Consider the following 113,984-nt stretch of genomic DNA (forward strand, 5'->3'; position numbering starts at 1 on the left):
CCGCGCATCGGGCCTGGACAATCGACTCATTCGTTCAGCATGTCGTGACATCGGCGGCTGTCAACCGGAGAGCGGGCGGCGCGCCGATCGACACCGGCCGACCGGTCCGCCTGACGTACCCGGTCGGCGTCGCTACGGAAAAGCATCCAGTCGATACCCTGGGTGTTCCGCAGGCTGGTCCGTCAGCGAGGTCACCTCATGAACGTACGCAGTTCCCGGTCCCGGCTCCGTTCGGTCGCGACGACACTGGCGGTCGCCCTCACCCTCACCCTGGCGGCCGCCGCCGGCTGCGACAGCCGGCAGGAGCCGTTGCCGTCCGTGCAGCAGAAGATCCGTGAGTCGCACATCTACCGGCAGGCACAGCTGCGCATCGGCGTCGCCACCAAGGAGCCGTTGATGGGCGACCTGCGCAACGGCCAGCACGTCGGCTTCGACGTCGAGATCGGCAGGTACATCGCTGCCTCCCTGGGCTACCAGGGCGAGCAGCGGTTGGAGTTCGTGTCGGTGGCCACCGAAAACCGGATCCCGGCGTTGCAGGGCGGCACTGTCGACCTCGTGGTGTCCAGCTTCTCGATGACGGAGGAGCGCGAGAAGCTGGTCAGCTTCGCCGGGCCGTACCTGGTCACCACGCAGGAGGTGATGGTGCCGGTCCGCCTCAAGGACCGGATCCGCACCATCGAGGACCTGCGCGACCCGGCGTACAAGGTGTGTACCAGCGGCGGGTCCACGACCGAGGCCGAGCTGGAGAAGCACGGGGTCAGGACGTTCGTGGTGAAGGACGTCGGGGACTGCGTCGACGGCATCCGGGCAGGCCGGTACGACGTGGTCAGCTCGGACGAGACGATCCTCGCCGGGTTCCTGGCCACCTATCCCAGGGAGTTCGAGGTCGTGGACATGCCCTTCGGCACCAGCGAGCTGCTGGGCATCGGCGTGCCGATCGGCGACCCCGCGCTGCGCGACCTGGTCGCGTACTTCCTGCAGAAGAGCTACGACAAGGGACGCAACGGGCAGGTGAGCCCCTGGCAGAGCGCCTACAACAGCACCCTGGGTCCGTGGCTGAAGGTCGAGAAACGCCAGCCTCAGCCGCTGCAGGTGCCGAAGCTTGTCGACTTCGACGACAAGGCGCCGTCGACGTGAGCACGGCGCCGACCGCGACCGGCGCCGACGGCCCGGTTCCACCACCCCGCACGTCCGTGCCGGGTGTGGCGGCACCGCCGGCCAGTGATGGTACGGCTCACGTCGAACCGGACCAGGCTGGCTGGCCGGTCGGCGTGCCGGTCGCCGAACCAGCCGACCCGGTCGTCGCCGACGTCGAGCCCGGGCGGGTCCGTTGGGATCCGGCGGAGCGGCGTGCCCGTGCCAGCCAGTCCTTCTGGACGGCGCTGGTGGGCGTACCGGCGATCTTCTCGGTGCTCCGCCTCGGTGTGGAGGCGGGCGGCGAACTTCAGACCACACTGTTGCTGGTGGCGAACGTCGGCCCGGTCAACCTGCTCGCCGGCTTCCTGACCACGGCGGCTCGGCTGCTCTCCACCGGAATGGTCGCCGTGTTCGCGCTCGGGGCGGTGCTGGCCGTCGGGGCGGACCGGCTGCCACCGGGGACCCGCCGTCGCCCACTCTTCGCCCGCTGGGCCGACCTCACCCCGGCCTGGGTGGTGCTTGCCGCTTTCCTGCTCGCCCTGATCACCTGGCCGCTGCTCTACCTGCCGCTGCTGCTGCCGGCGTTCGCGGCCGCGTTTCAGCTGCGCCCCGGGCGACTGCACGAACGGTTGGCGCCACGACTGGTCATGATCGTCGCACTGCTCGCCGGGTACGGCTGGCTGCTGCTGCCGACGCTGCGAGACGCCGGGAAGCAGGGCGAGCTGTTGGTGTTGGCGCTGCTTGCGGTGCCGCCGCTGCTGGCTCTCTTCATCGCGGGACCGCTACCCGGTGTGGTGATCCGGCCGCTGGCGTCGGTGACCGAGGTGGCGATGCTCGCCATGCTGGTCTGGGCCGCGGTGCCGGTGATCAGCACACCGGTGTTGCCGCTGACCGTCACGACGGTGGGCGCGGAGAGCGGACCCACCGAGGACGTACGCGGGCACGTGATCACCACGGACGACGTCAACATGGTGATCCTCCAGGAGCGGGGTGGGGTGCGGTACGTGCCTGTCGATCTGGTCCGCGCGCAGGTGCTCTGCCCGAGCGAGGAGGAGTTGCCCCGGTACCAGTTGCGCATCCGGGACTTCCACGTCGAGGACTCGCTGCTGGAGGGCATGGGCCGCCGGGTTCGCCCGGTCCACCGCATCGACGCCGCCTGCCGGATCCCCGGCTGAACGTGCGACGGGTGGCCGGCCGATCAGTGCGACAGACGTGCTGTCGCGTCGGCGGCGTCGGCCAACTCGTCGGCGACCTGGGGGTTGGTCGAGGTGATGGCGGCGGTCCACAGCACGTCGGTGGGCGTCGCGCCGGCCAACCAGCGCCGCATCGACTCCTGCGCCCGGTCGGGCAGGGGACCGTGGTGTGACAGACCCTCGACGACCTCGGCCAGGTGCCGCGCGGTGGCCTCGCCGGGGATGGCCGTGAACTCGGCCAGGTACGGCCCGAGGTCGATCTCCAGCTCGGCGACCGCCTCCAGCAGGCCCCAGGCCGAGGTGGTGGACGGGAACTCCGCGAGGATCCGGTGCCACCAGCCGAGGAGGAACCGCTCGACGGCTGCCCGCTCGGCGGCCGGCCAGCCGTGCCACTGGTCCCGCATCCGCCCGGTGACGGCCTCCGGCGGCAGGTACGACAGCTCGCCAGCGGCGGCCGCCTCGAGCAGCCGGGGCAGCAGGTGCGGCACCTCGGTCCCGTCGCCCCAGGTGCCCCGGTTGCCCAGGTAGTCATCGATCTGGTCGGTGGTCAGTTGCCGCAGCGGGGTGCTGGCGAAGAGGGCCAGGTCCGCCGGCTCCACGCAGTGCGGGCAGGCCTCCATGTCGGCGGGCATCGGGTGGTCGGCGAAAGCGGCGTAGAGCCCGTCTACCAGCCGATCGAACTCGACGTCGTTGCGCACCCGCTCAGTATTTCCGACGACGCGCTCGGACGGGGCCCGCATATACAGTCGGACTGTATATGCTGCGGTCATGGCGAAGGCTTCCCTGCACGAATCGACCTATCTGATCCTCACCGCGCTCGTCGAGGCCCCACGGCACGGATACGCCGTCCTCGACGAGGTCCGCCGGATCTCCGACGGGCGCGTCGACCTGCGCGCCGGCACCCTCTACGCGGCGCTGGACCGGCTGCGTACCGAGGGCCTCATCGACATCGAGCGCGAGGAACAGGTGCAGTCCAGATTGCGGCGGTACTACCGACTCACCGCCGCCGGGGTGCAACGCCTGGCCGAGGAGTCGGCGCGCCTGCGGAGCAACGCCGACGCGGCGAGCGTGCGGCTGCGTCGTGCCGGCCTCCTCGTCGAAGGCGGTGCGGCGTGACGTTGCACCAGGTCTACCGGTCGCTGCTGGCCTGCTACCCCCGCGCGTACCGGCGGCAGTACGAGGACGAACTGATCGGGGTGTTGCTTGACGACGCGGCACCGGGCCAGCGCAGGCCCCTGGCGCGAGACGTGTCCGCCCTGCTCGGCGGGGCGTGTCGGGCGCACGTCCGGCAGGTCGGCGCCCGGTTCTCGGTCGACGCGTGGCGAGATGCGGCGCAGGTGCTCGGCCTGATCGCCGCGCTGCTGTTGTTCGTGCGCTCTGCGCGCGTTCCGGTGCTGCACCTCAGCATGTACGCGCAGAGCTATCCGGAGGGGATCGGTGAACCGTTCGTCCTCTGGCCGCATGGTCCCACGGCGGCGCTGTGGCTCGTCGTGGCGGTGTTCACCGCACTCGGATGGGGGCGGGCGGCGGCGGCGATCGCCGTCGGCGGCGTGGCGTTCGAGGTGGTACGGGTCGCCGAGGCCTACGGGTATTATTCGACGGTCTTCGACATCTGGCCCGTCGTGCTCGCCGCGATGGTCCCGCTTGCCCTCGCCCTCCGCGCTCCCCGTTCCATAACGGCTGTCCTCGGGCGTTGGCGGCTCGGCACACTGGCGGCGGCGACGGTGGTGAGCGTCGGCGCGCCGAGCGTCGCCCTGGTAACCGCCGTTGACGTTTCGACGTCGCCCATCTACGGCACCTGGATGTTCACCAGCGGTGTCGGCCGCGTCGAGGCGATCCTGTTGATCGCGGGGTACCTGCTCTTCGCCCTTGTCGTCCTGTTGACGCCGACGGCGCTCCGACTGCGCCTGCTCGCGCTCGTCGTCCCGGTGGGGGTCACGCTGCTTCTCACCCGGGTGGGGCTCGGAACCACGGGGACGTACCTGGAGCGCTCCAGCCACGACGGTGTCCCCGACGCGCTCACCTGGGCGCAGTGGTCGACGTTGGTACTGGCACCCGTGTTGCTCTTCGCGGTGGCCGTGGCGATCCTGCACCACCGCGAGCGGGCTGGGTCGCAGCAGGGCGTAGGCAGACCGATCACCCGCGCTCAGTAGGACTTGTCCTGACCGAGGACGTGCTGGGCCACGAAGTTGAGGATCATCTCCCGACTGACCGGTGCGATCCGGCCGGCCCGGACCGCGCCGAGCAGGGTCGCCACCCCGTACTCGGTGGTCATGCCGGCCCCGCCGAGGGCCTGGACGGCCGTGTCGACGGCGAGCGCGGCTGCCTCCCCGGCCGCGTACTTGGCCATGTTGCCGGCGACCCCGGCCTCCAGGTCGCGGCCGGCGTCGTACAGGGTGGCGGCCTTCTGGATCATCAGGCGGGCCAGCTCCACCTGCACCGCCGCGTGCGCCAAGGGATGCGATACCCCCTGGTGGGAGCCGATGCTCCGGCCACCCCAGACCTTGCGGGTTGCGGTGTACTCGCTGGCCCGCTCGATGGCGTACCGGCCGGTGCCGGCACCCATCGCGGCCACGGTGATCCGCTCCGGGTTGAGGCCGGCGAAGAGCGCCGGCAGCCCGGCGTCCAGCGACTCGCCGAGCAGCGCGTCGGCGGGGACCCGGACGTCGTCCAGGTAGAGCAGGAACTGGTTCTCCGGGGACACGATCTCCATGTCCAGCTTGGAACGGGTCAGCCCGGCGGCGTCGGTCGGCACGAGGAACAGCGCCGGCTTCAGCTTGCCGGTGGATGAATCCTCGGTACGCGCCACCACCAGGACGTGGCCGGCCTCGTCGACGCCGGAGATGTAGCACTTGCGGCCGTTGAGCAGCCAGCCGTCACCGTCCCGGCGAGCCACCGTGCCGAGCCGGTGGAAGTTGGAACCGGCCTCCGGCTCGGTGATCGCGAAGACGATCTTCTGGGAGCCGTCGGCGAGGCCGGGCAGGTGCCGCTTGCGCTGCTCCTCGGTGCCGTGCCGGGCGAGCACGGTGGCCGCGATGGCGGGGGAGACCACCAGCAGCAGCAACGGGCAGCCGGCGGCCGCCAACTCCTCGCACACGATCGCCAACTCGGTGATGCCACCGCCGCCACCGCCGTACTCGGTGGGGATGTTGACCCCCAGGTAGCCGAGCCGTCCCGCCTCGGCCCACAGTTCGGTGGTGTGCTCGCCGGCCTTCGCCTTCTCGACGAAGTAGCCGTGGCCGTAGCGACGGCCGAGCGCCCGCACGGCGTCGCGAAGCTGGTCCTGCTCAGGGGTGAGGTCGAAGGTCATCAGGGGGTCCTCCTCAACAGATGTCGATGACGGCCAGCACGGCACCGGTGCTTACCTGACCACCGGCCGGCACCGGCAACTCGGTGACCACGCCGTCGGTCGGGGCGAGCACCTGATGTTCCAGCTTCATCGCTTCCAGGGTGAGCAACGGCTCGCCGGCCACGACCCGCTGGCCGACCTGGACGTGCACCCGGGTCACCGCACCGGGCAGCGGCGCGAGCAGCGACCCGGCCGCCACCTCCGCGGTGGGCAGCGGGAGACGCGGCAACTCGACGAGGCTCGCCGCCCCGTCCGGGCCGTCCATGAAGACCGCCGACCCCACCCGGTGGACGCGGTACGCGCACCGCACCCCGTCGACGTCGAGCACCACCCCACCCGGGCTGGCCTCGACAAGCGCCACGTCCGGTGGTCCGGCGGCGGGGCTGGCGGCGGCGGGGCTGGTGGCGGTCGGGTCGGCGGACCACTCGGCGAGCCGACCCACGCGGTCCAACCGGTAGCGGACCTCGACCTCGCCGTCCGGACCACCGAACCGGGTGACCTGCGGGACGGCCGGCACGTTGCGCCAGCCCGACGGCAACCCGGCCAGCACCTTCGCCTCGGCGCGACGGCCGGCGGCCGCGGCGAGCGCCGCGGCGAGCGCCACCACCGGGAGCCGGTCGGCGGGCAGCAGCGGGGCGAAGACCTCCGCGTGCCGATCCAGGAATCCGGTGTCGATCTCCACGGCGGCGAACGCCTGACTGCGCAGCACCCGGACCAGCAGGTCCCGGTTGGTGGTCACCCCGTGCAGTTCGGCCCGGGTCAGCGCGGTGGACAGCAGTCGGGTCGCCTCCGTCCGGGTGCGACCCCAGGCGATCAGCTTCGCCAGCATCGAGTCGTAGTGCACGCCGACCACCGAGCCGGCCACCACCCCCGAGTCGAGCCGCAGCCCCGGTCGGTCCAGCCCACCGAACTCGGTCGTCACCTGGGGGACCGCGAACCGGTGCAGGGTGCCGGTCGCCGGCCGCCAACCCGCCCCGGCGTCCTCGGCGCACAGGCGTACCTCGATCGCGTGCCCGGTGCCGACCGGCAGGGTCGCCGGCAGCGGCTCGCCCTCGGCGACGAGCAGTTGCAACCCCACCAGGTCCAGACCGGTGCACAGCTCGGTGACCGGGTGCTCCACCTGGAGACGGGTGTTCATCTCCAGGAAGAAGATCTCGCCACCCGGGGCGAGCAGGAACTCCACAGTGCCCGCCCCGACGTAGTCGACCGCGCGACCGGCGGCCACCGCGGCCTCGTGCAACGCCGTGCGCACCCGCTCCGGAACGACAGCCGGGGCCTCCTCGACGATCTTCTGGTGCCGGCGTTGGATGGAGCACTCCCGGTCACCGAGAGCCACCACCCGGCCGTGGGTGTCCCCGAAGATCTGCACCTCGACGTGCCGGCCCCGCTCGACGTACCGCTCGATGAAGACCGTGCCGTCGCCGAACGCGGCAGCCGCCTCGCGGCGCGCGGACGCGACGGCGTCGGCCAGTTCGTCGGCCCCCCGGACGATCCGCATCCCCCGCCCGCCACCACCGGCGGATGCCTTCACCAGGACCGGGAAGTCGGTGACCGCGCCGGTGTCGGTCCAACTGGGCAGCATCGGCACGCCGGCCTCGGCGAGCAGCCCTTTCGCGGCGAGCTTGTCGCCCATCACGGCGATCACCTTGGCCGGCGGGCCGACCCAGGTCAGTCCCGCGTCGGTCACCGCCGCCGCGAAGTCGGCGTTCTCGGCGAGGAAGCCGTACCCCGGGTGGACGGCGTCCGCGCCGCACCGCCGGGCCGCGTCCAGGATCAACTCGACCCGCAGGTACGTCTCGGCGGGCGAGTCCCCGGGCAGCCGGACCGCCTGGTCGGCCTCGGTGACGAACGGCGCGTCGGCGTCCCCGTCCGAGTACACGGCCACCGTCTGCACACCGAGCGCCCGGCAGGTCGCGAAGACCCGGCGGGCGATCTCCCCCCGGTTGGCCACGAGCAATTTGGTGATCATTGTCGGCTTCGCCCCCCTACATCCGGAAGACGCCGAAACCGTCGGCGCCCTTCACCGGTCCGTTGTGGATCGCCGAGAGGCAGAGCCCGAGGACGGTACGCGTGTCCCGAGGGTCGATCACCCCGTCGTCGTAGAGCCGACCGGAGAGGAAGAGCGCTCCCGACTGCGACTCGATCTGCTGCTCGACCATCATCCGCATCGCGGTGTCGGACTCCTCGTCGAAGGAGCGTCCCCGGGCGGCGGCGGCCTGCCGGGCCACGATCGACAGCACCCCGGCGAGCTGTGCCGGACCCATCACCGCCGACTTCGCGTTCGGCCAGGTGAACAGGAACCTCGGCTCGTACGCCCGACCGCACATGCCGTAGTTGCCGGCCCCGTACGAGGCGCCCAGGTTCACCGTCAGGTGCGGCACGGTCGAGTTGGACACCGCATTGATCATCAGTGCGCCGTGCTTGATGATGCCGCGCTGCTCGTACTCGGTGCCGACCATGTAGCCGGTGGTGTTCTGGAGGAAGATCAGCGGCGTGTCCGAGGCGTTCGCGAGCTGGATGAACTGGGCCGCCTTCTGCGCCTCCGCGCTGAACAGCACCCCTCGGGCGTTGGCCAGCACACCCACCGGGTACCCGTGCAGTTCGCCCCAGCCGGTGACCAGCGCGTCCCCGTACGCCGGCTTGAACTCGTCGAAGTCGCTGCCGTCCAGGATCCGGGCCAGCACCTCGCGGGGATCGAACGGCACCTTCAGGTCGGCGCTGGTGATGCCGAGGAGTTCCTCCGGGTCGTACTTCGGCGGCTGCGGCACCGCCGTCCGCGGCGCCGGGCCGTGCTTGCGCCAGTTCAACCGGCGTACGCACTGCCGGGCCAGCCGGATGCCGTCCCGCTCGTCGGCGGCCAGGTAGTCGGCGAGCCCGGACGTGCCGGCGTGCATCGCCGCACCGCCCAGTGACTCGTCGTCGGTGACCTCGCCGGTCGCCATCTTCACGAGCGGCGGCCCGGCCAGGTAGACCTGCGACCGGTCCCGAATCATGATCACGTGGTCGGACATTCCCGGCACGTACGCACCACCGGCCGTGGCGTTACCGAAGACCACGCTGACCGTCGGGATGCCCGCGGCCGAGAGCCGGGTCAGGTCCCGGAACACCCGACCGCCCGGGATGAAGATCTCCGCCTGGGTGGGCAGGTCCGCCCCGGCCGACTCCACCAGATTGACCATCGGCAGCCGGTTGGCCAGGGCGATCTCACCGGCCCGCCGGGTCTTCGCGAGAGACCACGGGTTCACCGCGCCACCGCGTACCGTCGGGTCGTTGGCGACGATCAGGCACTCCACACCCTCGACCACCCCGATGCCGGTGACCACGCTGGCCCCGACCGGGAAGTCCGTGCCGTACGCGGCGACCGGCGACAACTCCAGGAACGGGCTGTCGGCGTCCACCAGCAGCTCGATCCGTTCCCGGGGGAGCAGCTTGCCGCGCCCGTGGTGCCGGGCCACGTACTTCTCGCCACCGCCCGCCCGCGCCTGGTCCAGCGCGGCATCCAGCTCGGCCAGCCGCTCCAGCAGTGCCGCGCGGTTCGCCGCGTACGCCGGTGCGGACGGGTCGACCGCGCTGTCGATGGTCACTGTGCCTCCCTCGTTCGCGACTGCGGGGCGCTCACAGGCCCATGCCCTTCGCGATGATCTCGTTCATGATCTCGGTGGTGCCGCCGCCGATGCCGAGGATCCGGGCGTCCCGGTAGTGCCGCTCCACCTCGGCGTCGCGCAGGTAGCCGAAGCCGCCGTGCAGTTGCAACGCCTGGTCCACGACCTGGTCGCAGGCGGCCACCGCCACGTTCTTCGCCATCGCCACCTCGGTCACCACCGGCTCGCCCGCGGCGACCCGGGTGGCCACCTCGTGCACGTACGACCGGGCCGCCTCGGCCCGGGTGTGCATCTCGGCCAACCGGTGCCGGATCAGTTGCCGACTGGCCAGCGGACGCCCGAAGGTCTCCCGGTCCCGACACCAGCGCGTCGCCAGCTCGACGCAGCGCTGCGCGGTCGCGTACGCCTGGGTCGCCAACGAGAGCCGCTCGGTGGCGAAGTGCTGCATGATCGCCAGGAATCCGGTGTTCTCCGCGCCGATCCGATTGGCGACCGGCACCCGCACGTCGACGAACGACAGCTCGGCGGTGTCCGAGCAGTGCCAGCCCAGCTTCTCCAGCCGGCGTCCCACGGTGAACCCGGGCAGCCCCTTGTCGATGACCAGCAGGGTGAGTTCGCCGCTGCCGGGAAAGTCGGTGCACACCGCCGTGGTGACGAAGTCGGCCCGGTGCCCGCTGGTGATGTACGTCTTCGACCCGTTCACCACGTAGTGGTCGCCGTCCCGGCGGGCGGTGGTGCGGATGCCGGCCACGTCCGAACCACTGTCCGGCTCGGTGATGGCCAGCGCGCCGATCATCGTGCCGGCCAGGGTGGGGCGGACGTACCGCTCGATCAGGCTGTCGTCGCCCGGCGACGCGGTGCCGCCAAGCCGGCCGCCCAGCGAGCCACCGGAGCGGGTCCCGGCCGCCGCCGTCATGTGCGGCAACGCGATGCCGTGCGTGAACAGGGCCGCCACCAGGCCGGACGAGCCGCCGGAGCGGATCAGCTCCTCGGTCACGATGATCGAGTCGAGCAGATCCCCGCCGCTGCCGCCGACCGACTCGGGAAACCCGATGCCGAGCAGACCGAGCTTCGCGGCGGTCGCGTGCAGTGACCGGGGCACCTCGCCGGCCCGCTCCCAGTCGTCCAGGTGCGGCAGCACCTCCCGGGTCACGAAGGCCCGGGTCAACTCACGCAGGTGCCGCCGCTCCGGGGTGTCCACGATGCTCACCGTGCTCCCCCTGTTCGCGACTGCGGAGCTGCCCCCGGCAGCACCTCGGCGGGCAGGTCGACGATCCGGGCGCGCAGCAGCTCACCGAGCGCCTTGGCCTGCGGGTCGAACCGGGTGGACGCGGCCACCCCGGCCCCGAGCAGACCCTCGATCACGAAGTTGACCGCGCGCAGGTTCGGCAGTTCGTAGCGCCGTACCGGCAGCGGCGCGGTCTCCGGCAACAGCTCGGCCAGCCGCTCGACGGTCAGCCAGGCGCGCAGCCACGCGTACCCGGCTTCGGTCCGTGCCCAGACACCGAGGTTGGCATCCCCACCCTTGTCCCCGGAGCGTGCGCCGACCAGCTCGCCGAGCACGCCGCGCCGCGTCGGTCCGCCAACCGCCGTGCCGTCGTACGGGACTGTCTCGTCCGCCGGAACGGCGGCGGTGCGGATCGGTGGGGCGATCGGCACCCGTTGACCATCGGGCAGCACCGCGACGTGCGCCACCGCGTCCTGCGGCGTCGAGTCGGCGGTGAAGACGCCATACGGGGTCGCGTCACCCGGCAGGGTGGTCAGTGTGCAGCCCGGGTACGAGGCCAGCGCCAGCTCCACCGCGGCGGCCGAGAAGGCCCGTCCGGCCCGCGTCCGGTCGCCGTCCCGCAGGTGTACGTGCAGCAGGGCACTCGCGGCCTCGGTGTCGGCGGCGTCCACGTGGTCGGTCCGGGCCAGCGTGAACTCCAGCCCGTCCTTCCCCACCGCCTCCTCGACCTGACCCCGGACCAGGGCCACCTTCGCCTCGATGTCGAGTCCGCAGAGGACGAAGGTCATCGAGTTGCGGAAGCCACCGAGGTTGTTGACGCCCACCTTGAGCGTGGGCGGTGGCGGCGTACCCCGGACACCGGAGACCCGCACCCGGTCCGGCCCGTCCTGGCGCAGCGTCACCGTGTCCAGTCGGGTCACCACATCCGGCCCCAGGTACGCCGGTCCACCGATCTCGTAGAGCAGCTGCGCGGTGACCGTCTCCACGGTGACGGCGCCACCGGTGCCCGCATGCTTGGTGAGCACCGTCGAGCCGTCGGCGTGCACCTCGGCGATCGGAAAGCCGGGCCGGTGGCCGCCGTCGGGCAGCTCCGTGAAGAAGCTGAAGTTGCCACCGGTGACCTGTGCGCCGCACTCGACGAGGTGCCCCGCGACGGTCGCCCCGGCCAGCTCGTCGAGGTCGTCGCGGCCCCAGCCGTACCGGGCGATGGCCGGGCCGACGACGAGCGACGCGTCGGTGACGCGACCGGTGACCACCACGTCCGCACCGCCGTCGAGGCACGCTGCGATGCCGAACGCGCCGAGGTAGGCGTTCGCGCTCAACGCGTCCGGGCGCTGGAGGGCGTCGCCCTCGACGTACCCGACGCGGGCCGGCAGGCCCAGCCGGACGGCGAGGGCGGTGATGGCGGCGGCCAGGCCGGCCGGGTTCAACCCGCCGGCGTTGGTCACGATCCGCACCCCCCGTTCCAGGGCGGTGCCGAGGCACGTCTCCAGTTGACGCAGGAACGTCTTCGCGTACCCCAGGTCGGGGTCGCGCAGCCGGTCCCGGGCGAGGATCAGCATGGTCAACTCGGCCAGGTAGTCACCGGTCAGCACGTCCAGCTCGCCGCCGTCGAGCATCTCCTGCCAGGCGGTGAACCGGTCCCCGTAGAAACCGGAGGCGTTGCCGATCCGGATCATGCCGGCGTCCCCTTCCCGCCGGCCGGCTGCCGGCCGTCGCCGGGCGGCCCGGCGAACGCCTGCGCCACGTCGAGCCACTCGTCGGCGACCGGCCCGGTGGCGACCAGGGCCAGGTCCGCGCGGTGTCGGCGCTGGGTGACCAGCAGGCAGAAGTCCAGGGCGGGGCCGCTCAGCCGGTCGGCGGCGTCCGCCGGACCCCAGGTCCAGACGTCGCCGCCGGGCCCGACCAACTCGACCCGGACCGGCGTCGTCGGTATGTCCCGGCCGTGGGCGGCGAACCCGTGCCCGAGGGTACGCACACCGAGGTGCGCGACGTGCCGGAGTCGGTCGCTCGCGGGTCGGACGACGCCGAGCGTGTCGGCCACGTCCTCGCCGTGCGCCCAGGTCTCCATGATCCGGGCGGTCGCCATCGAGGTGGCCGACATCCGGGTGCCGAACCACTGCAGTTTCTCGCCGGACGGGACGGCGGCCAGCGCGTCGGCGAGCGCCGCCCGGCCGGCCCGCCAGCGGGCGAGCAGCTCGACTGGCGGGGCGAGGAACTCTTCGGCGCCGTCATCGACCATGCGGGTCGGGTCCGGCGCGGCGGTCACCGCCGCGAAGAACGCCTCGGTGTCGGTGGCCGCCAGCAGCGACATGTGATCGGTCCAGGCGAGGTGGGCGATCTGGTGCCCGATGCTCCAGCCCGCCGCGAGGGTCGGTCGAGCCCAGTCGGTCGCCGGTAACTGCGCCACCAGGCTGTCCAGTTGGGCGGACTCGGCGGCCAGATCCGCGAGCAGGTCGGTGAGATCGACCATGGGTGCCTCCGGTCGGTTGTGGCCGGCGCGGCCAGCGGTCAGGGCGTGAGCAGGGTGGCGAGTTGGCGCTTCCAGGTGCTCAGCAGGGCGGTACGGCGGGCCGAGTCGTCGTTGAGCAGGTTGGCCACCCCGAGCCCGCGGAGCAGGTCGAGAGTGGCCTGGACCGCCTCGCGGACACCGGGTCGACGCTCGTCGACACCGAGTAGGGCCACGGTGAGGCGGTGCATCTCCCGGCCGACAGTCGCCTCCAGCGGCACCAGGGCGTCGCGGAGTTCCTGGTCCGTGCGGGCGGCGACCCAGAGTTCGAGGGCGGCCACGAACAGTGGCCCGGTGAACGCCACGCCGAGCAGGTCGATCACCCGGTCCAACCGCTGCGGGCCGGCCGGCAACGCCTCGGCCTCGGTGCGCAGCTCGACGGCCCGCCGCTCGGCGAGATGGGCCACGGCGGCTGTCACCAGTGCCGCCTTCGTCGGGTAGTGGTGCAGTTGGGCACCGCGCGAGACACCGGCCCGCGCGGCGACGACGGTGGTCGTGGTGCCGGACCAGCCGTGCTCGATCAGGCAGTCGACTGTGGCCTCCAGCAGGCGGGCCTGGGTGGCGCGGCTGCGCTCCTGCTGAGGGACGCGCGTCGATGCGGTGGGCACCGGACCAGCCTGCGGCCTCGGAAACAAACAGTCAAGACTGACTTTTTTTGGCCGCCGTTCGGCTCGCCGCCGAGGCGTCGATTGCCGTACCGGTCAGCGGCCAGGTCCGAGCGTCGTCCTGGTTGCGGCGGTTGTCCTGGTTCGAGCCGCACGAGGTAGCGGCATTTTCGTCTGTCACGGTCACCCCCCACCCAGGGCGGCCGGCCGGCCCGGATCACGACCGGGCCGGTGGACGCCGACATCGCGGCCGGCGCTCACTCGTTCCATGACAGCCGTCCCCACCGTGTCCCGGAAGAGCAGCCGCAGGTCGGGACAGACCGGCTTCAGCGGCCGTCGCGGGGAGCGAAGACAGCGAGCGCCTCGGCGTCACTGTGCCGGGACCGCAGGAATTCGTCGGCCCACTCGGCGGCGTCCGGGAAGGTCGACTCGGCGGCCACCCGCGCGCAGGCGGCATCGACGTCGAAGCGGGTACGGCGGAGCTGGACGCCCGGCCCGAGCAGCGCCCAGTGCGCCCCCGCGCCGCCGTACGGCATGCCGATGCTGCCCGGGTTGACCACCAGACGTCGATCGACCAGCCGGGTGAAGGGCATGTGGGTGTGGCCGCAGACCACCGTCGTCACCTCGGCCGGCACCTCGGCGAACACCTCCGCCCAGCGCTCCATCCGGGTGTCGACGAGGACGACCTCCTGGTCGTCGCGCGGGGTGGCGTGGCAGAACAACGTCGGTCCGAGGCCGTCGATCTCCAGGGTCACCGTCAGCGGGAGTGCGGCCAGCCGATCCAGTTGGTCGTCGCGGAGCTGCTCGGCGGCCCAGTTCGACACCTCGATGGAGGCGGGGCGGCCGGCGCGGGCCTCGACCAGCTCGCGCTCGCAGTTGCCGCCGACCCAGCAGACCCGGTCGCCGAGATCAGCGAGCAGGTCCAACACCTCGACCGGTTGTGGACCGGCCGCGATGTCCCCGGTGAGCACGATCAGATCGGCGGTGGCGACGTCCGGCTCGGCCAGCACGGCCTCCAGCGCGGGCAGCACACCGTGGATGTCGGAGAGGACAGCGACTCGATTCGGCATCAGCCCACCCTGACGCTGGCGCCGAGCCGGGTCCAGCGAATCTGCGGCGGGCAGACGAAGAAATCCGGCCCGGTCCGCGTGCTGCGGGCCGGGCCGGAACGTCGCGGGCGCCGGGGTGGTAGCCCGGCGCGCCGGGTCAGACGCGGGCGCGCCGGGCCAGGCGCTCCGGGTCCAGGATGATGATGCTCTTGCCGTCCAGTCGCAGCCAGCCACGCGAGGCGAAGTCGGCGAGCGCCTTGTTGACCGTCTCCCGGGAGGCGCCGACGAGCTGGGCGATCTCCTCCTGGGTGAGGTCGTGGGTCACCCGCAGGACGCCACCGTCGCGGGTGCCGAACCGACCGGCCATCTGGAGCAGGTTCTTCGCGACCCGACCCGGCACGTCCGTGAAGATCAGGTCGGCGAGCGAGTCGTTCGTCCGGCGCAGCCGCCGGGCGAGCACCCGGAGCAGTTGCTCGGCGATCTCCGGGCGGTTGGCCAGCCACGGCCGCAGCGCCTGCTTGCGCAGTCGTACGAGCCGGGTGTCCGTTACCGCGGTGGCGGTCGCCGTACGCGGACCCGGGTCGAAGAGCGACAGCTCACCGACCATGTCCGAGGGCCCCATCACCGCGATCAGGTTCTGCCGGCCGTCCGCTGCGCGGCGACCAACCTTGATCTTCCCGGACAGCAGGATATAGAGGCTGTCACCGGGCTCGCCCTCATTGAAAACGATCTCGCCCTTGCGGACTTCGATCGTCTCCATCTCCTTGGCAAGCGCCTCGGCAGCTTCCGGGTCGACACCCTGGAAGATCCCGCTGCGGGCCAGTACCTCGTCCATCGCGCACCTCCGGTTGCGCGTGCCGTCCGTCGGCCGGGTCCGCCGTCCGCTGATCCCCTCGCGCGCCGCCAAGTCTAGGCGCACATGAGCTTGAATCAGAGGTCGCCCCTGGAATCTTGATCGTTGGGCGTAACCTGCCCGACGTGCTGAGCGAGCCAACTCTGACCAGTCGCTCCGAGGACGGGTGGGACATTCCGCTGCTCGTCTGGCGCGCCGACGGACCTCTGCGGGCCGTCAGCAGCGGCCCGCTGGGCGGTGGAATCGGTGCCCGGCACTGGGTGCTGAACGCGACAGTGCCGATGTCGTACGACCGGGACGACCCGGCCGCCCACCTGACCGCGCTCGCCGCCGACCTCGCCCTCGACGGACCCGGCGTTGGTCTGCTGACCGGCGTCGACGTGGCCGAGGTGGTGGCCCGGGCCGACACCGGGGTCCGGGCCTGGGCGACGGTCGGGCTCGGCACGCCGGTGCGCGCGGCCGAGCCGGCTCCGGCCGGGCTCGTCCAGCGGGTCGGCACGGTCAACATCGTGGTGTACGTGCCAGCCCGACTCGCCGACTCGGCACTGATCAACGCGGTGGCCACGGCGACCGAGGCGAAGACCCAGGCGATCACCGACCTCGGACTGCCGGGGACCGGCACCCCGACCGACGCGGTCACCGTGCTCTGCCCGGTCGACGGGCCGGAGGCCGCGTACGGGGGGCCGCGCTCCACCTGGGGCGCCCCGCTCGCCCGAGCGGTGCACGCGGCGGTGCTCGCCGGGGGTGCTCGGGCGGTCGTGCCCTGGTCAGAGCAGCTTCCCGACTGAACTTCCGACCGATCGGCTGTCGTCGGCGCGTTGCCGGCCCGGTAGGGTCGCGAGCGATGTATGCTCCCGCCTCTCTCGCGTCCCGCCCGCGTCGCCGCGTCGTGCTCGGCCTCGCCGGGCTGCTGGCCGCCCTGCTCGTCGCCGGCTGCGGCGACCCCGGCGGGGAGAAGGCTCCCGTCTGGCAGCCCGGTGCCGGCGGCGGTGGCACCGGCGCACCGGTGACCGCGGCCGGCCCGGAGGCCACCGGGCCGGCGGACTCCGCCACGGGCGGCGCGATCTCGCTGTCCGCCACCGGCGACATCATCATGGGCAACGCACCGAGCCGGCTGCCCGCCGCCGGTGGCAAGGGCTTCTTCACCTCGGTCACCGAGGCGCTCAAGGCCGACCTGGTGATGGGCAATCTGGAAGAGCCGCTGACCGTGGACACCGGCACCGGCAAGTGCGGTGCCAACTCCACCCGCTGCTTCCAGTTCCGGGCCCCACCGGAGTACGCCGCGCACCTGCGCGACGCCGGCTTCGACGTGCTCAACCAGGCCAACAACCACGGCTACGACTACGGGCCGAAGGGCTACGAGAACACCCAGCAGGCGCTGGAGAAGTACGACCTGGAGCACACCGGTGCGCCGGACCAGATCACCGTGGTCGACGTCAAGGGCGTCAAGGTCGCGGTGGCCGGCTTCTCGTCGTACGTCTGGTCCAACAGCCTGGTCGACATCGCCGAGGCGAAGACCGTGGTCGCCAAGGCCGCCACCATGGCCGACCTGGTCGTGGTGCAGGTGCACATGGGTGGCGAGGGCGCGGACAAGACCCGGGTGAAGCCGGGCACCGAGATGTTCCTGGGCGAGAACCGGGGTGATCCGGTCAAGTTCTCCCACGCCATGATCGACGCCGGCGCCGACCTGATCGTCGGACACGGGCCGCACGTGCTGCGCGGCATGGAGTTCTACCAGGGCCGGCTGATCGCGTACAGCCTGGGCAACTTCGCCGGCGGCGGCAACTCGCTGAGCAACGATGGCCGCCTCGGCTGGGGCGGGGTGCTCAAGGTCTCGCTGAAGCCGGACGGCAGCTGGGCCGGTGGCTCGTTCACCTCGACGTACATGAACGACGCCGGTAAGCCGACGATGGACTCGAACGACAGGGGTCTGGGCCTGATCGGCGACCTGAGCGGGAGCGACTTCCCGAAGAGTGGCGCGCGGTTCGACGAGCAGGGCAAGATCTCTCCGCCAACGGGCGGCTGACCCGAGCGGGAACGTCCGGGGCGCGACGTAGGCTGACCGTCGTGACCAGTAGTCCCCCCGGTGCCAGCGAGACCGACCTCGGGCGCACCCGCCGCGCCCGCAAGATCGGCCGGGTGCTGACCGAGACGCATCCCGACGCGCACTGCGAGCTGGACCACTCCAGCGCCCTGGAGTTGTCCGTCGCCACGATCCTCTCCGCGCAGTGCACGGACAAGAAGGTCAACGAGGTCACCCCGAAGCTCTTCGCCCGCTATCCGAGCGCCGCCGCGTACGCCGGTGCCGACCGTGGCGAGATGGAGGAGCTGATCCGGCCCACCGGCTTCTACCGCAACAAGACCGACTCGCTGATCAAGCTGGGCCAGGCCCTCCTCGACCGGTACGACGGCAGTGTCCCCGGCCGGCTCGCCGACCTGGTGACGCTGCCCGGGATCGGCCGTAAGACCGCGAACGTGATCCTCGGCAACGCCTTCGACGTTCCCGGCATCACCGTCGACACGCACTTCCAGCGGCTGGTCCACCGGTGGCGGCTGACCAGCGAAACCGACCCGGTCAAGATCGAGCATGCGATCGGCGCGTTGTACCCGAAGCGCGACTGGACCATGCTGTCGCACCGGATCATCTTCCACGGGCGGCGGGTCTGCCACGCCCGCAAACCGGCCTGTGGCGCGTGCACGCTCGCGAAGCTCTGCCCCTCGTACGGCACCGGCCCGACCGAGCCCGCCGCCGCCGCGAAGCTGCTCAAGGGGCCTCGGGCGCGGGACCTGGCGGTGGCCGCCGGCGTCGACCCGGAGCTGGTGCCCGCCCAGGCGGTCGCCGCGGAGGTGCCATGAACCGCCGCCTCGCCCTGGTGATCCTGCCGCTGCTGCTGACCCTCGCCGGCTGCACCAGCGGTGCCGCCGACGATCCGGCCCCCCGCCGGGCCGCCGCCGAGCGACCATCACCGTTCCGGGACTGTTCCACGCTGACCGCCCGACCCACGGCTGCCTCGCCCGGCTCCGCCACACCCGGCGCGACCGCCCCCGCGTCGCCCGCCGCCACGCCCGACGCGACGGTCTCCGCAACCGGCGCCGACGCGACGGCCCCCGCCGCTGGCGGTCAGGCGCTGCCGGAGCTGACGCTGGCCTGCTTCACCGGCGGCGCGCCCGTCGCCCTTCGGGACGTGGCCGGGCCGGTGGTGATCAACGTGTGGGCCTCCTGGTGCCCGCCGTGCCGCAAGGAGCTGCCCGCCTTCCAACGCCTCAGCGAGCGGGCCGCCGGTCAGCTCCAGGTGGTCGGGGTCAACAGTCGGGACAGCCGCAGCGGCGCCCAGGCCATCGGTGAGGACTTCGGCATCCGGTTCCCGATCCTGGTCGACCAGGGTGAGGCGCTGCAACGCAAGCTGGAGCGCAGCTTCTTCCCCATGACCATTCTGGTCGGCGCCGACGGTCAGGTCCGGCACATCGAGGCCAGTGGCGCGCTCGACGACGCCCAACTCGCCGCACTGGTCCGTAAGCACCTCGGCCTGACGGTGCCCGCGTGACCCGTCGACCGCCCGAGTGGATCGAGCCGTTGCTGACCCGGCTCGGCACCGCCCGCGCCGAGGACTTCACCCGGCTGACCACTCCGGCCGAGGGTGGTCGGGAGAGCGCCGTGCTGGTGCTGCTCGGCGAGCAGCCCGGTGTCGGCCCCGACGTGCTGGTCCTGCAACGCGCCGCCACCCTGCGTACCCACGCCGGCCAGCCGGCCTTTCCCGGGGGCGCGGCCGACCCGGAGGACGCCGACGTCCGGGCCACCGCCCTGCGCGAGGCGAACGAGGAGGTCGGCCTCGACCCGACCAGCGTGACCGTACTGGCCGAGCTGCCGAAACTGTGGATCCCGGTCAGCGACTTCGTGGTCACCCCGGTGCTGGCCTGGTGGCACGACCCGCACCCGGTGCACCCCCGGGAGCCGGCCGAGGTGGCGCACGTGGCCCGTCTGCCGGTGAGCGAGCTGGTCGACCCGGCCAACCGGCTGCGGGTCCGCCACCCGAGCGGCTGGATCGGCCCGGCGTTCTCCGCACGGGGGATGCTCGTCTGGGGCTTCACCGCCGGGGTGCTGGCCACCCTCTTGGAGATGGGCGGCTGGGCTCGGCCGTGGCCGCGTGAGCGGGTGGTGGAGCTGCCGCCGAGTGGAGCGGCCCCGGCCCCGTCGGCGGGCACCGACGACGCCGACGAGAGTGCCCTGCGCTGACCGCGCCTTCACTTTCCGCAAGCGATGGTCATCCGGTGGGCACACTGCCCGTACGCTTGACCCGTGTCCGTCGTGGATCTGCTGCTGCTCCTGCTCATGCTCCTGTTCGCGATCAGCGGATACCGTCAGGGCTTCGCCATCGGCATCCTGTCGCTCGCCGGGTTCTTCCTGGGCCTGCTGCTGGGCCTCCAGCTCGGGCCGCTGTTCGCCAGGCAGTTCGTGGATCCCGTCGCCCGGGTGCTGATCTCGCTGGTGGCGATCTTCGGGCTGGCAGTGATCGGTCAGGCGCTCGCCGGTTGGCTCGGCTCACGCCTGCGTAAGACGATCACCAGTGAGGTGGGCAGGCGGGCCGACGACATCGGCGGAGCCGTCGTCTCACTGCTCGCGGTGCTCCTGTTCGCCTGGCTGATCGCCGTGCCGTTCGGCTCGTCCGCGGTGCCCTGGATCGCCGCCGCGGTGCGCAACAGCGCGCTGATCACGGTGGTGAACCGGGTCCTGCCCAACCAGGCCCACGATCTGACCACGGCGTTGCAGGACACTCTCGACACCGACGGGTTCCCGGACGTCTTCGGTGACCTCGCGCCCACGCGCGCCCGCCAGGTCGAGCCACCCGACCCGGCACTGGCCGGCTCACAGGTGGTGGTCAACGGGCAGCGGTCGGTCGTCAAGGTGCTCGGCTCCGCACCCAGCTGTTCACGCCGCATCGAGGGTTCCGGCTTCGTCTACGCCGACGACCGGGTGATGACCAACGCGCACGTCGTCGCCGGGACCCGTACGGTCGCCGTGGAGCTGGGCGGCGAGCGGTACGACGGCAAGGTGGTGGTCTACGACCCGGACCGGGACCTGGCCGTGCTACTCGTACCCGGACTGCCCGGTCCGTCCCTGCGGTTCGCCGCCGGTAACGCGGGCAGCGGCGCCGACGCCATCGTGCTCGGCTTCCCGCTCGACGGCCCCTACAACGCGCAGTCGGCGCGGATCCGCGACGTCGACCGGATCAAGGGACCGGACATCTACTCCGACGGTGACGTCACCCGGGAGATCTACACGATCCGGGCGCTGGTCCGCAGCGGCAACTCGGGAGGTCCGCTGCTCTCCTCCAACGGCCTGGTGCTCGGCGTGATCTTCGCGGCGGCGGTCGACGACTCGAACACCGGCTTCGCGGTGACCGCGGCCGAGGCCCGCCCGGTCGCGCTGGCCGGTGCCGAACGTAACCGGCAGGTCGGCACCGGCGAGTGCACCTGACCGCCGTGCGGGGTCAGCTGGGGGCCGACGCGGCTCGTCGCGCGGTCGGCAGCTTCGCCCGACCCCACCGCAGCCCGCGGTCCAGCACGGCACGGGCCATGATCGCGACGCAGGTGCCGCCGTTGAGGAAGGACGCCACCACGTCGCTCGGGTGGTGCATCCCCCGATACATCCGGGTCAACGCCACGCCCAGCGGCACCATCAGCAGCAGCGTCCACCAGGCGACCTTCGCCCCGGTGCTGCGGACCCGCAGCGCCATCAGCACGGCGATGCCGACGTAGAGCGCCACCGCCGCCGAGGTGTGCCCGGACGGGAAGCTCGACGTGGGCGGCGAGACGTCCATGTGCTCCACCGCCGGCCGCTGCCTGTCGATCACCATCGTGGTCAGCAGGAACACCAGCGCCTGGGCGGTGACCGCCGCGCACAGGAACAGGGGCTCCCGCCAGCGGTTCAGCCAGAGCCGCAGCGCCAGCGCCACCAGTACGGTGACCACGACGATCATCTGGGTGCTGGCCAGTGTGCTGAACACCAGCGAGACGTTGTTCCAACCGCCGGTGCGGTCACCGGCGAACTCCCGATTCACCGCGTCCTCGACGGTGAACGGCCAGGTCCGGGCGAGCACCCGGGTGACCAGCACTCCGAGCAGCACCATGACGCCGAACAGGAGGGACACCGGCAGCAGCACCCGCCGGACGATCTGGACCACGGTGTCGGGCATGAGCCGGCAAGTACCCGTTCGGCGTCGTCGGCACGCCTCAGGTCGCGCCGGGGTGCCGCTCGATCTCGGGAGCGACGCCGTCGCGGGCCGGCCGGACCGGTCGCAGGCCGGTGTGCGCCCGCCAACTGGTGAACGCGGCGGTGGTCGCCGCGACCACCGCCACGCCGAGCAGCCAACCGCCGAGCACGTCGCTGGTGAAGTGCACACCGAGCGCCACCCGGCTCAACCCGGTCACCACGGTGAGCAGCAGTGCGCCGACCCAGAGCGCGACCCGTGCCACTCCCCGGCCGACGTACGGCAGAAACACCAGCAGCAGCACCCCGGCGGTCAGGGTGGCGTTCAACGCGTGACCGGACGGGAACGAATAGCCGGCGGCCCGCGCCACCGGGTCGAGCAGCTCCGGTCGGTCCCGGCCGACGAGCAGCTTCAGCAATGGGCCGAACAGCCCACCCACCACCATGGTGGTGGTCGCCCAGAGGGCCAGTCGGCGGGCTCCCCGGCGCAGCAGCCAGATCACCACGAGCAGGGCGGCTGCCCGCAGCGGCATCGGCGCGAACACCTCGGTCCAGGTGTGCATCAGCACGACCCAGGCCGGGTGGTCGACGGCGTAACCGTGCAGCGCCTCGGTGACCGCCGTGTCCAGCCGGTGCAGCGGTGCCCAGGCGCCGAGCACCAGCAGCGCGAGCAGCGCGAAAGGCACGAGCACCAGGAACGCCGCCGTCGCGGCCAGGGTGAGCCGCAGCCCGAGCGAATGGTCCGGGTCGAGTCGGCGGTGCCGCCAGGACGGGTGCCGGGCGGTGCCGAGGGTACGTGGGCCGGGCGCGCTCATGCGAACCGTTCTACCCCACCATTCGGCCGGTCAGGCCTGCCGGTGGGCCTCGATCATCGGGACCGCTGGCGGAGCCGGCGCACCAGCAGGGTGGCGCCGCCGGTCAGGGCGACGAGAAGCATGAACCCGGTCCACAGTTGCTCCGGTGCCGACGTGTCCTCGCCACCAGCGGCCCGGGCCGTCCACCGGCTCTGCTGACGAGGAGCGGCGAGACCGAGCGGATTGCTGCCGGCGCCGGCCACCGAGTCGTCAGCGGAGCCGGGAGCCGGACCGAAGCCGGTCACCCCCGGCGACGTCTGATCATCGAGCGGGTTCGCGGTCACCGATGGCACGTCGGCGCTCAACGCGGCCACCGGGTCGACCATCCCGTACCCGAAGCGGTCGTCCCGGCCGGTCGGCCCGAGGTCCCGGGCGGTGGTCAGCAAGCGGTTGACCACCTCACCCGCGGACATCTGGGGATAGCGGGACCGGACCAGCGCGGCGGTGGCCGCCACCAGTGGCGCGGCGAAGCTGGTGCCCTGCACCCGCCAGTACCCGCTCGGGGGTTTGGCGCCGACCAGCCCGGTGGCGGGAGCGCTGAGCACCGTCGCCCGGCCGGTGATCGACCCGGACCACAGGTCCTCGCTGTTGCGCTCCAGGCCGGCGACCGCGATCACCCCCGGCTCACGCGCCGGATACCACACCTTGGTGCTGCTGGAGGTGGCCAGGTTGCCGGTGCAGGCGACCACGACCACGTCCCGGACGAACGCGTAGTCCAAGGCCGCCGCCAGGGCGGGGCTGTCGCCGCTGCCGCCCAGCGACAGGTTGATCACGCGGGCGCCGTGATCGACCGCCCAGCGGACCCCCTGGGCCACGATCAGCGCGTCGTCGTAGCGGTTGTCCTCGTCGAGCACCCGGACCGGCAGGATCCGCGCGTCCGGCGCGAGGCCTACCACGCCCCGCTTGTCGTCCTTGCGGCCGGCGATCAGGCCGGCGACTGTCGTGCCGTGCCCCACCGGATCCGGTCCCGCGCCGCCGCCGGAGCCGACCAGATCCTGACCGGGCAGCACCTGGCCGACCAGGTCCGGATGGCTGCCGTCCACCCCGGAGTCGACCACCGCGACGGTCACGCCCCGGCCGGTCGAGCTGCGCCAGGCCGTCTCGGCCTGCAACTCGTCGAGCTGCCACTGCTCGTCGCGGACCTGATCGGTGCGAGCGATCGTGTCGCCGGGGGCGAACACCGTCGGCCCGCCGGCCAACTGGCCGCCGTGGCTGGGCGCGGTCACGGGTACGGCCGCCGCGGTCGGCGCGACGACGGCGAGCGCCGCGGCCGCACCGAGCAGCGCCCGGACGGTCGCCCGTCGGGCGGCCGACGGACCGCTGTGCCGCACCCCTGTCACATCCCCAGCCATTCATCCCGACGGAACCATGACGATCGGAGATTACCGGTTTCCCCACCCGTCACGGGAAGAACCGGCGAGTCGGGTCATTGTGGCGGCAGTTGTGCGAGCTGAACGAGGCGTACGCCCTCCCGCCGGGTGACCAACCGACCACGCCCCGGCGGCAGCGGCCCCGGCCGCACCGGCCCGACGAGCGCACCCTCCTCCGGGCTGCCCGCCATCACCAGGCCGGCGGTGGACAGCTCCCGCAGCCGTTGCACGATCGGCTCGTACTGGGCCCGGCCCGCGCCACCGGACCGGCGGGCCAGCACCAGGTGCAGCCCGACGTCACGGGCGTGCGGCAGGTGCTCCTCCAGCGCCCGCAGCGGGTTGGCCGGCCCGGCCGCCACCAGGTCGTAGTCGTCGACGAGCACGAACAGCTCCGGCCCGGACCACCAGGATCGATCCCGCAGTTGTGGCGGGGTGACCTCCGGCCCGGGGGCACGCCGCTCCAGGTAACCGGCGGCCGACTCGACAAGCTCGGCGGTGTGCGCCGCGGCGGTGCCGTACCCGATCAGGTGCGGCGTCTCGATGGCGCCGAGCAGACTGCGCCGGTAGTCGACCAGGATCACCCGGGCCTGCTCGGGGGTGAACCGGGTGGTGATCGACGAGGCCAACGCGCGCAGGAACGACGACTTGCCGCACTCCGAGTCCCCGAAGACCACGAAGTGAGGCTCGGTGGCGAAGTCGAGCCACACCGGCCGCAGGTCCGCCTCCGCGATCCCGATCGGCAACCGCAGCCCGGTCGTCGCGGTCAGGTCCATTTCGGCGTACGGCAGCACCGGCGGGAGCAGCCGCACCCGGGGCGCCGACGGGCCACCCCAACTGCCGGCGACCCGTTTGACCAGATCGGCGGTCTCTCCGTGATCGGCGAGCTGGGGCAGCGCGGTGAGGAAGTGCAGGCCCTCCGCGGTCACCCCCCGACCGGAGCGCTCCGGCACGTTGGCGGCGGCACGCCGGGCCACCAGCGAGTCGGACGGATCACCGAGGCGCAGTTCCAGCCGGGAGCCGAACAGGTCCCGGATCGCCGGCCGGAAGTCCAGCCAGCGCAGCGCGGTGGCGACCACGTGCAGCCCGTACGACAGTCCCCGGGTGGCCAGGTCGGTGATCAGCGGTTCCAGATCGTCGTACTCGCCCCGGACCGTGCTCCAACCGTCGATCACCAGGAACACGTCGCCGAACGGATCGGCCCCGAGCTGGCTGGTCGTTGGAGCGGCGGCCCGCCGCTGCCGGTACGCGGCCATCGACTCCACGCCCAACTCCGCGAAGCGGCGTTCCCGATCGGCCAGCACGGTGCTCATCTCGCCGACGGTGCGCCGGACGGCGGTCGGGTCGGCCCGACCGGTCACCCCACCCACGTGCGGAAGGTCGCGCAGCGCGGCCAGCCCGCCGCCACCGAAGTCCAGGCAGTAGACCTGCACCTCGACCGGGGTGTGGGTGAGCGCCAACGTGCAGATCAGCGTACGCAGCGCGGTGGACTTGCCGCTCTGTGGCGCACCGACCACCGCGACGTGCCCGGCGGCCCCGTCCAGCGTCAGCCAGAGCAGGTCCCGGCGCTGCTCCAACGGCTTGTCCACGACGGCCAGTGGCACTCCCAGCGAGCCGTGCAGCTCCGGGTTGCCCACGCTGAGCCCGCGCTCCGGGTCCACCTCGACCGGGCCGAGCAGCTCGTCCAGGGCCGGTGGCGGACCGAGCGGCGGGAGCCAGACCTGGTGCGCTGGTGGCCCCTGCCCGACGAGCCGGTCCACCAGCAGGTCGAGCAGTGTCTCCCGGTCCTCCTCCTCCGGGGCGGCGGGCACGACCGGGGTCGCCGGCTCGGGCACCGGCACCACGTGGGTGGTGAAGGTGAGCAGCCGGGCACCCCCCTCGGCCGCGACGCCGGTCGGCGCGGTCCGCCGGCGGACGGCACCGGAGACGTACGCGGCCTTGAACCGGGCCAGCGGGTCGGTGCCGGCGCGCAGGTAGCCGTGCCCCGGCGAGCGGGGCAGTTCGTGCGCGTCCGGCACCCCGAGCACCGTGCGCGACTCCAACGCGGAGAAGGTTCGCAACCCGATCCGGTACGACAGGTGGGTGTCCAGCCCACGGAGCCGCCCCTCCTCCAGCCGCTGGCTGGCGAGCAGCAGGTGCACGCCGAGCGACCGGCCCAGCCGGCCGATCTGCACGAACAGGTCGATGAAGTCGGGCTTGGCGGAGAGCAGTTCGGAGAACTCGTCGCAGATCAGCAGCAGCGACGGCAGCGGGGCCAGTGGGCTGCCGGCCGCCCGGGACCGCTCGTAGTCGCGCACGCTGGCGAAGTTGCCGGCGCGGCGCAGCAGCTCCTGCCGGCGGACCAACTCCCCGTTGATCGCGTCGACCATCCGGTCGACCAGCGGCAACGCGTCGGCCAGGTTCGTGATCACCGCCGCGGTGTGCGGCAACCTGTCGAACGAGGCGAAGGTGGCGCCACCCTTGAAGTCGACGAGCACGAAGTTGAGCTGCTCGGAGCTGTGCGTGGCGGCGAGCCCCAACACCAGCGTGCGGAGCAGCTCGGACTTACCGGAGCCGGTCGCCCCGATGAGCAGGCCGTGCGGTCCCATCCCGTCCTGGGCGGACTCCTTGAGGTCAAGCTCGATCGCGCCGCCATCCGCGCCCACCCCGATCGGCACCCGCAGCCGGTCCCGTGCCGAGCGCGGCAGCCAGCCCTGCTCAGCGGTGAAGCTTTCCGGGTCACCGAGCCCGAGTAGTTCGGGAAGGCCCAGGTCCGCCTGGAGCGGGGCGTCCGGTCCGCGGGCCGCGCCGGCGAGCCGCAGCGGCGCCAACCGTCGGGCGACCGCCTCGGCGTCGGCGAGGTCCAACTGATCGGCGGTGCCCACCTCGGCGTGCCCGTCGGACGACCACGAGTGCAGCCGTCGGTCGTGCAACTCCAGCAGCAGCGCGTACCTGTCGAGCAGCCGGGGCGGCGGGGTGTCCAGGTCCAGCACGGTGAGCGCATCGATGCCGCCGTCACCGGTCAGGTCACTGGCGCCGGTCAGGTCGCCGCCGTCGAGCACCACCACCACGTGCGGGCCGTCGGTGGCGGGTCCGGCCGGGCTGAACCGCGACCGGCTGGCCAGCACGTCGGCGAGCAGCCGTTCCAACTCGGCGGCGGAGCTGGTGACCAGCCGTACCGGGCCGAGCGCGTCGGTGCGGCTCGGATGGTGGGCGTGCGGGAGCCATTTCACCCACTCCCAGCAGGCGCGGCGTTCCGGTCCCGCGCAGACGGCGACGAGCAGCTCGTCGGGGGCGTGGAAGACCGCGAGCTGGGTCAGCACCGCCCGGACCAGTGCCTGCGCCGCCGGGTCGCCGGTGGGTGGCCCACCGGTGGCCGGGGCGCCGCCCCCGCTCCGGCCGGCGGGACGCACGTGCACCCGGGCGAAGCTGCGCAACGACAGGGCCACCGGCAGGTCCGGCACCACGGAGTACGCGTCCAGAAAGCGGCGCAACGCCCCGGCGGTCATCGGCTCCAGCTCCTCCAGCGGCCGGGTGACGGGTGGGACGAGCGGGGTGGCCAGGGTCTGCGGCCCGACGGCGACCCGGACCACCGCGAAGTCCGGGTCGGCGGGACGTCGTTCCCAGACCCGGTGACTGTCCACCGTCGACCAGAGCACGCCCGGGTCCGGGTGCCGGTAGTAGAGCCCGGCCCGCTGCTGTCCCGCGGTGCGTCGCACCCGCCGCCGCAGCGTGGCCAGGTGGCGCAGGTACTCCCGGCGGGCGGCCATCATCTCGGACTTCTTCGGCGTGCCGGAGGCGCTGCCCCAGGAGGTCACCAGCATCGCCAGCGAGGAGAGCCCGAACATCCCACCGACCACGTACGAGTAGGCGCCGCCGCCCCGGCCGAACATCATCGCCATCGCGACCGTACCCCCGAGCATGGGCAGCAGCATGAGCATCTGCTGCCACCGTCCACCGGTCACCACGGGGATCTCCGGCGGTGCCTCGACCGGCAGTTCGCCGGCGGGGATCTCCGGCGCCGGTCGACGTGGTGGGCGCTTGATGACGACTGTCGACACTCGGCCTCCTGACTGCGCTGGGTAACCCGAGCCGGACTCATGGTAGGTAAAGTCCTGTCGTCCGCACAGCCTCCGATCCCTCCCGAGATGGAGACCAGTCGATGACTACCGGTCTGGCCCGCGTCACCATCAGCGCGCCGCAACGACGGGTGGACGTCGCCCTGCCGGAGCAGGTGCCTCTCGCCGAGCTGCTGCCCGACGTGCTCCGGCACGCCGGCGTCGGGCTGGCCGACGACGGCGAACAGCACGGCGGCTGGGTTCTGCGCCGCACCGACGGCGCGCTGCTGACGACCGCACAGGCACTGCTGCCCCAAGGGGTCCGCGACGGTGAGGTGCTGCACCTCGTGCCGGCCCGCGCGCACTGGCCCGAGCTGGAGTACGACGACGTGGTCGAGGCGATCGCCGACGGTGCCCGCCGCCGTGGCGGCGCCTGGTCGCCCACCGCCACCCGGGCCGCCGGTCTCGCCGGTGCGGCCGTCCCGCTCACCGTCGGGCTGCTCGCCCTGCTCGTCGGCGGCCCGACGTACCGGGCCGGCTGGCTGGCCGCCGCCGTGGTGGCGCTGCTGCTCACCGTGGCCGGTGCGGTCGCCTCCCGCGCCAACGGCGACGGCACCGCCGGGGCGACACTCGGCGGCTACGCGCTGCCGTACGCGTTCACGGCCGGCGCCCTCGCGGTCGGCTCCGGCGACCCGGTCGGGCCGGTCGGGCCGGTCCGCTGGGTGGGCGCGCCCGAGCTGCTGGCCGGCTCGGTGGCGCTGTCGCTGGTGGCGCTGATCGGCCTGCTCGGAGTGGCCAGCCGGCTACGGGTCTTCGTGGCCGGTGTGACGGTCGGCCTGATCGGTGCCGGGTCGGCGCTCGGTGGGCTGCTGCTCAGCCCGGCCGGCGCGGCGGCGGTGCTGCTCAGCGCCCTGGTCTTCGCCGTCGGCGTCATTCCGCTGCTGGCCATCCGGCTGGGCAAGCTCCCCCTGCCGCCGATCACCCTGCCGACCTCGACCCCCACCGAAGGGCCGGAGCGATCCCGGGATCTGCCGGACCGGAGCCGGGTGAACGCGGCGGTGACCCGCACCGAGGAGGTGCTCACCGGGATGTTGATCGGGCACGCCCTGCTGGCGGTGGCCGCCGCGGTCGTACTCGGGGTTGCCGGCACGACGGCCGGCTGGGTGCTGCTGGCGGTCACCTCGGCCGTGCTGCTGCTGCGGTCGCGGCTGTTCGTGGCGTTGCGGCACCGGGTCCCCACGGTGCTGGCCGGGCTGGCCGGCTACACCGTGCTGGGCGTGGTGCTCGTTGGCCGGGCCGACGACGTCGGGCGGTTGGCGCTGGTCCTGGGCGGTGCGGCGTTGGCCCTGGTGGCCGCCGCCAGCGGCACCGGATACGCCCGCCGGCCGGTCTCGCCGTACCTCGGAAGGATCGCGGACCTCACCGACACGGCCCTGGCGGTCGCCGTGGTGCCGATCGCCTGCGCGGTGCTCGACCTGTACGACCGGGCCCGGGGGCTGCTCGGTTGAGCGGCCCCCGGGCCCGGTGCGTCGGTGGTACGTCAGTGCATGGATTCGCCGCGCGCCTCGGCGTCCCTGGCCCGCTGGTACGAGGCGTGGATCTCGGCCTCGGCCTCGGTGCGGCCGACCCAGGTCGCGCCCTCCACCGACTTGCCGGGCTCCAGGTCCTTGTACACCTCGAAGAAGTGCTGGATCTCCAGCCGGTCGAACTCGCCGAGGTGGTGGATGTCGCGCAGGTGCTCCTGGCGAGGATCCTCGTAGGGCACGCAGAGGACCTTGTCGTCCCCGCCCTTCTCGTCGGTCATCCGGAACATGCCGATGGTGCGGCAGCGGATCAGGCAACCCGGGAAGGTCGGCTCGGGGACCAGCACCAGCGCGTCCAGCGGGTCGCCGTCCTCGCCCAGAGTGCCCTCGATGAACCCGTAGTCGGCCGGGTACTGGGTGGAGGTGAAGAGAGTGCGGTCCAACCGGATCCGGCCGGTCTTGTGGTCCACCTCGTACTTGTTCCGGTGACCTTTGGGGATCTCAACCGTCACGTCGAAATCCATCTGCACGCTCCCTCGTCTGCCCACGCTGGCTAACGGAACCACTGGCGGCCCCTCCGGACAGGTGAATGCCCACCCGCCGACTCCGGCCGCCGCATAGTCTTCGGACCGAAGTAGTGTCACCCAAGCCGATTTTCGCTGGGGGAGGAGGGGGTCGTGGGGAGGGAAGATTCACACTACCGCCCGGACGGGGGCTCCGCGCACGGTACCGGACGATCCGGCTCCGGCGGCGCCACGGGCCGGGTCCCGGTGCCGGAGGCCCACCTGCCCCGGGCTTCCGAGCCAGGGACGCCGGCAACCGGGACGCCCCCACCAATGCCCTGGCGCCCCCCCGGCTCGACCCCGCCCATCCCGAACAACGGCCGCTTTCCGGTAGCCGGCGGTGACCGGCCGACGAGTGGCCCGCCGCGCGGGAGCGCGTCCGTCCCGGTCAGTTCGGCCCCGCCCGGCCCGACCTCGGGTGGCCCGCCGCGCGGCAGCGCGTCCGTCCCGGTCAGTCCGGCTCCGCCGGGCCCGACCTCGGGTGGTCCGTCGCGCGGGAGCGCGTCCGTCCCGGTCAGTCCGGCTCCGCCCGGTGCGTGGCCCGGTCCGACCGCCACCCCCGGTGGCGCCCCACCGCTGGGTCCGCCGATCTCCGCGTTGCCGTCGCCCGCCGGCGCCGCGCCGGCCCCCGCACCGGTCGCCCCCGCTCGTCGGCGGCGGCTGCCGGTGGTGCTGGCCGTCGTGCTGCTGCTGGTGCTCGCCGGTGTCGGCGTCGTCGTCGTCCGACCCGGCCCGGTCGCTGGATGGCTGGGCGACGACGCCGGGTCCGCGCCGAACGCCGTGGGCGCGACCCCGGAGCCGGACCCGGCGGACGTGTTGTCCGGCCCGGACCCGAACGCTCCGGTACCCACCGCGGACGGGGTTCGTGCCGCGCTCGACCCACTTGTCGGGGTCGCCGCCCTAGGCGATCGGGTGAACGTCTCGGTGGCCGATGTCATCTCCGGCCAGACGCTGTTCGACAAGGGGGCGGACGACGGCACCGTGCCCGCCTCGGTGACCAAACTGGCGACCGCGGTCACGGCACTGGCAGCCCGGGGACCCGGCTACCGGATCCCCACTCGCGCCGTGGCCGGCACGAAGGCCGGCGAGGTGGTGATCATCGGTGGTGGCGATCCCACCCTCGCGATCGACAAGAAGGGCTACTACCCGGGCGCGGCGCGGCTCGACGAGTTGGCCGCCCAGGTGCGTACGGCGCTCGGCGGCACCACCCCGACCAGTGTCACCGTCGACGGTTCGGTCTACTCCGGCCCGGTCTACGGCCCAGGCTGGGACGACGACATCCCCACCGGTGGGTCCGGTGGCGCGGTGACGGCGTTGATGACCGACGGCGCACGCCGGGATCCGAGCGTCCCGCACGGGGCCGCGGCGCGGTTCGCCGAGCCGGACCTGGCCGCCGGAAAGGCGTTCGCCCGCCTGCTCGGTGTGCCGGGCGACGCCGTGAAGCGGGGCACGGCACCGGCGCCCGCCGCGGCCGGTGGCACCCCGGCGCCGGGCAGCGAGCTGGGTGTGGTGCAGTCTCCGCCGATGATCCGGCTGGTCGACATCATGATCAGCGAGAGTGACAACCTGGTGGCCGAGGCGTTGGCCCGTCAGGTCGCGATGGCCCGCAACCAGCCGGCCTCGTTCGACGGTGGCGCCGCCGCGATGGACGCGGAGGTGGCCGAGTTGGGCCTGCCCGCCGACGAGATCACCCTGTCCGACGGCAGCGGACTGTCCCGCAACAACCGGATCAGCCCGTCGTTGCTGACCGACCTGATCCGACTGGCCGCCAGCCCGGATCATCCGGAGTTGGCGGGCGTCTTCGGCGGTCTGCCGGTGGGCGGCTGGTCGGGGACCCTGGACGAGCGCTACCGCACCGCCGCCGGCACCGCCGCCGGGGCGGGCAGCGTCCGGGCGAAGACCGGCACACTGACCGCCGTGCACTCCATTGCGGGTCTGGTCACCACCGCCGATGGTCGGCTACTCACCTTCGCGGTGCTCACGGATCGGGTGCCGGGCGGAAAGGAAACCGCCCAACCGGCGCTGGATCGGATCACCGCAGCGCTGGCCGGCTGCGGCTGTCGCTGACCGTCACTCCGACCCCTACCGGGGACGCCATCGCCGTCGATCGGGATCGCGAGCGCGGGCCGGGGTGTCGCGGCGCGGGTACGGTGGGTCCATGGCGCAGTTCGTGGACTGGGATCTGGCCGCCGCCACCGCGGGGGCGTTGAGCAAGTCGGGCCCCCGGGTGTCGTACTCCGAGGCCACCGACGTGGTCGGCGACCTGCGCCGGCTGACCGATGAGGCGGCCGGACACGTGGCCGACTACACGGGGCTGCGGGCGCAGGTGGCGCATCCGCCGGTTCGGGTGGTCGACCGGCGCGACTGGGCGGCGACGAACATTGCCGGCCTTCGCGAGGTGATCACTCCGCTGGTGAGCCGGCTGTCCGGCGACAAGCAGCCGGGTGCGTTGACCGAGGCGGTCGGCTCTCGGCTGACCGGGGTGCAGGCCGGCACCGTGCTGGCGTACCTCTCCGGTCGGGTGCTCGGGCAGTACGAGGTCTTCTCGGCCGACCCGGGCCAACTGCTGCTTGTCGCACCGAACATCGTCGAGGTGGAGCGCAAGCTCGGTGCGGACCCGCGGGACTTCCGGCTCTGGGTGTGCCTGCACGAGGTCACCCACCGGACCCAGTTCACCGCCGTTCCGTGGATGCGGGCCTATTTCCTCGGCGAGGTGCAGGCGTTCGTCGACGCCTCGTCCAGCGGCAGTGAGCATGTCGTCGAGCGCCTGCGGCGCGGGGTGGCCACGCTTTCCGAGGCGGTCCGTGACCCGGAGAGCCGCACCAGCGTGCTGGACATCGTGCAGACCCCGGCGCAGCGGGCGGTGCTGGACCGGCTCACCGCCTTGATGACCCTGCTGGAGGGGCACGCCGAGTTCGTGATGGACGGCGTTGGTCCGCAGGTGATCCCGAGCGTGGAGCGGATCCGGGCGTCGTTCAACCGACGCAGGGAGGCGGGCAACCCGCTGGAGAAGGCCATCCGCCGGCTGCTCGGGGTGGACGTCAAGATGCGCCAGTACGCCGAGGGGCGCAAGTTCGTGCACGGCGTGGTGGAACGGGTCGGCATGGACGGCTTCAACTCGATCTTCAACTCGCCGCTCACGCTGCCCCGGCTGTCCGAGTTGGGTGACCCGGATGCCTGGGTGGCCCGGGTGCACGGCCCGGCCGGCACCATTCGGGCAGCTGGCTGACCACCCAGCGGTGGCCGCGCTCGCCCCGCCGGTGGCCGCGATCCGGGTGGCGGTCCGGCGCGCCCTGACCGGTCTGCCGTCCGGTGGGCCGGTGCTTGTCGCCTGCTCCGGCGGAGCCGACTCGCTCGCCCTCGCGGCGGCCACCGCGTTCGTGGCGCCTCGACTGGGTCGCGCCGCCGTGCTGGTCTCGGTCGACCACGGATTGCAGGACGGCTCCGCGGAGCGTGCCGAGGCGGTGGTCGCCTGGGCCGGTGGGTTCGGGTACGCGTCGGCGACCGCCGTGCGGGTGGAGGTGGCGGGGCGTCCAGGCGGGCCGGAGGCGGCCGCCCGGGAGGCTCGTTACCAGGCGCTGACCGAGGTGGCCCGGCAGCAGAACGCGGTCGCGGTGCTCACCGGGCACACCCGCGACGACCAGGCGGAGACGGTGCTGCTGGCGCTCGCCCGGGGCGCCGGTCCCCGGGGGTTGGCCGGAATGCCCGCCCGGCGAGACCTGAACGGGGTGCCGCTGCTGCGTCCGCTGCTGGAGATCGGTCGGGCGCAGACCCGCGCCGCCTGTGCCGTGCTCGGGCTGAGCCCGTGGCAGGACCCGCACAACACCGACCCGTCGTACGCCCGCTCCCGGGTGCGGGCCGACCTGCTGCCGGCGCTGGTGCGGGCGCTCGGACCCGGCGTGGTGGACAACCTCGCGCGTACCGCCGGTCTGGTGGCGGCTGACAACGCCGCGCTCGACGAGGTGGCGGCGACGGCGCTGGCCGGGGCACGGCACCCCGAGGGAGGCCTCTCCGTGCCCGCGCTGGCCGGTCTGGCCCCCGCGGTGCGTGGCCGGGTGCTGCACTCCTGGGCGCGTGAGGTGGGCGCCCTGCCGGGAGCGCTGTCGCACCGGCACGTCAACGCCCTGGACGCGCTGGTCACCGCTTGGCATGGTCAGGGTCCCACCGATCTGCCCGGGGGTGTCCGGGTGCTCCGCCGCGCCGATCGGCTGGCGCCGGTCACCCCCAGCTGACGCCGACGTCCATCTCGCCGCGCCGTCGATCGACGCCGGTCAGCGTTGTAGGCGTTGCGTTGCCGAACGGGTGCGCCTTTGCTGGGTGGCGATGTCAGCCGCTGTGTGCCCGGTCCCGGAAGGTGGTCCGGTAGCTGTGTGGGGTGGCGCCGACCCGGCGGGTGAAGTGGTGGCGCAGCGCTGCGGCGTCGCCGAAGCCGGACTGGTCGGCGACGGCCTCCACGCTCAACGGGGTCTCTTCGAGCAGCCGCCGGGCGAGCAGCACCCGTTGGTTGGTGAGCCAGTCGTGCGGGGTGGTGCCGGTCTCGGCGCGGAACCGGCGGGCGAACGTGCGTGGTGCCATCCCGGCGCGGGCGGCCAACTCCTCGACAGTGGTCGTCCGGTCCAGGTGACCCATCAGCCACTCCAGCACCGGTTCCAGGGTGGGTGCCTCGGGTGCCTTCGGGATGGGCGCCTCGACGTACTGGGACTGGCCGCCGTCGCGGTGCGGCGGGACCACCATCCGTCGCGCCAGTCGGGTCGCGGTGGCCGAGCCGTGCTCCTGGCGGATCAGGTGCAGGCAGGCGTCGATGCCGGCCGCCGTGCCGGCGCTGGTGAGCAGCCGGCCGTCCTGGACGTAGAGCGAGTTGCAGCGCACCCGGGCGCGTGGGTGCCGGCGTTGCAGCTCGTCCACGTACCGCCAGTGGGTCGTGCATTCCCGGTCGTCGAGCAGGCCGGCCTCGCCGAGCAGGAAGGCGCCCGAGCAGACGCTGAACAGGTACGCGCCGCGGGCGTCGGCCCGTCGTAGCGCGTCGAGCACCGAGCCGGGAACGGTGGTGCCCTGGCTGTGCGCGGGAACGGCCACCAGGTCGGCCTCCTCGACCGGGCCGAGGTCGGCGTGCGGGGTGAGGTGGAAGCCGGACGACGTACGCACCGGAGCGCCGTCGGGGCTGCACACCTGGAATCGGTAGCCGGGAAAACCGTCGGCGGTGCGGTCGGTGCCGAACACCTCGGCGAGCACGCCGAGCTCGAAGGGGGCGACCTGGTCGAGGGCGAGCACGGCGATGGACCGGAGCATGTGACGAGGGTAACCCGAGAGGTGGCAGTAAATCGATGACCAATGGCATTCCTGCCACTGTCCGGTCGGCGCGACAGGTCGCAGACTGGTCTCAGTCCGGTGCGCACCGGCGGCGAAACCGACAGCAATCATGCGAAAGCGAGCGCCGCCATGGAGTTCCTGCTCTTCCTTCTTTTCCTCGTCCTGCTCGTCGCCGCCTCGGCGGCCGGCCTGACCGTCGACAGCCACGATTCGGCGGACTGGAAGCCCAGCGACGACGGCCGCCGCTGGCGGTCACGTACCAACTGATGCCTTTAGCATCTTTTGCCCAGAAAATCCCGGGCGGGACCGCGCCAAAAGGTGCGGCCCCGCCGACGGAGGCCATCCGACGTACGGCAGGCTAGGAGTCATGGCTGACGGCTCCTGGTACGACGCCGACATCGACCACGTGATCATCTCCGAGGCGCAGATTCGCGAGAAGACGGCGGAGCTGGCCAAGCAGGTCTCCGCCGACTACTCCCACGTGAACGACGGGCTGCTGCTCGTGTGCGTGCTCAAGGGTGCGGTGATGTTCATGGCGGACTTCGCGCGGGCACTCGGCCGCAACGGCCCCCCGGCCGAACTCGACTTCATGGCCATCTCCTCCTACGGCCAGGGCACCACCTCGTCCGGGGTGGTCCGCATCCTCAAGGACCTGGACCGGGACATCGCCGGTCGGCACGTGGTGGTCGTCGAGGACATCGTCGACTCCGGGCTCACCCTCTCCTGGCTGCTGCGCTACCTGGAGTCCCGTTCGGCGGCCAGCGTGGAGGTCGTCGCGCTGTTCCGTAAGCCGGACGCGGTCAAGGTGCCGGTCCCGGTCAAGTACGTCGGCTTCGACATCCCCACCGAGTTCGTGGTCGGCTACGGCCTGGACTTCGGTGAGCGCTACCGGGAGCTGCCGTACGTCGGGGTGCTCAAGCCCGAGGTCTACGCCCGCTCCTGACGCCGGCCGCGAGCCCGCCGGGGTGACCCGGAGTGGCGTGAGGTCGACTCGTATCGGCATTCATCGAGCCGACGTTCAGCGCGCTCTCAGCTCTTGCGGCTACCGTGGACCCGGTGGCCCGGAGGTTTCTCCGCGCCCGACCCCCTCGGCCGCGTGATCGGGCCGTCGGGTGGCCGGGCCGGACTCCCCGCCACGCCGGTTTCCACCCGGACCCGCCGTACGCGGGTCGCAGGGCTGGTGGGCCTGCCCACGGCGCGTGCCATCGATATCAAAGGTGCGCCCAGTGCGGGGCTCGCGAGCTCGCTCCTCGCGTACACGGTGTACCGTCGAATGACCGCGGCGCGGCAGTTTTCGCGCCTCGGGGTCGAGGCCGCCCCGCATGGCAGCTCCGACCGCCGCTTAACCGCGGCGACACCAATCAGATGGTCAGGACGTCGATCAGGAGGATGCGGGCGCTCCGGCGCTCGACAACAGTATGGAACGTACGCGTTTCTTCCGCCGACCGGTGGTCTGGATCATCCTGGTCATCCTCGGCGCAGTTGTGCTCAGTCAACTGTTCACCGCTGGTCCCAGCTACCACCGCGTGGACACTTCCGTTGCGCTCGACCAGCTCCACACCGCCAAGATCAACAAGGTGATCTTCCAGGACAAGGAGCAGACGCTCCAACTGGACCTGGCCCAGAAGACCAAGTTCGGCAAGACCGAGACCAACAAGATCGAGGCTCAGTTCCCGTACCAGGTCGGTGACGAGGTCTGGAACGAGGTGCTGGACGCCAAGGCGGCCAACCGGGTCACCGGCCCGGCCGACGCCAAGGTCTCCTCGGACAGCATCTGGGTGAGCCTGCTGGTCAACCTCCTGCCGATCGCGTTGCTCGTCCTGCTGCTGCTGTTCTTCATGTCGCAGATGCAGGGTGGCGGCTCCCGGGTGCTCAACTTCGGCAAGTCCAAGGCGAAGATGATCACCAAGGACACCCCGAAGACGACCTTCGCGGACGTCGCGGGTGCCGACGAGGCCGTCGAGGAGCTGCACGAGATCAAGGACTTTCTCCAGAACCCGGCGAAGTACCAGGCCCTGGGTGCCAAGATCCCCAAGGGTGTGCTGCTCTTCGGCCCGCCCGGAACGGGCAAGACGCTGCTGGCCCGCGCCGTCGCCGGCGAGGCTGGGGTGCCGTTCTACTCCATCTCCGGCTCCGACTTCGTGGAGATGTTCGTCGGTGTCGGCGCCAGCCGGGTCCGCGACCTCTTCGAGCAGGCCAAGACCAACGCCCCGGCGATCGTCTTCGTCGACGAGATCGACGCCGTCGGCCGCCACCGCGGCGCCGGCATGGGCGGTGGTCACGACGAGCGTGAGCAGACGCTCAACCAGCTGCTCGTCGAGATGGACGGCTTCGACACCAAGGGCGGGGTCATCCTGATCGCCGCCACCAACCGGCCGGACATCCTCGACCCGGCGCTGCTGCGCCCGGGCCGGTTCGACCGGCAGATCCCGGTGGACGCCCCCGACATGGAGGGCCGCAAGGCCGTCCTGCGGGTGCACGCCAAGGGCAAGCCGTTCACGCCCGACGTCGACCTCGACGCGGTGGCACGGCGCACCCCGGGCTTCAGCGGCGCCGACCTGGCCAACGTGATCAACGAGTCCGCGTTGCTCACCGCCCGCAAGGACCAGAGGGCGATCAGCAACGACTCGCTCGAAGAGTCGATCGACCGGGTGGTCGCGGGTCCGCAGCGTCGGACCCGGGTGATGAGCGACCAGGAAAAGAAGATCACCGCGTACCACGAGGGTGGGCACGCGCTTGTCGCCTGGGCGCTGCCGCACGCCGCGCCGGTGCACAAGGTGACGATCCTGTCGCGTGGCCGCTCGCTGGGCCACACCCTGGTACTCCCCACCGAGGACAAGTACACCCAGACCCGCGCCGAAATGATCGACACCCTGGCGTACGCGCTGGGCGGCCGGGCCGCCGAGGAGCTGGTCTTCCACGAGCCCACCACCGGCGCCGGCAACGACATCGAGAAGGCCACCCAACTGGCCCGCGCGATGATCACCCAGTACGGCATGAGCTCGAAGCTCGGTGCGATCAAGTACGGCACCAGCGGAGACGAGCCGTTCCTCGGCCGCAACATGGGCCACGAGCGGGACTACTCCGACTCGGTCGCCGCCGAGATCGACGGCGAGATGCGGGCACTTGTCGAGCTGGCGCACGACGAGGCCTGGGAGATCCTGGTGGAATACCGGGACGTCCTGGACAACATCGTGCTCGAGCTGATGGAGAAGGAGACCCTCTCCACGGCCGACATGGCGCGGATCTGCTCCCGGGTGGTCAAGCGCCCGCCGCTGGCGCCGTACAACGGCTTCGGCAAGCGCCAGCCGTCCACCGAGCCGCCCGTGCTCACCCCGACGGAGAAGGACAAGCTCAAGGCGCAGGCCGAGGCTGACGGCGCGCAGGCGTCCGTCGGTGGCGGTGCGCCGTCCAACAACTCGGACGGCACGCACTGAGTAACGACCCGACGGCCAGCTCCCCGCACCGGGAGCTGGCCGTCTCCGCGACCGAACCCGACGGCGACGACGACCTCGACTACGTCGCCGCGCGGCTGATCAGCGGCAGGCTGACCGGTCGCCCGGTCGAGGACGCCGTCGACCTGGGCCGGATCGAGAAGGCCGTCCGCGAGATCCTGATCGCCGTCGGGGAGGACCCCGACCGCGACGGGCTCCAACAGACCCCGGCCCGGGTCGCCCGCGCGTACGCCGAACTCTTCGCCGGCCTGCGGGTCGACCCGGCCCAGGTGCTCAGCACCACCTTCGAGGCCAACCACGAAGAGCTGGTGATCGTCCGGGACATCGACGTGATGAGCCTGTGCGAACATCACCTGCTGCCGTTCCGCGGCAGTGCGCACATCGGCTACATCCCCGGACCGGACGGGCGGATCACCGGCCTGTCCAAGCTGGCCCGACTTGTCGAGGTCTTCGCCCGCCGGCCCCAGGTGCAGGAGCGGCTCACCTCGCAGGTCGCCGACCTCTTGATGAGCAAACTCGCCCCCCGCGGCGTCGTCGTCGTGCTGGAGTGCGAGCACATGTGCATGGCGATGCGCGGCATCCAGAAATCCGGTGCCAAGACCATCACGTCGGCGGTGCGCGGCGTCCTGCAGTCGGACTCCAAGTCGCGAGCCGAGGCAATGTCGCTGATCATCCCCCGCTGACGGTCCGACGCAGCCCGGCCGGCCGACCCCTGCGGGGGACGGCCGGCCGTCGCCGTCCCGTCCGTCCGCTCTCCTGCCCGGCGCCGACCAGCCGGGCAGGTCAGCCGGCGAGCAGGACCAGCAGCAGACCGGCCGTCACCAGCACCGCCGGCACCAGACACACCAGCGCGCCGAGACGCACCGTCCGGTCCAGTCGCTCGGCGGGGCTCACCCGGAACAACCGCCCAATGCCCACCCAGCCGGCGACGAACGCGACCGCCGGCATCGGCAGCCCACAGATCAGCGCGGCCACACTGGCCGGTCCCACCCCCGTCGCCGCGTACACCGCGACCTGGATCAGCGGCACCACCAGCGCCAGCGGCCCGTACACCAGAAGGTTGCGCACCCGCGCCGGCCAGGACCCCGGCCGGAACCGGGGCCGCGCCGCCAGGACGGCGTCCGCCGCCTCGGCCCGGCCCCGCGCGGCCCGCAGCGCGGCCAGTACGGCCGCCGGACCGCCCGCCATCGACCGGGACGCCTCGCTCACCTCCGGCGGTGACGGCACCAGGGAAATCGCTGGTACGCCCAACTCGCGCAGCCGTTCCTGCTGACTCGCGAGCCCGGTACGGACCACCGTCAGCTCCTCCCGGGCGGTCTCCGCCGACCGAGCCTGCTCACCGGCGGCGGCAGCCGCGCTGCGGCGTACCCCGTCCAGCTGGCGGGCCGCGGCCAGGTATTCCGCCCACGCCGTGCTGGGCTCGACCGCCGCCGGGACGGAGCCCCCGGTCGACGCCGCGACCCGCTGGCGCCCCGGCCCGGTCGCCGTGGCCTTCGGACTCATCTCGACATCCCCTGCCCGCGCCACCGGATCACCCGGCCTCGTCGGCGAACGGCACCAGGACCGTGCCCCGCTCGTCCGGACCGTCCCAGAGCACCGCCCGGTCCGGGCGGGCCTGCCACTCCACCGCGTGACCAAAGACCGCGGTGAGCTGCGCGACCGGCACGTCCAGCACGGCCACGGCGGCCAACTTGTCGACCTCGCCCGCCGGCTCGAACAGCGCGGCGAACGGGGGCACCGCGCGCCACCAACCCAACAGGTGTCTCCCCGTCGGCGGTCCGTTGCGTAACAACGCACGCAACCGCTCCACCGGCAGCTCCCGGGGGCCCGGCCGGTCCAGCCCGAAGGCCACCAGATACGTCGGCACGTCGTCGGCCGGGGCCGCGAGCAGCGTCGGCAAATCCACCAGCTCGGCCGGATGCCGGGTGGCCAACTCCGCAGTCAACGCCTCCGCCAGCGCCCGAGCTCCCGGATCCGGCACCGCCACCAGGAAACGGGCGGTGCCCGGCGCGTGATGATCCGCGGTGCTCCGGGCCGCCGTCGCCAGCAACCCGCCCGCCGCGGCACCCGACCCGAGCACCGCGAGGTTGCGACCCGCCGCCGGCCCCAACGGTACGGCGACCGTCGAACGGGCCACGTCCACCGCGCGGCCCAGCAGGGCGGCCGGCCCGTGCGACTGCCCCGCCAACGCCGCCCGGTACCGCGGATCGTTGCCGAGCAGCGGGCGCGCGTACCCGGCGAAGACGACAGGCGGCACCGACCCGGCCGGTCGGGCCTCCCACAACTCGTGCCGAAGCCCCTCCACCACCGCCGGGTGGTCCTGCGGATCGGGGTGCCGGATCAGCCGTTCATGACCCCGGATCGCGCCCCGGGGGCCGCCGAGCCCGCCTGCGGTGTTCACCACCGCGCTGCCCACCGGCAGCCCGGCTGCCGAGTCGTTCGTCGGCTCCAACACCGGACTGCCACCCGGCAGCGCCACCCGCACCGGAAACTGCCCGAGCACCGAATCCCGGTGACCCGCATCGGCGCGGGCACTCAACCCCAACTCGCCCGCACCGGCCAACACCAGGTGCACGCCGTACGCCCGACCGGCCCGAGCCAACCCGTCCAGCTGGGTGGCCACCTCAGCGGCCAACCGGTCCCGCTCGACGAAGAGCAACGGCACGTTGTCCAACACGCAGACGATCCGGGGCAACGGCTGGTGCTGACGCAACTCCGCGAAACGTTGACCGCCGGCCCGCGCCCCAGCCTCCGCCCTGCGCTGCACCTCGGCCGTCAACTCGTCGAGCAGGTCCCGGACGTACTCCCGATCGGCGGCCATCGCGGCAGCGCGCACCTGCGGAATCCACGACCGGTCCCGCTCGGTCTGCAGAAACTCCACGAACGACTCACCATCGGCGAGATCCACCAGGTAGAGCACCAACTCGTCCGGACCGTACCGGGCGGCCAATCCCAGCAACGCGGTGGTCAGGAACGCCGCGCGACCCGCCGCGGACCGTCCACTGACCAGCCAGTGCGGGGTCAGCTCGGTGAAACCCAGCGGCACCGACCGGCCCCCGGCATCACCGACCGTCGTGGTCAGCCCGTCCGCGGAATCCGCCTCCCAGAGACGCTCACCCGTCGGCGGCAGCAGAGCCGCCAACCCCAACCGTGAACCGGCCTCCACCTGCTCCGCAAGCCGTCGACACACCCCGTCGACCAGCTCGACCGGTGGGTCCACCTCGACGAAGACCGGCGAGTTCAGTCCACCCGGCGGATCCGTTCCCGGACTCGCGAAGGACGCCCCCGGCGGATCACCGAGCAACGCGTACGAGTTGCGCAGGGCCAGTGCGGTGCTGTGCGGCAGCGCGGTGCTGTGCGGCGGCGCGGTGCTGTGCGGCGGCGCGGCCCGCGTCGCATACGGGCCGGCCGGAGGCCAACCCGCCACCACCAGATGCAGGCCGGCGGCAGGCCCCTGCTCGGCGAGCGCCTCGATCCGCGCCAGATCCGTCGGACCCGTCGACTCCGGCAGAGCGGCGAACACGAGCAGCAGCGTGCGATCGTGCCGACGTCGCCCACTCGCCCCCGGAGTGACCCACTGCTCCGCCTCCGTCAGCACCGCGCGCAACCCGGCCAGATCCACCGCCGGCGGGGGCAGCAGGCCAGCATCAGCGAGCGCCCCGAACGGGGTCAACGCCGAACCCGTGGCATCCACCGCGCGAATCAACAGCGCACCCGCCGGTGTCGCCGCCAACAACCGCAGGAGTACGGCCCGGAGCAACCCCGCCACCCGTGGCTCCCGAGCGTCGGCGTCCACGCTCAGATGACCGGTGCCAACCAGCGGCACCAACGCGGGAAAACGCGCATCGTCCAACGGCGCCGCCGTGCCGACCCGGACGAACGGCGGCGGGCCGTCACCCGCCGGGAAGTCCACGGTGAGCGAGTCCAATGCAGCGCCCGCCCAACCAGGGGCCAACCGCGCGGCGGCCACCCGGAGTCGATCGGCCAGCTCGTACTGGCGGCGCTGGTCGGCAGGAGCTGGTCGCGTCTCATCCAAGATTCCGGCGGCAGCGGTGGCGACTGCCGCTGCCCGACGATGCAGGGCAGCGGCGCGGTTCGTGCGTGCCTTTGGACCGGCCACCGCGTCCACCCCCTCTGCCCGAGGTTGGCAACCCCTCCCGAGCAGAGACGGTATCCCAGCCGAGGCTGCTCCTCCGGGAGGTGCCACGGTGCTGCGCCGGTGATGTCGTGGATCTCACCGATGGGTAGGGGTCCGTCACGATCCGCTGGATCTGGGGCATTGGCTCAGGGGCCTCCAGCCGATAACGTCAGGAGGTGGAATCAGTGCAGCCCCCCGCCGGTTCCCAGGTCTCCCACGTACCGGCCCAACGGGCATCATCGGAGCAGCTACCACCTGCCCCGGTGCCGCCACAGACGCAGCCGCCGCCCCGCCGAATGCGGACGATGCTCACGGTCGTTGCCGGGGTGCTCACGTTGCTCTGCCTCGGCGGGCTCGCTACCGGCCTTGTGCTGTACCACCGCGCGTCCGCCCCAGACCGCAGCGCTCCCGACGTGGTGGTCGACAACTATCTGCGCGCGTTTCTCGTCGATCGTAATGACGCGAGAGCAGACCTCTTCACCTGTGAGGGCGGATCTCAGTTGGAGGCGATGAGGTCCTTGCGGACCGATCTACTCGCGCGTGAGCAGGAGCTGAACGTCACAATCTTGGTCAGCTGGGGCGGCCTTGTGATTAAAGGCGAAGGTAATACGGCCTCCGTTGTGACGGTGATCCGGCGTAGCGCCACAGTCGATGGTATTCAACAGAGCTTAACGGACACCTGGCAGTTCGACGTGAGAAAAGAGGATGACTGGCGGGTGTGTGGAGGTCTTGAGATAGATTAACCTTATTCGATCCATAGTAGATGGACCGGAACCTCCAAGGTGGTGGGCGACTGGCCACGCCAGGCCCAGCGGTACCACTCCACTTCCGGAGCGATCCGGACGCAGATGTCCCCCTCGGCACCCGAGTAGGTCTCGGTGACCGCGCGCAGATCACGGCGCTCCAAGCCGCCCTCGACGTGCACCACCCGGCGGCCGGTGACGGCGTCGGCTTCGAAGACTGGCGTGGGAGCCCGGTGTGCCGGGCCGTCCAACGAGACCAACCGAATGCCAGTTTCGCGGGGCCTCTCCGACTCCGGCCGGCTGCCAACGGTCTCCACCCAGACCCGTTCCACCGGCACCAGCGGTGCGAACACCTCGACCTGGTCGGCCTCGGCTCGGTACCACTCGTGCTCGGGAATCACCGGCACATAGGTTCGGGCGCTCTGCACCACCCGGTCGTCCGCGCGCAGATCTCCTCGCCAACCCAACCCCGGTAGACCGACGAGCACCCGCCGCCCGCGTAACTCCACCCGATCGGTGGCGGGAACCATGGCCAGCGGGCGGGGTGGCCGGGGCGCCCAGTCGGGCTGGTCGGCGAAGGGGTCCGGCATAGGTCCGGTCATGCCCGCGGTGGCCTCACTCGGCAGCGCGCAGCGGGGCACCCCGCTCGCGCATGAACGGGATCGGATCGATCGCACCGCGGCTGGACCGGTCACCGCGCAGGTGCACCTCGAAATGCAGGTGTGGCCCCGACGAGTTTCCACTGCTGCCGACCTGCCCGATGACCTCGCCGGCTGGCACGATTTGGTCCGGTGTGACCAGGGGGCGGACCACCATGTGGCAGTACCGGGTGATGTTGCCGCCAGCGTGCAGCAGGTCGACGAACCACCCGCAGCCACCCTTGCCGGGGTACCCGTCCACGTCGCAGCTACGTCGTCCCTGGTTGTCCGGGTCGCAACGGGCCACCAGAACCCGCCCGGCGGCCGCGGCTCGGATCTCGGTGCCCTTGGCCGCCCCAATGTCGACCCCGTTGTGGCTGGGGCGGTCGGCGGTCCGAAATCCGGAACCGACATCGCCGGGGATCGGGGCGGTCCAGCCGGAAGCGGCAATCTCGCCATGCTCGGCGGCGTTGCACACGGCCTTGCCGTTGATCTGGACGGTGCGGGCCGCCCCGCCGGCAAGGGCATCAACGAGTTTGCTGGCCAACTCCTCGTGCTTGGCGTACGCGTCCGGATAGGCGCTGATCTGCACCTGCTGCGCCACCACGGTCAGTGGCCGGCGTTGCCAACTCCGTACCTTGACGAGCTTCTCGTAGAACTTCCGAGCGGTGTACGCGGGTGTCATCCGCTCGGCGACCGACCCCCAGCCAGGCCGTTGTTGAAAAAGGCCAAGCGAGTCGTGGTCGGCCCCGACTCCCTCGTGTGGCAGCGCCAGAGACTCGGGGACGCCGCTGTTCGCCAGGTTACGCAGGGCGGACTCCTGCATCGCGGTGGCCAGGGCGATCACCCAGCCTCGCGAGGGCACGCCCAGATCCTGGCCGACCTTGATGATGATCGCAGCGTTGCGCACCTGTGCGTCGCCGTACTCGGTGAACCTCGGCAAGTCACCGGCGATGTTCACCGGACGGATCGGGCCGCAGCCCCAACCGGCCAAAGTGTCCCCGTTCTCCGCGTCGCCACCGAGCCCGCTGAGGAAGAACGCGGCCGTGCCGCCGGTGCAACAGAGCAGGAGCAGCATTCCGGTGACGACCGTGGTGATCACCCCGATCCGCAGGCGTCGGCGCAGCGGAGGCGTGTCACCGCTGGCGGTCATTGCCGTTCCCAATCCAGCACGTCGACCAGCCAGCCGTCGTCGGCGACGACCAACTCCAGTCGAAGCCGACCAGTGTCCAGGGGTAGCAGCACCTCGACGAAGGTCTGGGTGCGTGCGCGCACCTCCGGTGGCCCGGTGACCTCCTCGGCCGGAACCCCGCCGGGGTCGGCGCCGGACAGCTTCTCGGTCAACGCCGCCGTCGACAACGGACGCAGGCCGGCCTGCCACTGATCGGCGGCAATCCCGGGCTGGCCAATCCAAGCCTTGGCGAACCGGTCGGCGGTCTGCTCCGGTGTGCGGGCACCTGCGGGAGTGACCGGTGACGGCGGAGCCTCGGTGGACATCACGCCATCGTCACCGGCCGTCGGGTCCACGGTGGTGATCGGGCGGTCTGGCCGGTTGCTCAGTCCGTCCGCCGGACCGGGCGGGCCGGAGACCAGGCGGGCGGCCCCGATCACGCCGAAGACGAGCACCGCAATCACTAGCGCCACCCCCAGTCGGGACCGCAGCGCCCGGCTGAAGAGGAACTCCAGGGCCCGTCGCATCGCCGTCACCGTGCCTCGGAGCGCACCCGAGGTCCGGTACGGTCCGGCGCGCGCTCAGAGGAGCCCGGTCGGTAGACCACGAACGACGGGTTCTCGGCTGGCACGTCGGGTTCGGTCCAGGTCGCCGGCTGCCGCCGACGAGGCTGGGGCGGGACCTTACGGCCCTGGCCACCGGTCTCCTCCCTCGTGGCCTCATCGGCGCGTTCCTGACCGTCCGGTCTCGTGACGCCGGTGCGTTCGGGCCCGGCCGGAGCGGTCGGCGTCGGTACCGGGTCCTCCCTGCGCGCCTCCGGGCGCAACCGGGTCTGCTCAGCGACCGGTGACCGGCGACGTCCACCCACCGGCTCCGCCGTGCCGCCGGGCTCCACCACATCGAGCCGGGCAGCGACCCGCATGTCCCGGAAGAACCGACGGTGCCAGGAGCCGGCCGAGCTGACCGCCTCGCTGCTGTCCTTGCCGCCGAGCTGAGTGATCCGCCGGTACGGGCGCAGCAACAGCCAGCCGACCACCCCGCAGAGCCAGACCAGCACCACCTGAAGCCAACCGGGCAGGGTGGGCGTGCTCATGATCAGATCGACAGCAAACAGGTAGATGGCGGCCCCGGTACCGAAGATCGCGATGTTGAAGAGCGCGGCAACCACGGCGTTCGCCAATCGCCGCAGCCCGGCGCTGGCCGGCCGGAGTAGGCCGACCGTCCCGAGGATCGGTGCTGCGATCACCGCCCACCGGAAGATCAGGAAGCCCAGCAGGACCAGCAGCGATGCGGTCAGATCGAACATGGCGAAGAGCACTGAGGCCAGCACGGCAATGAATCCGGCGCCGACCCGGTCCATGTCCCGCACTCCCTGGAGGTATTCGTAAGCCTCCGGGTCCTCGGACTTGATTTGCTCGGCCACTCGCGCCCACTGCTGCTGTTTGGCCTTAATAGTCGGTTCGCGGGTGGCCGGGTTGGCACGCAGCTTCTCGACCTCGTCCCATGACAGCGCTTTGGCGTCATACAGTGCCGGTCCATATTTTCGAGCGGTTTCACTGTCGGCCGAACCGAGTATCCCTCGCACCCAGTTTCGATAGAGCATGCTCTCAGTCGCGGTGTCGCTGGCTCGGACGGCAGGGGTCCTAAGATCTTTGCAGCGATCGGGATCGATGCACCTTCCTGGGTCGGGTTCCCTTGCCTGTGGGCCGACTGCGTCGTGCACCACTCCGAGGCTCGTGACAAGAGCGCCGTCGGCGATATTGGCTGACTTGACTGGCCACGCGGCCAACGCCGTGACCGCGACCATCACCAGCAAAGCCCACCCGGCGGTCGTCATCGCATTGCTCATGTCCGACTGGCGGGACCGCCATAGAAGGTAAAGCCCTACTACGCACAGGGTGACGATCCCGAAGACACTGAATACCTTCTCGTACACGGCCTTCGTCGCTTGCTCCACCAGCGGGTCAGCCCAACCCCACATCGAGCCGGGATCCCAGGCGCGCTCTCTGAGCGCGTTCGACGCGCCGATGATGGCCGTCGCGGCCATGAACTCGCCGTTTGCGATCGTTGTGGTGAACTTGTAGTCCGGGTGTAGCACGCTCGATGCGCAGCCACCGTCGATGTCGTAGGTGTTGTAGCTGTAGCCCGCATATCCGTAGAGGCTGTAACGACCAGCTACTCCGCTCGCAGCATCTGTCGGTGGCGCGGCGGCGAACCAGCCGGCAAGCCCGGAATCTGGCGTGCCCGGGGTCGGCGCGTTACGGCACTTGACCTCGTCCTCGCTGACCGCCTGCAACTTCCCCACGCAGGCGCGGAAGTCGGCCTGCCACTCCTTGGTCGTGCAGAGGTCGGCGCGGGCCTGAGCGGCGGGTGGTGCGGCCGCGGCCTCCGCGCCGATCAGCGGCCAGGTGACGGTGGCCCCGGCCAGTACGCCGAGGGCGAGCAGGAACGACGCGATCCTTGCCCAGGCCCTCGCCATGTCACGCCTCCAGATCCGGCAGGGAGATGCTCGGTAGCACGCCGGCCGCCGCGGCGATCGCGGCGGGCGTCGTGTCGAGGTGGTCCAGCAGTCCTTCGACGTAGGAGACGTCGACGCGGACCTTCTGCACGCGGCCGTCGACGTCGCGCATGACGAACTCGCGGAAGCCGAGCCGGGTGGACGAGCTGGTGTCGGCGGCGGAGAGCGAGGCGAGGGTGGCTTCGTACCCGTCGTTGACCGGCACCCGTAGTAGGCGCAGCGCTTCGGAGGCGATCTCGGCGTCTTCGGCGATCCGGCCGACGAAGACGGTGGAGACCAGGTTCTGCACGTCGAGGCCGAGGATGTCGCGCGGGTTCTGCGAGGCGACCAGGGCTGCGAGGTTCCACTTGCGGGAGTCCCGGGCGAGCCGGACCAGGAACGAACGCCCGGACCGCCAACCCTCCATGAAGTGCGCCTCGTCGAGGCCGACGAGCTTGCGCGACGACATCGACCCGCCGTAGCAGCGGCGGACGGCGAGCCGGTGGGCGGTGTGCAGCATCGGCAGGGCCAGCGCCTCCTCGGCGGACCAGTACTCCCGTTCGATCTTGAGGTCGGGCAACCGCAGCCCGGCCATGGTGATCACGGTGAGTGCGGCGTCGGCACCGAGCAGCCCTTCCGGTGGCCGGCCGAAGAAGAGCATCGCCAGCGGCATCTCGGCGGTGTCCAGCAGGAGGTTGGCCAGCTCCTTGCCGGCGTCGTCGTCCAGACGGCCGAGGCAGCTCACCACGTCGTCCAGGGTGGACGTCTCCTCGGCGGGGACCTGCCGGACCGCGTGCCGGAACAGGGTGGCGGTCGACGCCTCCCGGGCCACCTGCGGCGGAACGAGCATCATGCAGATGTCCTGGACGAGCATCCGTCGCTCGGCGCGGGCGTTGGAGACCGCGATCTCGAACTCCCGGTCGCCAGCCGCGCCGGCAGCGAACTCGCTGCGCAGTGGGGTGGGAATGAGTGAGTAGGGCGCCAGGGTGCCGTGCTCCGAGCCGGTCAGGTTCAACACCCGGGAGTACGGGCGCAGCTCGGGCATCGCGCAGAGGCGGGCCAGCGGCCCGGACGGGTCGAGCAGGGTCACCTGGACACCTCGGCGCGCGGCCAGGTAGCCCAGCGCGCCGAGCAGTGTCGACTTGCCACCGCCCGGTTCGGCGACGAAGACCGCCAGCCCGGAGCGTTCCCGGACCTCCATGGGGAAGTGCAGGTCGAGGAAGACCGGCCGGCGGCAGGTGCCGGCGGTCCGCCCGATCAGGTCGCCCCGCCGGTCGCCCACGTTCGAGGCGGCCTGGGGGAGCGCGGCGGCGAGCAGCGGCACCGGCATGCGGCGGACGTAGCCGGTGTTGGCGATCGGCTCGCCGGGGATGAACTCGCGGGCCAGCCAGTCCTGGTTCTTCGGGTGTTGCAGGGAGATGCGCAGCTCGCGGGAGTAGAGCTGGATGAGCCGGCGGGCGCGTTCCAGGCATTCCTCCCTGGTCCGGCCGCCGACGGCGATCCGGTGCCAGCCGTGCGCGCGGGCCGAGTCGACCGGCAGGCCGGTGGTCATCTCGTCGCCGATCACCAGCGCGCGCTTGGCCAGTCGCTCCAGCTCCGGGGGTGCGTCGATGCCGTGCTCGGCGTAGTCGAGCTGCTGCGAGCGGATCATCCGCAGCCGGTGTTCGAGATTGCGGAAGGAGTCACCGGAGCCGAGGATGTCGACGCGGGTGGAGATCTCCATCGGCCACGGCAGCCGCTCGTGGAAGTGCAGCCAGGGCTCGTGCCGCTCGGGGATCTCCAGTGGCTCCATCCGGCCGACGGCGAGTACGGCGACGTGTCGTTCCTCGCCGGTCATCCGGTTGACGAGTTTCACCGTCGAGCCGTACGGGGTGCGGTAGCGCTCCACCTGTTCGGTGAGGGCGAGCAGGTCTCCGCGTTCCCAGCGCCCGTCGGTGACCGGGGAGAGGGTGCCGGGCGGGGACATGCACAGCGCCACCGAGCGGTAGAGCAGCCACTCCAACTCCTGGGCGGTGACCCGCCGGCCGCGCATGCCGAACGCGCCGAGCACCTCGTCGAACTGCTCCACGGTGCGGCCCAGCTTGCGGCGTTCGCCCTCCGCGGTGCCCCGGCCGAAGGTGCGCAGCACCCGCTCGGTGAGCGAGTCGCCGAGGGAGCGGCGGGCGAAGGTGACGCCCAGATAGGTCTGCCCCTCGGCGTGGTTGACGGCCATCAGGTGCCGCTGGGCGGCGACCAGGTGATCGGCCCAACCGGTGGTGCCGGCCACGTCGGCGAGCGGCGCGGGGGTGTGTGCGTCGATGGTGCGCGCCCACTCGTCGGCGGGGAACGGCCGGGTGGTGCGGCGCAGGTGCAGCCGGAAGCCCGCCAGGCCGGCGTACTGCTCGGAGATGGCTGACAACAGCGCTTCGCGTTCGGCGTCCGGCCGGAATGCCCAGCGGACCTCGGGCAGCCAGTACCAGGCGGTCACGGTGTTGGGGGTGAAGGTCAGGTGACCGGCGATCTCGGTGATGGCCAGCTCGACCGACGGGTCCCGATCGCCGAATTTGATCTTCGGGGCGCGGACCCGGGTCGGTTTGGTCGGTCGGTCCGGTCGGCTCGCGGCACGCTGTCGGGACGGGGCGATCTCCCGGCCGGTCGGCTCGGTGCCCGTGTCCTCGGGCCGATGATCAGGGTCGGCGGCGCGATGCGGCGCGCGCTCCAGCGCCGGCCGTTCCGTGGGGCCGCTGTTGGCCGGCTGTTCGACCGGGGCCGTCGGAGCTGCCGGTCGGCCTGCCGGCGTCGCTGGGCGACGCTGCGGGGTGGCCGTCGGACGGCGTCCCGGCGTGGTGCCTGTGGGTCCGCTGACGGGACCGGTGCCTGCCGGTGGTGTGGTGGGAGTCCGGTTGGGCTCACCCGATGGGCGGAGCATCGGCAGCCGATCGCCGGCCTGGTGCGGCACCCGGGACTCGCTGGCCGGGTGGCCACCGCCGTGGCGTGGCTCGATGGGCCGGGGGCCGCCGTGGGCCTGGTCGTCGGGCGTCCATGGTGGTTCCAGCTCGGGAACCGGACGGGCCGGCGCCGCGCCGACCTGCGGCGGCGCCTTCGGTGGGATCGCCTGCTGCTCCTGGGTGCTCGGACCGGCCGAAACGGCTCGCGCGGCACCGGGCCGTGCCCCACCGAAGAGGTCCAGGAAGGGGGAGTCGATGTCGGCGTTCTCGCCCGCCGACACCGCGCTCGGCTCGGCGGGTGGCGTCCGGCGGGGGATCGGCCGGGGCGCCTGGAACACGCCCACCGCACCGTGACCGGGCGACGTCACCAGCGCAGGATCGAGCGCTACCTCGTCCTCGTCTTCGGCGTAGTCGAATGATTGCGCACGGTGACCGGCCGGCACGGCCGGGTGGCCGGCCGGAGAGCCCGGCGTGGACGAGCGACTCATGCGACCGCCTTCGGGAAGGGCAGCAGGCTCCCACCCGCGTCGTGGAACGAACCGATCGACGTACGCCCGGTCATGCCAGCTCCTCCCGGATCCTGATCCGGCTGCCGACCAGGCGCGGGTCGCGCTGCTCGATCGCCGGCTCCCGGGTGCGTCGCCAGTCGGTCAGCGCGGTGCGGATGACCACCCGCGCCGGCCGATCGGGGTCGACGTGCCGGAAGATGAACGACGTGGTCACGATGGCGAGCGCGATCTCCCAGGCCGGAAAGAGCTCGACCGTGAACGTGAACAGCCAGTGGATGAACATGTAGAGGGGGACCAGCAGCATGAAGAGCCCGTACTGGGCGTAGGGCAGGTGGACCGGAAGGGTGTAACCGGGCGGCCCGAGGTAGACCAGGCGGGCCCGGTAGATGTCGTCGTCGGTGCGCAGCCGCATCTGGTAACGCGCCTATTCGAAGATCAGGTCGATCAGGTAATCGCCGACGAAGAAGAGTGTTGCCGCGCCCGCGATGAAGGCGAGCCCGACGATTGCGATCGCGGAGCTGGTCAGCACCTTGGAGATCTCGCCTCGGCTGGCTCGGCCGATGAAGATGACGCCCAGGACGGCGAGCAGGATCGGCGCGATCTTGCTGGCGAAGAAGGTGACCACACTGTTCGTGTCGATCCCCTTCGGTGCCGGCTCCGCGAGCGGAGTCGACGCCAGGGTGGAGAGCGCGTGGGCGACGCCGGACGACGCCGTCTCCATGAGCTCGAAGGCGATCACTGGAACCTCCCCATAGCGCGGCCGGCGGTGCCGCGGCGGTGCGATAGGCAAGCCGGACGGGAAATCTGCCTCGCAGGGCATGGCGTTCTTGACCCTGCGTTCGTTACTCACCACGGAGGGTGGCGAGGTTTGGGCGGATTTTCCCCGCTTCGGCCCTCCCTCCAAGCTTCGCCATCTCGATGCTGGCCAATTCCAAAGCGTACGGCCCGCCCCGGATTGCGACAAGCCGCGAAGGGACGGCCTGATACTGCCCGGATGACCGATCGTACACCTGTTCTAACGAGCACGTCAGGGGTGGTCGGTTGAGCTGACCCGGGTCGGTTGGCGCCGCTACCGCGCCCGGTACCGTCTAGTCGTGACCGATCTGGTGCGGGCCTCGGGCCCCGTGGTGATGGGCGTCCTCAACGTCACGCCGGACTCCTTCTCCGACGGCGGACGGTACGCCGACCTCGACTCGGCCGTCGGACACGGCGTCCGTCTGCGCGACGCCGGTGCGGACCTGATCGACATCGGCGGCGAGTCGACCCGGCCGGGCGCTGAACGGATCGATGCCGCCACCGAGGCCGCCCGGGTGTTGCCGGTCATCCGCGAACTGACGGCCGCGGGCGTGGCCGTCAGCATCGACACCAGTCGCGCCCGGGTGGCGGAGGCCGCCCTGTCGGCCGGGGCGGCGGTGGTCAACGACGTCTCCGGCGGGCTGGCCGACCCGGACATGGCCCGCGTGGTTCGCGACGCGCGCTGCCCCTGGGTGTTGATGCACTGGCGTGGCCACTCCCGCGCGATGCGCGAACTGGCCAGCTACGGCGACGTCGTGGCCGACGTCCGGGCCGAGCTGGCCCAACGGATCGACGCGGCGCTGGCCGCCGGGGTGGCCGCCGACCGCCTCATCGTCGATCCCGGGCTCGGCTTCGCCAAGACGGCCGCGCACAACTGGGAACTCAGCGCCCGTCTGCCGGAGCTGCTGGATCTCGGCTGTCCGCTGCTCTTCGGTGCCAGCCGCAAGTCGTACCTCGGCAGGTTGCTCGCCGCCTCGGACGGCACCCCACGACCGACCGCCGAGCGGGAAGCGGCCACGGTGGCGACCAGCCTGCTGGCGGTCGCCGCGGGCGCCTGGGGCGTTCGCGTGCACGACGTGCGGGCCACGGTCGACGCCCTGGCCGTCTGGGTCGCGACCGGCAGACCGCGCCTGGCCGGCGCGCACCACGACAACAGGCAGGAGGTACGGCGATGACGACGGACCGGATCCACCTGACCGGCCTGCGGGCACACGGCCGGCACGGGGTGTACGACTTCGAACGTGAACAGGGGCAGGACTTCGTTGTCGACGCCGTCCTGGAGCTGGACCTCGGCCCAGCCGCCGCCAGCGACGACGTCACCGACACCGTCCACTACGGCGAGTTGGCCGAACGCCTGGTCGCGGTGGTGACCGGCGAGCCCGTGAACCTGATCGAGACCCTCGCCGATCGACTCCTCACGGTCTGCCTGACCGACGAGCGGGTGCGCACCGCCACCATCACCGTCCACAAACCGGAGGCTCCGGTGCCGCACACCTTCACCGACGTGGCCGTCACCATGACCCGGACGCGGGACCGATGACCAGGGCCGTACTGTCGCTCGGCAGCAACCTGGGCGACCGCCTGGAGCACCTGCGCACCGCCGTCGCCACGTTCGGCGACGCCGTCCTCGTGCTCTCCGGGGTGTACGAGACTCCACCGTGGGGCGACACCGACCAGCCCGCGTACCTCAATGCGGTGTTGCTCGCCCAGGACGCGAGCGCGACCCCCCGCGACTGGCTGGAGCGGGCTCGCGACGCGGAGCGGGCGGCCGGCCGGGTCCGTGACCCGCGGCGGCGGTTCGGGCCGCGCACCCTCGACGTGGACGTGATCGCGGTCTGGGGCGACGACGACGAGCCGGTGTTCAGCGACGAGGAGGAGCTGACCCTGCCGCACCCCCGGGCGCACCTGCGGGCCTTCGTGTTGCGGCCGTGGATCGACATCCAGCCGTACGGTCGGCTGCCCGGCCACGGCTGGTTGACCGACCTGCTCACCACCGGGCCCGCGGCGGACGACGCGCTGGAACTGCGTCCCCGGCCGGAGTTGGCGTTAGAGTCGACGGCATGACCGAGCGGAGCCGGCCGGCATGACCCAGGCGAAGTCCCCACCACCGGGCGGGTCCGACCCGGACCGGTCCCGAATGGGTCCCACCCGGATTTCGACACTGGTCGTGGCCGCGCTGGCCGCGGCGGCGGTGGCCTGGCTGCTGATCAGCAGCCTCTACTACAGCGGCGTTCCCCGGTTGCCCTGGCTGCCGGTGGTGACGCTGGCCGGGCTCGCCGTGCTCGAGGGGTACGCCGCGATCAACACCCGGGGCCGGATCGAACGCAAGCCCGGCCGGGACGCGGTCGATCCACTGCTGGTCGCCCGCCTCGTCGTGCTGGCCAAGGCGTCGGCGTTGGCCGGGGCCATCTTCGCCGGCTTCTACGCGGGGCTCACCGGTTGGCTGTTCCTGGAGACCACCCGCGCGGCCCTGGACGACCGACCGGCCGCGGGCGGGGGTCTGCTCGCCTCGCTGGCTCTGGTCGGCGCCGCGCTGTGGCTCGAGCGCTCCTGCCGGGTGCCGGAACGCCCGGACGACGAACACGAGCAGGACCCACGGGAGAGTCGCCCCGGCCAGCGCTGAGCAGGGGGTTACGCCCGGCTCCGAGCGCGGGTACGGTGCCTGCGATCGGAGAGCAAGGGCCGCCCAGGGTCCCGTCCGCGCGCCGGACCGGGGGACGGCCGGCCACTGGGAGGCGGCGTGATGGGTTACGAAGAAGCGGGCCGGGACCGCTCGGCCGAGCCCTCGTCCGGGGTGCCGGCCGCCGTTCTGGAGAACGTCTTCGACGACCCCACCCACGGTGAGCCCGGCCGGGATCGGATCGGCGTTCAGGTGGGCTGGGAGCTTGTGCTGCTGGCCGCGGTGGCGGCGGTGGGCTGGCTGCTCTGGCAGGAGGACCAGACCGCCCTGCGCGCCGACAACCTGCGCACGCTGCTCGTCGATGCCGTCGGGTTGGGGCTGCTCGTCCTGGCCGCCGGGCTGAGCCTGCGGACGGCGGCACCGAACCTGGCCATCGGGCCGGTCGCGGTCGCCACCGCCCTGCACTACGCCGAGCAGGGTGATCGGGGCCTGCCCGCGTCGGTCGGCCCGGCCGTGGCGGTCGCCGCGCTGGGCGGGCTCGCGCTGGCGCTGGCCGTGGTGGTGCTGCACGTGCCGGGCTGGGCTGCCAGCCTGGCCGGCGCCGCCGGGGTGGTGGTGTTCATCGAACGCCGTTCCGCGCCCGTGCTGGTGCAGGGCGACTACGACCCGGGGCGCAGCGCCGGATACCTGTTCGCCGGCTTCGCGGCGGTGGCCGCCCTCGGCGGGTTGTTCGGCGCGATCCGGGCGATCCGCCGGCTGGTCGGCAGGTACCGGCCGATCGCCGACCCGGCTCGACGGCGGGGCGCGGTGGCTGCCGTGGTCACCGCGGTCGCGCTGGTCTGCTCCACCGTGCTGGCCGCCCTCGCCGGTGTCCTGGTCGCCGCCAACCATTCCGGGCCGGTCGCGGAGCCCAGGTCGGTCGCACCCACCTCGGGGCTGGACTGGACGGTCCTGGCGATCGGGGTGGCCCTGCTCGCCGGCACCAGCGCGTACGGGCGGCGCGGCGGTGTGTTCGGCACCCTGCTGGCGGTCAGCCTGGTCACCGTCTTCCAGGCGTACGCGCCGGAGCGTGGTTGGACGCTGAGCACCTGGGCGGTGGGTGGCGCCGCTCTCGGCGTCGGGTTGCTGGTCACCCGGCTGGTCGAGACGTTCGGTCGGCCCCGACCGGGCAACACCGAACCACCCGAACCGGTCACCGACGGCACGATCAGCACGGGTTGGACCATGCCGCAGTCACAGTCGGTGGACAACTGGCCGCCGACGCTGCCGACGCCGGCCGCGCCGCAACCGGTCGACCCGTGGCGGGATCCGCGCTGGGAGGACAGCCCGCCTCGGTGGGACGCCGACGAGCGGTGATCACTGTGGCGTCCGCCGAGCCGGAGCTGATCTCGACCGTTAGGCTCGGCGACATGACCGACACACCTGCCGCCACCCCCGGCGGAACCTCGTTCGCCGAGCTTGACGCGCTGTCCACCGAGGAGTTGCGGGAGCGGGCGTTCGCCCTGGCCCGGGAGCGTCGCGACGTCAAGTTCTACTGGTCGGTGCTGCGGCGCCTGCCGAACGCGGACGAGGCCACGGTGCTGGACGGTGCACCGAACTCGATCGGCCCGACCATCGACGAGGCCAACGCGCTGTGGCGGGAGCTGACCGGTCACGGTTACGAGGAGTCCGCGCCGCTGCTGCGGGCCGCGTTCATCGACTACCTGATGAAGCACTGAACCGCTCGGGGCAGCCCAGGTCCGCTCGAACGACCGGTTCGGGACCTGGGCGGATGGCGTCGATCTTCCACCGCTCCGGTCCGGTCAGCCGCTACGGCACGGCCGCCGGCACCGGCGCGCTCGCCGTGTTGTTGCTGGTCGGGATCTGTGGCAGTCCGGCGTACACCCGTTGGGCCGCAACCCAGACCGACCCGGAGTCGGCCGGCGCCTTCTATCTGCGCCTGCTCGCGTGGCCGGCCTGGCGGCTCGACGCGGACGGGCAGGCCGGGGGCCTTTTCGCCGCCGACCTGCGGGCCGTGCTGCTGGTGGTCCTCGCGGTCGCCCTGCTCTACCTGTTGCCCGCCGCTCAGGTGGCCCGGGTGCCCGGCTCGGTCAGCCAGTTCCTCTCCGGCTGGGCCGCCTACGTGCTCGCCGGTGGGCTCGCCGCCGTGCTGGCGGCCCTGCTCAGCCCGGATCCGTCGCTGCTGGGTGCCCTACAGGACGCCAGCACCGGCGCCGGCTACGGCTTCCTCACCGGATGGATCATCGGCACCGCCAGCCTCGGCGGTCGCGCCTGACCTGGCCCCGCGGTCGCGCCTGACCTGGCCCGACGCGGTCGTTTGGGGCGGCCGGGACCGGGCCGCCGACGGCGGCAGCCCGGTCGCCGTCCGGTCACTTCGCCGGTCGGCCCAGGTCGAGCAGGCGGTGTCGGCTGAGCGCACCCACCGGGCGGCCGGCGTCGGTCACCACGAGCTGGTCCCGTCCCGAGGTGAGCAGCACCGCCAGCGCGTCGTAGGCGGTGCCGTCCAGTGCCACCGTGGGCAGGTCCGCGGCGGCGTCACCGGGTACGGGCTCCAGCGACTCCCGGTCGAGCGGGGTCACCGCCAGCCGGCGGATGCCCCGGTCGGCTCCGACGAACTCGCGGACGAACGGCGTGGCGGGTGCGCCGAGCAGGGCGGCCGGTGTGTCGTACTGCTCCAGGTGCCCGCCCTCGGAGAGCACCGCGATCCGGTCGCCGAGCCGGACCGCCTCGTCGAGGTCGTGGGTGACGAGGACCGTCGTCTTGCGGACCTCGGCCTGAAGGCGCAGGAACTCCTCCTGCAGGCGGGTACGGACGATCGGGTCGACGGCCGAGAACGGTTCGTCCATCAGCAGCACCACCGGGTCGGCGGCGAGCGCGCGGGCCACCCCGACCCGTTGCCGCTGGCCACCGGAGAGCTCGTGCGGGTAGCGGCCACCGAACTGGGCCGGGTCCAGGCCGACCAGGTCGAGCAACTCGTCGACCCGGTCCCGGGTCTGGCGCTTGGGCCACCGGAGCAGGCCCGGCACGGTGGCCACGTTGGCGCGGACCGTCTGGTGTGGAAAGAGGCCGACGTTCTGGATCACGTAACCGATGCGGCGGCGCAGCCGGACCGGGTCGACGTCGGTGACGTCCTCGTCGCCGAGCGTGATCCGGCCGGCGGTCGGCTCGATCAGGCGGTTGATCATGCGCAGTACCGTCGACTTGCCGCAGCCGGACGGGCCGATCAGCACCACCAGCTCGCCGGCCCGGACGTCCAGGCTGAGCTCCCGGACGGCCTCGGTGCCGTTCGGGTAGCGCTTCTGGATGCCCTGTAGGGAGATCGACGCCGCGCGAGGGGATCGGGCCGCGTCGGCAGCCTTCGGGGTAACGTCCACGTATGTCCTTCCGCCTGAGCTACCGGGCCGACCCGGGTAACCCCTGGTTCTCCTGGCAGTACGTGCGGGACAACTCTGACACGATCCTCGCCGCCGTGCGCGAACACGCCTCCCTCACCGGGCGGGCGGTGCTGCTCGCGGTGTTGATCGCGCTGCCGTTGTCCGTGTTGGCGTACTGGTTCCGGCCGCTCGCCGGTCCGATTCTGGCCGTCAGCGGGATCGTCTACACCATCCCGTCGTTGGCGCTCTTCGCGTTCGTCGCGCCGTACCTGGGCACCGGGACCACCACCGTACTGGTCGGGCTGGTGCTCTACGCGCTGCTGCTGATCGTGCGCAACGTGGTGGCCGGCCTCAACCAGGTGCCCCCGGAGGTCGGTGAGGCCGCCGAGGGGATGGGGTACGGCCGCTGGGGCCGACTGTTCCGGATCGACCTGCCGCTGGCGCTCCCGGGCATCGTGACCGGCGTACGGCTGGCGACCGTCTCGACGGTGGCGTTGGTCACAGTCGGCGTGCTCGTCGGGCATGGCGGCCTCGGTCAGTTGATCTTCGCGGGCTTCCAGAACAACCTCTACAAGGCCGAGATCATGACCGCCGCGCTGCTCTGCGTAGCGCTCGCGCTCGTGCTCGACCTCCTGCTCGTCCTGGTCGCCCGGCTGGTGACCCCCTGGTCCGCCCGGGGGGCACGGTGACCGTCGCGGCAAATCCGATCGGCCAGGCGATCACCTGGATCAACGACCCACTCAACTGGACCAACCCCGGCGGCATGCTGGACCGGCTCGGTGAGCACCTGACGATCTCGGCCCTGGCGGTGGCCCTCGGCTGCCTGGTGGCCTGGCCGCTGGGGCTCTGGCTGGGGCACCTCGGCCGGGGCGGTGGCCTGGTGGTGCTGGTGTCCAACGCCACCCTGGCCATCCCCACCCTGGCGCTGCTCACCATCCTGCCGGTGGCCCTCGACATCGGGTTCGGGCAGACGCCGGTGGTGGTGGCGCTCGCCGTCTTCGCCGTGCCGCCGTTGCTGGCCAACGCGTACACCGGGGTGCGGCAGGTGGACCCGGAGGCCCGCGACGCGGCCCGGGGGATGGGCCTGTCCGGCGGGCAGTTGCTGCGCCGCGTCGAGTTGCCGCTCGCGGTGCCCTACCTGGCCGCCGGCTTCCGGACCGCCGCGGTCCAGGTGATCGCGACCGCCGCGCTCGCCTCGTTCGTCGACGGCGGCGGCCTCGGCCAGATCATCCGGACCGGCTTCGGCATCGGCATCGCCGCCGGCGGCGGCCAGATCGTCGCCGGCGGTGTGCTGGTGGCCGGGCTCGCGCTGCTGGCCGAGGTGCTCCTCGGCGGTGTCGAACGCCTGGTCACCCCCCGTCCGTTGCGCCGCGGACGACAGCGGCTGGGTCGGCCCCGAGCCGCGGACGCCACCGGGCGCGCCTGACCCGTCCGGGTGAGCCCCGCGTCAGGTCGGCCACCGAAGCTGGTCGGATCGGTGACGATGAGGTGACGAAGTCCATCCCAGGTTGTCGGTCGGTTGCGGAGCATGTTGGGTGGACATTCGCGGGCGACCGACAGTCAGGATCGCCCGTCGGACACGCGGCCGGCCCGGGACGGGCCGCGCCGGGACACGGAAGGCGGGCACATGCGCGCACGTACACGTCTGGCGATCGGCGCGATCGGCGCCGTCGCCGGGGCAGCTCTTCTCACCGGCTGCGGTGACGCCGGCTCGTCCGGCACGGACGCACCCCAGTCGAGCGCCTCCGGCGCCGGATGCGCTCCGGTCGCCGGCAAGCAGCTCATCGCTCTGCAGGATGACAAGAAGCTCCAGAACTCCGACAACGTCATCCCGGCGGTCAACAGCAAGGCGGCCAACCCGCAGCTGATCGCCGCACTGGACAAGGTCTCCGCCGTACTCGACACCCCGAAGCTGGTCCAGCTCAACAAGGCGGTCAACGAGGACCGCAAGACCGCCAAGGTGGCGGCCGAGGAGTTCGCCAGCGCCAACAACGTCACCGCAGGCATCGCCAAGGGGCCGGGCGGCGACATCGTGGTGGGGGCCGCCAACTTCGCCGAGAGTCAGATCCTGGGTGAGCTGTACCGGATCGCGCTCACGGCCGCCGGCTACCAGGTCAAGGTGCAGCAGATCGGCAACCGCGAGCTGTACGAGCCGGCACTGGAAAAGGGTGAGATCCAGGTCGTCCCGGAGTACGCGGCGACCATGGCCGAGTTCCTCAACACCAAGGCCAAGGGCGGCACTCCGCCGCCGATCTCCTCGCCCGACATCAACACCACGGTGACCGCGCTCAAGGCCGAGGGCGACAAGGTGGGCATCACCTTCGGCACCCCGGCCGCCGCCCAGGACCAGAACGCCTTCGCCGTCACCCAGGAGTTCGCCGACAAGTACGGCGTGCGGACCCTGTCCGAGTTCGCCGCCAAGTGCTCCGGCAGTGCGACCGTGCTGGGTGGCCCGCCGGAGTGCGAACAGCGGGCCTTCTGCAAGCCGGGTCTGGAGAAGACGTACGGGCTGAAGGTCGGCTCGTTCTCCTCCCTGGACCAGGGTGGACCGCTCACCAAGAGCGGTCTGCGGGACGGCACGATCAGCGTGGGCCTGATCTTCTCCTCGGACGGCGCGTTCGCCACCAGCTGAGCCCTCGCCGGGCGTGCTGAGGACGCCCCCGCCTTGACCGGGCGGGGGCGTCCGCGCGTACCGGGACCCCGTTCCCTCCGATGGGGCTCGTCGGTAGGCTGCACATCCATGCCAGCCCCGGCCACCTCCGACGCCCGGCGTCGACCATCGCTGCTGACCGTGCTCTTCTGGGCGGGCGTCGCTCTCGCGCCGGTGGCGGCGCTGATCCTGCTGGTCGCCGACGGTAACGGCCCGCTGCGCTTCGCCGCCGTGCTCGCCATCGTCGCGGTGGTGCTGATCGGCCTCTCCATCGCGCTGCGGCCCGACGGTGAGGGCGCGCGAGCCGACGAACTGCTGGATGAGATCGAGGAGCTTCGCCGGGAGCTGCGGACCGAGATCGCCGCCGCCACGCAGCGCGGTAGCCAGGCGCTCGACCAGGCGCACCGGGCGCAGGAGGGGATCGCCACGATCCGTCGCCGGCTGGACGCCAGCGGTGCCGCTCTCGCCGGCGCCGCCCCCGTCGGTGCCGCTGCCCCCGTCGGTGCCGCCGCCGCCCCCGTCGCGGAGCCGCCAGGCCCCGGCCGGGCGCGGGTGCCGAGTGTCGAGCCGCCGGTGGACAACGCGGCGGTGGCCCGTAGCCGCGTCCAGGCACCGGGTGACGCACCGCCGGGCCGGGCCCGGGTGTCCGGAGCGGACGACGCGTCCCGGTGGAGCCGTCCCGGGCGCCCGGACGACGACGAGCCCGCCTACCCACGGGAGGCCGCGGAGCCACGCGCAGCCGCGAGGACGTACGGCGCAGCGCGCCCAGCCGACCCCGGGCACGGGTCGGCCCGTCCCCGGGAGCACGACCGCCCCGAGCCGGCGCACCGGCCGGTCGGCGTGGTCCGGCACACCGAGACCGTGCACGTCACCACAAGGCACACGGTGGTGGATGGCGGGCCGGCCGAGCCGGCCGGGCGCTACGACGGCGAGTACCCGGGCCGGTGGACCCCACCGGCGCAGGCGTGGACCCGGGGCGGTGGAGCGGACGAGCAGGCCCGCGCGGGCGGCCGACCGAGGGGCGAGGCGGCGGAGCGCCCCCGAGGCCGGTACGACGACGACCGACGCCCCGACGACGACCGTGCCCGCCCCGGCGACGACCGCGCGTGGGGGGCGCAGCGCCCGACCGGTGGGGAGCCCGAGTGGAGTGGCGCGCGGGAGGCGTCGGGTCGACGCGCCGACCGGCACGGTCCCGACGGCAACGAGCCGGGCTGGGCGGGTCACCGCGACGAGCCGGAGTGGACCGATCCGCGCGACAGGTACGCCCAGCCCGACGAGCCCGGCCCGGCCGCCAGGGCGCACCACGCGCCGGAGGGGCCGACCTCGGACTCCTGGGACAACCCGGACGATCGCGGCTGGTCGGACCAGCGCGATCGGGCGGCTGCGGCCGCACCTGAGCCCGGGCCGCCGCTGCGGGCCGACGACACGGGCGAGTACTGGTCACAGCTGCGGGCCGGTGACCGGTGGGCCGCCGTCCGCGACGACGAGAACGGCCGCGAGCTTCGGGTCGGTGAACGCCGGGCCGAGGTGCGCGCCGACGCCACCGGCACCGAGTACCGGGTGGCCGACCGCTGGGCCGAGGTCCGCCACGAGGAACCCCGGCAGCACGAGCAGCCGCGCCGCCCCGAGCAGCCGCGCCACCCGGAGGAGTCGCGCCGCCCGGAGCAGCCGCGTCGCTACGACGAGCCGCGCCGCCCGGAGCAGCCGCGTCAGCAGGACGAGCCGCGCCGCTACGGGGCGCCGCGTCGGAGCGAGGAGCGCGAGTCGTACCACCGGGCCGAGCCGGCGGACCGGCCGGCGCTGCCGGTGGGCGGCGTTCCCGTGCCGGACGAGTGGCGCCCGCCGCGCCAGCGCGGTCACCAGGCCGAACCCGCGCCGGAGCGGACCGGCCGGCGGCGAGTCGACGAGCGCTACGGCTACCCGCCGCAGGACGACGCGCCGCGTGCCGGTGGCGCGCCACCCGGCGACCGCTGGCGCTGAACGCTCAGGCGACCCGGCTCACTTGTCGATGTCGCCGACCACGAAGAACATCGAGCCGAGGATCGCGATCAGGTCCGGTACCAGGCAGCCGGGCAGCAGAGTGGCCAGCGCCTGCACGTTCGCGTAGGACGCGGTGCGCAACTTCAACCGCCACGGCGTCTTCTCACCCCGCGACACCAGGTAGTAGCCGTTGATGCCGAGCGGGTTCTCCGTCCAGGCGTACGTGTGCCCCTCCGGCGCCTTGAGCACCTTCGGCAGCCGGGTGTTGATCGGCCCGGTGAGCTGGTCCACCCGGTCCAGGCACTGCTCGGCGAGGTCCAGCGACGCGTACACCTGGTCCAGCAGCACCTCGAAGCGGGCGTGGCAGTCGCCGGCGGTCTTGGTGACCACCGGCACGTCCAGCTCGTCGTAGGCCAGGTACGGGTCGTCGCGGCGCAGGTCCAGGTCGAGCCCGGAGGCTCGGGCCACCGGCCCGGACGCCCCGAACGCGGCGGCGTCGGCGGCGGAGAGCACGCCCACGCCCACGGTGCGGGCCAGGAAAATCTCGTTGCGCCGGATCAGGTGGTCCAGGTCGGGCAGCCGCCGGCGTACCTCGCCGATCGCCGCGCGGGCCCGCCCGGTCCACCCGTAGGGCACCTCCTCCTTGAGGCCGCCCACCCGGTTGAACATGTAGTGGATCCGGCCGCCGGAGACCTCCTCCATCACCGCCTGGATGGTCTCCCGTTCCCGGAAGGCGTAGAAGATCGGCGTGATCGCCCCGATCTCCAACGGGTACGAACCGAGGAACATCAGGTGGTTGAGCACCCGGTTCAACTCCGCGAGGGCCATCCGCAGCCAGGTGGCCCGCTCCGGCACCTCCATGCCCATCAGGCGTTCCACCGCGAGCACCACACCCAGCTCGTTGGAGAACGCCGAGAGCCAGTCGTGCCTGTTCGCCAGCACGATGATCTGCCGGTAGTCGCGTACCTCGAAGAGCTTCTCCGCGCCCCGGTGCATGTAGCCGATGATCGGTTCGCAGGAGACCACCCGCTCACCGTCGAGCACCAGCTTGAGTCGCAGCACGCCGTGTGTGCTGGGGTGCTGCGGGCCGATGTTCAGCACCATGTCGGTGCCGAGCTGCTGATCACCGGTGCCGGCGATCAGGCCGGCCCCGGTGCCGACGGTCAGTTCACGGAGGTCCCCGGCGTCGGTGGTCATGCCCGTCATCGTGCCACGGCCGGGCCGAGCGGGATGCCGACCGGTTGGCGCAGCCACAGGTGCCCGCCGAGCCCGGCCGGGTCGGTCAGCTCGGCCACCGCCGACGCGGCGGCCAACGCCCGCACGTACCCCGCCGGGTCGGTGCCGGCCAGGCCGATCGGCGGTCGGCCGCCGTCGGCCCCGAGCGCCCGCAGCGCCTCCCGCTGCGAGACCAGGGAGTACGCACACCGGGCGACCGCCGCGCCGGCGGAGGCGACCGAGTCCATGGCGACGTGGGCGGTGACGTCACTCGACCCGTCCGGCACCGGAGGCACCTGCCGTCCAGCCCGGTAACCCGTCAGGGTCCCGTTCACCGGCCTGCTGTCCCGCAGGTGTCCGTAGTCGACGGCGACTGCTATTCCCCGCTCGATCTTCTGCACCGCGTTGGCCCACGCCTCATCTCTGCTTCGGCCGATTTCGGCTCGTGGGTGGTTGCTGTGGGGGGTTTCGGGGCAGCCCGGCCGGCTCCGGGCGGTCAGGCTTGATCCCTGCGCCGGCCGGGCTGCCCCGGAACCCGACTCGCTCTCGCTTGTCGCGCCCGTTGAGGTCACCCCCCGATCCGGTTCGCTGTCCGTGCTGGGCGGGCTCGTGGGGCTGGGCCACCACTTCGTCAGCCAGTCAAGATCAGCGGGGCTGAGTGGGTCACCAACCGTTTCGGTGCCGTTCTCGGGGTCGACCAGCACGTACCGCCAGCCGTCTTCGGTGTTGACTGCCACGTCCAGGGGGACGTTGTCCAGCCACTCGGTGGCCAGTAGCACTCCGTTGATCTTGGTCGGGATCTCGGCTGTCCAGTTGATCTCTTCGGGCAGGTTCTTCGGGCGGTCGGCGTACTCGACTGCTCTGAAGCGCACCCGCTCCGCGAGCGACGGACGGACCGTGCCGGACGACGGCTCCTCTCCCAGCGGACGGGCGGAAACCCCCACCGCAACCCCGACGGCCGGTTCCGCTGCGACGAGCCTGAGCAGGCTGTGCAGAAGCTCCCCACGCCCAGCCCCGACATCGACCACGTCGAGCCGTGGCGGATGGTCGAGTGCGGTGTCCACCTCCGAGATCAGGCGCAGCACGGCGTTGGCGAAGGCTGGGGAGGCGTGCACGCTGGTGCGGAAGTGGTCGGCCGGCCCGGTGCCGGTGACGAAGAAGCCGCCCGGCCCGTAGAGGGCCCGGCTCATGGCGTCCCGCCAGAGGGTCGACATCAGTTCACTCCGAGTTGAGCGTGGGTCACCGTGCCGACCCTACGGTCCGGGCCGCCGTCCGTGGTTCAGGCCTGGAAGTAGTGCCCCTCGTCCAGGTCGGCGATCAGGCCGGGGTGGGTGGGGACCCAGCCCAGTAGCTCGCGCGTGATCGCGGATGACGTCGGGTTGTCCATCTGCGCGAACGACCCGAGGAAGCCGAAGTAGTCGTTCGCCTCGTCGGCGCTGATGCTCCGGACCGGGATGTCGAGGTTTCGGCCGATGGCAGCGGCGATCTGCTGGAAGGGAACACCTTCGTCGGCTGCTGCGTGCAGGCGCGTACCGGCCGGGGCCCTGACGAGGGCGAGCCGGTAGAGCTCGGCCGCGTCGAGCGTGTGCACGGCCGGCCACCGGTTGGCGCCGTCGCCGACGTAGGCGGCGTACCCGTTCCGGCGTGCGGCAGCGATGAGAACGGTGATGAAGCCGTACTGGTCGAGCGGGCTGTGCACGGTGGGCGCGAGCCGGACGACGGCACCGCGCACACCGCGGGAGGCGAGGCCGGCGACGAAGTTCTCCGCGTCGATCCGGTAGCCGCCGCTCGGGAAGGCGTCGCGTTCGGTGCCGGGGCGGCCGACGACGCCGCCCAGCGCGAGCATCGCCGTCCCGCTGGTGCCGATCAGCGGTTTGCCGGAGCCGTCCAAACCGTCGGCGAGCGCCCTGAGCGCGTCCAGGTCGACCTCGGCCGCGCCGGCCATGTCGCCGGTCAGCATCAGGTCGTGGCGGAACGCCAGGTGGATCACCCCGTCGGAGGCGGCCGCTTCCGCACGGAGCAGGTCGAGGTCGGAGAGGTCGCCGCGGCGCGCCTCGGCGCCGAGCTTCTCGATCGCGGCGGCGGACGTGTCGGAGCGGGCCAGGCCGACAACGTCGTGTCGGGCGGAGAGCAGTGCCGGTACGACCGCGGAGCCGAGATGGCCGGAGGCACCTGTGACGAATACGCGCATGGCAGTTCCTTCGTGGGAGAGTGATGTCACCTTGCGACATGACCGTATCTCGTGATGTCGCAAGATGACATGGCTCAGACGAAAGAATGTCGCAGTGTGACATCAGATACCATGGCCGGATGGCCCGCTGGCAACCGGACGCGCGCGGCCGCCTGGAGGCGGCCGCCTTCGAGCTGTTCCGTGAGCGCGGCTTCGAGGAGACCACCGTCGCCGACATCGCCACCCGAGCCGGCGTCGACAAGCGGACCTTCTACCGGCTCTTCGGCGACAAGCGCGAGGCGCTCTTCAGCGGCAGCGGGCAGCTGGAGGAGATCCTGGTCAAAGCGGTGGTCGAGACGGACGCTGCCCCCTTCGAGGCGGTCGTCGCCGCCTTCCGCCGGGCAGCGGAAGAAATCTTCGCCGACCGCCTTGAACGGGTCCGGATGCGTCAATCCATCATTCAGAGCAGCCCCGAGCTGCAGGAGCGCGAGCTGCGCAAGACAGGCGCACTGGTAGCTGCGGTCACCGTCGCCCTGCGCGCCAAGGGCCTCGACGAGAGCACGGCCACCCTGGCCACCGAGTCCGGTGTCACGGTCTTCCGCGTCGCGTACGCGCGCTGGGTCGCGCCCGACAGCGACGCCTCGCTCGCCGACCTGATCACCGAGGTGGCCACCGAACTGCGTGCCGTCACGTCCGCCCCAGGGCGGCGTTGACGGAGGCCTTCCGTCAGTGGTGAACGTTTTCACACATGCTTGTCCTGGTTCGGCAGGCCGGGCGCATACTTGCGATCGACCGGTACCCCTCCTCGTGGACTGGATCGTCGTCATGAGCGCACCGTTGCGCCCGCGTCCGGCAGCCCCGCACGGGTCCGCCGCATCGCGGGATCGCGCCGTCATCGGCGCCCCCTCCTCCCGCCTGCTCACCGTCGGCGTCGTTGGCGCCGGTCGGGTCGGAGCCGTCCTGGGCGCCGCACTCGTCGCCGCCGGGCACCGCGTGGTCGCCGTCACCGGCGACTCCGGGGCCAGCCAGGCCCGCCTCGCCCTGCTGCTGCCCGAGGTGCCCCGCCGCCCGGCCGCCGCCGTCGCCCACGCCGCCGCCGACCTGCTGCTGATCGCGGTGCCGGACGACGCGTTGGCCGGTGTGGTGGCCGACCTCGCCGAACGGGGCGCGCTGCGTCCGGGTCAGATCGTCGCGCACACCTCCGGCGCGCACGGCCTGACCGTGCTGTCGCCGGCCGCCGCGGTCGGCGCCCGGCCACTCGCTCTGCACCCCGCGATGACCTTCACCGGTACGCCGGACGACCTGGCCCGGCTGGAGGGCATCTCGTACGGGGTGACCGCCCCGGCGGAGCTGCGCCCCCTCGCCGCCCGGCTGGTCGCCGACCTGGGCGGCGTGCCCGAGTGGGTGGCCGAGTCGGACCGCCCGCTGTACCACGCCGCGTTGGCCCACGGCGCGAACCACCTGGTGACCCTGGTGAACGAGGCAACCGACCGGCTGCGCGACGCCGGGGTGGCCCGACCGGAGAAGGTACTGGCCCCGCTGCTACGAGCCGCCCTGGAAAATGCGCTGCGCCTCGGTGACGACGCGTTGACCGGTCCGGTCTCCCGGGGCGACGCGGGCACCGTCCAGCGGCACCTGGCCCGGTTGGCCGCCACCGCACCGGAGTCCGTCCCCGCCTATCTCGCGTTGGCCCGCCGTACCGCCGACCGGGCGATCGCCGCCGGCCGACTGCGGCCGGTGGACGCGCAGTCGCTGCTCGGCGTGCTCGCGAGGAGTGAGCCGATCCTGCGAACCGAGGGGGCGCTATGACACAGCTCGTGCACTCGCGCGCGGAGCTGGCCGAGGCGCGGGCCGCTCTGAAGGGCACGGTCGGGGTCGTGATGACGATGGGCGCCCTGCACTCGGGGCATGAGACGTTGCTGCGCGCGGCCCGGGAACAGGCCGACCACGTGCTGGTGACGATCTTCGTGAACCCGTTGCAGTTCGGGCCGAACGAGGACTTCGACCGCTACCCACGCACCCTGGACGCCGATCTGGAGGTGTGCCGGCGGGCGGGCGCGGACCTCGTCTTCGCCCCGTCGGTGGCGGACATGTACCCGGACGGCCAGCCCCAAGTCCGCCTCGACCCGGGTCCGCTCGGCGCGGAGTTGGAGGGCGCGAGCCGCCCCGGGTTCTTCCACGGGGTGCTCACCGTGGTGCTGAAGCTGCTCCAGCTCACCCGACCCGACCTGACGTTCTTCGGCGAGAAGGACTACCAGCAGCTCACCCTGGTCCGGCGAATGACCCGGGACCTGGACGTGCCGGTCGAGGTGGTCGGCGTGCCGACCGTCCGGGAGCCGGACGGATTGGCGCTGTCCAGCCGCAACCGCTACCTGAGCGAGTCGGAGCGGGCCGCGGCGCTGAGCCTGTCCGCCGCGTTGCGGGCCGGTGCGCGGGCCGCCGAGGACGGCCTGGACGCGGGTGCGGTGCTGACCGCCGCGCACGCCGCGTTCGGTGCCGGTACGCCGGGTGCCCGCCTCGACTACCTGGTGCTCACCGACCCCGAGTTGGACCCGGGGCCGGTCGCCGGGCCGGCGCGGCTGGTGATCGCCGCCTGGGTGGGCGCGACCCGCTTGATCGACAACGCGGCGATCCACCTCGCCCCGCGCCCCTGACCGGGCCGCACCACCCTCCACCACTTCGTGAAAGGCCACCCCGATGCTGCGGACCATGCTCAAGTCGAAGATCCACCGGGCCACGGTGACCCAGGCCGACCTGCACTACGTCGGTTCGGTGACGGTGGACGAGGACCTGCTCGACGCCGCCGACCTGCTCCCCGGAGAGCAGGTGGCGATCGTGGACATCACCAACGGCGCACGGCTGGAGACGTACGTGATTCCCGGCGTGCGGGGCAGCGGCGTGATCGGCATCAACGGTGCCGCCGCGCACCTGGTGCACCCCGGTGACCTGGTCATCCTGATCTCGTACGCCCAGATGGACAACGCCGAGGCCCGCTCGTACCGCCCACGGGTGGTGCACGTGGACGCCGACAACCGGGTTCTCGAGTTGGGTGCCGACCCGGCCGCGGCGGCGCCCGGCACGGCCGGCCACCCGGTGCCCAGCCCGTTGGCCGTGTCCGGAGTCTGATCCCGCGCGAGGCGATTCCGGTCTGTTACCGGAAGGTCATTTCCGGTTACCCTTGGCGCGCTGGCGGAAGCCGGTCGGTGGCTGGGGGAGGCCGCTATGCGCAGTGCCAGGACGACCGTGTTCGCCGCTGCCGTGACGGCGGTGCTGCTCGCTGGGTGTGCCGGGTCGGGTGATCTGGACGGTGACCTGACCGACGACTGGGCGGCGCTGCCGCCGGCGACGGCGTTCACCCCGGCCGCCGGTGTCTGTCAGGCCGCCGACTTCACCGATGTGGTCACCCTGGCCGCCTACGAGCCGGTGGACTGCGCCGGCCCGCACCGGCTGGAAACGGTGCATGTGGGGGCGTTTCCGGTCGAGCGGGCGAGTGCGCCGGCGGGTGGTTCGGCGGAGTTGCGGGGCGCCTTCACCGAGTGCGACACCCGGGCGACCGGGTACGTGGGCGACGACTGGCGGGCCGGCCGGCTGCGGTTGTCGGTGGCGTTGCCCTCGGGGCCGGGCTGGGCGGCCGGTTCCCGGTGGTTCCGGTGTGACCTGACCGAGCTGACCACGGTCGAGGCCGCGGCCACCGTTGTGGTCCGGTCGGGCAGCCTGCGGGATGCGTTGAAGGGGCCTGCCGGGCTGCGCCTCGGTTGCCAGCAGACCCGCACCGCGGCCGGTGCGGGGGTGCGCACGCTGATTCCGGTGGAGTGCGCGCAACGGCACGACGCCGAGTTCGTCGGGGTGTGGCGCGCGCCGGAGATGGCGTACCCGACCCGGGACGCCGACTGGGAGCCGCTGTACACCGGCTGCCGCAGCGTCCTCGGCCGGTACGTGGGTGTGCCGGACGACGTCGACCTGCGCTTTCGCAGCGGGTTGGTGGTCCGTCCGCCGGGTGCGGGGCGCTGGCGGGTCGGTGACCGAGGCGTCCGCTGCTACCTGTGGCTCAGCGACCGTACGGTGACCGCCTCGCTGAAGGGCACCGGCCCGGCCGGCCTTCCGGTCCGGACGAAGTGACCACCGGCTGACGGCCGGCGCGGCGCCGGACGGGGTAGCCCAAAACACTCGTCCCGCCCCCGCCGCCCCGAGCGAGGATGGTTCGGGTTGACTGGGGGGATGGACCTTCCGACCGTCGAACTGCCGGCCCTGCCCGCGTTGCTGGCCGCGCCCGCGCCCGGCTGGGTGGAGACCACCGACGTGATCGTGGTGGGTTCCGGGGTGGCCGGGTTGACCGCGGCGCTGCACCTGCGGGAGGCGGGCCTGCACGTCACGGTGGTCACCAAGGTCAACATCGACGACGGCTCGACGCGGTGGGCACAGGGCGGCATCGCCGCCGTGCTCGACCCGACGGACACCCCCGCGGCGCACGCCCGTGACACCCAGATCGCCGGGGTCGGGCTCTGCGACCCGGCGGCGGTACGGGTGCTGGTCGAGGAGGGTCCGGCCCGGCTGCGGGAGCTGATGCGCATCGGCGCCGAGTTCGATCGCCATCCGGACGGATCGTTGATGTTGACCCGCGAGGGCGGCCACCGGGCGGACCGGATCGTGCACGCCGGCGGTGACGCCACCGGCGCGGAGGTGCAGCGGGCGCTGCACGCGGCGGTGCAGCGCGACCCGTGGATCCGACTCGTCGAACACGCCCTGGTCCTGGATCTGCTGCGAGCGCCGGGCGACGGCCCGGACGGGCTCGGCCCGGCCTGCGGGATCACCCTGCACGTGCTCGGTGAGGGCAGCGAGGACGGCGTCGGCGCGCTGCTGGCCCGCGCGGTGGTGCTCGCCACCGGCGGGATGGGGCAGATCTTCGCGGCCACCACCAACCCGGCGGTCTCCACCGGCGACGGGGTCGCGCTCGCGATGCGGGCCGGCGCGGCGGTGACCGACGTGGAGTTCGTCCAGTTCCACCCGACCGCCCTGATCACCCCGCCCGGCGCGGGAGTGCCCGGTGCCGGGCACGCGCAGCAGCCGCTGGTCTCCGAGGCGCTGCGCGGTGAGGGCGCGTACCTGGTGGACGCCGACGGCAAGCGGTTCATGGTGGGTCAGCACGAGTTGGCCGAGCTGGCACCCCGGGACGTGGTGGCCAAGGGCATCCACCGGGTGTTGCTGGCCACCGGCGATGACCACGTCTTCCTCGACGCACGGCACCTGGGCGGCGACTTCCTGGCCGGTAGGTTCCCCACCATCGTGGCGTCCTGCCTGGCGATCGGCGTGGACCCGGCGACCGACCTGATCCCGGTGGCGCCGGCCGCCCACTACGCCTCCGGCGGTGTCCGCACCGACCTGCGCGGCCGCACCTCCATCCCGGGCCTGTACGCCTGCGGCGAGGTGGCCTGCACGGGTGTGCACGGCGCGAACCGGTTGGCCAGCAACTCGCTGCTGGAGGGTCTGGTCTTCTCCCGGCGGATCGCCGAGGACATCGCGGCGGGCCTGCCCGAGCAGGTTCAGCCGGCCGACACCGGCGCCTGGCGCGGAGGCGAGGGCTGGGTGCTGCCCGCGGCGGCGACGCCGACCCTGCAACGGGCGATGACCCGGGGCGCCGGGGTGCTCCGATCCGCGGCGACGCTGGCGGGGACCGCCGGAACGCTGCGGGAGTTGGGCGTTGCCCGGGGCCGGCCGCGGACCGCCGACTGGGAGGCGACCAACCTGCTCACGGTGGCGTCGACGCTGGTGGCCGCCGCGTACGCGCGTGGCGAGACCCGGGGCTGCCACTGGCGGGAGGACTTCCCGACGGCCGACGAACGGTGGCTGGGTCACCTGGTCGGGTCGGTCGGGGCGGAGGGCCGGGTGGGCCAACAGTGGGAGGGGACATCGTCATGACGGGGTCGACAGAGGCGGCGTTGCGGGCGGGCGGGCTGGATCCGGCGCAGGTGCGGCAGGTGATCGAGACCGCGCTGGTCGAGGATCTGGGTCCCGATTTCCTGGACGTCACGAGCGTGGCCACCATTCCGGCGGAACAGACCGACACCGCCGACCTGGTGGCTCGCGCGGATGGTGTGCTGGCCGGGATGGCGGTGGCCGCCGCCGTGTTCGAGCTGGTGGGCGAGGTGACCGGCTTCGGTCGTACCGTCGAGGTGTCGGTGTTGGCCCACGACGGTGAGCGGGTGGCCCGCGGCGCGGTGCTGGCGACGGTGACCGGCCCGACCCGGCTGCTGCTGACGGCCGAGCGGACGGCGCTGAACCTGCTCTGCCGGATGTCCGGGGTGGCCACCCACACCCGTGCCTGGGCGGACGCGTTGGCCGGTACGAAGGCGATGGTGCTGGACACCCGCAAGACGACGCCGGGCCTGCGGGCGCTGGAGAAGTACGCGGTGCGGGCCGGTGGGGGCACCAACAAGCGGATGGGCCTCTACGACGTTGCCATGATCAAGGACAACCACAAGGTGGCGGCCGGAAGTATCACGGCGGCCTATCGGCGGGTCCGGGAGGCGTTCCCGGAGGTGCCGGTGCAGGTCGAGGTAACCACCGTCGACGAGGCGGTCGAGGCGGTGGAGGCCGGGGCGGATTTCCTGCTCTGCGACAACATGACGCCCGAGGTGCTGGCCGAGGCGGTGGCCGCGGTGGGCGACCGGGCGGAGTTGGAGGCGACCGGCGGGTTGACCCTGGAGGTGGCGGGCCGGTACGCGGCGACCGGCGTCGACTTCCTCTCGGTGGGCGCGTTGACCCACTCGTCGCCGATCCTGGACATCGCGCTGGACCTGCGCACCGACTAGTTGTCTAGGCTGCGTGCGTGCTGCTCTGCATCGACATCGGAAACACCAACACCGTGCTGGCGACCTTCGACGGCGACAAGCTGGTGCACTCCTGGCGGATCAAGACCGATGCCCGCTCGACGGCGGACGAGTTGGGCCTCATGTTCCGCGGGCTGCTCGCCGGGGACAACGTCGAGATCACCGGCGTGGCCGCCTGCTCGACCGTGCCGGCCGCGCTGCGCTCGCTGCGCACCATGCTCGGCCGCTACTACGCCGACCTGCCGAGCGTGATCGTCGAGCCGGGCGTGCGGACCGGGGTGCAGTTGGCGATCGACAATCCGAAGGAGGTGGGCGCCGACCGGGTGGTGAACACGCTGGCCGCGTACTCCCTCTACGGCGGGCCGTCGATCGTGGTGGACTTCGGTACCACCACCAACTTCGATGTGATCAGCGGTCGCGGCGAGTTCCTCGGCGGGGCGTTCGCCCCGGGCATCGAGATCTCCTTCGACGCGCTGGCCGCCCGGGCGGCCCAGCTGCGCAAGGTCGAGGCCACCAAGCCCCGCTCGGTGATCGGCAAGAACACCGTGGAGTGCCTCCAGGCCGGCCTGTACTTCGGCTTCGCCGGGCAGGTGGACCGCATCGTGGAGCGGATGACCGAGGAGCTGGGCGAGGTGAAGGCCGTGATCGCCACCGGCGGGCTGGCCTCCCTGGTGATCAACGAGTGTCGCACCATCACCCACCACGAGCCGATGATCACGCTGATCGGCCTCCGGATGGTCTACGAGCGCAACCTCTGACGCCGCAGTGGACCGTCAGCGCCGGCGGGCTCGGAAGACAAGCGTCCGGTACGGCAGCTCCACGCGGTCCCGTCCGGCCAGGTCCGGATGGGTGGCGAGGAGGTCGCGCAACTCCCGCTCCACGGCCTCCTGGCTCGATTGGTCGGCGGTGAGGTAGTACGAGCGGGTGCGCATCATGCCGACGACCTCGTCCACGGTGAGGGCGGTGCGCTGGCTGAACTCACCGAGCTCCACGTCGCCGAACGCCGGGCCGAACGTGGTCACCGACTCGATGAGGTTGTCGGCGTTGCTGCCCATGTGGGCGATTCGACCCAGCTCGGCCACCCACTCGACCCGATCGTCCCGGATGTTCCAGATCGGGGCGAACGTGCCGTCGGTCCGGAGCACGCGGGCGATCTCCGCATGTGCCCGCTCCCGGTCGAACCAGTGGTAGGCCTGTCCGACCAACACCGCGTCCGCTGCCCCGTCCGGCAGGGGAACGGACTCCGCTCCACCAGCCAGGGAGTCGACGCCCGGGGTGGCCACCGCCAGTTGGGCGCGCATGCCCGGATCGGGTTCCACCGGCGTCACCTCGTGCCCGAGCGCGAGCACCTCGCGGGTGAGGATGCCGGTGCCCGCGCCCAGGTCGACGACCCGGGCGGCGTCGCCCAGTCCCTCCAGCGCCCAGCGGACCGCGGCCTGCGGGTAACGGGGTCGAAGCCGGTCGTACTCCGCTGCCGCCGCACCGAACGACAGGGCCTGAGTGTGATTCGCCATGACGGGCAGGTTATCCGGTAACGACCCCCTGGCGGCATGAGTACGCTCAGGGGCTGACCCCGCCGAAAACTCCCTGAGGAAGCGTGCCGTGAGCGAGCAGAACGCCGTGCCAGTGGACCCCGCCGACGACCTTCCCGAGCAGATGAAGGTCCGCCGGGAGAAGCGGGACCGGATGCTCGCCGAGGGCATCGAGCCCTACCCGGTCGGCTTTGCCCGGACGACCACCCTGGCGCAGATCCGGACCCGCTACGCCGACCTGCCGACCGACACCGCGACCGGCGACCAGGTCGCGGTCACCGGCCGGGTGATCTTCGTACGCAACACCGGGAAGCTGTGCTTCGCGACCCTGCGCGACGGCGACGGCACCGAGTTGCAGGCGATGCTCTCACTGGACCGGGTCGGCCCAGAGCGGTTGGAGGCGTGGAAGCGCCTGGTCGACCTCGGCGACCAGGTCGGCGTCACCGGTGAGGTGATCACCAGTCGTCGGGGTGAGTTGTCGGTGCTGGCGCAGCAGTGGGACATGACCGCCAAGGCGCTGCGACCGTTGCCGGTGGCGCACAAGCCGCTCTCCGAGGAGGCCCGAGTCCGGCAGCGTTACGTCGACCTGATCGTCCGGCCGCAGGCACGGGACATGGTCCGTACCCGAGCCGCCGCCGTGCGCAGTCTGCGCGATTCACTGCACGGGCAGGGCTTCATCGAGGTGGAAACGCCGATGCTGCAACTGCTGCATGGTGGTGCGACGGCCCGACCGTTCGTGACCCACAGCAATGCGTTGAGCACCGATCTGTATCTGCGAATCGCTCCGGAACTGTTTCTCAAGCGCGCTGTGGTTGGCGGCGTCGACCGCGTCTTCGAGATCAACCGCAACTTCCGTAATGAGGGTGTCGACTCTTCGCACTCGCCGGAGTTCGCGATGCTGGAGACGTACCAGGCGTACGGCGACTACGACACGATCGGCGAGCTGACCCGTAATCTTGTGCAACAGGCGGCGATCGCGGTCAGCGGTTCGATGGTGGTGACCCACGCCGACGGACGCGAGTTCGACCTGGGCGGCGAGTGGCGGTCGGTGACACTCTTCGGCGTGCTTTCCGAAGCGCTCGGCGAGGAGGTCACGGTCCGCACCGACCGATCCCGCCTGGTGGAGTACGCGGACAAGGTGGGATTGGCGGTCGACCCGAAGTGGGGGCCGGGCAAGCTGGCCGAGGAACTGTTCGAGGAGTTGGTCGTCCCCAGCCTGGTGGCTCCCACCTTCGTGCGGGACTACCCGGAGGAGACCAGCCCGCTCACCCGGGGCCACCGCAGTGAGCCGGGGCTGGCCGAGAAGTGGGACCTCTACGTGCTCGGATTCGAGCTGGGCACCGGATACTCCGAGCTGGTCGACCCGGTCGTCCAGCGGGAGCGGCTGGTGGCCCAGGCGCAGCTCGCGGCCCGTGGCGACGACGAGGCGATGCGCCTCGACGAGGACTTTCTGCGGGCGATGGAGTACGGAATGCCACCGTCCGGCGGTATGGGAATGGGAATCGACCGGATGTTGATGGCCCTGACCGGCCTCGGAATTCGGGAAACGATCCTCTTCCCGTTGGTCCGCCCCGAGTAGGGCGCGCCCGGCTCACCCCACGCCGTAACGGCATCCTATTGACGTGGCAAGTACTGCGGGGGTTATTGTGCTCTCGTTAGCAGGAGTGCCCTGCTCGAAAGGAATGTGGGACGTGGCCAAGCAGATCATTCACAAGCTGGTCGATGACCTGGACGGCGGGGACGCGGACGAGACCGTCAAGTTCGCCCTCGACGGCGTTCAGTACGAGATCGACCTGTCGAGTGCCAACGCCGCTAAATTGCGCGACGCTTTTGCCTCGTACGTGGGCGCCGGCACCAAGGTCGGCCGGGGCGGCGTGGTGATCGGTGGGCGTGCTGCTCGCGGTCGGGGCGGCGCGACCGCCGATCGGGAACAGAACAAGGCGATCCGGGAGTGGGCCAAGAAGGCCGGCAAGGACATCTCGGACCGGGGTCGTATCCCGCAGGAGATCGTTGACGAGTACCACGCGAAGCGCTGATCCATCAGCGGTGGGTGCCAGTCGCCCCCACAGGCGACACCGACGCCGGGCCGGAGTGGTTCTCCGGGCCGGCGTCGCCGTCTCCGGGTCCGCGGTAAGGGGTCCGCGGTGCGGGAAGCATTCCGCCTCCACCGACGTTGTCCACAACCAGTGGAGCAACTATCCACAGCCTGTGGACAACCCTCCCCAGGGTTGGGCGCAGCGGTCGTCGCAAGCCCGGTTTACCCCCTCCGGGGGCTTCCGGAGCGCTTCCGAGGCCCGGATCGGGCTCCGGTCGTGCCAGTCGGATTTCGCTCTGCGCGTAGCGACAGGACTACCGGAACACCTCCTGAGCGCGGACGGTTGTCCAAAACGACGTGCAACCGACCCAGACCGGAGACACACGACCTCAGCTGAGTCGGTCAGCGACGATAGAGTAAGGAGGCACGGACGCCCGTCCCGGACGTTCGTGCACCGGCCCCGCCAAGATCTTGACCATCAAGGCGCACGGCACGTGAGGAGCACGAGGGCATGTTCGAGCGGTTCACCGACCGAGCGCGACGGGTTGTCGTCCTGGCCCAAGAAGAGGCCCGGATGCTCAACCACAACTACATCGGTACGGAACACATCCTGCTGGGCCTGATCCACGAAGGTGAAGGCGTCGCGGCAAAGGCCCTGGAGAGCCTCGGCATCTCCCTGGAGGGCGTCCGCCAGCAGGTCGAGGAGATCATCGGCCAGGGCCAGCAGGCGCCGAGCGGGCACATCCCGTTCACGCCGCGGGCCAAGAAGGTGCTGGAGCTGTCGCTGCGCGAGGCGCTGCAGCTCGGCCACAACTACATCGGCACCGAGCACATCCTGCTCGGGCTGATCCGCGAGGGCGAGGGCGTCGCCGCCCAGGTGCTGGTCAAGCTCGGCGCCGACCTCAACCGGGTCCGCCAGCAGGTGATCCAGCTGCTCTCCGGCTACCAGGGCAAGGAGCCTGCCGCGGCGGGCGCCGCGCCGGGTGAGGCCGCGCCGTCGACCAGCCTGGTGCTGGACCAGTTCGGCCGCAACCTGACCCAGGCCGCCCGCGAGGGCAAGCTCGACCCGGTCATCGGGCGCGAGAAGGAAATCGAGCGGGTCATGCAGGTGCTCTCCCGCCGTACCAAGAACAACCCGGTCCTGATCGGTGAGCCCGGCGTCGGTAAGACCGCCGTGGTGGAGGGGCTTTCCCAGAAGATCATCAAGGGCGAGGTGCCCGAGACTCTCAAGGACAAGCAGCTCTACACGCTCGACCTGGGTGCGCTCGTCGCCGGTTCCCGTTACCGCGGTGACTTCGAGGAGCGCCTCAAGAAGGTGCTCAAGGAGATCCGCACCCGCGGCGACATCATCCTGTTCATCGACGAGATCCACACCCTGGTGGGTGCGGGTGCCGCCGAGGGCGCGATCGACGCCGCGAGCATCCTCAAGCCGATGCTGGCCCGTGGTGAGCTGCAGACCATCGGCGCCACCACGCTCGACGAATACCGCAAGCACCTGGAGAAGGACGCCGCTCTCGAGCGCCGGTTCCAGCCGATCCAGGTGGGTGAGCCGTCGCTGGCGCACACCATCGAGATCCTCAAGGGCCTGCGCGACCGGTACGAGGCGCACCACCGGGTCTCGATCACCGATGCCGCCCTGGTGGCCGCCGCGACGCTGGCCGACCGGTACATCTCCGACCGCTTCCTGCCGGACAAGGCGATCGACCTGATCGACGAGGCCGGTGCCCGGATGCGGATCCGTCGGATGACCGCGCCGCCAGACCTGCGTGACTTCGACGAGCGCATCGCCCAGGTGCGTCGCGACAAGGAGTCCGCGATCGACGCGCAGGACTTCGAGCGTGCCGCCCAGCTGCGCGACAAGGAGAAGCAGCTGCTCGGCCAGAAGGCCCAGCGGGAGAAGGAGTGGAAGGCCGGTGACCTGGACGTCGTCAGCGAGGTTGACGACGAGCAGATCGCCGAGGTGCTCGGCAACTGGACCGGCATCCCGGTCTACAAGCTGACCGAGGAGGAGACCTCTCGCCTGCTGCGCATGGAGGACGAGCTGCACAAGCGCGTCATCGGCCAGGAGGATGCGGTCAAGGCGGTCTCGAAGGCGATCCGGCGTACCCGGGCCGGCCTGAAGGACCCGAAGCGCCCGTCGGGCTCGTTCATCTTCGCCGGCCCGTCCGGTGTCGGTAAGACCGAGCTGTCCAAGGCGCTCGCCGAGTTCCTCTTCGGCAGCGAGGATGCCCTCATCCAGCTGGACATGTCCGAGTTCCACGACCGTTACACGGTCTCCCGGCTCGTGGGTGCCCCTCCCGGCTACGTCGGCTACGACGAGGGCGGGCAGCTGACCGAGAAGGTGCGGCGTCGGCCGTTCTCGGTGGTCCTCTTCGACGAGATCGAGAAGGCCCACCCGGACGTGTTCAACACGCTGCTCCAGATCCTCGAGGACGGTCGGCTCACCGACGGTCAGGGTCGGATCGTGGACTTCAAGAACACGGTCATCATCCTGACCACCAACCTGGGCACCCGTGACGTCGCCAAGGCGGTGTCGCTGGGCTTCCAGGCGTCGGAGGACTCCGAGTCCAACTACGACCGGATGAAGCAGAAGGTCAACGACGAGCTCAAGCAGCACTTCCGGCCTGAGTTCCTCAACCGGATCGACGACACCATCGTCTTCCACCAGCTGCGTCAGACCGAGATCCTCTCGATCGTGGACATCATGATCCAGCGGATCGAGGGCCAGCTGCGCAACAAGGACATGGGTCTGGAGCTGACCGACAACGCCAAGAAGTACCTGGCGGCGAAGGGCTTCGACCCGGTGCTCGGTGCCCGTCCGCTTCGTCGCACGATCCAGCGCGACATCGAGGACAACCTCTCCGAGCGGATCCTGTTCAACGAGCTGACCCCGGGTCAGATCGTCGTGGTGGACTGCGAGGGCGATCCGAACGACATCGACAAGTCCAAGCTCGTCTTCCGGGGCGCGGACAAGCCGGTCGAAGTTCCGGACGCCGTGCCGGCCGACCTCGGTGGCACTGCCGCTGGCACCGCCGCAGCGGCCACGGACGAGTAGCACAACCAGCAGTACGGGGCGGGGTCTCGGTGGCGTGAGCCATCGGGGCCCCGCCCCTCGTTGCGCTACCCCGAAGGTCACCCACACCGCACCGCCGGTGCCGCGCCAGCGCCCGTGCCTGTGTCGCGCCCGTGCCTGTGTCGCGCCCGTGCCTGTGTCGCGCCCGCGCCTGTGTCGCGCCCGCGCCTGTGTCGCGCCCGCGCCTGTGTCGCGCCCGTGTCCGCCCAGCCCGTGCCCGCCCAGCCCGTGCCCGTGCCCGCCCAGCACGTGCCTGCCTGCGCCCGTGCCGCGCCCGTGGCTGCGCGCGCCCGTGCCCGTGGCTGTGCCGGGCCGCGCCTGTGCCTGCCTGCGCCTGTGCCCGCCCGCGCGCGTGCCGCGCCCGTCGCGCTAGCCGTGCCATCTCAGGCAAGATCCACGCAACATCAGGGAAAGTGCTGCCTCAGCGGGTCCGGAGGCAGCACTTTCCCTGATGTTGCGGGTGAGAGAAGGGACGGGGCCGGAGCGCGGGGCGGAGTGTCGAGGTCGGGTTGGGGCGTGGCCTCCCGGCGGAGCACCCAGCCGCAAGATCACGCAACATCCAGGATTTAGGGGTATCCGGCGCGCGACGACACCACTACATCCGGGATCGAGCACGATCTTGGGGTGCTCGAGGGCCGTCCGCCAGATGTGCGTGGTTGGTCGGGCTGGGCTGGACGGAACCCGCCCCAGGCGGAGGCCGCCCCAGGCGGAGGCCGCCCCAGGCGGAGACCGCCCCAGGCGGGGCCGCCCCAGCGGAGGCCGCAGCGAAGGCGCCCAGGCGCGGCCTCCCCAGGAGGACCTTCCCCAGCGGGGGCCGTCTCGGTGGCACCCTCCCAGCGGAGGCCGGTGAGTCAGCTGGTGAGGTCGGCGGTGGGGAAGGAGGGACCGTCGCCGGCGAGGCGGAAGGAATCGGTGTCGGCCGGTTCGACGAGCCCGTCCTGCACCAGGCCGGCCAGGGCTCGGGCGCGCTGCACGTCGTCGGTCCAGACCTGGTCAAGCCGTTCGTGCGGCACCGGACCGGTGGCGTCCCGGAGCACCCCGAGCAGCAGGCCGCGTACCTGTCGGTCGGTGCCCGCGTACCGCTGGGGTCGGCGGGTTGGACCTGTTGGGGCCTCCCGGCCGGAAGCCCGCCACGCGCAGATCGACTCGACCGGGCAGGTCGGGCAGCGCGGCGACCGGGCGGTGCAGATGACCGCGCCCAGTTCCATGAACGCGGCGCTGGCCAGCGCCGCCGCGGCCGGTTCCGTCGGGAGTAGCTCTTCGGTGGCGACCAGGTCGGCTGGCCGGGTGACCGGCCCGGCGTCCGGCTCGCCGGCTACCGCCCGGCAGACCACCCGTCGCACGTTGGTGTCGACCACCGGGTGCCGCTGCCCGTACGCGAATGCAGCCACCGCCCGTGCCGTGTACGTCCCGACTCCCGGCAGGGCCAGCAGTTGCTCCAGGCGGTCCGGGACCTGGCCGCCGTGCCGGTCGACGATCGCCACCGCGCATTCTCGCAGCCGAATCGCCCGACGGGGGTAGCCGAGGCGTCCCCACATCCGGATCGCCTCGGCGGGGCTGTCCGCCGCCAACGCTGCCGGGTCCGGCCAGCGGGCCAGCCATGCCTGCCAGGCCGGCACCACCCGGACCACGGGTGTCTGTTGAAGCATGACCTCGCTGACCAGGATGGCCCACGGGCTGGTGTCCGGCGCACGCCAGGGGAGGTCGCGGGCGTGTTGCTGGAACCATCGGCTGACCAGGGTGGCGAAATCGGGCTGAGTCATGGCGACGTCGATGATGTCACGCGCCGGGGTCCCGCTGGTTGGGCGGCTCGGGCGGGGTGTCCCGGCGGCGCGCCCCGGATCGGAGAGAATGCGCGGATGAACGAGCTCGCGATCACCGTCATCGGTCGGGACCGGCCGGGCATCGTGGCCGACGTAGCCGAGGTGTTGGCTCGACTGGGCGCGAACCTCACCGACAGCACGATGACCCGGCTGCGGGGGCATTTCGCGATGACCCTGATCTGCACCGGGCCGGCCGCCGCCGAGGTTGAGGCCGCGCTGGCGCCGCTGGCCGCCGAGGGTCAACTACTGGCGACGGTACGCGCGGTCACCCCGGACGGTGAGGTGCCCGCGGTGGGTGAGCCGTACGTGCTGGCGGTGCACGGTTCGGATCGGATGGGCATCGTCGCGGCGATGACCCGGGTGCTTGTCGACGCGGGCGGGAATGTCACCGACCTGAGCACCCGGTTGGCGGGTGCGCTCTACGTGGTGCTGGCCGAGGTCGAGTTGCCGGCGGGCGTGGCCGACGCGCTTGTGGACCGGCTGCACCGGACGGCTGCTGACCTGGGCGTGGAGGTCACGCTCCGGCCGGCGGACCCGGATCTGTTGTGAGCGGCGCGGAGAGCGTGCCGTACGCCGGTCTGGGTGGCTGGACGCCGGAGGCGCTGGTCGCGTCGGGTGTGCTGCGGGCGGTGTTGTCCGCCCCGCATCCGGTGCTGAGTCGGGCCGCCGGAGAGGTCGATCCGACGGCGGACGAGACAGTCCAGCTCGCGGCCGACCTGGTGGCGACGATGCGGGTTTCGCCGGGTTGTGTCGGGTTGGCCGCCCCGCAGGTCGGGGTGGGTGCTCGTGTCTTCGCCGTCGACGTGACCGGGCACCCGAAGGCGGTGACGGTGCACGGGACCTTCGTGTTGTGCAACGCCCGTGTGGTGGAGGCGACCCGGTGGAAGCCGGGCCGGGAGGGTTGCATGTCGGTGCCGGATCTGACCGGTGACGTGAAGCGGGCCAGCCGGCTGGTGGTCGAGGGTGACCTGCCGGGCAGCGGGGAGCCGGTCCGGTTGGTGACCGACGGTTTCGAGGCGCGGGCGTTGCAGCACGAGATCGACCACTGCTCGGGGCTGCTTTTTCTGGATCGGGTGGCTGGTGCGCACGCCGTCTATCAGCGCAAGGTCTACCTCTGAGCGGGTGCCGGACGATCGGGGTGTCCATCCAGAGTGGAGGGTCGTGCCCGCGTCCCGACGGGGCTCCGGCGCGTCGCGCCACACTGGCGGGCGCAGCGCGGCTACGGTGGGGGGCATCATGCGTCTGACGGTCGGCCCCCTGCCACCCGCCGTGTACTGGCGGCGTCGCGTCGTCGTACTCGGAGCGGGGCTTCTCTTCCTGATTGTCCTGCTCTACTCCTGCACCGGCTCGGATCGTTCCGACCGCGACACGAAGGCTGCGGGGTCGCCGACGGCCACGCCCACCGGGGCGGCTGGTCCGGGCGCGCCGGTGCTGACGCCACAGACCGGCGCTCCGCCGCCGTCCGCCTCCGGCGATGCGGGCGCGACGACCCCGGACGCGACGACCCCGAGCCCCGCGATCACCAGCAACGACCCTCCGCCGGGCACGGTGGCCAATTCGGTGGACGACGGCACCTGCACCGATGCGGAGATCCGCGTGGTCTCGATGGCGAGTCCCACCTCGGTCCAGCGCGGGGCGGTGGCCGACCTGCAACTCAAGATCAAAAACACGTCGGACCGGACGTGCAGCCGCAACGTCGGCGCCGACCTGCAAGAGATCTTCATCAAGTCCGGTGCCGAGAAGGTCTGGTCCTCGGACACCTGCGGCAAGGTCCAGGGCTCGGACGTGCAGTCCTTCACCCCGAACTTCGAGCGCTCCTACCAGGTGGTGTGGAACGGGCGGGACACCAGCCGGTGTGACGGCAGTGGGTTGGCCGCCGGGCCGTTCCCGCCGCTCGGCACGTACGAGGTGTTCGCCCGGGTCGGCACGAAGCTCAGCGCACCGGTGAAGCTCACCGTGACCGGCTGAGCCGGATCAGACGTACCGCTCCAGGATCGACGCCTCGGCGAGCCGGGACAGCCCTTCACGGACACCGCGCGCCCGGGCGTCACCGACCCCCTCGACGGCCTGCAGGTCCTCCACGGTCGCGCCCAGCAGCCGTTGCAGGCTGCCGAAGTGCACCACCAGGCGGTCGACCACCGTCACCGGCAGCCTCGGCACCTTGGCCAGCAGTCGGAAGCCGCGCGGGCTGACCGCCGCGTCCAGCGCGTCCGACGCGGCCGGGTAGCCGATCGCCTTGGCCACCGACACCAGGTCGATCAACTCGGTGGCACCGAGCAGATCCAGCTCGACAAGTGCCTCATCGAGGGTGCGCGACTTGCGGCCGACCGGGAGGTAGTCCCGGATGACAAGCGTCCGATCGGCGTCCACGCCGGCCATCAGCTCGTCGAGCTGCAGGGCCAGCAGACGGCCGTCGGTGCCCAACTCGACCACGTAACCGGCGATCTCGTCGGCGATCCGGCGGACCATCTCCAGGCGCTGCACCACGGCCACCGCGTCCCGTACGGTGACGAGATCCTCGATCTCCAGGGCGGAGAGCGTGCCGGAGACCTCGTCCAGCCGGAGCTTGTAGCGCTCCAGGGTGGCGAGCGCCTGGTTGGCCCGGGAGAGGATCGCCGCCGAGTCGTCGAGCACGTGCCGTTGGCCGTTGACGTAGAGGCTGATGATCCGCATGGACTGGCTGACCGAAATGACCGGATAGCCGGTCTGCCGGGCCACCCGCTCGGCGGTGCGGTGCCGGGTGCCGGACTCCTCGGTCGGGATGGACGGGTCGGGCATCAGGTGCACGGCGGCCCGGACGATCCTGGTGCCGTCGCTGGAGAGCACGACGGCGCCGTCCATCTTGCACAGCTCGCGGACCCGCGTCGCGGAGAACTCCACGTCCAGCGGAAAACCACCGGTGCACAGGCCCTCGACGACCTTGTCGTAGCCGAGCACGATGAGCGCGCCCGTGCGGCCACGCAGGATGCGCTCCAAACCGTCGCGCAGGGCGGTGCCCGGGGCCATCAGGGCGAGGTTGGCGCGCAGTGGATCGCCGGCACTCCCGGTGGCTCCCGCGGTCACGCTCACGCTGATCGGGCGGGCGGGCGAGCCCACGGCGCCGGTGCGGGCCTGGGGCGGCGCGCCGGCTGGCTTGGTGGTATCGCGGTCGATCGGCACGGACACAGTCTACGGACTGCCGTGCGGTGGGTGCTGTCGTGGTTACTGTGATGTGTCACGATGCGGCCCTTCCAACCCGTTTCCCGCTTGCGGCGTGCTGTCCGGTTTTGCCGTCCCCGTCGGCACGCTGGGTCACTCGGCGGACGCGCGGGCCGCATGGTGCAGCGCCGAGCGGACGTCCGTGACCTCGGTCACCCGCATCTGCTGGGGGCCGGCGCCGGTGCTGGTCGGGCCGCAACCGGGCGGCACGAGGGCCACCTTGAACCCCAGCCGGGCCGCCTCGGCCAACCGGCGGGGCACCGCCCCGACCCGGCGCACCTCGCCGGTCAGACCCACCTCGCCGATCGCCACCAGGTGCGGTGCGATGGCCAGGTTGAGCCCGCCGGAGGCGACCGCCAACGCGACCGCGAGGTCCGCGGCCGGCTCCACCACCCGGATGCCGCCGACCGTGGCGGCGAAGACCTCCCGGTCGTGCAGGGTCAGCCGCTCGGTGCGTCGCTGAAGCACCGCGAGCACCATCGCCAGTCGCGCCGAGTCGAGGCCGGAGACGGTACGCCGGGGAGAGCCGGCCACCGTCGCGCCGATCAGCGCCTGCACCTCGGTGACCAGGGCGCGCCGCCCCTCCATGGCCACCGTGACGCAGGTGCCCGGGACCGGCTCCGCGTATCGGGTCAGGAACAGCCCGGACGGGTCCGCCAGGCTGCTGATGCCGCCCTCGTGCATCTCGAAGCAGCCGACCTCGTCAGCCGCGCCGAACCGGTTCTTCACACCGCGCACCAGGCGCAGCGAGGAGTGCTTGTCGCCCTCGAAGTGCAACACCACGTCGACCAGGTGCTCCAGCACCCGAGGCCCGGCCACCTGGCCGTCCTTGGTGACGTGCCCGACCAGCACGGTGGCGATGCCCCGCTCCTTGGCGACCGAGACCAGCGCGGCGGTGACCGCGCGTACCTGGGTGACCCCACCGGGCACCCCCTCGGTGCCGGTGGTCGAGATGGTCTGCACCGAGTCGAGCACCAGCAGGCCCGGCTTGACCGCGTCGAGGTGGCCGAGCACCGACCCCAAGTCGCTCTCCGCCGCGAGGTAGAGCTGGTCGTGCAGGGTGCCCATCCGTTCGGCACGCAAGCGCACCTGACTGACCGACTCTTCCCCGCTGACGACAAGCGAAGGGCTGCCGGCACCGGCTGCCCACTGCTGGGCCACGTCCAGCAGCAGTGTCGACTTGCCGACGCCGGGCTCGCCGGCGAGCAGCACCACGGCGCCGGGCACCAGACCGCCGCCGAGCACCCGGTCGAGCTCGCTCACCCCGGTGGGCACGGCTCGGGCCGGGGCGGCGCTGATGGTGGCGATCGGCCGGGCCGGCTCGGCCGGCATCCGGGAGCTGACCACCCGACCGGCCACGGTTGGGCCGGTCGTCGTGCTCTCGACCACCGCGCCCCACTCGCCGCACTCCGGGCAGCGCCCCACCCACTTGGGCGGCTGGTGCCCACAGGCGTCGCACTCGTACGCCGGGCGCGGCTCGCGGGCGGCGGACCGCCCACGCGCGGCACCGGCCGTGCCGCTACGCGAAGGAGTCGATCGGGAGGTGGTCACATCAGGACGCTAGCCCTCTCGTACGACGAAAACACCCCGGCGTGGTGGTCACCACGCCGGGGCGTCCGTCGATTCGGAGGTCGGGTCACTCGTGGGTCGTGCCGCCCTCGTTGCCCTCGTAGCCGCCCTCGCGCTCGATGAGCGGCGAGGGACGCGCCGCAGGGGTGAGCGGCACCGCGATCGGCGCCTGGCCGGTCACCGTGTTGCCGTTGCCGAAGTCGAAGGTCACCGAGACGTTCTGGCCGGAGCGCAGCGCCTCGGTCAGGCCGATCAGCCGGAGCTGCGAGGTGGCCTCGGAGTTGAGCTGGATGTAGCTGAGCGGAGCCAGCTCGATCCGGGCCAACTGGCCGGGGGCGGCCGGACTGGCCGAGCCCGACGCCCGCGCCGACTCCGGAGCGGACGGCGTGGCCGAGGACGAGCCGGTCTCGGACGGGGTCGCCGACGGGCTGGCCGAGCGGGACGTGGAGGTCGACGGGCTCTGTGAGCCCGACGGAGACGCGCTGCCCGACGGAGACGCGCTGCCCGACGGAGACGCGCTGCCGGACGGAGACGCGCTGGCCGAGGCGGACGCGCTGGTCGAGCCGCCGCCGATGCGCACCTCGCGGGCGCTCTCGGCGGTGACGGTGACGGTGACCGTCTGCTTCGAGTCGTTGTAGATCACGGCGCTCAGCGGAGCGTCCTGGCCGGCCCGGTAGCCCTCGGTGCCCGGGTACTCCACCAGCAGACCACGCACGGAGAAGGATCCGTTGTTGGTGGTGAGGTTGACGCCCTGGACCGACGGCTCCTTCAACGCGGTCTCGGCGATCTGACCGGTGCCGCATCCGGACGCCAGCAGGCCGGTTGCCGCAATCCCGGACAGCAACAGGGCCGCCCGCCGGGATCCCCTGATCGAGCGCGTCACGTCGGTCCTCCTCGTCACAATCCCCACCCGGGCCGCACGCCCGGGCACGGTGGCCATACCCGCGCAGACCGCGCTCCAGGGTAGTTGGGGCTGATCGAGGCCCGCACGCGGACCCGGCAATGCCACCTGGCCGGGTGGCGCTCACACCACCCGACCGCTCGCCACCAGCAGGACCACGTCGATCAGGGCCACCAGCATGACGGCGCGGAAGGCCGCCACCGGCCGCCGGCCGGCCCGGACCGCCGAGCGTCCGGCGTACCAGCTCAGTGCCGGCACCACGGCGGCCGTGCCGACCGCGGCCAGCCCGAGGGCCGACGGCGGCCCGGGTGGTCCGAGGACCAGGGTCGCGGTCGCCGCGAGGAGCAGACCGGCCGCCGCCGCCCGACTCCCGGCGGAGCCCAGCCGGTGCGGCAGACCGCGCACCCCGGTCCGGGCGTCGTCGGCCAGGTCGGGCAGCACGTTGGCGAAGTGCGCGCCGGCCCCCAGGCAGGCCGCCGCGACGAGCAGCCAGGCGGGTGGGGTCGGCTGACCGGGCAGCGCGAGCACCACGAAGGCGGGCAGCGCGCCGAAGGAGACGGCGTACGGCACCACCGAGAAGGCGGTGGCCTTCAGCGGCCAGTCGTAGAGCAGCGCCGAGACGAGGGCCACGGTCAACCAGAACGCCGCCGTCGGGTTCGTGGTCAGCGCCAGCAGCGGACAGGCCACCGCGGCCGCCGCCGCAGCCCAGGCCGTGGTGCGCCGGCCGACCGCGCCGGCGGCGACAGGTTTGTCGGTACGCCCCACCGTGGCGTCCCGCTCGGCGTCCAGCGCGTCGTTGGTCCAGCCCACGGCGAGCTGGCTGGCCAGCACGGCGAGCACCACCGAGACGATTCCGGACGGTCGATGACCCACTCCCCAGGCCAGTAGGCCGGAAACCGCGGTGACCGCTGCGGCCGGTTCCGGATGGCTCGCTCTGACCAGCCCTAACACCCTCGACGACATAAGGGAAGTCTGGTCGTTACCGAGCAGTCGTGCCACGCTCGTGCCATGCGAGACGTGGCTGCGTCCGCGGCGTCCACCGGCCCCCGGGTGCTGCCGCGAAACGACCCGCGCCAGTACGACGACCTGGCCGCCGAGTGGTGGCGGCCGGATGGCGCGTTTGCGATGCTGCACTGGCTGGCCGCGGCCCGCGCGGCGCTGGTGCCACCGGCGACCCGTCCCGACGAGCTGCTGGTGGACCTGGGTTGCGGTGCCGGTCTGCTCGCGCCGCACCTGGCCGGCAAGGGCTACCGCCACGTCGGTGTGGATCTGACCCGCTCGGCGTTGCTCCAGGCAGCCGAGCACGGGGTGCGCGTTGTGCAGGGTGATGCGACAGCGGTCCCGCTTCCGGACGGATGCGCCGACGTGGTCTCCGCGGGCGAGTTGCTGGAGCATGTGCCGAACTGGCCGCGGGTGGTTGCCGAGGCGTGCCGCCTGCTGCGTCCGGGTGGCCTGCTGGTCCTGGACACCCTGAACGACACGGCCCTGGCCCGGCTCGTCGCGGTACGGATCGCCGAGCGGTTGCCGACGGTGCCGCGCGGAATCCACGATCCACGGTTGTTCGTGGACGCGCGGGCCCTGGTGGCCGAGTGCGCTCGGCACGGCGTGGACCTGCGAGTGCGCGGCATCCGTCCGCAGCTCGGGGGCATGCTTGCCTGGTTGCTGCGCCGGGCCCGCGCGACCGGTGCGACGTCCACCGTCCGCGCGCCGCGCATCGTGCCGACCCGGTCCACCGCCGTGCTCTACCAGGGCCGGGGGGTCCGCAAAGGATAGTCCGGCCGTGGCGGGGTATGGGACGCCGAGGAGGAGACGATATGACGGTGCAGGCGTTTGAGGCGGCCCGCCGGTTGGCGCCGCGGTTCGCCGCGCGCGCGGCGGAGCACGACCGGGACGGTTCCTTCCCCATCGAGGACTTCCGTGACCTGCGGGAGGCTGGCCTTTTCGGGTTGATGGTGCCCCGGGCGCTGGGAGGCATGGGGGCCAGCTTCGCCGAGTACGCCGCGGTGGCCACCGAGCTTGCCCGAGGCAACGGCGCGACGGCCCTGGTGTTCAACATGCACGCCTCGGTGACCGGTGCCCTGGGCGCGGTCACCGAGGAGCTGGCCGAGGCGTTGGGCGTGCCGGACGAGGCGTTGGCAGCTCGGGACCGCCTGCTCACCGCCGCCGCCCAGGGCTCCTGGTACGCGGTCGCGATGAGCGAGCGCGGCGCCGGTGCCCGGCTGTCCCAGCTCACCACGGCGTACGAGGAGACCGACGAGGGTTGGCATCTCAAGGGCAGCAAGACGTTCTGTTCCGGCGCCGGTCACGCCGACGGCTACCTGGTGGCGGCACGCAGCGCGGCCGACCAGTCGGTGGTCTCGCAGTTCCTGGTGCCGGCCGGTGACGGGTTGACCGTGGAGCCGACCTGGGATTCGCTCGGCATGCGCGCCACCTCCTCGCACGACCTGCACCTGGATGTGACGGTGCCCACGGACCGACTGCTCGGCGGCGTGGAGGGGTTGGCGCTCGTGGTCGCCCAGTTGATGCCGCACTGGCTGGTGGCCAGTTACGCGGCCGTCTACGTGGGGGTGGCCCGGGCGGCGATCGACGCGGCGGCCGAGCACCTGAACGCCCGCAACCTGGCCGGCCTGCCGGCGGTGCGGGCCCGGCTGGGGCGGGCGGACGCCACGACCGCCGCCGCGCAGCTGGTGGTCGCCGAGGCGGCCCGTCGGGTGGACGACGCGCCGGGCGACGAGGAGACCAACCGCTGGGTGTGGCGGGCGAAGCTGCTCGCCGGCACCACGGCCGCGGAGGTGGCGGCGTCGGTGTTGGAGGCCGCGGGCACCTCGGCGACCCGACGTGGTCATCCGTTGGAGCGGCTCTACCGCGACGCCCGCTGCGGCTCGCTGCACCCGGCCACGTCGGACGTCTGCGCCGACTGGCTGGGCATCGCCGCTCTGGGCGGCGACCCGGACCGCGACGGATCGGCACCGCGTTGGTGAGGCGGCTCCGCGGGTTCGGCACGGAAGATGGGCCAGCCGAGGCGGCTGGTGGGACGGCCAGGGGGAGGACAGCATCCGACGAGAGGTGGGGATCGTGTCCGTACCAGTGATCGCGGGGCTCGGGACTGCGCAGCCGCCGTCCGCTTCGCAGGACGAGTTGTGGGAGGGCTTCTTCTCCCGGCACTTCACCGGCACCACCCGGTCGTTGGCCCAGCGGATCTTCGCGAACTCCGGGGTGACCCGGCGTCAGGCCGCGGTCAACCCGCTGTTGGAGGACGTGTCGGACTGGCCGACCGAGCGCCGGATGCGCCGCTACCAGGTGGAGGCGCTGCCGCTGGGCAAGGAGGCGGTGGGTCGCGCGTTGACCGCCGCCGGGTTGGACGCCGGCGACATCGGCATGTTCATCGTCTGCTCCTGCACGGGCTACGCCACCCCCGGGCTGGACATCCTGCTCGCCCGGGACCTCGGTATGGCGGCGGACACCCAGCGGATGTTCATCGGCCACATGGGCTGTTACGCGGCGCTGCCGGGGCTCGGCGCGGCGAGTGACTTCGTCACCGCGCGGGGGCGGCCGGCGTTGCTGCTCTGCGCGGAGCTGACCAGCCTGCACATCCAGCCGTCCAGTGCCAGGGTGGACACCCAGCAGATCGTCTCGCACGCGCTCTTCTCGGACGCCGCGGTCGCCGCCGTGGTCGTGCCGGGTGGTCCGGGGTACGCGTTACGCGAGGTCACCTCGGTCACCGACACCTCGACCGCCGATCACATGACCTGGGACGTCACCGATGCCGGCTTCCGGATGGGGTTGTCGCCGAAGGTGCCGCAGGTGCTGTCGAGGCACGTACGCGGGTTGGTCGACGACCTGTTGGCCCGGCACGGCGTCACCAGTTCCGACGTGGACGGTTGGGCCGTGCACCCGGGTGGGCCGCGGATCCTCAACGTGGTGGAACGGGAGCTGGCCCTCCCTCCGGAGGGGTTGGCGGCGTCCTGGGCGACGCTCGACGAGCACGGCAACTGCTCGTCGCCGACCGTGTTGCTGATCCTGGACCGGTTGGGCCGTTCCACGCCGGCGGCTCGACGCATCGTCATGCTCGCGTTCGGCCCCGGCCTCACCCTGTACGCCGCCCTGCTCGATCGACAGGAGTAAAAATCCGCCCCTGGCGGCGTTACGCTCGATGGATGGATGCGACGGCGGAGGGGCGGCTGCGCTCGGCGGTGCTGTTCGGCGCGACGGCGGCCCTCCTGGTCGCCGGTGGCTGGTGGTGGCGCTCCGCCGCGCCCGCTCCGGTGGCTCGGCCGCCCGGGACGGCGGCGACGCCTGTCGCGGGGCCCAGCGTCAGCACGCCGTTGGAGCGCGCCCTGGTCCGGGGTATTGGGGCGACCGCGCGGGTTGATGGAGAGACGGGGGCGGTCGTCCGGGCGGTGGATGCCCCGCGGGCGGTACTCGACCCGGCCAGCGGTGAGATCATCGACATCGAGGGTGATCCGAGCTGGCTCTTCTTCCAGGGCGAGCTGCCCGCGTTCCGCGAGACGATCTGGCAGGAGCGGACGGTGCTCGTGCCGAGGCAGCGCATCGTCCGGCAGGCGGGCGGCGGCGACTCCCGCTACCTGCTGCAGTACCGGTGCACCAGGCCGGGCACCCTGTCGGTGACGGTCTTCGAGGCCGAGTCGGCCGGGCCGTCCGAGATCGACTGCGATGGCGTGATCACCAGCGCCGAGGTGCTCTCGGACGGCAGGCCGTTCCGGGTGTCGCTGTCGACCGGCGGGGTGCGCGAGATCGATATCGAGGCGCAACTCGTCGGCCTGCCCCGCTAGGGCTGTTCAAAGCCCCTGGCCCGCCTCGGCTCGACCGAGGACTTTGAACAGACCCTGGGCCGGTGTCGAACCACCTGGCCCGGCGGGGTCACCGGCCCTCGTGGGGTCAGCCGGCGAGGGCGCTCAGGTCGTTGCGGTAGGAGTCGACAGTCCCCAGTTCGGGCAGCACCCGGGTCACCGTGCCGGTGCGGTCGACCAGCAGTGCGGTCAGGGTGCCGGGGTGGACCGGTTGGCCCAGGAACGACCGCAGTCCGCCAGCGGGGTCGGCGAGTGCCCGGACGCCCGTGCTCGCCGATGGCGAGGTCGCGACCCTCCGCCCTCCGGCCACGGTGATCACCGCGATCCCCGGGGGCGCCGCCGCCGCGGCCTCGTCGATCCGCTCGGGGCAGGGGCAGCCGTCCACCAGGATGATCATGGCGGGCAGCAGGCCGCGCAGCGGCACCGGCGCCTGGGCGGCGTCGACCAGGTCCAGCGCGGGCAGTGCCCGGCCGGCGACGGTCGCGGGAGGCGCGTACGGGGCCGGGGTCGGTCGGTCGGTGCCCCGGCTGGCGCGGGGCCAGGCGACGGCGAGCAGGCCGGCCATCGTGGTGAGCAGTGCGACCACCAGCACCAGCAGTGGTAGGGCCAGGCGGCCGGGGCGGTCGCCGGCGGCACGGCGCAGCTCGCGACGAAGCTGGGCGGCCTCGTCGGCGAGCGCCGAGGCGTCGTCCGGGACCACGATGCGGCCCCACTCGGGCGGTAGGCCGGGTAGGCCGTCGGCTGGCCCGTGACCCTCGGCATCCGGCTTGCCCATCGGACCTCCTGGAAGGGGCTCGAGAGCGGTGTGCGGCTCGGTCTCCAGGGTCCCGCACCAGGGGCACCTCCCGCTACACCTGGGCGCATTCCCGCCAGCCGCGATACCATGGGAGAAGCGCATAGCCCTTGATCTCGACGTTCTGTTCACTAGTGCCGGGCAGTCATCCGCACGTTACGGAGCGTGTTCGAACCATTGGTTTGACCGCCTGTCAAGCTGAAGCAAGACCTCTCACAGGGCCCCTGAGCTGCGCCAACGGTCAGGACATCGGTGAGACATCGGTGCCTGAGCGTGTTACCCTAGACACAGCGAAAGGGGTTTCGAACCTATGGTTTTCAGTGTCGGCGAGACCGTTGTCTACCCCCACCACGGGGCCGCACTCATCGAGGCAATCGAGACTCGGGTCATCAAGGGCGAGCCTAAGCAATACCTCGTCCTGAGGGTCGCGCAGGGTGACCTGACGGTCCGGGTGCCGGCCGAGAACGCCGAGATCGTGGGCGTCCGTGAGGTGGTCGGCGAAGAGGGCCTCGGTAAGGTCTTCGACGTTCTGCGGGCTCCGCACACCGAGGAGCCGACCAACTGGTCGCGGCGTTACAAGGCCAACTTGGAAAAGCTGGCCTCCGGCAATCCGCTGAAGGTCGCCGAGGTCGTGCGCGACCTGTGGCGCCGGGAGCGGGAGCGGGGCCTCTCCGCTGGCGAGAAGCGGATGCTGGCCAAGGCCCGCGACATTCTCGTTGGTGAGGTCGCGCTGGCTGAGAAGAGCACCAAGGATGAGGCGGAGACGCTGCTCGACAAGGTCCTCACCGAGGCCTAGTCCGCAGAGCATCGTCGTCCCACCAAGTAGCGAAGAAACCACCGAGGACCGCGACGTGACCGCGCAGCTCAATCCGCGCGGTGACGTCGCGGTCCTCGTGCCTGCGGCGGGTGCCGGCGTACGGCTCGGCCCCGGCCGACCCAAGGCGCTGCGCCTGCTCGCCGGCGAGCCACTGTTGGTGCATGCCGTGCGTCGACTGGCTGCCGCACCGTCGGTGCACACGATCGTGGTGGCCGCGCCGGTCGCCGACGTGCAGGCCGTCCGCGAGCTGTTGGCCCCGGTCGCACCGGTGATCGTGGTGGCCGGCGGTGCGGAACGACAGGCGTCGGTGGCCGCCGCGCTGGCCGCGGTGCCCACCGGCCCGACGATCGTGCTGGTGCACGACGCCGCCCGCGCGCTCACCCCACCCGCACTCGTCGAATCCGTCGCGGCGGCGATTCGTGACGGGCGGGACGCGGTGATCCCGGTGCTGCCGGTCGTCGACACGATCAAAGAGGTGGATGCCGACGAGGTGGTGCTCGGCACCGTCGACCGTTCCTCCCTGCGCGCGGTGCAGACCCCACAGGGTTTCCGCCGGGCCGTGCTCAGCGCCGCGCACGCCGTGGCCGGCGATCCCCTCACCGACGACGCTGGGCTGGTCGAGAAGCAGGGTGTCGTGGTGAGCTGCGTGCCGGGCTCCGAGTACGCCCTGAAGATCACCAGGCCGTTCGACCTGGCGCTGGCCGAGCACCTGCTTGCCGCCTCCGGTTGACGCGTACTCTCGGATCATGATCGTTCCCCGGGTCGCCATCGGCACCGACGTGCACGCGTTCGAGCCCGGCCGTCCCTGCTGGGTCGCGGGCCTGCTTTGGCCCGACCAGGACGGCCTCGCCGGGCACTCGGACGCCGACGTGGTCGCGCACGCCGCCTGCAACGCGCTGCTCTCCGCCGCCGGCCTCGGTGACCTCGGCGCCGCCTTCGGGGTGGGTCAGCCGGAGTGGGCCGGCGCGTCCGGGGTGGCGCTGCTGACCGAGACGGCCCGCCGGGTACGCGCCAGCGGCCTGGAGATCGGCAATGTGTCGGTGCAGGTGGTCGGCAACCGACCCAAGATCGGCCGGCGTCGGGCAGAGGCCCAGGAGGTGCTGTCCGCTGCCGTCGGTGCCCCGGTCACCCTCTCCGCCGCGACCACCGACGGCCTTGGCTTCACCGGCCGCGAGGAAGGGCTGGCCGGTGTCGCGGTGGCCCTGGTGTACGACGCGCCGGCCGCCTAAGCTCGCCGCGATGTCCAGCGACCCAGCCCCCGACCAGTCCGCCGCCGACGGCTATCTCCAGCGGGCCCAACTTCTCGCCGAGCTCGGGCGCCACGACGAGGCGGCCGGTGAGCTGGCCTACGGGCTGGCCCTGCAACCGGATGACGTGGACGCCCTCACCACGCTGGCTCGGGTGCACCTGGCCGCCGGTCGCCCGACCGAGGCGCTCGCCGCCGCCGACACGGCCGTGGCCGCCGCACCGGAGGCCCTACCGCCGTTGGTCGCCAGGGGCATGGCGTTGGCCGACCTGGAGCGCTACGGCGAGTCGGCGGCCACCGCCGACCGGCTCCTCGCCCTCGGCCCGGCCGACGCGTACGCCCAGCGGAGCGCGGCGGCGCTCCTGGCCGACGCCCGCAACGGCCAGCCGGCGCTGAACGCGGCCTGGCGTGGTGTCGAACTGGCACCGGAGGAGCCGCAGGCGCACCTGGTGCTCAGCCTGGTCGCCGCCCGGCTGAACCTGTTCGACCTGGCCGAGCGGGCCTACCGGGAGGCGTTGCGGCTCGACCCGCGCGTCGCCGAGGCTGGGCACGACGTGGGGGTCCTGAGGTTGGAGCAGCGTCGGTGGTCGGAGGCGTTGGCGCACGTCGCCGAGACCGTCGCCATCAGCCCGAGTCGCATCGAATCGCCACGGACGCTCGCGCACGGCCTGCACCGCCTGGTGCTCTACGGCGCGGGTTGGTCGCTGGTGGCGGCGGTGCTGGTGGCCTTCGCGGCGTCGGCGAGCGACGGGTTGTCCCGCGCCCTGGCGGTGCTCGCCGCGCTCAGCGGGGGGATCGTGGTCTGGCAGCTCGCGGCCCGGTTGCCGGGGCTGACCCGGACCGTCCTGCCGGCCCTGCTGCGCTCGGACCGGGCGATCGCGCTGGCCGTCTACGCGGTGGCGGCCGCGCCGCTGCTGCTGCTGGTGTACGCCGTGGTCGGTTCCCCGTGGCCCCTGGTGCTGGCCATCGCCGTCACGGCGGTGGCCGAGTTCGCCATCTTCACCAGAACCGCGCTCCGCTAGCCGCGACGCGCCCAGGTCCAGGCGTACCCCTCGTCCTCGCAGCCGCTGGCGGCGTCGCAGAGATCGAGGGGGCGGAAGGTGTCGACCATGACGGCCAGCTCGTCGAAGTAGTCGGCGCCGATGGAACGCTCGGCGGCACCGGGCTGGGGGCCGTGGGTGAAGCCGGACGGGTGCAGGGAGATCGAGCCCTGTTCAATGCCGGAGCCGCGGCGGGCCTCGTAGTTGCCGCCGGTGTAGAAGAGCATCTCGTCGGAGTCGACGTTGTGGTGGTTGTACGGCACCGGGATCGACTGCGGGTGGTAGTCGACCTTGCGGGGCACGAACGAGCAGATGACGAAGTTGGGACCCTGGAAGGTCTGGTGCACCGGCGGGGGCTGGTGGATGCGCCCGGTGATCGGCTCGAAGTCGTGGATGGAGAACGCCCACGGGTAGAGGTGCCCGTCCCAGCCGACCACGTCGAACGGGTGGTTCGCGTAGACGTAGCGGGTCCAACCACGGCGGTGGCGGACCAGCACCTCGACCTCCTCGCCGTCGACGAGCAGCGGGGCGTCGGGGCCGCGGACGTCGCGCTCGCAGTACGGCGAGTGCTCCAGGAACTGACCGCGGACGGAGAGGTAGCGCTTGGGCGGGCCGATGTGCCCGGACGCCTCGACGGCGAGCAGCCGGACGGGCTGGTCGCCGGTGGGCACCAGCCGGTGGATGGTCGAGGTGGGAATGACGACGTAGTCGCCCGCGACCGCGTCCAGCACGCCGAACGGGGACTCGACCCGCAGGGTGCCCGACTCGACGTAGAGGCAGTGGTCGCCGGTGGCGTCGCGGAACAGCGGCGAGGGCCGGTCGGCGAGCACGTACCCGATCCGGACGTCGTCGTTGGCGAGTAGGTACTGCCGGCCGAGGATGGGGTCGGACCCGCCGGTGTCCAGCTTGTGGGTGCGCAGGTGGCGGGGCTTGAGCGGCAGGTTCGGTGCCCGGGTGAACCTGGGCGGGGTGAACTCGTCGGCGGCCAGGATCGCGGTGGGTGCGTGCCGGTGGTAGAGCAGAGACGAGTCGGAGGAGAAGCCCTCCTGGCCCATCAACTCCTCGGCGTAGAGGCTGCCGTCGGGTTGCCGGAACTGGGTGTGGCGCTTGCGCGGCACCTCGCCGACGCTGCGGTAATACGGCATGTCGCCTCCCGGGATGTCCCGTCCACCGGCCAGGTGTGTCCGATAATCGGACGTTGTTGTCCGTTCCTCGTAGCGTCCCGTACATTCTTGTTCCGTGTCAACGCAGGTGCCCGCACTCCTCCACGGCCTGGTGGACGACGCCGCCGTCTTCCCGCCGGGCAGCGCCACGCTGCACGACGCCCTGGTCGCCCACCGCCAACACCGCGCCGCCTGGTACGCCGACCTGGTCGGCCCCCTGCTGATTCCCGCCTCGACCGTCTCGGCGGGCGAGCTGAGTGGTCTGGCCGACCCGGGCGAGGGCCTGGTGCTCGGCGTGATCGGTGACACCGGGGTCGGCAATCTGCCGTTCGCGCTCTCGTTCCTCGCCCCGGACGGCGTGACCGCACGGCAGGTCGAGGTGGCGGTCGCCAAGCGGGGCGAGGACCCGCTGCCCGGCATCGTCGAGCTGCTGCGACTGGCCGACACCATGCCGGGCGTCGAGGCCGTGTACGCCGAGCTTCCGTTGACCTTCGGCCTGATGGGCGCGCTTGACGCGATCGCCGCCGCCCGCGCCGGCGGCGTGCCGATCGCCGCCAAGTTCCGCACCGGCGGACTGGCCGCCGAACTCTTCCCCACCCCGGCCGAGCTGGCCGCCGTGATCTGCGCCTGCCGGGACCGGGACCTGCCGTTCAAGCTCACCGCGGGGCTGCACCAGGCGGTCCGGCACCTCGACCCGGAGACCGGCTTCACCCACCACGGGTACGCCAACGTGCTGGCCGCGACGCTTGCCGCCGCCGACGGCGAGAGCGTGGGCCGGGTCGCCGAGCTGCTGACCGCGCTCGACCCGCGCCCCCTGTTGGAGCGCGCCACCGTACGGCTGCACGAACCCCGCCCGCTCTGGGTCGGCTTCGGTTCGTGCAGCATCCTGGAACCACTTACCGATCTGATCCGGCTGGGGCTGGTGAACGGGGGCTACGACGCATGACCTGGGTGACCGGCGTTGACGGTTCGCCGTACGGGGTGACGAACCTGCCGTACGGGGTCTTCCGGCGTGACGGGGGTCGGCCGCGGATCGGCGTACGGATCGGGTCCTGGGTGTTCGACCTGGCCGCGGCGGAGGCCGCGGAACTGGTGCTGGCCGCCGGCGCGCTGTGCCGACCCACCCTCAACGAGTTCATGGCGCTGGGCCGTCCGCAGTGGGTCGCGGTGCGGCAGCGGATCACCGAGTTGTTGACCGACCCGGCGCACCGGGCCGACGTCGAGCCGATGCTGGTGCCCCTGGACGACGTGGAGCTGTTGCTCCCGATCGAGGTCGCTGACTACGTCGATTTCTACTCCTCCGAGCACCACGCGTCGAACGTCGGGCAGATCTTCCGCCCCGGTCAGCCGCCGCTGCTGCCGAACTGGAAGCACCTGCCGATCGGCTACCACGGGCGGGCCGGCACGGTCGTCGTCTCCGGCACGTCGGTGACCCGGCCGACCGGCCAGCGGGCGTCCGCCGAAGGCCCGGTCACCGGCCCGTCGGTACGCCTGGACATCGAGGCCGAGGTCGGCTTCGTGGTGGGCGTACCCAGCCGGTTGGGCGATCGGGTGTCGGTCGACGACTTCGCCGACCACGTCTTCGGAGTGGTGCTCGTCAACGACTGGTCCGCCCGGGACATCCAGGCCTGGGAGTACCAGCCGCTCGGCCCGTTCCTCGGCAAGTCGTTCGCCACCTCGGTCTCGGCCTGGGTCACGCCGCTGGACGCGCTCGGCGATGCCTTCGTGCCCGCCCCCGACCAGGACCCGCCGGTGGTCGACTACCTGCGCGACGTGCCGCACCTGGGTCTGGACCTCCGGCTGGCGGTGGAGTGGAACGGCACGCTGGTCAGCGAGCCGCCGTTCGCCACCATGTACTGGACGCCGGCACAGCAGTTGGCCCACCTCACCGTCAACGGCGCGGCACTGCGCACCGGCGACCTGTACGCCTCCGGCACCGTCTCCGGCCCCGACCGTACGCAGGTCGGTTCGTTCCTGGAGCTGACCTGGGGTGGGGCGGAGCCGGTGACGGTGGGCGACGAGAGCCGCACCTTCCTCACCGACGGCGACACGGTGACCATCACCGCCACCGCGCCCGGCCCGGACGGCACGACCATCGCCCTGGGCGAGGTCAGCGGCACCATTCGTCCGGCCAACTGAGCGGTCGCATTACCTCCGTCTCGTGCACGGGACCGGTTATCGCACAGCCGGTGCGATAACCCGGCCGGGTTGACCCGTTGATCGTCCGGATCCCGTTGCCTCGCCGCGCGATCCGAGCCGGGTTCAACCCGGCTGCCAGCGGTGGGGCGTCCATCGCACACGGAGGTAACGACGATGCACGATCTTGCGGGCGCGGTCTGGCGTACCAGCAGCCGTTCCAACGACCAGGGGCTCTGCGTGGAAGTGGCGGACAACCTGGTCGATGTCCATGGTCTGGTTGCGGTCCGCGATTCCAAGGACCAGGCCGGCCCCACCCTCGCGGTCAGCCCGCCTGGGTGGACGGCGTTCATCGGCGCGATCCGGGCGGGTCGCTTCGAACACTGATCGGAGCATCGGCACCTGTCGACGACGTCTGGTGCCGAGCAATGGTCCAATCGGACAGCGTGGCCTCCGGGAGGTGGAAAATCCGTCCCGGGGGCCCCGGCCGGCCCCTACTCCGCGTACCGTCGGGGACACGGGAGGCGGGCATGTCGACGGTGGCGGTTACCAGGTTCATCGAGGCGCACGCTGTCGATGTCTGGGGTCTGCTGACCGACCTGCCCAGCCGTACGGCCCGGCTGACCGCCGCGGGCTCGATCGAGGTGCTCACCCCGGGTCCGTTCGGGCCGGGCACCGCCTGGCGTGAGGAGCGAGCCCAGCCCGACGGCGGCACGCTCACCGAAGAGTTCCTGGTGGTGGAGGCAGTCGCCCCACACCGGTTGGTGCTCTGTTCCTCAGGTGCTGGCGTGGACTACCGAATCACCTGGAGTCTGCGACAGGTCCGGCGTCGCCGTCGGGGTTGCACGGCGGTCACCGTCACCCACGAGGCCGTGCCGACGGCTCCGTACGGCCGGGTGATGGCGCTGCTGCTCGGCGGCCTCGCCGCGCGGGCGGTCGAGGTGGCGCTCGGCCGCGACCTCGCCGACCTGGCCGTGGCGGCCGGTGCCGGCGCCGTCGAAGCCGCCTGAGCGCCGGCCGGTCACCTCCGCATCCGCGCGTGGTCGCCCTGACCTGCGCGGGGTCCGGCAGGTTCCGCTGGGTAGGGTGCCGGGCGGAGGTGCGGCATGGGGATCCCGAGGGGCCGACGACGGCTCGCGATGGCGGTCGCGGCGCTGCTCGCGACCGTGGTCGTCGTGGTCATCGGTTACCGGGTGCTCGCGCCGGCCGAGGTGAGCACGGTGGCCCAGGCGGACTATCCGCAGGCGGCCCGACCAGCTGCCGGTGTGGTGGGTCGACTGCCGGTCGCACCGTTGATCGTGGACGGGAGGCTGCGGGTGTACGCGGCGCACCGCCAGGTGTACGCCGACCGGCCGGTCGACGGTCGGCACCGGACCACCCCGTACTGGTCGTACCGGCGCTGGCCGGCGGAGTTGACCGGGGTGGTGGCCAGCGGCCGTACGGTGGTCAGCCGCTGGTCCGACGGGCAACTGGTCGCGCTCGACGCGCCGACCGGGCGGGTGCTCTGGAAGGCTGACGGCCCGGAGCCCGCCGAGAGCGATGCGGTGGTACGCCGTACCGGTGCGGCAATCGTCTGGGATCCGCGCGGGCTGCACCTCACCGACCTCACGGACGGCCGCACGGTGGTGGTGGTCAGCGGGGACACCGAGGCGCGCGGGGTCGAGGTGAGCGGCGGCCGGCAACTCTGGCGGGTCGAGCTGCCCGGCCGGTGCCGCAGCGACGTCGGCACCACGGCCGACGGACAGCTGATCGGTCTGGACCGGTGTGCCGGACCCGCGACTGTCGAGTTTCGGGACGCGGCGACCGGTGTGGTGCGGGAACGGTGGCGACCGCCGGGTGGGTCCGACGAGTTGGTGGTGACTCCGCTCGGTTGTCGTAGCGGTCGGTCGGACTGCCCGGCCTTGCGCACCGCGGGACCGGGCGACGCGGCCGGCCGGGGCTGGCTGGTGGGCGTCGGCGAGCCGGTCGCTGCCCCCGCGCTCGATCCGGCCGGGGCAACCGTGGTGGGTGAGCAGGCCGTGGTGGTGCTCGACGGGGTGGTGGTGGGTCGGTCGGCGCGTACGGGCGCGGAGTTGTGGCGGTCCGCTGATCTGGGTACGGCACGGGTCCTGGCCGCGCAGCCTGGCCGGGTGCACCTGCTGACCGACGCCAACGAACTGGTGACGCTGGACCCGGCGACCGGTAGGCGACTGTCCCGCTTCTCGCTCAACGTCGGACGGGACGGGACGGGCTGGGTGCCCGGGGCGGTGGGGGCCGGGGGCGGCTATGTCGCGGTGGAACGACTCCGCAGGCCGGTCGACCCCGCCGGCGACGACCGGCGCTACTACCTGACGGCGGAAGCGGTGATCCTGGCCGCCACCTGATCGTGGTGTCTCCGGCACCCGCAGAGCTGAACCCTGCATACCTTTTGGCGGTAAAAGGTATGTTTTTCACGGTTCAGGTTTCCTCGGGAAGGGGTCGGCGCATGGGCAGGACAGCAGCCAACTATCTCGTGGGTGGCGCACTCGCCGCCGCGGCGAGCCTCGCACTGGCGGTTCCGCCGGTGCTCGACGCCGATCCCGCGTCGGCGCGCGGGTTTGCTGCCGTCCGGGTCGCGCCGTCGGCGGACACGGGCGTCACCTTCGAGATCCTGCCGGCGTCGCCGACACCCACGCCAACGCAACCCGCGTCACCCACGCCCACCCCCACGCAACCCGCGCCGCCGACGCCCACGCAACCCACGCCGGCGCCACCGCAGCCCACGCCCAGCCACGGTCAACTGCCGGTCACCGGTTCCGGCGGGTCGACGTTGCTGCTCGTCGGACTGGGCGTGCTCCTGCTGATCGTCGGTGGCCTCGCCGCCCGTCGCTGGCGGCGCGTGTGATGTACGCCGGCCGTCGGCGGTTGGCGCGAGCCCGCCGCCGGTGGCTGGTCCATCGTGTGCACCTCGTCGATGGCCGGTGCGGAACCCGCCACCGGCGGCCGATGCGCTGTGCGGCCGCCGGCGTGGCGTCAACGTCCGGCCGGAACCCGCTCCCGTGGCCTGCCGGTGGGGGGCCGAGGGGACTTGCGGGAGCGGCGGATCAGCACCGCGAGTCCGGCGAGGAGCAGGAGGCCCGCGACGGCCGCCGCCACGGTCCAGCCGGACACCATCCGGGAGATGACGTTGCCCCGCTTGCCGACCTGACCCGGGTCGGGAAACTCGATCTGCGCGCTGACGCTGCGCTTCACCAGCCCGCTCTCCAGGTTCACCTCGATCTTCCAGGGTCCGTTCGGCAACGCGGCCGGTAGCCGGGCGATGACCTGCCCGGAGCCGCCCGGCGCCAGCGTGACGCCCTGCACCACGGGGAACGGGCCAGCGCGGCTGTCGGCCGGTCCGTCGCTGAGGGTGACCGAGCCGGTCAGGTCGATGGCACGACCGCCGGTGTTGGTGACCTGGGCGGTCACCGAGGGCTCGCCCTCGGGGCCGCGGGCCGGGCGAAGCTCACCGATGGAGAAGTCGGAGACCGGTTCGCCGCCGGGTCCGATGTCGAGGTACATCCGGACACCGACCCGGTGGATCTGGGTGACCTCTCCGCCGGCCCGGGGCGCGGAGGTGGCGGACGCCCAGATCACGCCGTACCGCTCGCCGCGCGAGGCGGGCGGCGGCACCGTGATGGTCGCCAGGACCCGGGCCTCGCCCCACGCTTCCACCTCGACAGCCGAGGTGTCGAGGGTGACCCAGGACGTCAGCTCGTTGGCCGCGCGGCCCTCGCCGAACCTGAACTCCGAACCCTCCACGCTCGCCGCCGCCGGATACACGTCGATGCGGCGGGCCTCGTCGGTGCGATTGGTGATCAGCAGTTGCCGCTTGATGGTGGTGCCCGGCGGCAGGTGATCGACGATGTAGCGCAACGCCCGGGGGTCGTCGCGCCGGTTGGTGGGTGCCTCCAGCAGCCGGATTCCGAGGCGGTCGTCGGCGTCTGGCTCGGCCGCGCCGGCCCGGGTCGTCAGACCCGGACCGGCGAGGGAGAGCAGCGCCAGTGCGACCGCGACGGTCGACCGGCCGTGGCGGCTAGGCCACCGAATGCGTCACCGTCCCGGTGTAGACGCCCGCGATGCTGTCCAGCGGCACGTTGACGATCAGGGTCGGGTTCCAGGTCGCGGTGTTGCCGCCGGTGCCACCGGCGTGGGTGAACGCCGTGAGCGGGGTGACGCTGTCCAGCGGCGCGGCGGCGCCGGCGTTGGCCTGGCCCGGCGTGAAGGTGCCGGTGCCGGTGGTCGCCGTGGCCGGGCCGGACCAGTAGTCGATCTCCCCCGGGAGGACCGTCTCGGCGGGGGTGCCGCCGCCGGTCTGGAAGACGCTGGCCGTCACTGAGGCGACCCAGGAGGCGTCCGCCGCACCCCGGGAGTCGGTGACCGTGACCGGGCCGAGCTGGCCGGTGATGGTGCTACCGGGCGCGCCGCTGCCCAGGTCGGCGGTGGCCGGCGCGTCGATGTCGAGGGTGCCCGCCGCCACCTCGAAGGTGACGTCGGTGGTGTCGGTGGGAGCGGCGGCGGCCGGTGCGGCGAGGAAGCCCACCATCGCGGCGGCGGCCGCTCCGGCGAGGCAGATCTTGGCAGTACGCACTGTTTGTTACCCCGTTCTCGAAGTGAGCCGGCGTGATTCCTCGATACAGCCGGCTACTTCGGAAGATAGGGCAGGCAGCGGGGCACAAGCGGACAAACAGCGCTTATGACCCTTTCTGGGTCAGATCAGTGCGGACTCCGCAGCGGCCAGGAACGCGTCGTTCTCGGCAGGGGTGCCGATGGTGACCCGGACCCCGTCCCCGGCGAACGGCCGCACGATCACCCCGCGTGACTCGCACGCCTTGCCGAACGCCACGGCCCGCTCGCCCAGCGGCAGCCAGACGAAGTTGGCCTGGCTCGTCGGCAGTTCGGGCACGAACTTGCGCAGCGCCTCGGTGACCCGGTCCCGCTCGGCGACGACCAGGGCGCAGCGACGCGCCATCTCCGTCGCCTGGGTCAGCGCGGCGAGCGCCCCGGCCTGGGCCGCCGTGCTGCTGGAGAACGGGGTCGCCACCTTGCGGATGGCCGCGGCCACCACCGGCTGGGCAACCAGCCAGCCCATCCGCAGCCCGGCCAGACCCCACGCCTTGGACAGGGTGCGCAACACCGCCACGTTCGGCCGGTCCAGGTAGTCGAGACCGTCCGGCACCTCCGCGTCGGTGACGAACTCCCGGTACGCCTCGTCGATCACCACCAGCACGTCGTCCGGCACCGCGTCGAGGAACCGGTCCAACTCTCCCCGGCGCACGGCCGTACCGGTGGGGTTGTTCGGGTTGCAGACGAAGATCACCCGAGTCCGTTCGGTCACCGCCGCGGCCATCGCCGCCAGGTCGTGCCCGTGCCCGGCGTCGTTGGGCACCCGCACGCTCGTCGCGCCGCTGGTCGCCACGATGATCGGGTACGCCTCGAAGGACCGCCACGAGTACAGCACCTCGTCGCCGGGCAGGCAGGTGGCCCGCACCAGGTGCTCGGCGAGCGCCACGGACCCGCAGCCGGTGGCGATCCGGTCGGCGTGCACCCCGTACCGCTCGGCCAGCGCGTCCCGCAGCGCGACCACGCCCATGTCCGGGTAGCGGTGCGAGGTGGTGATCGCCTCGGTGACCGCCTCCACCACGCCCGGCAGCGGCCCGTACGGCACCTCGTTGCTGGCCAGCTTGATGGCCTCCGGCAGGCCCAACTCACGGGCCAGGTCGGCGGGACTGCGACCCGGCACGTAGTTGGGTAGCGCGTCCAGGTCGGCGCGGGTCAGCCGCAGCGCCGGCTGATGACGTCCGGAGTCGGTCATGGGGTGTCTCCCGGGGGCTGGTTGCGGTCGTTCGAGGGGGTGGAAGCGAAGCCGTGCGGAACTTCGACGACGACTGTCTGCGCGCGCTTGTCGTGCAGCGCCTGGCGCAGCGGGTGGTCGAAGAGCGGGGAGAGGGCGTCGACGAGTTGCAGCACCAGACCGATCCCGGCGCAGTACCAGAACAGCGTCGGCAGACCCAGCAGACTCCACCGGCTCAGCGACCGAACCATGCCCAGCGGCTGGTCGGCGGCGATCGGCACCGCCCGGATCCGCATCAGCCGCTTGCCGACGGTCTGCCCGTTGGCGGCCATGGCCGGCACCTCGTACGCCAGCCAGAGCGCCGCGGCGATCAGCAGGATCACCAGCAGGAGCGAGTTGGCCTGCTCGCCGGGCAACGGCAGGCCCTCGGCGGAGGTCTCGCCCCGCTCGGCCCGCCGGAAGATCTCCCGCCAGTACGGGGCCCACTCCTGCGCCCAACGCCAGACGAACCAGCCGTTGGCCACGATGTTCAGCGCGAAGACGAGGCCGAAGTCGATCAGCCGAGCAACGAACCGGCGGCCGTAGCCGGCCAGCACGAAGCCGTGCGGACGCGGCTCGGGCGGTCGCATCGACCAACCGGGGTGCCCGGGCGGGGGCGCCCAGCCAGGTTGGCCACCCGGAGGCACCCAGCCCGGCGGACCGCCCTGCGGACCCCAACCGGGAGGGCCGGCAGCCGGTCCCGAGACTGGGCCGTGGCCCGACTGCGGGCCGTACCCCGGTGGTGGGCCGTACCCCGGTGGTGGACCCGGATGCGGCGGCCCGCCGGGGACGACGGTCGCCGGGTCCGGGGTGCCCGACGCCGCGGGCGCGACCGGGGCGACCGGCGCGGGCGGCGGCTCGACCGGCGGAGGGCCGTCCGGCGGAATGGCGTCGACGGGAATGGGCGCGCCGAGCCACCCCTCGCCGTCCCAGTAACGCCTGGTGTCGGTGTCGGCCGGGTCCACGTACCAGCCGGGTTGAACGCTCACGCCGCCGCTCCGCTTCGCTGCGCGCCGGCGCGAGGCGCCACGCTCCTGAGCCTGCTGGTTCGCTCACTGCGCTCGCTCACGCCACCGCTCCGCTTCGCTGCCTGCTGTTTCGGTCGTTGCGCTCGCTCACGAGGACACCTTAACGACGACCGTGTCGGCGAACTTGTCGTGGAGGCACTGCTGCCACGGCTTGTCCCAGAGCTGCCACAACCCGTCGACGTAGGCACCCCCCGGGACCAACGAAGCTCCCAGGTACTGCACGAGCCAGCGCCGGCCGGCCATCCGCCGGTCCAACGTGCGGCTCGGGTCGATCGGCACCACGCGCAGATTCAGCACCTTCTTGCCGACCGTCTGACCACCGCGCTTGAGGTACTCCACGTGGTAGAGCCAGTAGAACCCGAGCATCACGACGAGGAGCCCGAGCTGTAGCAGCAGGATCGGCAGGAAGAACTCGACGAAGAGGGTGGGCAGATCGGCTTCCACCAGCGGGCCGTCCGTGTGGGTCCGGGTCATCTCGGTGAACATCCGCCACCAGAGGATGAGGAAGAACGGCAGGAACAGCACCAGCGACACGGCGCTGGCCAGCGCCGTGTCGATCAACCAGGCCAGCAGCCGGTCGGCGAAACTCGCGAGCGGCTGACCGCCCGGGCTCAGCGGCGGAGGCGGCGGGCCGGGTGGTCCGGCGTGCCACGGTGGCGGTGCGTACCCGGGTGGGGCGTACTGCGGCGGCACCGCGTACCCGTGGGGGTGTGGTCCGGGCGGCGGCGCCACGCCGCCGGCGGCGGGCTGGGGCCCACCGGCCGGCGGCGTCGGGTACGACGGAGGCTGCGTCACGCCCGCAAGTGTTACAGGTTGCCGCGGGCTTCCTGCTCCCGCTCGATAGCCTGGAACAGCGCCTTGAAGTTGCCCTTGCCGAAACCGAGCGAGCCGTGCCGCTCGATCAGCTCGAAGAAGACCGTGGGGCGGTCCTGCACCGGCTTGGTGAAGATCTGGAGCAGGTAGCCGTCCTCGTCCCGGTCGACCAGGATCTTGCGGGCCTTCAGCTCCTCGATCGGCACCCGCACCTTGCCGATGCGGGCGCGCAGCTCGGGGTCCTCGTAGTACGAGTCCGGCGTGTCCAGGAACTCCACCCCGGCGGCCCGCATCGCGTCGACGCTGGCCAGGATGTCGTTGGTGGCGACGGCGATGTGCTGCGCCCCGGGACCCTGGTAGAACTCCAGGTACTCGTCGATCTGCGACTTCTTACGGGCGATCGCCGGCTCGTTGAGCGGGAACTTCACCTTGCGGGTGCCGTTCGCGACGACCTTGCTCATCAGCGCCGAGTAGTCGGTGGCGATGTCGTCGCCGACGAACTCCGCCATGTTGGAGAAGCCCATCACCCGCTTGTAGAACTCGACCCACTCGTCCATCCGGCCCAACTCCACGTTGCCGACCACGTGGTCGACGGCCTGGAAGAAGCGCTTCGGCTGGATGCCGGCGGCGATCATCGGCTGCCGGTCCACGATCGGGCCGCGAGCGGCGAAGCCGGGCAGGAACGGGCCGGTGTAGCGGGACCTGTCGACGAGCGTGTGCCGGGTGTCGCCGTACGCGGCGATGGCGGCCATCCGGACGGTGCCGTGCTCGTCGGTCACCTCGTGCGGCTCCACGACGCTGGCGGCGCCCTGCGCGATGGCGTGCGCGTACGCGGCGTCGACGTCCGGGACCTCCAGCGCGATGTCGCTGATCCCGTCGCTGTGCTTCGCCACGTGCTCGGCACCATCGGCGTCCGGGCGCACCGCGCCGGTCAGCACGAACCGGGCCGAGCCGCTGGTCAGCACGTACTGGGCGTGGTCCCGGTAACCCTGCTCGGGGCCTCGGTACGCCACGCAGGTCATGCCGAACGCGGTGGAGTAGTAGTGCGCGGCCTGCTTGGCGTTGCCGACCAGGAAGTGCACGTGGTCGAGGCCCCGGACCGGGAACGGGTCGTGGCTGATGTCGTGGTCGACAGCGCCGACGAGCCGGTCGACGTCGACGTCCTCGGTCGACTGGGGTCGGTCGATCGCCTGGGTCATGATGGCCTCCCTCGCGTACCGGCCGGCCTCGTGGGCCGGTTGTTGACCGAAGGATCGCGGTGCGGGCATCGGCTGGGCAACTGTCCGGGTAAATGCTGGTCAGGTTGCGCATTCGGTATGGTCTGGGTCCATGAATGGTGAGCAGAATGTACAGCTCGACGTCCTCGACGTGCGCTTGATCGAACTGCTCGCCGAGGAGCCGCGGATCGGGGTGCTGGAGTGCTCCCGCCGGCTCGGGGTGGCCCGCGGCACCGTGCAGGCCCGGCTGGACAAGCTCGTCGAGCGGCGGGTCATCGTGGGCTTCGGCCCGGAGATCGCACCGGCCGCGATCGGGTTCGGGGTGACCAGCTTCGTCACCCTGGAGATCAGCCAGCGGCACGGCCACGACCCGGTCACCGCCCACCTCGCCGCCATCCCCGAGGTGCTGGAGGCGCACACCATCACCGGCTCCAGCGACCTGCTCTGCCGGATCGTGGCCCGCTCCAACACCGACCTGCAACGGGTCATCGACCAGATCGTCTCGTCCGCCGGCATCACCCGGGCCTCGACGATCATCGCGTTGGCCGAGCAGATCCCCTATCGCACGCTGCCGCTGGTGCGCAGCGCCGTGCGGGCGTCCTCGTAACACCTTCGCGCGCAGAAAGCGCGGCGACACGGCGGCGCGGGCGTACGGAAGATCCGTGATCGTGGCTACGGTGTGCGGGTGGCGAAGGGGAGCGTGCGCGGCGGGCTGCTGCTCGGCCTCGCCGTGGTCGTCGCGCTCGCCGCGACCGGCGTGTGGAATCCCTTCCCCGGCCTGTGGGACTGGGTGGACCGCAGCGAACCCATCTCCGAGCCGGACGTGGTCTGGCAGCAACGGATCGGCGGCACACCGCGCAGCGTGACCATCGCCGGCGACGCCGTCGTGGTCGAACAGCGCACCCGGGTGGAGGCCCGCAGCCTCGCCACCGGGGCGCAGCTCTGGGAGCGCAAGGCGGACTGGGCGGCGGTCGCCGGCGGCGACCGGGACGCGGTCGTCGCCGTGGGCAAGCTCCTGGTCAAGGGGTACGAGCTGCTCGACCCGGCGACCGGGGCGACCCGGCGACGCGACGACGACGCGGTGGCCGTCTGGACGTACCGCAACCTGCTCCTCGACGCCCGCTGCACGGAAGCCACCGACTGCACCCTGAGTGCCTGGGACCCGCGCGGCACCACGCCACTCTGGACAGCGTTCCTGCCCGGGGTGCACAGCGGCCTACTCGCCGACAACCCGGGTCTGCGCGGCACCCGCCGGCTCACCGCCACCCGGGTCGACGACGGGGTGGCCGGGGCGGAACCAGCGCCACCGCTGCTCGGCTTCCCGGTGGACGGTCGGGTGCACGTCGTCGACACCGCCACCGGTCGCGTCTTGCAGAACGTCGAACCCGGGCGGGACGAGCGGCTGTCCGTGGTGGGCGGCCGGATGCTGCGGATCGCCGCCCGCTCCCAGGACGGCACCTGCTACTTCGCCATCTCCGCCCGGGACCCGGCGACCGGGCAGGAGGCCTGGCAGCGGGCCGGGGTCAACCTGCGGACCGCCGACAGCGCCGGCTGCGTGCAGCGCGAAGACCCGCAGGGTGCGCGGAACGTGCTGATCGGTGTCGGCCCAGACAGCCGCGAGGCGGTCGTCGACGGGTACGACGGCCGACTGCTCTGGGTCGGCGAACCGGGCACCAAGCTGATCGCCGTCGACGACCGCTACGCGGTGTTCCGCGCCGCCGACAAACGTTCCGTGGTCGCCCGTCAGCTCGGCACCGACCGGGTGCTGTGGACGCGTCCCGCCAGCGGCAAGGCCGGTGCCGCGCTGACCCCGTACGCGGCGGTGGTCGCGGACGAGAAGCCGTCCCGGTTGGCCGCGGTCGACCCGCGCAACGGCCGGGAGTTGGCAGTGCTGCGCACCTCGGCGAACGCCCTCGCGGTCGGGTCGCAGGGCATGATCATTGGTGAGGGGCGCGAGATCGGCTACGTCCGCTTCGGCGCTGGCGGGGGCTCGCCGGCCCGCCCGCCCGGCGACGGCGGGACCCCCGGCCCGGGCGGCACCGGCCCCGGTGCGCCGAACAACGGCGACTGCGGGCCGAAGGGGGAACTCTGCCCCGAACCGGACGGCGGCAAGGACGGCTGAGGGCCTGGTCGTCCGATCGCTGAGCGGGCGGCGGGACCGCGGGATGAGAGCGGCGTCCCAGGACCCGCCCGGCGGGTGGGAGTGATCGACCGGTCTGCCCTAGGCTTGCCGCTCATGAGCAGTGCCGCCGCATTCTCGTACGCCCCCCTGCTGCCGACCGGCCCCGACCAGACGGACTATCGCCTGGTCACCGACGAGGGCGTCGACGTCGTACACGGCCCGGGAGGCCGCCGGTTCCTCACCGTGGAGCCGTCCGCGCTCACCGCGCTGACCGCCGAGGCGATGCACGACATCGCGCACTACCTCCGCCCCGCGCACCTGGCCCAGCTCCGGGCGATCATCGACGACCCGGCCGCCTCGCCGAACGATCGGTTCGTCGCGCTGGACCTGCTGCGCAACGCCAACATCGCCGCCGGCGGGGTGCTGCCGATGTGCCAGGACACCGGCACCGCGATCGTGATGGGCAAGCGCGGCCGGCACGTGCTCACCGACGGCGCCGACGCCGAGGCCATCTCCCGGGGCGTCTACCAGGCCTACACGAAGCTCAACCTGCGGTACTCCCAGCTCGCCCCGCTGACCATGTGGGACGAACGCAACACCGGCAGCAACCTGCCGGCCCAGGTCGAGTTGTACGCCGAGGACCCGGACGGGCACCCCGACGCGTACAAGTTCCTGTTCATGGCCAAGGGTGGCGGCTCGGCCAACAAGTCGTACCTCTACCAGGAGACCAAGGCGCTGCTCAACCCGACGCGGATGATGCAGTTCCTGGAGGAGAAGCTGCGGCTGATCGGCACCGCCGCCTGCCCGCCGTACCACCTGGCCATCGTCATCGGCGGCACCTCCGCCGAGTACGCCCTGAAGACCGCGAAGTACGCCAGCGCGAAGTATCTCGACGCGCTGCCCACCTCCGGCTCGATGAGCGCGCACGGTTTCCGCGACCTGGAGCTGGAGGCGGAGGTGCTGGAGCTGACCCGCAACTTCGGCATCGGCGCGCAGTTCGGCGGCCGGTACTTCTGCCACGACGTGCGGGTGGTCCGGCTGCCCCGGCACGGCGCGTCCTGCCCGGTGGCGATCGCCGTCTCCTGTTCGGCGGACCGGCAGGCGGTTGCCAAGATCACCCCGTCCGGCGTGTGGCTGGAGCGACTCGAGACCGACCCGGCGCGGTTCCTGCCCGACGTCACCGACGACGCGCTCGACGCCGAGCTGGTCGTCCGGGTCGACCTGAACCGGCCGATGGACGAGATCCGCGCCGAGCTGTCCAAGTACCCGGTGAAGACCCGGCTGTCGCTGTCCGGCCCGCTCGTGGTGGCCCGGGACATCGCGCACGCGAAGATCGCCGAGCGGCTGGACGCCGGTGAGCCGATGCCGCAGTACCTACGCGACCACGCGGTCTACTACGCCGGGCCGGCGAAGACCCCCGAGGGCTACGCCTCCGGCTCCTTCGGGCCGACCACCGCCGGCCGGATGGACGCCTACGTGGAGAAGTTCCAGGCCGCCGGCGGCTCCCAGGTGATGCTCGCCAAGGGCAACCGGTCCGGCCAGGTGACCCGTTCCTGCCAGCAGCACGGCGGGTTCTACCTCGGCTCGATCGGCGGCCCCGCGGCCCGCCTCGCCCAGGACTGCATTAAGCACGTCGAGGTCCTCGAATACGCGGAGCTGGGCATGGAGGCGGTCTGGAAGATCGAGGTGGAGGACTTTCCCGCCTTCATCGTGGTCGACGACAAGGGCAACGACTTCTTCGCCGAGGTGACCAAGCCGGTGCTCACCGTCGGTCGCCGCTGACCCCACCGGCACGGCAAGGGGCGTCGAGCGAATCCGCTCGACGCCCCTTCTGTCGCCTGTGCTGTACCGACATCGGTGCGCCCACCCCACCGGAGGCGGCGGGCGTGCGCACCGCCCCCGTCGGATGCCGTCACCGACAACTCGGGAGTGAGTGTCCGATGGACCGCTGCCGATCCACTCTCACATCGCTATCGCCTGACTGAGCCAATCTGTCACCGCCGGACTACGCTGCTGAAAGTCGGGCCATTGAGGCGGGGGAGCAGATGCGGTTCGGGATCCTGGGGCCTCTGCGGGTCGGCGGTGGCGAGAGCACTGTCACCGCTGGTCGAGACCGGATCGTGCTCGCCATGCTGCTGTTGCGGGCCGGCCGGCTCGTGCCTGTCGAAGAGCTGGTCGACGCGGTGTGGGAGGAACGCCCGCCGGCCACCGCCCGGGCCCAGTTGCAGACCTGTGTGTCGCGGTTGCGACGCCGGTTCGCCGAGCTTGGGCTGGCACCGGAGGCCATCGTCACCGATCCGGCGGGGTACGGCGTCCGCACCGGGCCGGACGACCTGGACGTCGAGGTCTTCGCGCGGGGTGTGGAGACGGCCCGGGCCAGCGCGGAGGCCGGTCGGCTGGACGACGCGCGGACGGCATACCGCGGTGCCCTGGCGCTCTGGCGAGGGCCGGCGCTCGGCGGTATCCCGAGCCGGAGCATCCGCCGCCGCGCGCAGGCCCTCGACGAGCAGCGCCTGACCGCGGTGGAGGAGTGCGTCGACGTCGAGCTGCGTCTCGGCCGAGGCGCCGAGTTGATCGACGAACTCGCCGAGAGCATCGACCAGCATCCGCTGCGAGAGCGACTGCGCGGCCAACTGATGCTCGCGCTGTCCTCGGTCGGTCGACAGGCCGACGCGCTCGCGGTCTACCGGGAGGGTCGGCGGTTCTACGCCGACGAACTGGGCATCGAGCCGGGCGCCGAGCTCCAGAAGCTGCATCAACGCGTACTCGCCGGCGATCTTGTCCTGGCCGGTCGGGCGTCGTCGCCGATCCAGCCGGTCCGCTCGCTGCCCCGGGCGATCGGCGACTTCACCGGTCGGCAGCAGACGCTGGCCCGCCTCCGGAAGGACGTGGAGGCCGGCGCGCGAATCCAACTCATCGACGGAATGGCCGGCAGCGGCAAGACCACCCTCGCGGTGCACGTCGCCACCGCCCTGGCCGGCGACTACCCGGACGCCCAGCTCTACATCGACCTGCACGGGCACAGTGAGCGCACCCCACTGACTCCGGCCGCTGCGGTGGCCACGCTGCTGCGGCAACTCGGCCTGCCCGCCGAGCGGGTGCCGACCAACCAGGACGACCGGTTGGCGCTCTGGCGCAACGAGCTGGCCGGCCGGCGGGCCCTGCTGGTGCTGGACAACGCGGCCACCGCCGACCAGGTGACGCCCCTGCTGCCCAACGGTCCGCGCTGCCTGGTCCTGATCACCAGCCGTCGCCGGCTGGTCGGGGTGGACGAGGGGCGGCCGTCGTCACTGCCCGTGCTCGACACGGACGAGGCGATCGAGTTGCTCGGCCACGTGGTCGGCGTCGACCGGGTGGCGGCCGAACCGGAGGCGGCCACCGAGGTCGTCCGCCGTTGCGGTCACCTGCCCCTCGCCATCCGGCTGGCCGGCGCCCGACTGGCGCACCGCCCCCGTTGGCGCATCGCCGACCTGGCCGAGCGGCTGACGAGTCGACCCGACCCGTTGGCCGAGTTCGAGGCGGGCGACAGGTCCGTCGGGCGGGCCTTCGCCCTGTCGTACGCCCAGGTGTCGCCGGCGGCGCAGCGTGCGTTCCGGCTGCTCGGCCTGCACCCGGGGGTTCGGTTCGACAACTCGGTCGCCGCCGTCCTCGCCGAGCTTTCCCTGCCCGACGCCCAGGACCTGCTGGACGAGTTGGTCGACGCGAACCTGGTGGAAGAGGCCGAGCCCGGCCGGTACCGGT

At 72.1% G+C, this 113,984-nt stretch carries 106 protein-coding genes (2 of these 106 cut by a window edge); 62 read left to right on the forward strand and 44 right to left on the reverse strand.

Annotation, left to right across the window (positions count from 1 at the left end):
- Positions 1-30 carry the start of a hypothetical protein gene (locus AB0O48_RS06270; RefSeq protein WP_357252976.1) on the reverse strand. 312 nt of this gene lie to the left of the window's left edge, so only the first 30 of its 342 coding nucleotides appear in the window; the start codon lies at positions 28-30; the stop codon falls past the left edge of the window.
- Positions 31-198: 168 nt separating this feature from the next.
- Here AB0O48_RS06270 and AB0O48_RS06275 point away from each other — a divergent pair, with 168 nt between their 5' ends.
- Both AB0O48_RS06275 and AB0O48_RS06280 read left to right on the forward strand, forming a co-directional pair.
- Entirely contained in the window at positions 199-1,137 is a 939-nt protein-coding gene (locus AB0O48_RS06275) for a transporter substrate-binding domain-containing protein (protein WP_357252973.1), read from the forward strand.
- Positions 1,134-2,312, forward strand: coding sequence for a hypothetical protein (locus tag AB0O48_RS06280; RefSeq protein ID WP_357252970.1), 1,179 nt, complete (start codon positions 1,134-1,136; stop codon positions 2,310-2,312). The genes AB0O48_RS06275 and AB0O48_RS06280 overlap by 4 nt, the downstream gene beginning before the upstream one ends.
- Before the next feature lie 23 nt (positions 2,313-2,335).
- Here AB0O48_RS06280 and AB0O48_RS06285 read toward each other — a convergent pair whose 3' ends face one another.
- Positions 2,336-3,028, reverse strand: a complete 693-nt coding sequence (locus tag AB0O48_RS06285) for a hypothetical protein (RefSeq protein WP_357252967.1) — start codon at positions 3,026-3,028, stop codon at positions 2,336-2,338.
- Positions 3,029-3,098: 70 nt separating this feature from the next.
- Here AB0O48_RS06285 and AB0O48_RS06290 point away from each other — a divergent pair, with 70 nt between their 5' ends.
- The gene (locus AB0O48_RS06290) at positions 3,099-3,446 is read left to right on the forward strand and encodes a PadR family transcriptional regulator (RefSeq protein WP_357570759.1); all 348 of its coding nucleotides are present in this window, start codon (positions 3,099-3,101) and stop codon (positions 3,444-3,446) included.
- Complete coding sequence (locus AB0O48_RS06295) at positions 3,443-4,483, forward strand: hypothetical protein (RefSeq protein WP_365063548.1); 1,041 nt, start codon at positions 3,443-3,445, stop codon at positions 4,481-4,483. Before AB0O48_RS06290 ends, AB0O48_RS06295 begins: the two co-directional genes overlap by 4 nt.
- Here the strand turns inward: AB0O48_RS06295 and AB0O48_RS06300 are convergent.
- The 9 genes from AB0O48_RS06300 to AB0O48_RS06340 all read right to left on the reverse strand — a co-directional run bounded on the left by AB0O48_RS06300 (position 4,477) and on the right by AB0O48_RS06340 (position 15,507).
- On the reverse strand, positions 4,477-5,640 hold the full coding sequence (locus tag AB0O48_RS06300) for an acyl-CoA dehydrogenase (protein WP_357252958.1): 1,164 nt from the start codon (positions 5,638-5,640) through the stop codon (positions 4,477-4,479). The two genes, AB0O48_RS06295 and AB0O48_RS06300, sit on opposite strands and share 7 nt — an antisense overlap.
- Positions 5,641-5,653: 13 nt before the next feature.
- Positions 5,654-7,648: a biotin carboxylase N-terminal domain-containing protein gene (locus AB0O48_RS06305; protein WP_365063552.1), complete on the reverse strand. Its 1,995-nt coding sequence runs from the start codon at positions 7,646-7,648 to the stop codon at positions 5,654-5,656.
- Between the two features lie 16 nt (positions 7,649-7,664).
- Positions 7,665-9,263 (reverse strand): carboxyl transferase domain-containing protein, encoded by a 1,599-nt coding sequence (locus AB0O48_RS06310; RefSeq protein ID WP_365063555.1) that lies wholly within the window; start codon positions 9,261-9,263, stop codon positions 7,665-7,667.
- A gap of 31 nt (positions 9,264-9,294) precedes the next feature.
- A complete protein-coding gene (locus tag AB0O48_RS06315; RefSeq protein WP_357570764.1) occupies positions 9,295-10,491 on the reverse strand; it encodes an acyl-CoA dehydrogenase family protein in 1,197 nt (398 codons plus the stop codon).
- A complete protein-coding gene (locus AB0O48_RS06320) occupies positions 10,488-12,188 on the reverse strand; it encodes an acyclic terpene utilization AtuA family protein (RefSeq protein ID WP_365063559.1) in 1,701 nt (566 codons plus the stop codon). Before AB0O48_RS06320 ends, AB0O48_RS06315 begins: the two co-directional genes overlap by 4 nt.
- Positions 12,185-12,982 carry a TIGR03084 family metal-binding protein gene (locus AB0O48_RS06325; protein ID WP_357252943.1) on the reverse strand — a complete coding sequence of 266 codons (798 nt, stop codon included), beginning with the start codon at positions 12,980-12,982 and terminating at the stop codon, positions 12,185-12,187. The genes AB0O48_RS06320 and AB0O48_RS06325 overlap by 4 nt, the downstream gene beginning before the upstream one ends.
- Before the next feature lie 38 nt (positions 12,983-13,020).
- Positions 13,021-13,626 carry a TetR/AcrR family transcriptional regulator gene (locus AB0O48_RS06330; protein WP_357252940.1) on the reverse strand — a complete coding sequence of 202 codons (606 nt, stop codon included), beginning with the start codon at positions 13,624-13,626 and terminating at the stop codon, positions 13,021-13,023.
- Between the two features lie 323 nt (positions 13,627-13,949).
- The gene (locus tag AB0O48_RS06335) at positions 13,950-14,693 is read right to left on the reverse strand and encodes a metallophosphoesterase family protein (RefSeq protein WP_365063564.1); all 744 of its coding nucleotides are present in this window, start codon (positions 14,691-14,693) and stop codon (positions 13,950-13,952) included.
- A gap of 136 nt (positions 14,694-14,829) precedes the next feature.
- Positions 14,830-15,507: a Crp/Fnr family transcriptional regulator gene (locus AB0O48_RS06340; protein ID WP_110563686.1), complete on the reverse strand. Its 678-nt coding sequence runs from the start codon at positions 15,505-15,507 to the stop codon at positions 14,830-14,832.
- A gap of 143 nt (positions 15,508-15,650) precedes the next feature.
- On the opposite strand from AB0O48_RS06340, the gene AB0O48_RS06345 reads away from it, so the two are divergent.
- The 6 genes from AB0O48_RS06345 (at position 15,651) to AB0O48_RS06370 (ending at position 21,001) form a co-directional block, all read left to right on the forward strand.
- Positions 15,651-16,313 (forward strand): adenosylcobinamide amidohydrolase, encoded by a 663-nt coding sequence (locus AB0O48_RS06345; protein ID WP_357252935.1) that lies wholly within the window; start codon positions 15,651-15,653, stop codon positions 16,311-16,313.
- A 56-nt stretch (positions 16,314-16,369) separates the two neighbouring features.
- Positions 16,370-17,551: a CapA family protein gene (locus AB0O48_RS06350; protein ID WP_365063568.1), complete on the forward strand. Its 1,182-nt coding sequence runs from the start codon at positions 16,370-16,372 to the stop codon at positions 17,549-17,551.
- 41 nt (positions 17,552-17,592) lie between these two features.
- Entirely contained in the window at positions 17,593-18,381 is a 789-nt protein-coding gene (gene nth, locus AB0O48_RS06355) for an endonuclease III (RefSeq protein WP_357252930.1), read from the forward strand.
- The gene (locus AB0O48_RS06360) at positions 18,378-19,070 is read left to right on the forward strand and encodes a TlpA disulfide reductase family protein (RefSeq protein WP_365063571.1); all 693 of its coding nucleotides are present in this window, start codon (positions 18,378-18,380) and stop codon (positions 19,068-19,070) included. Before nth ends, AB0O48_RS06360 begins: the two co-directional genes overlap by 4 nt.
- Positions 19,067-19,759, forward strand: coding sequence for a CoA pyrophosphatase (locus AB0O48_RS06365; protein ID WP_357252925.1), 693 nt, complete (start codon positions 19,067-19,069; stop codon positions 19,757-19,759). Before AB0O48_RS06360 ends, AB0O48_RS06365 begins: the two co-directional genes overlap by 4 nt.
- Positions 19,760-19,822: 63 nt before the next feature.
- Entirely contained in the window at positions 19,823-21,001 is a 1,179-nt protein-coding gene (locus AB0O48_RS06370) for a MarP family serine protease (protein WP_357252922.1), read from the forward strand.
- Between the two features lie 13 nt (positions 21,002-21,014).
- Here the strand turns inward: AB0O48_RS06370 and AB0O48_RS06375 are convergent, their stop codons facing one another.
- The 4 genes from AB0O48_RS06375 to eccCa all read right to left on the reverse strand — a co-directional run bounded on the left by AB0O48_RS06375 (position 21,015) and on the right by eccCa (position 27,994).
- Positions 21,015-21,719 (reverse strand): phosphatase PAP2 family protein, encoded by a 705-nt coding sequence (locus AB0O48_RS06375; RefSeq protein WP_357252919.1) that lies wholly within the window; start codon positions 21,717-21,719, stop codon positions 21,015-21,017.
- Between the two features lie 37 nt (positions 21,720-21,756).
- Positions 21,757-22,548 (reverse strand): phosphatase PAP2 family protein, encoded by a 792-nt coding sequence (locus AB0O48_RS06380; RefSeq protein ID WP_365063576.1) that lies wholly within the window; start codon positions 22,546-22,548, stop codon positions 21,757-21,759.
- A gap of 53 nt (positions 22,549-22,601) precedes the next feature.
- The gene (gene mycP, locus AB0O48_RS06385) at positions 22,602-23,939 is read right to left on the reverse strand and encodes a type VII secretion-associated serine protease mycosin (protein WP_365063579.1); all 1,338 of its coding nucleotides are present in this window, start codon (positions 23,937-23,939) and stop codon (positions 22,602-22,604) included.
- Between the two features lie 74 nt (positions 23,940-24,013).
- Complete coding sequence (gene eccCa, locus AB0O48_RS06390) at positions 24,014-27,994, reverse strand: type VII secretion protein EccCa (RefSeq protein ID WP_365063582.1); 3,981 nt, start codon at positions 27,992-27,994, stop codon at positions 24,014-24,016.
- Between the two features lie 101 nt (positions 27,995-28,095).
- On the opposite strand from eccCa, the gene eccD reads away from it, so the two are divergent.
- Positions 28,096-29,499, forward strand: coding sequence for a type VII secretion integral membrane protein EccD (eccD, locus tag AB0O48_RS06395; protein WP_357252910.1), 1,404 nt, complete (start codon positions 28,096-28,098; stop codon positions 29,497-29,499).
- Between the two features lie 32 nt (positions 29,500-29,531).
- Here eccD and AB0O48_RS06400 read toward each other — a convergent pair whose 3' ends face one another.
- Positions 29,532-30,038 (reverse strand): inorganic diphosphatase, encoded by a 507-nt coding sequence (locus tag AB0O48_RS06400; protein WP_091403280.1) that lies wholly within the window; start codon positions 30,036-30,038, stop codon positions 29,532-29,534.
- 627 nt (positions 30,039-30,665) lie between these two features.
- Between AB0O48_RS06400 and dacB the strand changes: the two genes are divergently transcribed.
- The 3 genes from dacB (at position 30,666) to tilS (ending at position 34,309) form a co-directional block, all read left to right on the forward strand.
- Entirely contained in the window at positions 30,666-32,144 is a 1,479-nt protein-coding gene (gene dacB, locus AB0O48_RS06405) for a D-alanyl-D-alanine carboxypeptidase/D-alanyl-D-alanine-endopeptidase (protein WP_357253059.1), read from the forward strand.
- Between the two features lie 91 nt (positions 32,145-32,235).
- Positions 32,236-33,306, forward strand: coding sequence for a zinc-dependent metalloprotease (locus AB0O48_RS06410; protein ID WP_357252906.1), 1,071 nt, complete (start codon positions 32,236-32,238; stop codon positions 33,304-33,306).
- Positions 33,307-33,316: 10 nt separating this feature from the next.
- Positions 33,317-34,309 carry a tRNA lysidine(34) synthetase TilS gene (gene tilS, locus AB0O48_RS06415; RefSeq protein ID WP_357570772.1) on the forward strand — a complete coding sequence of 331 codons (993 nt, stop codon included), beginning with the start codon at positions 33,317-33,319 and terminating at the stop codon, positions 34,307-34,309.
- Between the two features lie 94 nt (positions 34,310-34,403).
- Here the strand turns inward: tilS and AB0O48_RS06420 are convergent, their stop codons facing one another.
- Positions 34,404-35,366: a helix-turn-helix domain-containing protein gene (locus AB0O48_RS06420; protein ID WP_357252900.1), complete on the reverse strand. Its 963-nt coding sequence runs from the start codon at positions 35,364-35,366 to the stop codon at positions 34,404-34,406.
- 99 nt (positions 35,367-35,465) lie between these two features.
- On the opposite strand from AB0O48_RS06420, the gene AB0O48_RS06425 reads away from it, so the two are divergent.
- From AB0O48_RS06425 to folE, 4 genes are all read left to right on the forward strand, one after another.
- Positions 35,466-35,654, forward strand: coding sequence for a hypothetical protein (locus AB0O48_RS06425; RefSeq protein ID WP_357253067.1), 189 nt, complete (start codon positions 35,466-35,468; stop codon positions 35,652-35,654).
- 100 nt (positions 35,655-35,754) lie between these two features.
- On the forward strand, positions 35,755-36,330 hold the full coding sequence (gene hpt, locus AB0O48_RS06430) for a hypoxanthine phosphoribosyltransferase (RefSeq protein WP_357252898.1): 576 nt from the start codon (positions 35,755-35,757) through the stop codon (positions 36,328-36,330).
- Positions 36,331-36,805: 475 nt separating this feature from the next.
- Positions 36,806-38,824, forward strand: coding sequence for an ATP-dependent zinc metalloprotease FtsH (gene ftsH, locus AB0O48_RS06435; RefSeq protein WP_357252895.1), 2,019 nt, complete (start codon positions 36,806-36,808; stop codon positions 38,822-38,824).
- 35 nt (positions 38,825-38,859) lie between these two features.
- A complete protein-coding gene (folE, locus tag AB0O48_RS06440; protein ID WP_357253056.1) occupies positions 38,860-39,525 on the forward strand; it encodes a GTP cyclohydrolase I FolE in 666 nt (221 codons plus the stop codon).
- 100 nt (positions 39,526-39,625) lie between these two features.
- Here folE and AB0O48_RS06445 read toward each other — a convergent pair whose 3' ends face one another.
- Positions 39,626-40,345 carry a hypothetical protein gene (locus AB0O48_RS06445; protein WP_365063590.1) on the reverse strand — a complete coding sequence of 240 codons (720 nt, stop codon included), beginning with the start codon at positions 40,343-40,345 and terminating at the stop codon, positions 39,626-39,628.
- A gap of 28 nt (positions 40,346-40,373) precedes the next feature.
- A complete protein-coding gene (locus AB0O48_RS06450) occupies positions 40,374-42,971 on the reverse strand; it encodes an FtsK/SpoIIIE domain-containing protein (protein WP_365063593.1) in 2,598 nt (865 codons plus the stop codon).
- 194 nt (positions 42,972-43,165) lie between these two features.
- Here AB0O48_RS06450 and AB0O48_RS06455 point away from each other — a divergent pair, with 194 nt between their 5' ends.
- Positions 43,166-43,723, forward strand: coding sequence for a hypothetical protein (locus AB0O48_RS06455; protein WP_365064351.1), 558 nt, complete (start codon positions 43,166-43,168; stop codon positions 43,721-43,723).
- Between the two features lie 2 nt (positions 43,724-43,725).
- Here the strand turns inward: AB0O48_RS06455 and AB0O48_RS06460 are convergent, their stop codons facing one another.
- From AB0O48_RS06460 to AB0O48_RS06490, 7 genes are all read right to left on the reverse strand, one after another.
- A complete protein-coding gene (locus tag AB0O48_RS06460) occupies positions 43,726-44,325 on the reverse strand; it encodes a hypothetical protein (protein ID WP_365063595.1) in 600 nt (199 codons plus the stop codon).
- 13 nt (positions 44,326-44,338) lie between these two features.
- Positions 44,339-45,514 (reverse strand): M23 family metallopeptidase, encoded by a 1,176-nt coding sequence (locus tag AB0O48_RS06465; RefSeq protein WP_365063598.1) that lies wholly within the window; start codon positions 45,512-45,514, stop codon positions 44,339-44,341.
- On the reverse strand, positions 45,511-46,068 hold the full coding sequence (locus AB0O48_RS06470) for a hypothetical protein (protein WP_365063600.1): 558 nt from the start codon (positions 46,066-46,068) through the stop codon (positions 45,511-45,513). Before AB0O48_RS06470 ends, AB0O48_RS06465 begins: the two co-directional genes overlap by 4 nt.
- Positions 46,065-48,011, reverse strand: a complete 1,947-nt coding sequence (locus AB0O48_RS06475) for an MFS transporter (RefSeq protein ID WP_365063603.1) — start codon at positions 48,009-48,011, stop codon at positions 46,065-46,067. Before AB0O48_RS06475 ends, AB0O48_RS06470 begins: the two co-directional genes overlap by 4 nt.
- A 1-nt stretch (position 48,012) precedes the next feature.
- Complete coding sequence (locus AB0O48_RS06480; RefSeq protein WP_357252874.1) at positions 48,013-51,444, reverse strand: ATP-binding protein; 3,432 nt, start codon at positions 51,442-51,444, stop codon at positions 48,013-48,015.
- Between the two features lie 70 nt (positions 51,445-51,514).
- Positions 51,515-51,877, reverse strand: coding sequence for a hypothetical protein (locus AB0O48_RS06485; RefSeq protein WP_357252872.1), 363 nt, complete (start codon positions 51,875-51,877; stop codon positions 51,515-51,517).
- Between the two features lie 12 nt (positions 51,878-51,889).
- On the reverse strand, positions 51,890-52,204 hold the full coding sequence (locus AB0O48_RS06490; RefSeq protein ID WP_074315118.1) for a hypothetical protein: 315 nt from the start codon (positions 52,202-52,204) through the stop codon (positions 51,890-51,892).
- Between the two features lie 355 nt (positions 52,205-52,559).
- On the opposite strand from AB0O48_RS06490, the gene folP reads away from it, so the two are divergent.
- From folP to AB0O48_RS06525, 7 genes are all read left to right on the forward strand, one after another.
- Complete coding sequence (gene folP, locus AB0O48_RS06495) at positions 52,560-53,435, forward strand: dihydropteroate synthase (protein ID WP_357252869.1); 876 nt, start codon at positions 52,560-52,562, stop codon at positions 53,433-53,435.
- Positions 53,432-53,800: a dihydroneopterin aldolase gene (folB, locus tag AB0O48_RS06500; protein ID WP_357252866.1), complete on the forward strand. Its 369-nt coding sequence runs from the start codon at positions 53,432-53,434 to the stop codon at positions 53,798-53,800. The genes folP and folB overlap by 4 nt, the downstream gene beginning before the upstream one ends.
- A complete protein-coding gene (folK, locus tag AB0O48_RS06505) occupies positions 53,797-54,324 on the forward strand; it encodes a 2-amino-4-hydroxy-6-hydroxymethyldihydropteridine diphosphokinase (protein ID WP_365063611.1) in 528 nt (175 codons plus the stop codon). The genes folB and folK overlap by 4 nt, the downstream gene beginning before the upstream one ends.
- A 19-nt stretch (positions 54,325-54,343) precedes the next feature.
- Positions 54,344-54,883 (forward strand): DUF3180 domain-containing protein, encoded by a 540-nt coding sequence (locus AB0O48_RS06510; protein ID WP_357252861.1) that lies wholly within the window; start codon positions 54,344-54,346, stop codon positions 54,881-54,883.
- Between the two features lie 120 nt (positions 54,884-55,003).
- The gene (locus tag AB0O48_RS06515; RefSeq protein WP_357252858.1) at positions 55,004-56,236 is read left to right on the forward strand and encodes an ABC transporter permease; all 1,233 of its coding nucleotides are present in this window, start codon (positions 55,004-55,006) and stop codon (positions 56,234-56,236) included.
- A gap of 53 nt (positions 56,237-56,289) precedes the next feature.
- A complete protein-coding gene (locus tag AB0O48_RS06520) occupies positions 56,290-56,598 on the forward strand; it encodes a hypothetical protein (RefSeq protein ID WP_357252855.1) in 309 nt (102 codons plus the stop codon).
- Positions 56,599-56,651: 53 nt separating this feature from the next.
- The gene (locus tag AB0O48_RS06525; RefSeq protein ID WP_357252851.1) at positions 56,652-57,155 is read left to right on the forward strand and encodes a hypothetical protein; all 504 of its coding nucleotides are present in this window, start codon (positions 56,652-56,654) and stop codon (positions 57,153-57,155) included.
- A 94-nt stretch (positions 57,156-57,249) separates the two neighbouring features.
- Here AB0O48_RS06525 and AB0O48_RS06530 read toward each other — a convergent pair whose 3' ends face one another.
- A complete protein-coding gene (locus AB0O48_RS06530; protein ID WP_357252848.1) occupies positions 57,250-58,254 on the reverse strand; it encodes an ATP-binding cassette domain-containing protein in 1,005 nt (334 codons plus the stop codon).
- Between the two features lie 2 nt (positions 58,255-58,256).
- Here AB0O48_RS06530 and AB0O48_RS06535 point away from each other — a divergent pair, with 2 nt between their 5' ends.
- From AB0O48_RS06535 to AB0O48_RS06550, 4 genes are all read left to right on the forward strand, one after another.
- The gene (locus tag AB0O48_RS06535; protein ID WP_365063618.1) at positions 58,257-58,943 is read left to right on the forward strand and encodes an ABC transporter permease; all 687 of its coding nucleotides are present in this window, start codon (positions 58,257-58,259) and stop codon (positions 58,941-58,943) included.
- Complete coding sequence (locus tag AB0O48_RS06540; RefSeq protein WP_365063621.1) at positions 58,940-59,680, forward strand: ABC transporter permease; 741 nt, start codon at positions 58,940-58,942, stop codon at positions 59,678-59,680. The genes AB0O48_RS06535 and AB0O48_RS06540 overlap by 4 nt, the downstream gene beginning before the upstream one ends.
- Before the next feature lie 201 nt (positions 59,681-59,881).
- The gene (locus AB0O48_RS06545; RefSeq protein WP_357252840.1) at positions 59,882-60,886 is read left to right on the forward strand and encodes a glycine betaine ABC transporter substrate-binding protein; all 1,005 of its coding nucleotides are present in this window, start codon (positions 59,882-59,884) and stop codon (positions 60,884-60,886) included.
- Positions 60,887-60,994: 108 nt separating this feature from the next.
- A complete protein-coding gene (locus tag AB0O48_RS06550) occupies positions 60,995-62,884 on the forward strand; it encodes a hypothetical protein (RefSeq protein ID WP_365063625.1) in 1,890 nt (629 codons plus the stop codon).
- A gap of 18 nt (positions 62,885-62,902) precedes the next feature.
- Here the strand turns inward: AB0O48_RS06550 and AB0O48_RS06555 are convergent, their stop codons facing one another.
- The 3 genes from AB0O48_RS06555 to AB0O48_RS06565 form a co-directional block, all read right to left on the reverse strand.
- Positions 62,903-64,090, reverse strand: a complete 1,188-nt coding sequence (locus tag AB0O48_RS06555; protein ID WP_357252834.1) for an NADH-quinone oxidoreductase subunit D — start codon at positions 64,088-64,090, stop codon at positions 62,903-62,905.
- Entirely contained in the window at positions 64,087-65,313 is a 1,227-nt protein-coding gene (locus AB0O48_RS06560; protein ID WP_365063629.1) for an SAM-dependent methyltransferase, read from the reverse strand. Before AB0O48_RS06560 ends, AB0O48_RS06555 begins: the two co-directional genes overlap by 4 nt.
- 65 nt (positions 65,314-65,378) lie before the next feature.
- Entirely contained in the window at positions 65,379-66,290 is a 912-nt protein-coding gene (locus AB0O48_RS06565; RefSeq protein ID WP_357252827.1) for an SDR family oxidoreductase, read from the reverse strand.
- 119 nt (positions 66,291-66,409) lie between these two features.
- On the opposite strand from AB0O48_RS06565, the gene AB0O48_RS06570 reads away from it, so the two are divergent.
- From AB0O48_RS06570 to AB0O48_RS06605, 8 genes are all read left to right on the forward strand, one after another.
- The gene (locus tag AB0O48_RS06570) at positions 66,410-66,982 is read left to right on the forward strand and encodes a TetR family transcriptional regulator (RefSeq protein ID WP_357252824.1); all 573 of its coding nucleotides are present in this window, start codon (positions 66,410-66,412) and stop codon (positions 66,980-66,982) included.
- A 112-nt stretch (positions 66,983-67,094) separates the two neighbouring features.
- On the forward strand, positions 67,095-68,078 hold the full coding sequence (locus tag AB0O48_RS06575; protein WP_365063633.1) for a Rossmann-like and DUF2520 domain-containing protein: 984 nt from the start codon (positions 67,095-67,097) through the stop codon (positions 68,076-68,078).
- Positions 68,075-68,923: a pantoate--beta-alanine ligase gene (gene panC / locus AB0O48_RS06580; protein WP_365063636.1), complete on the forward strand. Its 849-nt coding sequence runs from the start codon at positions 68,075-68,077 to the stop codon at positions 68,921-68,923. Before AB0O48_RS06575 ends, panC begins: the two co-directional genes overlap by 4 nt.
- 43 nt (positions 68,924-68,966) lie before the next feature.
- A complete protein-coding gene (gene panD / locus AB0O48_RS06585) occupies positions 68,967-69,395 on the forward strand; it encodes an aspartate 1-decarboxylase (RefSeq protein ID WP_357570787.1) in 429 nt (142 codons plus the stop codon).
- A 96-nt stretch (positions 69,396-69,491) separates the two neighbouring features.
- Positions 69,492-70,388 (forward strand): septum formation family protein, encoded by an 897-nt coding sequence (locus tag AB0O48_RS06590; RefSeq protein ID WP_357570788.1) that lies wholly within the window; start codon positions 69,492-69,494, stop codon positions 70,386-70,388.
- Between the two features lie 99 nt (positions 70,389-70,487).
- Positions 70,488-72,185, forward strand: a complete 1,698-nt coding sequence (locus tag AB0O48_RS06595; protein ID WP_365063640.1) for an L-aspartate oxidase — start codon at positions 70,488-70,490, stop codon at positions 72,183-72,185.
- Positions 72,182-73,078, forward strand: coding sequence for a carboxylating nicotinate-nucleotide diphosphorylase (nadC, locus tag AB0O48_RS06600; protein ID WP_357570790.1), 897 nt, complete (start codon positions 72,182-72,184; stop codon positions 73,076-73,078). The genes AB0O48_RS06595 and nadC overlap by 4 nt, the downstream gene beginning before the upstream one ends.
- Positions 73,079-73,095: 17 nt before the next feature.
- The gene (locus AB0O48_RS06605; RefSeq protein ID WP_357067967.1) at positions 73,096-73,854 is read left to right on the forward strand and encodes a type III pantothenate kinase; all 759 of its coding nucleotides are present in this window, start codon (positions 73,096-73,098) and stop codon (positions 73,852-73,854) included.
- Between the two features lie 15 nt (positions 73,855-73,869).
- On the opposite strand, the gene AB0O48_RS06610 is transcribed toward AB0O48_RS06605, so the two are convergent.
- The gene (locus tag AB0O48_RS06610) at positions 73,870-74,610 is read right to left on the reverse strand and encodes a class I SAM-dependent methyltransferase (RefSeq protein ID WP_357252803.1); all 741 of its coding nucleotides are present in this window, start codon (positions 74,608-74,610) and stop codon (positions 73,870-73,872) included.
- Positions 74,611-74,698: 88 nt separating this feature from the next.
- On the opposite strand from AB0O48_RS06610, the gene lysS reads away from it, so the two are divergent.
- The 3 genes from lysS to AB0O48_RS06625 all read left to right on the forward strand — a co-directional run bounded on the left by lysS (position 74,699) and on the right by AB0O48_RS06625 (position 79,718).
- Positions 74,699-76,207: a lysine--tRNA ligase gene (lysS, locus tag AB0O48_RS06615; RefSeq protein WP_357252800.1), complete on the forward strand. Its 1,509-nt coding sequence runs from the start codon at positions 74,699-74,701 to the stop codon at positions 76,205-76,207.
- A gap of 112 nt (positions 76,208-76,319) precedes the next feature.
- A complete protein-coding gene (locus AB0O48_RS06620) occupies positions 76,320-76,664 on the forward strand; it encodes an Lsr2 family protein (protein WP_110563841.1) in 345 nt (114 codons plus the stop codon).
- Positions 76,665-77,174: 510 nt separating this feature from the next.
- The gene (locus tag AB0O48_RS06625; RefSeq protein ID WP_357252797.1) at positions 77,175-79,718 is read left to right on the forward strand and encodes an ATP-dependent Clp protease ATP-binding subunit; all 2,544 of its coding nucleotides are present in this window, start codon (positions 77,175-77,177) and stop codon (positions 79,716-79,718) included.
- 869 nt (positions 79,719-80,587) lie between these two features.
- On the opposite strand, the gene AB0O48_RS06630 is transcribed toward AB0O48_RS06625, so the two are convergent.
- Positions 80,588-81,499 (reverse strand): A/G-specific adenine glycosylase, encoded by a 912-nt coding sequence (locus tag AB0O48_RS06630; protein WP_365063647.1) that lies wholly within the window; start codon positions 81,497-81,499, stop codon positions 80,588-80,590.
- A 96-nt stretch (positions 81,500-81,595) separates the two neighbouring features.
- Between AB0O48_RS06630 and AB0O48_RS06635 the strand changes: the two genes are divergently transcribed.
- The 3 genes from AB0O48_RS06635 (at position 81,596) to AB0O48_RS06645 (ending at position 83,527) form a co-directional block, all read left to right on the forward strand.
- Positions 81,596-82,108, forward strand: coding sequence for an ACT domain-containing protein (locus AB0O48_RS06635; RefSeq protein WP_357252791.1), 513 nt, complete (start codon positions 81,596-81,598; stop codon positions 82,106-82,108).
- Positions 82,105-82,677, forward strand: coding sequence for a peptide deformylase (locus AB0O48_RS06640; protein WP_357252788.1), 573 nt, complete (start codon positions 82,105-82,107; stop codon positions 82,675-82,677). Before AB0O48_RS06635 ends, AB0O48_RS06640 begins: the two co-directional genes overlap by 4 nt.
- Positions 82,678-82,795: 118 nt before the next feature.
- Positions 82,796-83,527, forward strand: coding sequence for a hypothetical protein (locus AB0O48_RS06645; RefSeq protein ID WP_357252785.1), 732 nt, complete (start codon positions 82,796-82,798; stop codon positions 83,525-83,527).
- 6 nt (positions 83,528-83,533) lie between these two features.
- On the opposite strand, the gene disA is transcribed toward AB0O48_RS06645, so the two are convergent.
- From disA to AB0O48_RS06665, 4 genes are all read right to left on the reverse strand, one after another.
- On the reverse strand, positions 83,534-84,718 hold the full coding sequence (gene disA / locus AB0O48_RS06650) for a DNA integrity scanning diadenylate cyclase DisA (RefSeq protein WP_357252782.1): 1,185 nt from the start codon (positions 84,716-84,718) through the stop codon (positions 83,534-83,536).
- Between the two features lie 132 nt (positions 84,719-84,850).
- Positions 84,851-86,308, reverse strand: a complete 1,458-nt coding sequence (radA, locus tag AB0O48_RS06655; protein ID WP_357252779.1) for a DNA repair protein RadA — start codon at positions 86,306-86,308, stop codon at positions 84,851-84,853.
- 85 nt (positions 86,309-86,393) lie between these two features.
- The gene (locus AB0O48_RS06660) at positions 86,394-87,209 is read right to left on the reverse strand and encodes a hypothetical protein (protein WP_365063654.1); all 816 of its coding nucleotides are present in this window, start codon (positions 87,207-87,209) and stop codon (positions 86,394-86,396) included.
- A 141-nt stretch (positions 87,210-87,350) separates the two neighbouring features.
- Positions 87,351-88,190, reverse strand: coding sequence for a UbiA family prenyltransferase (locus tag AB0O48_RS06665; RefSeq protein ID WP_357253051.1), 840 nt, complete (start codon positions 88,188-88,190; stop codon positions 87,351-87,353).
- A gap of 45 nt (positions 88,191-88,235) precedes the next feature.
- Between AB0O48_RS06665 and AB0O48_RS06670 the strand changes: the two genes are divergently transcribed.
- The 4 genes from AB0O48_RS06670 to AB0O48_RS06685 all read left to right on the forward strand — a co-directional run bounded on the left by AB0O48_RS06670 (position 88,236) and on the right by AB0O48_RS06685 (position 92,020).
- Complete coding sequence (locus AB0O48_RS06670) at positions 88,236-89,000, forward strand: methyltransferase domain-containing protein (protein ID WP_365063657.1); 765 nt, start codon at positions 88,236-88,238, stop codon at positions 88,998-89,000.
- Positions 89,001-89,041: 41 nt separating this feature from the next.
- Positions 89,042-90,208 (forward strand): acyl-CoA dehydrogenase family protein, encoded by a 1,167-nt coding sequence (locus AB0O48_RS06675; protein WP_357252771.1) that lies wholly within the window; start codon positions 89,042-89,044, stop codon positions 90,206-90,208.
- Between the two features lie 94 nt (positions 90,209-90,302).
- The gene (locus AB0O48_RS06680; RefSeq protein WP_357252768.1) at positions 90,303-91,352 is read left to right on the forward strand and encodes a type III polyketide synthase; all 1,050 of its coding nucleotides are present in this window, start codon (positions 90,303-90,305) and stop codon (positions 91,350-91,352) included.
- A gap of 32 nt (positions 91,353-91,384) precedes the next feature.
- Positions 91,385-92,020 carry a hypothetical protein gene (locus AB0O48_RS06685; protein ID WP_357252766.1) on the forward strand — a complete coding sequence of 212 codons (636 nt, stop codon included), beginning with the start codon at positions 91,385-91,387 and terminating at the stop codon, positions 92,018-92,020.
- Positions 92,021-92,126: 106 nt separating this feature from the next.
- Here AB0O48_RS06685 and AB0O48_RS06690 read toward each other — a convergent pair whose 3' ends face one another.
- Complete coding sequence (locus AB0O48_RS06690) at positions 92,127-92,813, reverse strand: hypothetical protein (RefSeq protein WP_357252763.1); 687 nt, start codon at positions 92,811-92,813, stop codon at positions 92,127-92,129.
- Positions 92,814-93,141: 328 nt separating this feature from the next.
- Here AB0O48_RS06690 and AB0O48_RS06695 point away from each other — a divergent pair, with 328 nt between their 5' ends.
- From AB0O48_RS06695 to AB0O48_RS06710, 4 genes are read left to right on the forward strand one after another with little or no spacing between them, the layout of a single operon-like run.
- Positions 93,142-93,627, forward strand: coding sequence for a CarD family transcriptional regulator (locus AB0O48_RS06695; RefSeq protein ID WP_007073334.1), 486 nt, complete (start codon positions 93,142-93,144; stop codon positions 93,625-93,627).
- 55 nt (positions 93,628-93,682) lie between these two features.
- A complete protein-coding gene (gene ispD, locus AB0O48_RS06700) occupies positions 93,683-94,378 on the forward strand; it encodes a 2-C-methyl-D-erythritol 4-phosphate cytidylyltransferase (RefSeq protein ID WP_365063662.1) in 696 nt (231 codons plus the stop codon).
- Between the two features lie 13 nt (positions 94,379-94,391).
- Positions 94,392-94,877 (forward strand): 2-C-methyl-D-erythritol 2,4-cyclodiphosphate synthase, encoded by a 486-nt coding sequence (gene ispF / locus AB0O48_RS06705; protein ID WP_357253048.1) that lies wholly within the window; start codon positions 94,392-94,394, stop codon positions 94,875-94,877.
- Positions 94,878-94,887: 10 nt separating this feature from the next.
- Positions 94,888-95,916: a tetratricopeptide repeat protein gene (locus tag AB0O48_RS06710; protein ID WP_365063665.1), complete on the forward strand. Its 1,029-nt coding sequence runs from the start codon at positions 94,888-94,890 to the stop codon at positions 95,914-95,916.
- Here AB0O48_RS06710 and AB0O48_RS06715 read toward each other — a convergent pair.
- On the reverse strand, positions 95,913-97,079 hold the full coding sequence (locus AB0O48_RS06715) for a cupin domain-containing protein (RefSeq protein ID WP_357252755.1): 1,167 nt from the start codon (positions 97,077-97,079) through the stop codon (positions 95,913-95,915). The genes AB0O48_RS06710 and AB0O48_RS06715 overlap by 4 nt on opposite strands.
- Positions 97,080-97,173: 94 nt before the next feature.
- Between AB0O48_RS06715 and AB0O48_RS06720 the strand changes: the two genes are divergently transcribed.
- The 6 genes from AB0O48_RS06720 to AB0O48_RS06745 all read left to right on the forward strand — a co-directional run bounded on the left by AB0O48_RS06720 (position 97,174) and on the right by AB0O48_RS06745 (position 102,096).
- Entirely contained in the window at positions 97,174-98,043 is an 870-nt protein-coding gene (locus AB0O48_RS06720) for a hypothetical protein (RefSeq protein WP_357252752.1), read from the forward strand.
- Entirely contained in the window at positions 98,040-99,236 is a 1,197-nt protein-coding gene (gene fahA, locus AB0O48_RS06725) for a fumarylacetoacetase (protein WP_365063669.1), read from the forward strand. Before AB0O48_RS06720 ends, fahA begins: the two co-directional genes overlap by 4 nt.
- Before the next feature lie 174 nt (positions 99,237-99,410).
- Positions 99,411-99,620, forward strand: coding sequence for a DUF397 domain-containing protein (locus AB0O48_RS06730; RefSeq protein WP_357252746.1), 210 nt, complete (start codon positions 99,411-99,413; stop codon positions 99,618-99,620).
- A gap of 143 nt (positions 99,621-99,763) precedes the next feature.
- Positions 99,764-100,243 carry an SRPBCC family protein gene (locus AB0O48_RS06735; RefSeq protein ID WP_365063673.1) on the forward strand — a complete coding sequence of 160 codons (480 nt, stop codon included), beginning with the start codon at positions 99,764-99,766 and terminating at the stop codon, positions 100,241-100,243.
- A gap of 96 nt (positions 100,244-100,339) precedes the next feature.
- Complete coding sequence (locus tag AB0O48_RS06740) at positions 100,340-101,596, forward strand: PQQ-binding-like beta-propeller repeat protein (protein ID WP_365063676.1); 1,257 nt, start codon at positions 100,340-100,342, stop codon at positions 101,594-101,596.
- A gap of 101 nt (positions 101,597-101,697) precedes the next feature.
- Positions 101,698-102,096 (forward strand): LPXTG cell wall anchor domain-containing protein, encoded by a 399-nt coding sequence (locus AB0O48_RS06745; RefSeq protein ID WP_357252737.1) that lies wholly within the window; start codon positions 101,698-101,700, stop codon positions 102,094-102,096.
- Between the two features lie 128 nt (positions 102,097-102,224).
- Here AB0O48_RS06745 and AB0O48_RS06750 read toward each other — a convergent pair whose 3' ends face one another.
- From AB0O48_RS06750 to hppD, 6 genes are all read right to left on the reverse strand, one after another.
- The gene (locus AB0O48_RS06750) at positions 102,225-103,106 is read right to left on the reverse strand and encodes a hypothetical protein (RefSeq protein WP_357252734.1); all 882 of its coding nucleotides are present in this window, start codon (positions 103,104-103,106) and stop codon (positions 102,225-102,227) included.
- A gap of 160 nt (positions 103,107-103,266) precedes the next feature.
- Positions 103,267-103,821 (reverse strand): hypothetical protein, encoded by a 555-nt coding sequence (locus AB0O48_RS06755; protein ID WP_357252733.1) that lies wholly within the window; start codon positions 103,819-103,821, stop codon positions 103,267-103,269.
- A gap of 120 nt (positions 103,822-103,941) precedes the next feature.
- A complete protein-coding gene (gene hisC, locus AB0O48_RS06760) occupies positions 103,942-105,045 on the reverse strand; it encodes a histidinol-phosphate transaminase (RefSeq protein WP_357252730.1) in 1,104 nt (367 codons plus the stop codon).
- A complete protein-coding gene (locus AB0O48_RS06765; RefSeq protein ID WP_357252727.1) occupies positions 105,042-106,052 on the reverse strand; it encodes an RDD family protein in 1,011 nt (336 codons plus the stop codon). The genes hisC and AB0O48_RS06765 overlap by 4 nt, the downstream gene beginning before the upstream one ends.
- A gap of 126 nt (positions 106,053-106,178) precedes the next feature.
- The gene (locus AB0O48_RS06770) at positions 106,179-106,886 is read right to left on the reverse strand and encodes an RDD family protein (protein ID WP_357252724.1); all 708 of its coding nucleotides are present in this window, start codon (positions 106,884-106,886) and stop codon (positions 106,179-106,181) included.
- An 11-nt stretch (positions 106,887-106,897) separates the two neighbouring features.
- Positions 106,898-108,103: a 4-hydroxyphenylpyruvate dioxygenase gene (gene hppD / locus AB0O48_RS06775; RefSeq protein ID WP_357252721.1), complete on the reverse strand. Its 1,206-nt coding sequence runs from the start codon at positions 108,101-108,103 to the stop codon at positions 106,898-106,900.
- 130 nt (positions 108,104-108,233) lie between these two features.
- Between hppD and AB0O48_RS06780 the strand changes: the two genes are divergently transcribed.
- The 4 genes from AB0O48_RS06780 to AB0O48_RS06795 all read left to right on the forward strand — a co-directional run.
- Positions 108,234-108,728: an Lrp/AsnC family transcriptional regulator gene (locus tag AB0O48_RS06780; RefSeq protein WP_357252719.1), complete on the forward strand. Its 495-nt coding sequence runs from the start codon at positions 108,234-108,236 to the stop codon at positions 108,726-108,728.
- A gap of 105 nt (positions 108,729-108,833) precedes the next feature.
- The gene (locus tag AB0O48_RS06785; RefSeq protein ID WP_357253046.1) at positions 108,834-110,243 is read left to right on the forward strand and encodes a PQQ-binding-like beta-propeller repeat protein; all 1,410 of its coding nucleotides are present in this window, start codon (positions 108,834-108,836) and stop codon (positions 110,241-110,243) included.
- A 114-nt stretch (positions 110,244-110,357) separates the two neighbouring features.
- Positions 110,358-112,025 (forward strand): fumarate hydratase, encoded by a 1,668-nt coding sequence (locus tag AB0O48_RS06790; protein WP_357370701.1) that lies wholly within the window; start codon positions 110,358-110,360, stop codon positions 112,023-112,025.
- A 263-nt stretch (positions 112,026-112,288) separates the two neighbouring features.
- A protein-coding gene (locus AB0O48_RS06795; RefSeq protein ID WP_357570802.1) for a BTAD domain-containing putative transcriptional regulator crosses the window boundary here: on the forward strand, positions 112,289-113,984 show its 5' portion. 1,283 nt of this gene lie beyond the right edge of the window; only the first 1,696 of its 2,979 coding nucleotides appear in the window; its start codon is at positions 112,289-112,291; its stop codon lies beyond the right edge, outside the window.

This window comes from Micromonospora sp. NPDC085948, assembly GCF_040686315.1.
GTDB lineage: Bacteria > Actinomycetota > Actinomycetes > Mycobacteriales > Micromonosporaceae > Micromonospora.

What these genes read in the sequence shown, in the direction of transcription:
- AB0O48_RS06275 (WP_357252973.1), top strand. Translation starts at nt 199, where the DNA reads ATGAACGTACGCAGTTCCCGGTCCCGGCTCCGTTCGGTCGCGACGACA.
- AB0O48_RS06290 (WP_357570759.1), top strand. Translation starts at nt 3,099, where the DNA reads ATGGCGAAGGCTTCCCTGCACGAATCGACCTATCTGATCCTCACCGCG.
- AB0O48_RS06300 (WP_357252958.1), bottom strand. Translation starts at nt 5,640, where the DNA reads ATGACCTTCGACCTCACCCCTGAGCAGGACCAGCTTCGCGACGCCGTG.
- AB0O48_RS06305 (WP_365063552.1), bottom strand. Translation starts at nt 7,648, where the DNA reads ATGATCACCAAATTGCTCGTGGCCAACCGGGGGGAGATCGCCCGCCGG.
- AB0O48_RS06320 (WP_365063559.1), bottom strand. Translation starts at nt 12,188, where the DNA reads ATGATCCGGATCGGCAACGCCTCCGGTTTCTACGGGGACCGGTTCACC.
- AB0O48_RS06325 (WP_357252943.1), bottom strand. Translation starts at nt 12,982, where the DNA reads ATGGTCGATCTCACCGACCTGCTCGCGGATCTGGCCGCCGAGTCCGCC.
- AB0O48_RS06335 (WP_365063564.1), bottom strand. Translation starts at nt 14,693, where the DNA reads ATGCCGAATCGAGTCGCTGTCCTCTCCGACATCCACGGTGTGCTGCCC.
- AB0O48_RS06340 (WP_110563686.1), bottom strand. Translation starts at nt 15,507, where the DNA reads ATGGACGAGGTACTGGCCCGCAGCGGGATCTTCCAGGGTGTCGACCCG.
- AB0O48_RS06350 (WP_365063568.1), top strand. Translation starts at nt 16,370, where the DNA reads ATGTATGCTCCCGCCTCTCTCGCGTCCCGCCCGCGTCGCCGCGTCGTG.
- AB0O48_RS06360 (WP_365063571.1), top strand. Translation starts at nt 18,378, where the DNA reads ATGAACCGCCGCCTCGCCCTGGTGATCCTGCCGCTGCTGCTGACCCTC.
- AB0O48_RS06375 (WP_357252919.1), bottom strand. Translation starts at nt 21,719, where the DNA reads ATGCCCGACACCGTGGTCCAGATCGTCCGGCGGGTGCTGCTGCCGGTG.
- AB0O48_RS06380 (WP_365063576.1), bottom strand. Translation starts at nt 22,548, where the DNA reads ATGAGCGCGCCCGGCCCACGTACCCTCGGCACCGCCCGGCACCCGTCC.
- mycP (WP_365063579.1), bottom strand. Translation starts at nt 23,939, where the DNA reads ATGGCTGGGGATGTGACAGGGGTGCGGCACAGCGGTCCGTCGGCCGCC.
- eccD (WP_357252910.1), top strand. Translation starts at nt 28,096, where the DNA reads ATGACTACCGGTCTGGCCCGCGTCACCATCAGCGCGCCGCAACGACGG.
- AB0O48_RS06400 (WP_091403280.1), bottom strand. Translation starts at nt 30,038, where the DNA reads ATGGATTTCGACGTGACGGTTGAGATCCCCAAAGGTCACCGGAACAAG.
- AB0O48_RS06410 (WP_357252906.1), top strand. Translation starts at nt 32,236, where the DNA reads ATGGCGCAGTTCGTGGACTGGGATCTGGCCGCCGCCACCGCGGGGGCG.
- AB0O48_RS06420 (WP_357252900.1), bottom strand. Translation starts at nt 35,366, where the DNA reads ATGCTCCGGTCCATCGCCGTGCTCGCCCTCGACCAGGTCGCCCCCTTC.
- hpt (WP_357252898.1), top strand. Translation starts at nt 35,755, where the DNA reads ATGGCTGACGGCTCCTGGTACGACGCCGACATCGACCACGTGATCATC.
- ftsH (WP_357252895.1), top strand. Translation starts at nt 36,806, where the DNA reads ATGGAACGTACGCGTTTCTTCCGCCGACCGGTGGTCTGGATCATCCTG.
- AB0O48_RS06445 (WP_365063590.1), bottom strand. Translation starts at nt 40,345, where the DNA reads ATGAGTCCGAAGGCCACGGCGACCGGGCCGGGGCGCCAGCGGGTCGCG.
- AB0O48_RS06460 (WP_365063595.1), bottom strand. Translation starts at nt 44,325, where the DNA reads ATGACCGGACCTATGCCGGACCCCTTCGCCGACCAGCCCGACTGGGCG.
- AB0O48_RS06465 (WP_365063598.1), bottom strand. Translation starts at nt 45,514, where the DNA reads ATGACCGCCAGCGGTGACACGCCTCCGCTGCGCCGACGCCTGCGGATC.
- AB0O48_RS06475 (WP_365063603.1), bottom strand. Translation starts at nt 48,011, where the DNA reads ATGGCGAGGGCCTGGGCAAGGATCGCGTCGTTCCTGCTCGCCCTCGGC.
- AB0O48_RS06480 (WP_357252874.1), bottom strand. Translation starts at nt 51,444, where the DNA reads ATGAGTCGCTCGTCCACGCCGGGCTCTCCGGCCGGCCACCCGGCCGTG.
- AB0O48_RS06485 (WP_357252872.1), bottom strand. Translation starts at nt 51,877, where the DNA reads ATGCGGCTGCGCACCGACGACGACATCTACCGGGCCCGCCTGGTCTAC.
- folB (WP_357252866.1), top strand. Translation starts at nt 53,432, where the DNA reads ATGACGACGGACCGGATCCACCTGACCGGCCTGCGGGCACACGGCCGG.
- folK (WP_365063611.1), top strand. Translation starts at nt 53,797, where the DNA reads ATGACCAGGGCCGTACTGTCGCTCGGCAGCAACCTGGGCGACCGCCTG.
- AB0O48_RS06510 (WP_357252861.1), top strand. Translation starts at nt 54,344, where the DNA reads ATGACCCAGGCGAAGTCCCCACCACCGGGCGGGTCCGACCCGGACCGG.
- AB0O48_RS06515 (WP_357252858.1), top strand. Translation starts at nt 55,004, where the DNA reads ATGGGTTACGAAGAAGCGGGCCGGGACCGCTCGGCCGAGCCCTCGTCC.
- AB0O48_RS06520 (WP_357252855.1), top strand. Translation starts at nt 56,290, where the DNA reads ATGACCGACACACCTGCCGCCACCCCCGGCGGAACCTCGTTCGCCGAG.
- AB0O48_RS06525 (WP_357252851.1), top strand. Translation starts at nt 56,652, where the DNA reads ATGGCGTCGATCTTCCACCGCTCCGGTCCGGTCAGCCGCTACGGCACG.
- AB0O48_RS06535 (WP_365063618.1), top strand. Translation starts at nt 58,257, where the DNA reads ATGTCCTTCCGCCTGAGCTACCGGGCCGACCCGGGTAACCCCTGGTTC.
- AB0O48_RS06545 (WP_357252840.1), top strand. Translation starts at nt 59,882, where the DNA reads ATGCGCGCACGTACACGTCTGGCGATCGGCGCGATCGGCGCCGTCGCC.
- AB0O48_RS06550 (WP_365063625.1), top strand. Translation starts at nt 60,995, where the DNA reads ATGCCAGCCCCGGCCACCTCCGACGCCCGGCGTCGACCATCGCTGCTG.
- AB0O48_RS06555 (WP_357252834.1), bottom strand. Translation starts at nt 64,090, where the DNA reads ATGACGGGCATGACCACCGACGCCGGGGACCTCCGTGAACTGACCGTC.
- AB0O48_RS06560 (WP_365063629.1), bottom strand. Translation starts at nt 65,313, where the DNA reads ATGTCGACCCTCTGGCGGGACGCCATGAGCCGGGCCCTCTACGGGCCG.
- AB0O48_RS06565 (WP_357252827.1), bottom strand. Translation starts at nt 66,290, where the DNA reads ATGCGCGTATTCGTCACAGGTGCCTCCGGCCATCTCGGCTCCGCGGTC.
- AB0O48_RS06570 (WP_357252824.1), top strand. Translation starts at nt 66,410, where the DNA reads ATGGCCCGCTGGCAACCGGACGCGCGCGGCCGCCTGGAGGCGGCCGCC.
- AB0O48_RS06575 (WP_365063633.1), top strand. Translation starts at nt 67,095, where the DNA reads ATGAGCGCACCGTTGCGCCCGCGTCCGGCAGCCCCGCACGGGTCCGCC.
- panC (WP_365063636.1), top strand. Translation starts at nt 68,075, where the DNA reads ATGACACAGCTCGTGCACTCGCGCGCGGAGCTGGCCGAGGCGCGGGCC.
- panD (WP_357570787.1), top strand. Translation starts at nt 68,967, where the DNA reads ATGCTGCGGACCATGCTCAAGTCGAAGATCCACCGGGCCACGGTGACC.
- AB0O48_RS06590 (WP_357570788.1), top strand. Translation starts at nt 69,492, where the DNA reads ATGCGCAGTGCCAGGACGACCGTGTTCGCCGCTGCCGTGACGGCGGTG.
- AB0O48_RS06595 (WP_365063640.1), top strand. Translation starts at nt 70,488, where the DNA reads ATGGACCTTCCGACCGTCGAACTGCCGGCCCTGCCCGCGTTGCTGGCC.
- nadC (WP_357570790.1), top strand. Translation starts at nt 72,182, where the DNA reads ATGACGGGGTCGACAGAGGCGGCGTTGCGGGCGGGCGGGCTGGATCCG.
- AB0O48_RS06610 (WP_357252803.1), bottom strand. Translation starts at nt 74,610, where the DNA reads ATGGCGAATCACACTCAGGCCCTGTCGTTCGGTGCGGCGGCAGCGGAG.
- AB0O48_RS06625 (WP_357252797.1), top strand. Translation starts at nt 77,175, where the DNA reads ATGTTCGAGCGGTTCACCGACCGAGCGCGACGGGTTGTCGTCCTGGCC.
- AB0O48_RS06630 (WP_365063647.1), bottom strand. Translation starts at nt 81,499, where the DNA reads ATGACTCAGCCCGATTTCGCCACCCTGGTCAGCCGATGGTTCCAGCAA.
- AB0O48_RS06635 (WP_357252791.1), top strand. Translation starts at nt 81,596, where the DNA reads ATGAACGAGCTCGCGATCACCGTCATCGGTCGGGACCGGCCGGGCATC.
- AB0O48_RS06645 (WP_357252785.1), top strand. Translation starts at nt 82,796, where the DNA reads ATGCGTCTGACGGTCGGCCCCCTGCCACCCGCCGTGTACTGGCGGCGT.
- AB0O48_RS06665 (WP_357253051.1), bottom strand. Translation starts at nt 88,190, where the DNA reads ATGTCGTCGAGGGTGTTAGGGCTGGTCAGAGCGAGCCATCCGGAACCG.
- AB0O48_RS06670 (WP_365063657.1), top strand. Translation starts at nt 88,236, where the DNA reads ATGCGAGACGTGGCTGCGTCCGCGGCGTCCACCGGCCCCCGGGTGCTG.
- AB0O48_RS06675 (WP_357252771.1), top strand. Translation starts at nt 89,042, where the DNA reads ATGACGGTGCAGGCGTTTGAGGCGGCCCGCCGGTTGGCGCCGCGGTTC.
- AB0O48_RS06685 (WP_357252766.1), top strand. Translation starts at nt 91,385, where the DNA reads ATGGATGCGACGGCGGAGGGGCGGCTGCGCTCGGCGGTGCTGTTCGGC.
- AB0O48_RS06690 (WP_357252763.1), bottom strand. Translation starts at nt 92,813, where the DNA reads ATGGGCAAGCCGGATGCCGAGGGTCACGGGCCAGCCGACGGCCTACCC.
- AB0O48_RS06695 (WP_007073334.1), top strand. Translation starts at nt 93,142, where the DNA reads ATGGTTTTCAGTGTCGGCGAGACCGTTGTCTACCCCCACCACGGGGCC.
- AB0O48_RS06710 (WP_365063665.1), top strand. Translation starts at nt 94,888, where the DNA reads ATGTCCAGCGACCCAGCCCCCGACCAGTCCGCCGCCGACGGCTATCTC.
- AB0O48_RS06715 (WP_357252755.1), bottom strand. Translation starts at nt 97,079, where the DNA reads ATGCCGTATTACCGCAGCGTCGGCGAGGTGCCGCGCAAGCGCCACACC.
- fahA (WP_365063669.1), top strand. Translation starts at nt 98,040, where the DNA reads ATGACCTGGGTGACCGGCGTTGACGGTTCGCCGTACGGGGTGACGAAC.
- AB0O48_RS06730 (WP_357252746.1), top strand. Translation starts at nt 99,411, where the DNA reads ATGCACGATCTTGCGGGCGCGGTCTGGCGTACCAGCAGCCGTTCCAAC.
- AB0O48_RS06735 (WP_365063673.1), top strand. Translation starts at nt 99,764, where the DNA reads ATGTCGACGGTGGCGGTTACCAGGTTCATCGAGGCGCACGCTGTCGAT.
- AB0O48_RS06740 (WP_365063676.1), top strand. Translation starts at nt 100,340, where the DNA reads ATGGGGATCCCGAGGGGCCGACGACGGCTCGCGATGGCGGTCGCGGCG.
- AB0O48_RS06745 (WP_357252737.1), top strand. Translation starts at nt 101,698, where the DNA reads ATGGGCAGGACAGCAGCCAACTATCTCGTGGGTGGCGCACTCGCCGCC.
- hisC (WP_357252730.1), bottom strand. Translation starts at nt 105,045, where the DNA reads ATGACCGACTCCGGACGTCATCAGCCGGCGCTGCGGCTGACCCGCGCC.
- hppD (WP_357252721.1), bottom strand. Translation starts at nt 108,103, where the DNA reads ATGACCCAGGCGATCGACCGACCCCAGTCGACCGAGGACGTCGACGTC.
- AB0O48_RS06780 (WP_357252719.1), top strand. Translation starts at nt 108,234, where the DNA reads ATGAATGGTGAGCAGAATGTACAGCTCGACGTCCTCGACGTGCGCTTG.
- AB0O48_RS06790 (WP_357370701.1), top strand. Translation starts at nt 110,358, where the DNA reads ATGAGCAGTGCCGCCGCATTCTCGTACGCCCCCCTGCTGCCGACCGGC.